This is a genomic window from Bacteroides sp. A1C1, from assembly GCF_004328515.1.
GTDB classification, from domain to species: domain Bacteria; phylum Bacteroidota; class Bacteroidia; order Bacteroidales; family Bacteroidaceae; genus Bacteroides; species Bacteroides uniformis.
The window spans coordinates 4,209,726-4,325,068 of sequence record NZ_CP036491.1 but is presented as its reverse complement, the minus strand read 5'-3'; the positions used below and the strand labels follow the sequence as shown (position 1 = coordinate 4,325,068).

Genomic DNA, 115,343 nt, shown 5'->3' with positions numbered 1-115,343 from the left:
ATCAAAGCTACCGTCTCATCATGGAACCGGCCGGCATGTTGGTCTTGCGACAGATGTCGGGCATTCTCACCACATCATTCGTTATTCTGATCGTACTCGCTTTCTCCTTCTGGTTCTTGATACGCACCATCCTGAAACAGAAGACACTGGAAGAGATGAAGAGCGATTTCACCAACAACATCACCCACGAACTGAAAACCCCCATCGCCGTAGCATATGCCGCCAACGACGCTCTGCTCAACTTCAACCAAGCGGAGGAAAAGGCCCAACGCGACAAATACCTGCGTATCTGCCAGGAACAGCTTCAGCGCCTCAGTGGACTGGTTGAACAGATACTTTCCATGAGTATGGAACGCCGCAGGACTTTCCGCCTGCACCCGGAGGAGTTTGCAATACGTGATATTCTGGAAACGCTCATCGAACAACACAAGCTGAAAGCGGAAAGCTCCGTCCATATATCGGTGGACATCGAACCGGAAGATCTGAGCGTACTTGCCGACCGTACGCATTTCAGCAACATCATCAGCAACCTGATAGACAACGCCATCAAATATTCGCATGGAGAAGCCGAAGTGACCATCCATTGCCGCAAGGTAACCGTCGAAGGGCAGAATGAACAGACTGAAATCTCCGTCAGCGACCACGGTATCGGTATTGCTCCCGAGAAGCAGAAGCACATCTTCGACAAATTCTACCGCGTACCCACGGGTAATCTGCACGATGTGAAAGGCTATGGGCTGGGATTGTTCTATGTGAAGACCATGATAGAGAAGCATGGTGGCAGCGTATCGGTAAAGAGTGAGTTGGGAAAAGGAAGTACCTTTACGATAAGGATATGATAACATTATTTGTTAAGGAGCTTTACATTACTTGTAACAAAAGCGACAATTATGGAAAAGATAACCGTACTTCTGGTTGAGGACGAACAGACCCTCGCCATGATTATCAAGGACACATTGGAAGGGCAGAACTTCATCATCCACACCGCAGCAGACGGTGAAGAGGGATTGCGCAAGTTCTTCGACCTCCACCCCGACGTGCTGGTGGCAGACGTGATGATGCCCCGCATGGACGGCTTTGAAATGGTGCGCCGCATCCGGCAGACCGACAAACAGACCCCGGTACTGTTCCTTACCGCCCGCTCCGCCATCAACGATGTGGTGGAAGGGTTTGAGCTGGGTGCCAACGACTACCTGAAAAAGCCTTTTGGAATGCAGGAACTCATTATCCGCATAAAGGCCCTGGTAGGCAAAGCTTTCTCCTTTACAGAAGAAAAGCCCAAAGAAACTACCGTTTTTGAAATCGGTGACTACCGTTTCAATTCCGTCACTCAACGACTTGCTTTTGCAGGCAGCACCCCGACTTCACCTAACGCGGATACGGAAGTGGAACTCTCCCACCGCGAGTCCGAAATACTGAAACGCCTTTGCGAGAACCGCAACCAGGTGGTCAACACCCAGAACGTATTGCTCGACCTCTGGGGAGACGACAGCTTCTTCAACTCCCGCAGCCTGCATGTGTTCATCACCAAACTGCGGCATAAACTGGCCGGAGACGAGCGCATCCGTATCGTCAATGTGCGGGGAATAGGATATAAACTAATAGTGAACTAAACTAAAACTAAACTACTATTTATGAGAAAGTTATTATTCATCACTTTTATCTGTTCCTCACTCTGCGCCTATGCACAGAGCGAGATTCCGGAAGACACAATAAAGAACCGGCCTCCCGTAAAGAAAGAGCAGATTCCCTTTTCTCCAAAAGAGAACAAGCGTACGGGCCTTGATGAAAGCCAGCCCCAACAAAGTCTGCAGGGCGAACAGCAGGAAGAGATAAATCTCCATCTCCCTCCCTCCGACTATGTGGAGCCCCTGCCCTGGACGGACATGAAGAAGATACACTTTCAGAAGAACATCTTTGAATGGGACTTCCAGCGTTTCGCCGATTTCCTGCTCTCGCCGGAAGTCGTACTGACGATGTACGGCAGCCATAACACCTATCCTGCAATGGGCTCCATCATGCAGGCTGGCGCAGGAATTACTTATTACAGTCCCGACGGACATTGGGAACTGAGCGGCGGAGTGTATGCCGCCCACTATTCCATCTCTACCCCCTCCTCCATTGCCGGCGCCCGGTATGCCAAAAGGGATGCCCCCCGGGGTACCCAATGGGACGTAGGTTACAATGCCTCCGTATCCTACCGCATCAATCCCTACATGCGCCTGCATGCCTTCGGCCAGTATTCGGGCTACGGGAGAAGCAACTCCTTTCATGGATATATGAACCCGATGTATCCGCAAAGCGGTTATGGCATGGTACTGGAACTGAAAGTGACGGACTGGCTCGACCTCAACGGAGGCCTGGAACGGAGCTACGACCCCACCAAAATGAAATGGGTGACTTCGCCCGTCTTCGCCCCTACCATTCGTATAAAGAAATAGAAATAATACAAAGATATTTCCGGAAATAGAGGGAAACGAGTATCTTTGTTCAGTCCGCCCCTATGCGGCAGACAGCAACTGAAATTGTGAACAAAGAACTATGAAACGAATCTTCTTCTGCATCATCATTTTACTTGCAGGCATGTCATCCGTCAGCGCACAGAGCGAGATGCCTGCCGATACGGTACGTACTGCAGTACATGGCGAAGCGTCTCCCGAAGGCATGTCTCCGTCTGAAAAGGAGCTTCTGCCGGGCGTGAAGAATTACGACGGCTTCCTGCTGGATATGGGGCTGATGAATCTGTCTGCCCCCACTCTTCCCAAATTCACTTTGGAGATACCGGATGCCAGCAAGGACTACAGCCGCATCTTCCGGTTGAACCCGAACGTGACTTATTCACAAGGCCTTTCGAACATATTCTCACTCAGCAACTCCCGGTATTTCAGTTCGAATCCCTTCGGACTGACGGGCTTCTGGGGCTCTACTGACAACCTGCAAATGGGAAGTTTCACTTTGAAGAACGGCATGCGCATCCATACGTACGGCGAATATGACAAGGACGGCTGGAAAGTGCCCAACCCTTCCGCACTGCCTTGGGAAAAGAACAATTTCAAAGGGGCGTTCGAGCTGAAATCAGCCAACGGAGCCTTTGGCATACGCATCGAGGTACAGCAAGGCAGGCATGTGCCCTATTGATGCCCACACCATTTAACAACCAAAGTCAATGGCAAGAAAGAAAATACTGGTGATAGGTGCCAACGGTTTTACCGGCAGGCGCATCCTGGATGATTTGTCCCGCAACTTGTCTTATCAGACAACGGGCTGTTCCCTGCACGACGACATCTGTCCCCATTCGGGCAACTATCGCTTTATCCGCACGGATATATGCAACCGCCAGGCGGTGGAAAAGCTTTTCCAGGAAGTACAGCCGGATGTTGTAATCAATACCTCCGCCCTCTCCGTCCCCGATTATTGCGAAACGCACCATGCAGAAGCGGATGCCGTCAACATCACTGCCGTAGAGCACCTGGCAGAATGCTGTGAGACGGGAGGCAGCCGTTTTATCCATCTTTCCACCGACTTCGTTTTCGGTGGTGATACGGACCGACCCTATACAGAGGAGGATATTCCCGCTCCCGTTAATTATTACGGCTACACCAAACTGGAAGGTGAGAAACGTATCGCTGCCGTTTGCAAGGATTATGCCATCGTGCGTGTAGTGGTGGTGTACGGTGCCTCCCTGCCCGGACAGCATGGCAATGTGCTTCAACTGGTGGCAAACAGATTAAGGAGCAATGAGGAAGTGTTCGTCGTGTCCGACCAATGGCGTACGCCCACCTTCGTGGGAGACGTGTCGCAAGGAGTGGAGAAGCTGATAAGTCATCCGCAAAACGGTATCTATCATCTCTGTGGCAGCGAGTGCCTGACCATTGCAGACATCGCTTATCGGGTAGCGGACGTATTGGGACTGAATCGCTCGCTCATCCGTCCCGTCACTACGAAGGAGATGAATGAAAAGACGCCACGTCCCCGTTTCAGCGGGCTGAGTATAGAAAAGGCACGCCGGGAACTGGGATATCGACCGCATACGCTGAAGGAAGGAATAAAGCTGATGTTCGGATAGTAAATAATGCAAGTTCGGATGGCAGCAGATTCGACTACAGCAACTCCGGCTCTGCCAGTCCTTTCTCTTTGCGATACACACGTACCATCTCCAGAATCACATCTCCATATTTCTCCACCCCTTTCTTTCCGAAATACGGAATGCGTACAAGCATGGCCTTATCCGAAGGAAGCAGATTGCTGATACCCAGAATTGCCTTCTGCTGAATGACGGTATATACGGGCAACCCTAATGCGGAAGCTTCTGCATTGCGCCATGCCACCAAGCGGTTGTAAAGTTCCGGATGCAACACATCCGTGGGTACTTCAACAGCTGCAGCATCGCGTTTCCGCTCACGCGGACGTTTCTCTTTATCAGCCTGCTTACTGCTTCCCTGCCCTTCTTTGGCAGCAGCACTTCTCCCTTTGCCTTTACCCTTCTGCGAAGCCGAATCGTCAATGGAAAGCAGTGCTTTCTGCTTCAAGTATCCTGCCACATGGAAACCATTCTCCAGTACATAATCCAGCAAATCAGTCTTCAAGTCAAACATTGCCTCCAGTTCCTCCATGGCATCCCGGAGCTTCTTCTTCAACTCTTTATTGTCGGAAGTTACCGTACTCGCCATCACCGCATCCAGCGGTTGCAACTGCTCTTGAAAATAAGTGGCGGCAGAGTGTATGCGCCCCTGCAAAGTCGGGTCGGCTGCATAGTCCTGCGCAGTATCAATCAGACGGGTATACTGGATACCGAACTTCTGGGCCACTTTCGTCACTTTGTCGTGAAAACGTTCCACTTCCTCCTTGCAGGCTGCGAGTTGCTTGGGAAAGAGCTTGTACAAGTGCTCGTCTATCAGCCGCACATACCGCCGCAAAGCCTGCTCCATGGGCTGGAAATCGAACAAGCCCGACAGCAGTTCCAGGAAATAGGTCTGCTGCAAGGAACGGAAGCGTTTCTCGTCCGGCTCGTTTCTCCGTGCCTCCATCGTGAAGGTTTCCACTGCATTGTCATTGATTATGGCTCTTGCAGAAAGCGGGGCACTGAGCACCACTCCCTCCAATGTCTTGCAGCGGCTCAGGGCCACATACGTCTGCCCATGCGCAAAGGAGGCGCTGGCATCAATCACGGCACGTTCAAACGTCAGTCCCTGGCTTTTGTGGATGGTAATTGCCCAAGCCAGTTTCAACGGATACTGCCGGAATGTTCCTTCAATATCTTCTGTAATCTCCTTGGTTTCCTCATCAAGCACATACTTGGCATTCGTCCACTCTTCCTCCTGAAGTAAGAAGGTAGCGTCGCTTCCCTTGCTGCGCACTTCAATTCCATCTGCCGACACGGCTGTCACCTCTCCAATCATGCCATTGTAGTAACGGTGTTCGCCGGAGGTGTCGTTCTTCACAAACATTACCTGGGCACCGCGTTTCAGTTCCAGCACCTCATCCGTAGGATAGGAATATTCGGGAAACTTTCCGTCAATCTTGGCGCGAAAGGCATACGAGCGTCCCGGAAGTTGTTCCAGCTCATGGTCATTAATCCGTTGGGCCTGATAATTGTGGGTCACCAGGCGGATGTATCCTTCTTCTTTATCAGGTACGAAATTGGGAATATACCGGCGGTTCAAGGCTTCCAGCACTTGTCCGTCACAACGGTTTTCGCGAATGCGGTTCAGTAATTCAAGAAAAGTCCCATCGTTCTGCCGATAGACTTTCTTTAGCTCTATGGTGCAATATTCCGTCTGCTTCAAGGCCTGGCTGGAAAAGAAATAGGGCGTGTCATAGTATTTGCGCAGCATCTGCCACTCATCGTCTTTCACTACGGGAGCAAGCTGCTGAAGGTCGCCAATCATCAGCAACTGCACGCCGCCAAAAGGTTTGTTCCGGTCGCGGAACCGCCTCAAGACGGCATCCACCGAATCGAGCAAGTCGGCACGGACCATACTGATTTCATCGATGACCAATAAATCTATACTGCGTATAATGTTGATTTTCTCTTTCCCGTAACGGAAACGGTAAGATGCTTTGCCATCCGCGCTGAATGAGCTTTCGGGCACATAAGGAGCGAAAGGTACTTGAAAAAAGGAGTGGATGGTGACACCGCCTGCATTGATAGCGGCAATTCCCGTCGGCGCAAGTACAATCATCCGTTTCGGACTCTCTGCCTTCAGTCTTCGCAGGAAAGTTGTCTTACCGGTACCTGCCTTGCCGGTCAAAAAAAGATGAGTGCCTGTGTTTTCAATGAATTGCCATGCAAGCGCTATTTCGGGATTATTCTCCATGGATATGTTTATTATTCAACCAATCCGCTCTCTCTCAGAATGATACGGATTTCATCAGTAGCCATATATGATAATAGGACAAAGATAGCGGTTATTTCGTTATCCTTGTCCTTATTATTCCATTTATTTGTACCCATCCTGAGAAAGCCCTTTACGGGGCAATCCGGACTATTTCAAGCTACCGCCGATAATATCGAGCAGCTCATTCGTAATGGCCTGCTGACGGCTCTTGTTATACTGTTTCGTCAAATCCTGAATCAGCTCATTGGCATTGTCTGTCGCCGTCTGCATGGCAAGCATACGGGCAGCATGTTCCGAAGTATTGGAATCGAGAAGCACGGTAAATATCTTCTGACTCAACACTTTTGGCAGAAGTTCCGCTATCAACTCGCCGACGGAAGGTTCCACAATGTAATCATTATTGAAACTGCGGGCATCTTCCGGTACATCTTCTGCCGCCTCCTGCGCCACTTGCGTCAGGTCAATGGGCAGATAATTCTCGCGAAGCAGCACCTGCGAACCCATCGATTTGAAGTGGTGGTAAATCAGCTCCACATGGTCAATTTGCTTTTCCACAAACTCATGCATCAGCTTCTCCGCCAGCTCATACGCTTCAACGTACGAAGGCTTGTCTGCCATCAACTGATAGCTGCCTTGCGGCACATATCCCATTTTCTTGACAGCTTCCTCCACCTTTCTCCCAACGGGATATATCAGAATATTCTCCTTGCCCAGCGACTGGTAACCTTCCAAAGTCCGTTCCAGCATCTTCGCCACATTCGAGTTGAATGCACCGCACAAGGAACTATTGGACGAAAACGCCACGACCGCTACCCTCGTCACGGGCCTTTTCTCGGTATAGGGCGACTCGAAGGAAGCATCCGTACGCAGAAAGTTCGTCAGAATCTCATTCAGCTTCCGTTGATAAGGCAGCATATTCTCAATCCGCCCCTGCGCCTTGTGCAGTTTGGCAGATGCCACCATCTTCATCGCCGATGTTATCTGGCGTGTACTCTTGACGGAGCTTATTCTATTTTTTACCTCTTTCAGTGAAGCCATATATCTATTTACGATTTACAATGTACAATGTACAATTTGCCATGCGGGTTATGGCGCAGCTAAATTGTAAATTGTAAATTGTCTAATTGTACATTACATGAATTGCCTTGCAACCGCCTCTGCCGTCTCCTCAATCTTTTTGCAGACATCGTCGTTGATGACACCTGTCTTTAAAACGTCGAGTACCTCCATGCGATAGTTCATCTCAAGAGACTCAAGGAAGTTGCGTTCAAACTCGCTGACCTTGTCCAAAGGAATATCCCTCAACAAGCCGTGTGTGCCGCAATAAAGAATGGCAATCTGCTTTTCTACCGGCATCGGACTGTATTGGGGCTGTACCAGCAGGCGCGTATTCTTCTGTCCCTTGTCGATGGTCAATGCCGTCACGGGGTCCATATCACCACTGAACTTGGTAAATGCTTCCAGCTCACGGTACTGTGCCTGGTCAATCTTCAATGTACCTGCCACCTTCTTCATCGCCTTGACTTGGGCATTGCCACCCACACGGCTCACGGAGATACCCACGTCAATGGCCGGACGGTTACCCTGGTTGAAGAGATTCGTATCAAGGAATATCTGCCCGTCAGTGATTGAAATCACATTCGTTGGGATATAGGCGGACACGTCTCCTGCCTGAGTTTCGATAATGGGCAATGCAGTCAGCGAACCACCACCTTTCACCTTGCCTTTCAGACTATCCGGCAGGTCGTTCATCTCGCGTGCCACTTCCTCCTGGCTGATAATCTTCGCCGCACGTTCCAGCAAACGGGAGTGCAGATAGAAGATATCACCCGGATAGGCCTCACGTCCTGACGGACGGCGCAGAATCAGAGACACTTCACGATAGGCCACCGCCTGCTTGGACAAGTCGTCATAGACCACCAGCGCATGACGGCCGGTATCACGGAAATACTCTCCGATGGCAGCCCCTGCAAAGGGAGCGTAATACTGCAATGCAGCCGGGTCTCCCGCCGTAGCAGCCACCACAATGGTATAGTCCATCGCACCGTATTGGTGCAGGGTATTCACAATAGAAGCTACGGTAGAACCTTTCTGGCCAATGGCTACATAAATGCAATATACCGGATCACCTGCTTCAAAATTGGCACGCTGGTTGATGATGGTATCGATGGCAATGGCTGTCTTACCGGTCTGGCGGTCACCGATAATCAGCTCACGCTGTCCGCGACCAATAGGTATCATGGCGTCCACAGCCTTCAGACCGGTCTGAAGCGGCTGATTCACCGGCTGGCGGAAGATGACTCCCGGTGCCTTACGTTCCAACGGCATTTCATAAAGTTCTCCGCCTATCAGTCCTTTGCCATCAAGCGGCGCACCCAGAGGGTCTATTACACGGCCCAGCATACCCTCTCCCACCATGATGGAAGCAATACGCTTGGTACGCTTTACAATGAAGCCTTCCTTGATTTTATCCGTAGGGCCAAGCAACACAGCACCCACATTATCCTCTTCGAGGTTCATCACAATGGCCTTGATGCCGTTGTCGAACTCCAACAACTCGTTGGCTTCGGCATTGCGCAACCCATAGATACGGGCTACACCGTCACTGACTTGCAGTACCGTGCCAATCTCGTCCAACTGTACGCGGGTGTCAATCCCTTCCAGTTGCTTGCGGAGAATATCGGAGACTTCGCTTACTTTTATATTTTCAGACAACATCTTAGTATTTACTATTTTACGATTTACTATTTACTATTTGAAAGAACCCGAATCATATACCGTTTTGACCTCTACAACTTACGCATCACAAGACTATTAAATAGTAAATTGTAAATTGTCAAATCGTAAATCATACGATCCTTCTATTCTTATCAATAAACTGCTGTTTCACTTTCTTAAGCTGCGTAGCAATACTGGCATCCAGACGGAAGTCGTTGATGTCGAAGATAAAACCACCTTCAATGGAGGGATCCACTTCAGTCTGCAGCTCCATGCTGGCATGCAGCAGGGTGGAAGCACTGTTATGGATACGCTCCCGCACTTCCTGGCTGACGGGAACGGCTGTTATCAGCTTTCCTACACCGATATGCTTGTCTTTCCGGTACAAATCCAGAAAACTCAGGCAGATGTACTGGAGAAAGTTTTCCCGCCGGTTCTTCAACACCAAGGTCATGAAACGCGCAAACTCACGGCCCGCAGGAGCATCCCCCACAGCAGCGGTACAGATAAGTGCGAACTTCTCACGTATCGTCAGGATGGGGTTTTCCAATGCCATGCACAAATCCGGATGTTTCCTGAAGCTACGGGCAAGCATACAAAACTCCTTGTACAGAGTATCTTCTACCCCCATACTCTTGGCATATTCCATCAATGCTTTCGCATAACGCATCGAAACGATTCCTATATCCATTTCTTTGAGAATTAATTGTTTCTACTTGCGGCCAGCACTTCATCCAGCATCCGGTCTATCATCTCCATCTGCTCATGTTTCTCGTCCAGATTCTTGCGGATAATTTTCTCAGCTATATCTACGGACAAGACTGCCACCTGGCGGCGAATATCGCGGATGGCCTCTTCCTTCTCTTGCTGTATCTGCTTTTTAACTTCGTCCAGCTCCTTCTGCGCGGCGGCTTCCGCCTGCTTGCGTGCTTCGACGATAATCTTGTCACGCTCATGCATCGCCTCCCGCAGAATGCGTCCTTGTTCTTTGTTGGCAGCAGCAATCAACGCTTCACTCTCCTCTTTCAGTTTGGAGAGCTGGGCATTTGCTTCGCGTGCCACTTCCAAAGACTGGTCGATGTAGGTCTTGCGACCTTCCACCATCTTGGTGATAACGGGAAAACCGTACTTGGCAAGCACCACAAACACCACACCGAATGAAAGAAGCATCCAGAACAGCAGACCACTATCGGGTAATAACAATGACATAATTTTATTTACGATTTGACAATTTACGATTTACAATTTGGCTGCGCGGTGATGCTGCACGGACAAATTGTAAATCGTAAATGGTAGATTGTACATTATAAAAAGAACACCAATAAACACACAACTACTGCCAACAAAGCAACACCTTCAATCAAGGCAGCGGCAATAATCATGTTCATACGGATATCTCCGGATGCTTCCGGCTGACGGGCAATGGCCTCCATGGCAGAACCGCCGATTTTACCGATACCTACACCAGCACCAATAACAGCCAGACCAGCACCAATGGCTGCACCCAGTTTACTAACTCCCACACCTGCCGCAGCAGCTTGCAATAATACAGATAGTAACATAACTTTCAGTTTTTAAATGGTTATTTTTATTAATATTTATATTCCCAATAATCGTATCATTTCACCGCCTTCTCCTTATGCTCTTCCTGCGCCAGACCGATGAACACGGCTGACAGCATGGTGAACACATATGCCTGGATAAAGGCAACCAACAATTCAAGTGCATTCATAAAGATATTGAACAGCACCGAGGCCACGGTAAGCGTTCCGTTCAAAGCAGGTCCCATACTGGCCGAGATGAATATCAGGCAGGTAAGCACCAGCATTGCCATGTGTCCTGCCAGCATATTGGCAAAAAGACGTATCATCAAAGCAAACGGTTTGGTAAAAATACCGAAGAACTCGATAAACGGCATCATGGGGACCGGCACCTTCAGCCACCAGGGCACATCCGGCCAGAAGATATCTTTCCAATAGGTCTTGGTTCCAAAGATATTCACGGCCAAGAAAGTGCAGATGGCCAATACCATCGTAATGGCTATATTTCCCGTCACGTTGGCCCCTCCGGGAAAGAAAGGAATCAGCCCCATAATGTTATTGATGAAAATAAAGAAGAAGGCCGTCAGCAAGTAAGGTGCGAATTTACGGTACTTCGGACCGACACAGCTCTTTATAATATCATCGTTCACCATCATGATAAACATCTCCATAAACCCGATGAAACCACCGGGAGCGGCACTTCCCTGCGGGTGCTTGCGATACCAGTGCGCCACACTTAAAATGATGACAAGCAGCAATGCACTGTTGATGAGCAAAGCCAGTGTCACCTTCGTGATGGAGATATCCAACGGGCGTATTTCGTTTCCGGTGGCATCATGCTCCACCAGCTTGCCTTCGTACTTGCTTCCTGCGGGAGCGATGGAAAAGCCTTCATAACTTCCACCGTTCTCCTCCAGACGTGAGGATAGAAAGACATGCCATCCGGTGGTAGAGCTATGCACTATTACCGGCAAGGGAATCGTAACGTGAGTTTCGCCCCACGTCGTGATGTGCCATTCGTAAGAATCGCCGATATGCCCGAAGACAATCTCCTTCACGTCCACCGTATTCTCAGCCCGCACCGTGGCGGGTAGCAACATGCCCAATGCCAACAGAACTACAGTCAGTATGTTACGCAATCTTTTCATTGTTACTTTTCTTTTTCTGTTTCTTGTTCGCCTCGAAAGTGAAGAAGAACCAGGAATCATAAATCAAATATATCAGATAGTTGGCTATAAACGTCAACAGAAACGCCCTGGCTTCCTCACGTACTGCAACGCAATAAACCAGCATCACAATCATGGAAACCAGCATTCTCATCACACGCATCAGCAGATAAATCTGCAACATTCGTCCCGGCATCCGGTGACGGCAGCTTTCGGTCATATTAATCATGAATATTCCGAAAACAAAGAAGAAAAGCGGAATCAGCGGATAACCGCCGAAATAGTGATGCGGATTTATCGAAAAGTACGTCCATCCGCCTACAATTCCTATCAATACCGTCAAGAGCGCTGTATGCAATAAGTAGTTTCTCTTAGTAATAGTCACGCCAACAACCTTTAATCTTCAATTTCTTATTTTTAATTGCCTATTGCTGTTCTATACAGACGGCAACCCTTCCGTTACTCATCTCTACGAATCCGCTTTGAATATCCAGCTCATGTTCCTCACCGTCCGTTGCGTAAACCAATGTCCCCGTTCCCAACGATGACACAATCGGTGCATGCTGCGGCAGGATAGAAAAAGAGCCCATAGTGCCCGGCAATGTAACACTTTCCACTTCCCCGTTGAAGAGTTCCTTCTCCGGTGAAACAATATTCAAATGCAACTTCTTCATTATCAAAGCTCCCAGAGTTTTAATTTTTAATCGTTTTTTCCCCTGCCTGTTCCAGTAGTTTCTTACCCTTCTCAATAGCTTCTTCAATGGTTCCCACATTCAAGAAAGCTGGTTCGGGCAGGTAGTCCACCTCTCCGTCAAGAATCATCTTGAAGCCTTTGATAGTATCCTCAATGGAAACCATTGTACCGGGGACACCCGTAAACTGCTCGGCAACGGCAAACGGCTGTGAAAGGAAGCGCTGCACACGACGCGCACGGTTCACCAACGTACGGTCGGCATCAGAGAGCTCCTCCATACCGAGGATGGAGATAATGTCTTGCAATTCCTTGTTGCGCTGCAATATTTGTTTCACACGTTGTGCCACTTCGTAGTGTTCCACCCCCACGATGTGTGGGTCGAGAATGCGTGAAGTGGATTCCAACGGGTCTACAGCAGGATAAATGCCAAGTTCGGTAATCTTACGGCTCAACACCGTGGTGGCATCGAGGTGGGTAAATGTTGTAGCAGGCGCCGGGTCAGTCAAGTCATCGGCAGGCACATATACAGCCTGCACGGAAGTGATGGAGCCGTTTCTCGTAGAGGTAATACGCTCCTGCATGGCACCCATTTCCGTTGCCAGTGTCGGCTGATAACCCACGGCAGAAGGCATACGGCCCAGCAAAGCCGAAACCTCGGAACCGGCTTGAGTGAAACGGAAGATATTATCAATGAAGAACAGAATGTCACGCGGACCGTCCGTCTCCGCTCCCATGTCACGGAAGGACTCGGCTACCGTCAACCCTGACAATGCCACGGACTGACGCGCACCGGGAGGTTCGTTCATCTGACCGAATATCAAAGACACTTGTGATTTGGCCACTTCGTCATAATCTACTTTGGACAAATCCCAATGGCCTTCCTCCATGCTCTTCTTGAATTCTTCTCCGTAACGGATAACACCGGATTCAATCATTTCTCTCAGCAGGTCGTTGCCTTCACGTGTACGTTCTCCTACACCGGCAAACACAGAGAAGCCGTGCTGCTTCTTCGCAATATTATTGATGAGCTCCTGGATAAGCACTGTCTTGCCTACACCGGCGCCACCAAACAGACCGATTTTACCGCCCTTGCTATAGGGTTCCAGCAAGTCGATAACCTTGATGCCTGTATAAAGTACCTCTTGTACGGTAGTCAAATCTTCAAACTTAGGGGGTTCGCGATGGATGGGATAAGCACCGGTACGGTCCAGTTCCTTCATGCCGTCGATAGAGTCGCCCACTACGTTCATCAGGCGGCCTTTGATTTGTGTACCTATCGGCATGGTGATGGGGCCTCCCAGCGGATGCACTTTCATACCTCTCTGCAGGCCGTCCGTACTGTCCATAGCAACAGTACGCACCGTGTTTTCACCAATGTGTTGCTGTACCTCTACAATCAGTCTTTTTCCGTTCGACCTTTTTATTTCCAGTGCGTCGTGAATACTCGGCAACATCATCTCTGCCTCCGTTCCTTCGAAATAGACGTCTACTACAGGTCCGATTACCTGTGAGATATGTCCAACAATCTGTGACATAAGCAATCTTTTTTATTCTATATTTCTTTAATTATTTTTCCCAATACTAAGTTGTAAGTCGCGTGTATCCTCTAAAACAAATCAGCCAAGTCGCGTCTTTCGTCAGCTATATAAGTACTCGTACCTATTAACGTTTGTCAGCAACGGTTTGTTCATCCCAATAGTTACATAAACAACAACGCAAATGTATAAACAATTTGCATGTAGTTGTTACCGTGTATAGCATTTTTTGAACAAAAAATACTATTTTGAACGATTAATACTACAATTGGAACAAATTGCTACAGACATGATAACGTCAGTTAACAATTGGCAAGAAAAGGAATTGCCCACCCATCTTATGAAAAACCACAGAATTGGCAATAAAGATTCCGTATATAATATACAAAAAAATAAGCCTTGTCTCTCGACAAGGCTTATTCACAACACAAACACAAAATAAAACACGACAAAACTACTATGCAATCTTACCTGTCTATGCCGGGGAGGCATACGTACTAGTTACGGATATTCACATATACATAAACAGCTTCAGGCTGATTTGCACATTATAAACAAATGCGGGGAGGCATTTGTTTATTGCTTATTTGTTAAAAAACACAAATTCAAAGTTTGTCATTGAATACCTCGTTCACGAAGCTTCAACTGCCATTTCCATGCAGAAAGTAAAGTATCTTCAATACTTGTTTCTGCCTTCCAACCCAGTTCATTGTTTGCCAATTCCGGGTTTGCCCATACCTTCTCAATATCACCGGCACGCCGACCTACTATCTGATAGTTCAGTTTTACACCGGTAGCCTTTTCGAAAGCATTAATCAGTTCCAATACGGAAAGTCCACGACCCGTACCGATATTGAATACTTCCACTTTCTCCTTCTGCTTGTTCTCCAAGATACGGCGGATAGCCACTACGTGTGCTTTGGCCAAATCGACTACATTGATGAAGTCGCGGATACAAGAACCGTCGGGAGTATCATAATCGTCACCAAACACGCTCAGTTTCTCACGGATGCCGATAGCGGTCTGGGTAAGATAAGGAATCAAGTTCTGCGGTACACCGTTAGGCAATTCTCCCAGCAATGCTGTGGGGTGTGCACCTATCGGGTTGAAGTAACGCAACAAGATGGCGTTTATCGGAGCACCGGAAGCAACCGTATCACGTACAATCTCTTCATTGATTTGCTTCGTGTTTCCATACGGAGACTCAGCTTTCTTGATAGGTGCCTTTTCCGTTACCGGAAGCTCGTCCGGCTGGCCGTAAACTGTGCAGGAAGAAGAAAATACGATACCCTCCACTCCATGCTTCGGCATCAGTTCCAGCAGGTTAATCAGTGAAACCAGGTTATTACGATAGTAAAGCAACGGTTTCTGGACAGACTCACCTACGGCCTTGCTGGCTGCAAAGTGAATGATGGCTTTAATGCCTTTATATTTGGTAAACACAGCGTCAAGACCGGCATAATCCAAGCAATCCAATTTCTCGAATGCAGGACGGATACCCGATACCTTCTCTATGTTATCTACAACATCTGCGCTGGAGTTTGACAAATTATCAATAATAACAACTTCATAACCTGCGTTTTGAAGTTCCACCACCGTGTGAGAACCAATGTAACCGGTTCCACCCGTAACTAAAATTTTCTCTTTCATATTAAATATAGACAATTTAGCTTTTAGGTTATCAATACGCCACAAATGTAAGGAAATAAATTAATAAAAACAGAAAAAGGGGGGATAAATTTTAGCTTATCCCCCCTTCACTTTATTTCCGGTTTTTCTTCTTTAAATCTTCACAACCCCCGAAAAGCCCATGAATGCCATTGCCAGCAGTCCGGCCGTAATCAAAGCTATCGGAGTGCCCTGCATACCTTTCGGCACACTAACCAGGCTCATTTGCTCGCGCAGGCCTGCAAACAGTGTCAGTGCCAAGCCGAAACCAAGTGCCGTGGAGAATGCATAAACCACTCCCGTCAGCAAATCATAATCTTTTTGGATAACAAGGATGGCCACACCGAGAATACAGCAGTTGGTAGTAATCAACGGCAGGAACACGCCCAAGGCCTGATACAGAGAAGGAGAAACTTTCTTCAGGATAATCTCTACCATCTGCACCAATGCGGCAATCACCAGGATAAAGGTAATAGTCTGCAAATAGCCCAAATCAAAAGCGTCGAGCACATACTTCTGAATAAGGAATGTCACGATGGTGGCGATGGTGAGCACGAATGCCACCGCTGCCGACATGCCCAATGCAGTCTCCACTTTCTTGGAAACTCCCAAGAACGGGCAAATTCCCAAGAATTGCGACAATACGATGTTGTTTACAAAGATTGCCGAGATAAATATCAATATATATTCCATTTCTTTAATTTATTAATTGAAAAATGACAATCGATAATGAACCATTATCAATCATCCATTATCAAGCCTTCTTCATACTGTTGATTAAAGCAATGAGATAGCCCAATGCGATGAATGCACCCGGAGCAAGGACAAATACCAACATGCCGTATTCTTCAGGAAGGATACTCAAGTTGAATATCTTGCCGGTTCCCAGGAACTCACGCACGGCACCCAGCAATGTCAGTGCAATGGTAAAGCCCAAGCCCATGCCCAGACCGTCGAACAAGGAAGCCACCGGATTGTTTTTGGCAGCAAATGCCTCGGCACGTCCCAATACGATACAGTTTACAACAATCAGCGGAATGAACAAGCCCAGCGTGGCGTACAATGCAGGAACGTAGGCTTGCATTATCATCTGCAACAGTGTCACAAATGATGCTATGACCACAATGAATGAAGGAATACGCACCATATCGGGAATCAGATTCTTGATGGCAGAAATCACCACATTGGAACATATCAGCACGAACATTGTAGCCAGTCCCATACCCATACCGTTGATAGCAGAGGAAGTGGTACCCAGTGTAGGACACATACCCAGCAGGAGTACAAACGTAGGATTCTCTTTGATAATCCCGTTCATCATAACTTTAAAATTATTCATATCTTCTACTCCTTTCTTATTTAGCGCTGAGTGTATCCACAGCTTCGGGAGCTGCGGAATCAGCAGGTTGTTCAACATTCTTTTGAGTAGCGCCGGTAGTGCCGTCGGCAGTTTCCTGACCGGCATAGGCAGCATAAGCCGCATTCACTGCATTCAAAAAAGCACGTGAAGTGATGGTAGACGCTGTAATGGCATCTACTTTACCACCGTCCTTGCTCACTGTCAATGCCGCTTCACCCGGATTCATGCCGGTGATGTCACCTTTATTGCCTTTCTTGAACCAGTCGGCAGCTTTGGAGCCCAACCCCGGAGTTTCCACATGCGACAACAAGGAGTAGTCGATGATTTTGCCTTCGGCATCGAAACCGACCAACACTTTCAGCTCACCGCCAAAACCCATGGCAACAGCTTCCACAGCAGCTCCGATATATTCTCCGCCTTTGGTGGCAGGATATACAGAATACTGTACTCCGTTTACTTCCTGCATCTTCTTCTCGGCGATGGGGTCATTGTCGAAGCCCGGAACCACCGCACTTACGGCATCGCTCAAGGTCTTTGCATTGGCCTGCGCAATGGGCTCCTTCGTCAATTCGTTTACATAAGCCAGCAGCGCTACGGAGATGGCAGTAACGCCCGTAAGTACCAGCAACATATTCTTCAAGGATGATTCTAACTTTTTCATTTCTTCTTCGCTACCTCCCCAAAGCGTTTAGGTTTAACATAGGTGTTGATGAGCGGAGTGAACGCATTCATAATCAGAATGGCAAACGACATACCCTCCGGATATGCACCGAACAGACGGATGATGACAGTCAGCAGGCCGATGCAAACACCATAAATCAGCATACCTTTGTGGCTCATCGGAGAAGTCACGTAGTCCGTAGCCATAAAGACAGCACCCAGCATCAGACCACCGGACAACAACTGTACGACCGGGGATACATAAAGTTCCGGATTGACCAGATACATGATACCAGAGAACACGAATACCGTCACCAGAATAGATACCGGAATGTGCCAGGTGATGATTTTCTTCCACAACATGTAGAACAAACCAAGCAGCAGCGCCAAGGCACTCACCTCACCGAGACATCCTCCATTATTACCTATCAGAAGGTCGAAAGCTCCCGGAAGGTCGCTCAGGGACATGCCTGGAGCACCATTGATGACACCTTTCATAATAGCCAGCGGCGTAGCAGCCGTCGTGGCATCCGTATAGGCTGTCAACTGGCCTACAGCCGGCCATGTCGTCATCTGCACGGGGAATGAAAGCAACAGGAACACACGTCCTGCCAGTGCAGGGTTAAAGGGATTGCAACCCAAACCTCCGAAGGACATCTTGCCTACCCCGATGGCAAACAAGGCGCCGAGGATGATTATCCAGATGGGCAGGTTGGAAGGCAGGTTAAAGGCCAGCAACACACCGGTAATGATGGCAGAGCCGTCGGTGATGGTTGTGGTCTCTTTTTTCATGAGGAATTTGCCGATGGCCCATTCAAAGAACAAGCAGGCTGCTACGGAAGTGGCCGTAACAATCAGCGCACCCAGTCCGAAAAAGTAAAGCGAAACGAGGAATGCCGGAATCAATGCGATAAGCACACCGTACATATTCTTCTTCACGCTGTCACCGCCGTGAACGTGGGGCGAAAGGGATACGATTAATTTATTCATACTTCGTTATTTTTTAGCTTGACGTGCACGGATCATCGCTCCTACCTTACCCTTACCCAAGCGGATATAATCCAGCATCGGACGGTTGGAAGGACAAGTGAACTGGCATGAACCGCATTCTATACACGACATAATGTCTTCTTTCTCTACTCTTTCAAAATCTCCGTGGGCCGAAACGGTAGCCAGCAGATACGGCTCCAACCCCATCGGGCAGGCTCCCACGCACTTGGCACAACGGATACAAGGCTGTACCTCGCCGCGCTTGGCTTCCTTCTCGTTCATAATCAGAATACCGGAGCTGCCTTTGGCAGTCGGTACATCCGTATTCACCAGAGCTTTACCCATCATCGGGCCACCGCCGATAATCTTGCCCGTATCTTCGGGCAGGCCGCCGCAAGCTTCAATCAGCTGCTTCATCGGCGTACCGATACGTGCCAGGAAATTGGACGGCTTTGCCAGCGACTTGCCTGTCACGGTAATGACACGCTCAAACAGAGGTTTGTTCTTCTGTACGGCCTGGTAAACGGCAAATGCGGTACCCACATTCTGCACCACAGCTCCCGTGGAGATAGGCAGCGCACCGGCTGCAACCTGGCGACTGATGACAGCATCAATCAACTGCTTTTCACCACCCTGCGGATATTGTACCTTCAAGGGTACCACCTCGATACCTGCATAACTGGAAGCGACTTTCGTCATCAGCTGGATGGCATCGGGCTTATTGTTCTCAATGCCGATGAATGCCTTGTTCACCTTTACCGCCTTCATCAGAATGGATACACCTACCATAATTTCTTCCGCATGTTCCAGCATCAGCTGATGGTCGGCAGTCAGATACGGTTCGCACTCTACGGCGTTGATGATGACACACTCTGCCTTGAATGCAGGAGGAGGGCACAACTTGACCTGCGTAGGAAAGCATGCACCACCCAGACCTACAATACCGGCATCGGCGATTTTCTTCACGATTTCCTCGGAAGTCAGACTGCATTCCTTCACCAACGTTTCGGAACGGTCAATGGATTCTTCCCATTCATCCCCTTCTACGTCAATGAATATAGCAGGCTTGGCGTAACCGCTGGCATCGACAATCGTGTCAATCTTAGCGACTTTCCCGCTGACAGACGAATGAATGGCTGCTGATACAAAACCGCCGGGCTCGGCAATCTTTGTACCCACTTTCACAACATCACCTTTGGCAACGATAGGCTTGGCAGGAGCACCGATGTGCTGTCCCAGCAAGATAGCGGCCTTGGCCGGAATCTCTGCCTTGATGATAGGCTGATGTGCTGAAAGTTTATTTTCGTGTGGATGGACTCCACCAATTGAAAATGTCTTCAACATACAATTCTGTATTTTTAGTCGTTTATTTACTTTATTAATTCATACCTCAACTTGGGAAGTCTAAACCTCCGCTTTAGGAGTCTCAACCTCAGCTTTAGGAACTGCAACCTTTACTTGGGGAGCTGTATCGTCAGCCTTCGGTTTGCGCGGCGGGAAGTTGAGGGCAATGATTGTGTTTTGCGGACAAGCTTCCTCGCACTTGCGACAGGATTTGCACTTATTGGGGTCAATGTAAGCCAGATTGTTTTCCAGCGTGATAGCCTCGAACGGACAAACCTTCACACACTTGCCGCAACCGATACATGCCACGGTACAAGCCTTGCGTGCTACGGCCCCCTTGTCCTTGTTTACACACTGTACGTAAATACGACGTGATTTCTTGCCTTGAGGACGGATTTCAATAATAGATTTCGGACAAGCCTTGGCACAAGCTCCACAAGCCGTACACTTTTCCTCATCCACTTCGGGAAGTCCGGTCTCCGGATTCATGTGGATAGCATCGAACTGGCAGGCAGCCACACAGTCGCCGCATCCCAGACAGCCATAACTACAACCCGTTTCACCACCATAGAGAGAAGCCGCAATGGCACAACTCTTGGCGCCATCGTATTGGTTCACACGAGGACGGTTGGCACAAGTTCCATTACATCTCACCACCGCAACCATAGGTTCGGCAGCAGCGGCATCCAAGCCCAGAATCTCGGCAATCTTTGTCATGACGGGCTGTCCACCCACCGGACAAAGTTTACCATCCAGCGAACCTGCCTTTACGCAAGCATCTGCAAATCCGCTACAACCGGGGTAACCACATCCACCGCAATTTGCCTGGGGAAGCACCTCTGCTACCTGGGCAATCCGCGGATCTTCATACACGGCGAATTTCTTGGAAGCCACGTAAAGAATAGCGGCCGATACCAGCGCTATAACTCCCAATGAAATCACTGCAATCAGAATTACATTCATAAATTAGTTGTTTATTAATTATTTGTTTTATTATTAGTTAGTTCATCGGTCGTACGGAGAATGAGAACTTCTTACCCATCCGCGACTTGTTCAGCCACAATATATAATAGTAAGGTACAAGAAGTGCTAGCGAACAAAGCGCGGAACGCAGCTCGTCATTCCAGATAGCCATAAAAACAAATAGTGAGATTATCAGAATAAGGAAAGGAAATATAAAGGCAAACAGAACTGCCATCACTCCCATTGAAAGTTCGCCCGTCACCCATACACGGTCGCCGGGCTGGTAGGATGCGGCATTGGCATCGGCCACATCGACAAGTTTCTCTTTCGTATCCGCAGAGGTACAATGTCCCTTGACACTACACGAAGCGCACGCTGAAGTCTGGATGATTCTCACTTGGAGATGAGAACCGTTTATGTTTTCCACAATACCTTGATGTTTTATAGTATTCGCCATTTTGCAAAGTGTGCATTACAAATCGCGGCAAATTTACGCATTATTTGTGAACTGCAAACCTTTCCTATGCATTTTCTGTGTTCGTAAACGTGCTTTTTCTATGTTTTTATGTTTTTTCACCTGCCACAGACTACAAAAAGACAAAAAACAGACGGTCTGTCAAGGAAAAACAGACCGTCTGACTAACCAAAACAGATAATCTGTTCACTCCGAACAGACCATTTGTTTATTTACCATTTATAATTGATACCGAAACTGAGCAATTCTTTTACCTGAAAATAGCTGTCCCCTTCCGTCGGCTTGGCACTGTCGTCATAGCGGGCGTGCACATAGAGCTTGGTGGAAAGATAGCGGTTCAGCACAAAGTTCACCGTGTTTTCCCATTCGATACGCGTCCACTCATAACTGGTCTGGAAGTCCAGGCGGGAATCCAGCGTAATGGAAGGAATGATGGTCCACGAAAGTGTAGGCTGTATCTGCGAACCGAAGTTATGCTTCACGCACTTGCCCTCCTCAAGACCGAAACTCACTTCATTCACACCCTTATTCCCCACATAGCGCAGCATGTACGTCAGCGGAGCCATGAAAACGGACAAGCTGAATTTCTGCTTCTTCAACTTGTAGTCCATACCGATACTGCTCGACCAGTCCGCCGGAGCAAAGAAAGCCGAAACCAGCTCTTCACTGTTGGCCTTGTAGCCATTGCAGAACTGGGTCTTAAACTCAGTCGTGATGGTATAATACCACTTGGACGCAGCTTGAATACCCAGTTTACTGTACAGCCGGAGCTGGTCGGTACTTACCAGATAGTTATGAAACTCGTCGGAAGGTGCGGAGCTGAAGCCCAGCTTGGCATCGAGCAGATTTTCCCACTGCACCTTTTCACGGTCATTATAGTTGGCAAACAATTGCAGGTTGGCAAGCACGGCGTTAGTGCTCTCACCTCCCTTGTACCAGTTGTCGGAGATATAGTTCTGGGTAATCTGCAACGAACCGTTTCCACCCGTCACCCACCAGTTGGGCTTGTGGATAATCACGTCGGCTTCCTCCTTCACTCCCACCATATTCTCCTGCGCAAACAGTTTCACGACGGACGGCTTGGAAGAAACCTCCTTCTCTATATTATCCTTGAATATCTTCCCTTTCATCACCTCCTTCTCGGTCATTACAACCAGATTGGGACAATTCACATACGTGTTCAGCAGCGTACGGTCCACCAGTTTGTTGGCTCGGTCCTTTGAGGTGAAACTCAGTGTGTCGAACGGCAACATCTCGCGCGTCAGGGCAGGCACCGTATCAGGCACCTGGAAATGCCAGTCCACCTTGGAAAGGCGTCTCATGGGGGCATAATAATAGGTAAGGGGAAGGAACAACCTATAGTAGTTCGGATTGGAAGGTATATAACGCTCCGGAGTCGTGGGGTCATTCAAATAATCCAGCACTCCGATATACCTTTCATATAATATGGAAACAGTATCCAGCCTGTACCCCATACCTTCCGGTTTCAATTTCAGAATCATGTATTCTTTCATTATATCCGGCAAGGTGTCGGCTTTGGCAGTTGTTTCCTGTCCACTGTTCTTCGAGGCGGTATCCAGCGTATTCTGTGCCATCACCGACGAAGAAATCATCGTAGCAATTAACCAAAATGCAATGTGTCTATTCTTCATAATGCCCTAAAGTCTATGTTTCGAGCGCAAATTTAGCTTAAAATGTTTAGAAAACATAGAAAAGCCATAAGAAAAAGGCAAGAAGGACTTTCTTCGATGAAATCGTATTTTTTAATAATTGTTTCATCGAAACTTTCTCTACTTCCTCTTTTTTTTATAATTTTGCGCTTTTTAAGTTCTACGTGTACTGACGGGAGCAGTGCGCACCCTGAACGACAAGCCGTATAGGCTCTTGGCATTAGATTAAACAATTAATAAAATAATATAGTTGTGGGAGAAACAAAGTATATTTTCGTCACCGGTGGTGTTGCCTCTTCATTAGGTAAAGGTATCATCTCATCCTCCATCGGTAAATTGCTGCAAGCAAGAGGTTACAAGGTAACCATCCAGAAGTTTGACCCGTACATCAACATCGACCCGGGTACACTGAACCCTTATGAACACGGCGAATGCTACGTTACCGTGGATGGCCACGAAGCCGACCTCGATTTGGGCCATTACGAACGCTTCCTGGGCATCCAGACCACCAAGGCCAACAATATCACGACCGGACGCATCTACAAAAGCGTCATCGACAAAGAGCGCCGGGGTGACTATCTGGGAAAGACCATCCAGGTTATTCCCCATATTACAGACGAAATCAAGCGTAATGTAAAACTGCTGGGAAACAAATACAAATTCGACTTTGTTATTACCGAGATTGGCGGTACAGTGGGTGACATCGAGTCTCTGCCCTATCTGGAAAGCATCCGTCAGCTGAAGTGGGAACTGGGAAAAGACGCCTTGTGCGTACACCTTACTTATGTCCCCTACCTGGCAGCTGCCGGTGAGCTGAAGACCAAGCCCACCCAGCACTCCGTAAAGGAACTGCAAAGTGCCGGTATCCAACCCGATGTCCTCGTACTGCGTACGGAACATGAGTTGAGTACCACCCTGCGCAAGAAAGTGGCTCTGTTCTGCAATGTGGACGAAAATGCCGTGGTGCAGAGCATCGACGCGCCTACCATCTACGAGGTGCCCATCTTGATGCAGCGCCAGGGACTGGACGTTACCATTTTGAAGAAAATGGGACTTCCCGTCGGCGACACTCCGGGACTGGGACCGTGGCGCGCTTTCCTCGAACGCCGTCACAAAGCCGAAGAGACTGCCCCGCTGCACATCGCATTGGTGGGCAAATATGACTTGCAGGATGCCTACAAGTCCATCCGCGAGGCCCTTTCACAAGCAGGAACCTACAATGACCGCAAGGTATCGGTAGACTTCGTGAACAGTGAAAAGCTGACTGACGAGAATGTGGCAGAAGCCCTGAAAGGCATGGCAGGCGTACTTATCGGTCCAGGCTTCGGCGAACGCGGCGTTGCCGGCAAGTTCGTAGCCATCAAATATGCGCGTACGCACGACATCCCCACCTTCGGTATCTGTCTGGGTATGCAGTGTATCGCCATCGAATTTGCCCGTAACGTACTGGGTTATGCCGATGCCAACTCACGCGAGATGGACGAAAAGACACCGCACAATGTCATCGACATCATGGAAGAGCAGAAGTCCATCACCAATATGGGTGGAACCATGCGTCTAGGTGCCTACGAATGTGTTCTGCAGAAAGGCAGCAAGGCATACGAGGCATATGGTACCGAGCATATCCAGGAACGTCACCGTCACCGCTACGAGTTCAACAACAGCTTCAAGGATGCCTACGAAGCAGCAGGCATGAAGTGTGTGGGTATAAACCCCGAATCGGACCTGGTGGAAATTGTTGAGATTCCCGCATTGAAGTGGTTTGTCGGTACCCAGTTCCATCCCGAATACAGCAGTACGGTATTGCATCCGCACCCACTGTTCGTAGCATTCGTGAAGGCCGCCATCGAAAATGAAAACGAAAAGAAATAATTTGTAATAAGTAATTTGTAATCAACAAAGAATGGATAAAAATACCATCACAGGTCTTGTTCTGATAGCGATATTGTTAGTAGGTTTCAGCTTTCTGAGCCGTCCCAGCCAGGAGCAGTTGGAAGCACAGCAACGTTACTACGACTCCATAGCCCAGGTGCAACAGCGCGAAGCCGACTTGAAAGCCAAGGCGGAAGCAGCCCTGGCCAACGAAAGCGGAGCGGAAGCAAGCGTTGACTCCACTGCCCTCTTCTTCGACGCCCGTCAAGGAACCAACTCGCAGGTAACCATCCAGAACAACCTGGCAGAAATAACCGTAGATACAAAAGGCGGGCGCATAGCTTCGGCCACGCTGAAGGAATACATGGGACAAGACAAGACGACCCCCGTCACACTGTTCAGCGGCAATGACGCTTCCATGAATTTCCTCTTTTACAACAAGAAAGAGACTATCCAGACGGAAGACTATTATTTCACCGCAGTAAACCGTACGGACAGTACCGTCACCATGCGTTTGTCGGCAGACAGCAACAGCTATATCGACTTTACCTACAGCATGCACAATGACACATACCTGATAGACTTTACTATCCAGGCTGTCAATATGGAAGGCAAGCTGGCCGCCACCAACAATTATGTGGACATCGAGTGGTCTCAGCGTGCCCGTCAGATAGAGAAGGGTTACACCTACGAGAACCGTCTGGCTGAGCTGACTTACAAAATCGCCGGAGAGGGTACCGATTATCTGTCCGCCAACAAGAACGACGAAAAGGAAGTTCCGGAACGCCTGGACTGGATTGCTTTCAAGAACCAGTTCTTCTCTTCAGTATTTTTGGCAGATGCCGACTTTGAAAAGACCAAACTGAGTTCCAAGATGGAGACTCAAGGCAGCGGCTACATTAAGGACTATTCTGCGGAGATGAGCACGAAGTTCGACCCTGCTGGCAAGGAACCTACCCAGCTGTTCTTCTACTTCGGCCCCAATCACTACAAGACCCTGACCGCACTCGACAAGGGGCGTGACGAGAAGTGGGAGCTGAACCGTCTGGTCTATCTGGGCTGGCCGCTCATCCGCTGGATAAACAAATGGTTCACCATCAACATCTTCGACTGGTTGTCCAGTTGGGGGTTGAGCATGGGTATCGTACTGTTGTTCATGACGTTAATCGTAAAAGCTGTAGTATTCCCCGCAACGTGGAAAACCTACATGTCCTCTGCCAAGATGCGCGTACTGAAACCGAAAATCGACGAGATAAACAAGAAGTACCCCAAGCAGGAAGATGCCATGAAGAAGCAGCAGGAAGTGATGGGCCTCTACAGCCAGTACGGAGTCAGTCCGATGGGCGGATGTCTGCCGATGCTGATACAGTTCCCTATCTTGATGGCCTTGTTCATGTTCGTGCCGAGTGCCATTGAACTCCGCCAGCAGAGCTTCTTGTGGGCAGACGACCTTTCCACTTACGATGCGTTCATCAACTTCCCGTTCCATATCCCGTTCCTGGGAAGCCACCTCAGCTTGTTCTGCCTGCTGATGACGGTTACCAACATATTGAACACGAAGTACATGATGCAGCAACAGGATACGGGTGCCAATCCGCAGATGGCTGCCATGAAGTGGATGTCATACCTGATGCCTATCATGTTCCTCTTCATATTGAACGACTATCCTTCGGGATTGAACTATTACTACTTCATCTCTACGTTAGTCAGTGTGGTAACAACGCTCATCATGCGCAAGACAACCAATGAGGAAGCCCTTCTTGCTCAGTTGGAAGCCAACAAGAAAGACCCGAAGAAGATGAAGAAAACCGGTTTCGCCGCTCGTCTGGAAGCCATGCAGAAACAGCAGGAACAGATGATGAAAGAAAAACAGAACAAAAAGTAGTAAGACTACCGTTCAAGATATTCTTTTGCAGAAAGCCGGACAATGACATTTGCCCGGCTTTCTTATCCTTACACCAACGAAAAAATTCACAGACTCTAAATTATGCAGACTAAATACACCTACAAACAAATCTGGCTCATAGCCTACCCTATCCTAATCAGCCTCCTTATGGAGCAGATGATAGGTATGACGGACACCGCCTTCCTCGGACGTGTAGGCGAAGTCGAGTTGGGAGCATCTGCCATCGCCGGTGTCTTCTATATGGTCATCTTCATGGTTGCCTTCGGTTTCAGCATCGGGGCACAGATACTCATTGCCCGGCGCAACGGCGAACGGCAGTATAAGGAAATCGGTGACTTGTTCTATCAGGGCATCTATTTCCAAGTCGGGATGGCGACAGTCATGTTCCTGCTGTCCTATTGCTTCTCGCCGATTATCCTGAAACGCATCGTAGCCTCGGAACATATCTACGAAGCAGCCACCAGCTACCTGCACTGGCGTGTATTCGGTGCCTTCTTCTCGTTCAGCGCAGTCATGTTCCGTGCCTTTTTCTTGGGAACCACCCAGACCAAGACACTGACACTGAACTCTATCGTCATGGTGTTGAGCAATGTTGTATTCAACTATATCCTGATTTTCGGTAAATTCGGTTTTCCTGCACTCGGCATTGCCGGAGCCGCCATCGGCTCCTCATTGGCCGAGCTGGTTTCGCTGTTATTCTTCATCCTCTATACCCGTAGCCGTATCGACTGCTGCAAGTACGGGCTGGACCGTATTCCGAAGTTCCGGCTGGACGTATTGAAACGGATGCTGAACGTCTCTTTCTGGACCATGATACAGAATTTCTTCTCCCTCTCCACCTGGTTCTTGTTCTTCCTTTATGTGGAGCATCTGGGAGAGCGCTCGCTGGCAGTGACCAACATTGTCCGCAATGTGTCCGGCATATTGTTCATGGTACTCATGGCATTTGCCTCTACCTGCGGTTCATTGGTCAGCAACCTCATCGGTGCAGGCCACTCCGATTGCGTGGCAGGCACTATCCGGCAGCACGTACGCATAGCCTACGTTTTCGTACTTCCGCTGGCATTGCTTTTCGCGCTGTTCCCCAAGCTGATTCTGGGAATTTATACCGACATACCCGACCTGCAGGACGCTGCCGTGCATTCGCTTTGGGTGATGTGCTCCACCTATCTGTTCCTGGTTCCTGCCAATGTCTATTTCCAGGCAGTTTCCGGAACCGGCAATACGCGTACTGCATTGGGCATGGAGCTGGCAACGCTGGTCATCTACACAGCCTATATCACCTACATTATTCTGATTCTGCAACTCGACGTGGCCATCTGCTGGACCTCGGAAATGGTTTATTCCAGCTTTATTCTCATTTTCTGCTGGCTATATATCAAACGTGGGAATTGGCAAGGAAGGAAAATTTAGTATCTTTGCATTGAAATAACCGAAACAAAAAACATATATGAAACAAGTAAATCTACTACTTATGTCAGCAGCCATGACATTGGCCTCTTGCGGAGGCACAAAAGATGCCGGACAGCAGCAGGACGCAGCAACGCTCATCCAGCGGTCGGACATCAAGATTGAAGGAAAGCGTATGACACCCGAGGCACTCTGGGCGATGGGACGTATCGGCAGTGTAGCCGTATCCCCCGACGAAAAGCAAATTGCCTACACGGTATCCTATTACAGCGTGCCCCAGAACAAGAGTAACAGCGAAGTCTTCGTCATGAATGCCGACGGTAGTGGCAATACCCAGATAACGCATGACGCCTGGCAAGAAGGACAGCCCACATGGTTCAAGGACGGCAAGAAGCTTGCCTTCCTCTGCAACGAAAGCGGCAGCAGCCAGGTATGGGAAATGAATCCCGACGGCAGCGGACGCAAGCAGCTGACCCAATACGAGGGAGACATCGAAGGGTTCTCTTTCTCGCCCGACGGCAAGAAACTCCTTTTCATTGCCCAGGTAAAGACCGTGAAGAGTACAGCAGACAAACATCCGGACCTTCCTAAAGCCACCGGCATCATCGTTACCGACCTGATGTACAAGCATTGGGACGAATGGGTGACTACTGCTCCCCATCCATTCGTTGCCGATTTCGACGGCAATGCCATCAGCAATGTCACTGATATTCTTGAGGGAGAGCCATACGAAAGCCCGATGAAGCCCTGGGGCGGTATCGAGCAGCTGGCATGGAGCCCGTCTTCTGATAAGGTGGCCTATACATGCCGTAAGAAAACCGGACTGGCGTATGCCATTTCCACCAACTCCGACATTTATATCTACGACCTTGCCTCCAAGGAAACCAAAAACATCACGGAAGAAAACAAGGGATATGATACGAATCCCCAATACTCTCCCGACGGCAAATACATCGCCTGGCAGAGCATGGAACGTGACGGCTACGAAGCCGACTTGAACCGCTTGTTTATCATGAACCTCGAGACCGGCGAGAAACGTTTTGTAAGCAAAGCTTTCGAATCGAACGTGGACGCCTTCTTGTGGAACAAAGATTCCCGGAGCATCTACTTCATCGGTGTATGGCATGGCGAGACACAGATTTACAACATCGACCTTGCCGGAAACGACAAGCTTACCCAGCTCACCGACGGCATGTACGACTATGCTTCGCTTGCCCTTTGCGGAAACAAGATTATCGCCAAACGCCACTCCATGAGCATGGGCGACGAAATCTATGCCGTAAACAGTGCACGCAACGGCGACGCTTTTGCAGAAGCAGTGCAACTGACCACAGAAAACAAGCAGATTTACGACCAGCTGGAGATGGGTAAAGTGGAAGCCCGCTGGATGAAGACCACCGACGGCAAGCAGATGCTGACCTGGGTGATTTATCCTCCACAATTCGACCCCAACAAGAAGTACCCCACCCTCCTCTTCTGTGAAGGCGGTCCTCAGAGTCCCGTCAGCCAGTTCTGGAGCTACCGTTGGAATTTCCAGATTATGGCGGCAAACGACTATATCATCGTAGCTCCCAACCGTCGTGGTCTTCCGGGCTTCGGTGTAGAGTGGAACGAAGCCATCAGCGGTGATTATGGCGGCCAGTGCATGAAGGACTACTTCACTGCCATTGACGAAATGGCGAAAGAACCTTTCGTCGACAAAGACCGCCTGGGTTGCGTAGGCGCCAGCTTCGGAGGCTTCTCCGTATATTGGCTTGCCGGACACCATGACAAACGCTTCAAGGCATTCATCGCACACGACGGTATCTTCAACATGGAAATGCAATATCTGGAAACGGAAGAGAAATGGTTTGCCAACTGGGATATGGGCGGCGCTTATTGGGAAAAGAACAACGCTACGGCACAACGCACTTTTGCCAACTCCCCGCATCTCTTCGTCGACAAATGGGACACCCCTATCCTCTGCATCCACGGAGAGAAGGACTTCCGCATCCTTGCCAACCAGGCAATGGCCGCCTTCGATGCAGCCGTGATGCGTGGCGTTCCTGCCGAACTGCTTATCTATCCGGACGAAAACCACTGGGTACTGAAACCTCAGAATGGCGTGCTGTGGCAACGTACCTTCTTTGAATGGCTGGACAAATGGCTGAAGCCGGCTAAGTAAAGCCTCTCAAAAACGATAAAAACAAATAGTCCCGGATTCTTGACAAAGAATCCGGGACTATTTGTTTTTATTGTACACCGCCCGATTCCATTTTTTATGACTATAATTTGGGCAGTTCAAATAAAGTCAATACATTTGCTTTATGCACACTCCGAAGAAGTGTAAACAATATGTCCTAATATAACCCGATAAAAGATGAATGAAAATTGGCCTGAGATTGTGGAAACACTGATACCGTATTTTGAAACAAATTCGGTAGAAGGTGATTACCAGCGGGAAATAGAGAACTGCTTGAAATTTCTTGGATGGAAGAAGACCAATGGAACAATGGTATCCCAATATACATTACCGATAGGCAATAGCAACTCCATACGCCCGGACATTGTACTTTGGCGAAAGAACGAACATGATACACAATCCCCCGTACTCCCAATTGAAATAAAACGTCCGTCTAATATACAAAATGAGAGGCAAGAAAATCAGTTGATGTCGTATATGCGCCAACTGAAACTTAATGTCGGATTATATATAGGAGAAAAGATACAGCTTTACTACGACATTCCCAACGATGGCGAGAATCCCATCTGTGTATTTACAGCAGAATTTAAGAAAGAAGATGTAAATGGTTCCATCATCTGTGACCTGCTAACTTACGACAAATTCAATCTGGGAAAAATAGAAACATTCTGTAATGAGCAATATAAAAAAATCCAAGCGCGTAATAATCTGCATAGGAGGGTGTCAGAATTCTTATCCGAAGGCAATGGGGTAAAGAATATGATTTCGTTGCTCAAAGACAAGTTTACAGCTGAAGGATTTGAGGAATCCGCCATTAATGAAGAATTTGCCAATCTTACGCTTACAGTACATTACGAAAATAAGAGCATTCTGCCTTCATTACAGCTTAAAACGAGGCAAACATCTAAAAACTCACAAAACGACTATAAAGAAAGTGACTCCAAAGACCATACAAAATTCTCATTGGATGGAATCAACTTCTATGTCAAAAGACGTTTTGTATTGGAAGTAATCAAGCATTATATCAAAGACCATCCCAACATAAACTATGTTGAGCTGGAGAAAGTCTTTCCATCCAATTTACACAGTAAAGCATTGGGTGTAATACGTACTTTGATAGAAGTCCAAGAAAAAATCAAATCTCATCCCGATTTAAAGAAACGTTACTTTCTTAAGCCTGATGAAGTTATTTTATTGGCAGACGGAACAAAAATTGTTGTCAACAACCAGTGGGGAACATTATTTCCAAGATTTCTTGAAGCAGCAAAGAAACTGTACCAAGTAACCAATGATACGGAAAGCAATACTCCAATATCCCGATTAAAGATCACTTTTGGTAATGGGAAAGTAATTCAAGAAACACAAGCAGCCGAGACTTTCCGGCAATTTGTGATGACAGTAGGTGTGGAACAAGTGCAATCTTTAAATATCAAGGTATGCAAGATTCCCTTGATATCAAACACACTTCATGAGAAATACCAGCGCGCTCAAAAACCATTAGGCAACGGACGGTTTCTTATGACCTGCAGCAATACAAAAACAAAGAAGCGTGATATCGAGCGTATTGCCAAAGCTTTGGGTATTCAGGTGACCGTGGAAATTGTATAATGGAAGACAGTAATTCAAGAGATATGTCTTGAAAAATACTTTTTCATGAAGAGTACGTATATTGCGCTCAACAGTAAGATACACCCTATCAAGAAGATATAGCCATACCGTTGGTAATAAATATATCCTACTATTATAAAAGTCTGTATTGTCATATAGGCCAGAGAGACTATGACATGAGGAATCTTCAGCTCATTCGCCATAATCTGATACAGATGTTTGCGATGCGGCAGCCCGATATTCTCATGAAGCATCAGGCGGTGAATGATAGTCAGTACACTATCCACACCATAAACGGATAAAAGGACTATCCAACTGAAATCTTCCGTTTCAATGATGAGCCTGCCTATCAGGAAAAGAAGGATAAAGGCAATGCTCACCGACCCCACATCACCGGCAAAGCATTTAGCACGCTTGCGGAAATTGAAGAAACAGAAGACTAGAACGGAACAGATAACGGTATAGATGAAATCCGCTTCCACAAAAGTAACCACCTCCTTATTGATATAGGCCAACGCAGCAAGAATAACCAGAGAATAACCACCGGTTATGCCGTTAATGCCATCCATAAAGTTGTAGGCATTGATGATGCCCGTACAGACTATCAAGGCTATGACTATCCACCACCAAGACAAGGAGAACAGTCCCCACTGATAAAACATCATAGCCATAGCAGAGAAATGAAAAAGCAGTCTTGTCATCTGTCCGGTGGATTTTATATCGTCCACGAAGCTGATGAACGTCACCAGTGTCAAGGCAAGCAGGAACCAGGGATATTCAAAGCCACTCGTCAGGAAATAGGCCAACGCTCCGAAATAGAAAATAATCCCACCACCGCGTAAAGTCACTTTCGTATGGGAACTCCGCTCATTGGGCTTGTCGATGATATTGTACCTATCAGCCACTCTAAAATAAAAAAGTTCTGCCAAAAACAGCAGAACCAATATTAACAGATAATACATAACAGTATTTTCCTCTTTAATTTTTAATTATCAATTTTTAATTCTTAACTTTTAATTTGAGAACGATTTTATCGTTCTCACTATCCCCTCCTCTGCCCTCACCGGCATTCTGTCAATTCCCAGGGCAGCCTTTATCTTCGCATTACTCACCACATAATTCTCTGTCAACTTGCGCAGACGCTCTGTATTCAAAGGCAAATGGAGCAGAGTCCCAAGCCGGGCACAGAATTCCATCAGTCCTCTGTTTATCTTCCAGATATGCGGCTTACGCTCCAAAGCCCGACACATCAAAGCTATCAGCTCATTCGTGGACAAGGCCTCGTCATCTCCCATGTGGTAGATACCACTCCCCACCTCCTTAGTCAACAGCCCTTCCACCACGTAGCAAAGATTGTCTATCGAAGTAAAAGACCTCCTGTTCTCAAAAGCCCCCAAAGGCCAGGGAATGCCTTTCCTCACCACATTATAAAGAAGATTCAGATTGCCTTTGTTGCCGGAACCATGAATCATGCAGGGACGCAGGATATAGACCTGCTTGTCATCATACGGATTAACTTTCAATTCTCCATTTTCAACATTCAACTTGCCAAGAATATAATTCTCGGCAGTTATCTTGCTCTCCCCATACGGTCCTATCGGAGCAGGCACCACATCTTCAGTCAGCATATCACCCACCACACTGTCTGCAGCGGCTTTCACAGAACTGAAGAATATGAACTTCTTCGCAGACGATTCCAGAAAGAAATCAAATATCTTTTGGGTCAATCCCGTATTAATATCAAAATAGGATTGGGCTGCGGACCGGTTTTTCGTATCATGGGCTTTACCAGCCAGATGAATAATGGCATCGAATTCAGGAAGATTCCGCATCGGAAAAGAAGCCGGTTCGATATCCTTCCAGAAAAAAGTCTTTACCACCCCCTCCTTTTCAGGAGCGACAATATCCAGCCCGTAAAGGCTATGACGTTCCTTTAGGGCAACAACGAGATTGGAACCCACAAAGCCGTGGATTCCAGTGACGAGTATGTTCATTGAAATATGCTAAAAAATATACTGACCGGAAACGTGATTATTGGTTATGTATTTAATAAAATAAGTATCTCCAATGACAGAGAAGAAAATATACCACGTCGTATTAGAATTACGTTGATAAGTGATGTAATACATATCCTTACCATAACGCTCAAAAAAAGCGGGCGCTTTCTTTTTTAATTTAGAATGAATGTTCTGTTGAATATCAGCTATCAGTTCTTCCACATAAGAAATAGCAAAAGGATAAGTACCCAAATACTCCTTCTCAACAAGTATTTTTATAAGCCCATACAAATCCTCCTCTACTTCGGGAGCGAATACGACTCTCATCCAAACAAAGCCTTTATACGAGGGCAAAGTCTATCCAATAATTCTTCACCGGAAATAGCATGCCTAATGTCATCACGTCCTTCCGTAACGATATTCGGATTATTCTCATTACCCGTATATACAACTACCGGTTCACCAACATTCGGCACCATCGGTTCTTGTTCCTTATATGGCTTGTTCTTCTTCATGAATCCAATCTTTCTACAAAGATACCCGGGAATATCAAGATATCCTAATAATTGATTGATAAATATCAAAAGTTTGCCTGACAACCTTATCTATAGAAAATTCTTCTTCCGCCAACAGACGAGAGTTCCTTCCAAACTCCTTCCTCTTCGCATCATCTTCTATCAATAGGCCGATGGCATCAGCCAACGCCCTACTGTCCTTGGCAGGAACCAAATAACCATTATATCCGGATTTCACGCATTCACGGCAACCCGGTACATCGGTTGTTACAATAGGACGCCCTACCGCACATGCTTCAATCAAGGATTTGGGCAAACCTTCCCGATAGGAAGGCAGTACAACGATATCGCTATCCGTATATATAGGAAACATTTGAGCCTGATATCCTATCCATTCAATATAATCATCGACAAGAAGAGACCTTAGCTTTTCTTCCCCCAAAACAGCCAGATTTTCTTTGTCGCAATCACCTGCCAATATGAATTTTACTTTTCCAATAAATCGCTTTTGAAGTAATTTGGCTGCATCAATGAACTCCATCACCCCCTTATCCAACAATATCCTTGCAGGAAAGAGTACCTTTAATTGAGTCTTGCCAGGAGCTTGGGAAAAAACAAATTCATTCAAATCTACTCCCGAGCCCTTTATCAGAAAAATATGGGACGAGGGAACCAGATTGAAGCCTTTGATCATCCCCACATCATCCGGATTCTGAAGAATAAAGGAAAAAGACTTACTTTTGAATGCAATGCGGATCAAAGTCCTTATCAACTTCTGCAAAATCCCATTCCTGCCGTTCGTAAAGTTATACCCCAATCCACTTATTGCATTCACAACATGATGTTGCCCTGACAGCTTAGCTGCAACAGAACCTAACAATGCAGCCTTTAAAGTAACATGATGAATTATATTAGGTCTATACTTTTTGTAGTTTGTATATAACTGAAAAATACATTTCAATTCATGCAAAGGATTACTTCCGGAACGGTCAAAAGGAATATCGATAAAGCGAATCCCTTTCCCTTGTAAAAACTGTTTTCTTCCGGTATCCCGTGACAATAAATAAACTTCATATCCCTGCTGAATAGCATTCAGGGCAATAGGCAAACGATGGGAAATAAAGAACCAATCAACATTGGTAACAAAGAAAAGCTTTTTCATTTTATCATAATCTGCCGTCAACGGATTCTTTGGGCAAGAAACCTTTAACATCAAACACAACAGACCGTGTCTTCGACAAACTTTCGATATCTATTCCCGTAAACAGTTGATGGGCAACCGCCAACACAACCGAATCAAACTTTTCTTCAGGAAGTTCATTGATCACTTCAATTCCATATTCATGCTTTACGATATCCGGATTTGCCCACGGATCATAAACGGTTATATTCAGATTGTATCCCATCAAAGCCTCATAAATATCTATCACTTTCGTATTACGTACATCCGGACAATTCTCCTTGAAAGTAAAACCGAGTATCAGTATATTAGAGTTCAAAACCTGAATTCCTTTTTTCAGCATCAGTTTTATCACTTGACCAGCCACATACTCTCCCATACCATCATTCATACGACGACCGGCCAATATGATTTCAGGATTATAGCCATAACTCTGTGCACACTGGGCCAGATAATAAGGGTCTACGCCAATGCAGTGTCCTCCAACCAGCCCCGGCTTGAAGGGAAGAAAATTCCATTTGGTACTTGCAGCCTCCAACACATCCTGAGTATCAATCCCCATACGCGTGAATATCTTGGAAAGCTCATTGACAAAGGCTATATTGATATCACGTTGCGAATTCTCAATGACTTTGGCTGCCTCCGCCACCTTCATCGTGGGAGCCAAATGTGTCCCGGCAGATATAACAGAAGCATACACTTCGTTCACTTTCTTACCAATTTCAGGAGTTGAACCTGAGGTCACTTTCTTTATCTTCTCGACTGTGTGTAGCTTGTCACCCGGATTGATGCGTTCGGGGGAATAACCTGCAAAGAAATCCGTATTGAATTCCAAACCGGATATTTTTTCCACTACCGGAATACATTCATCCTCAGTCACACCCGGATATACTGTAGATTCATACACTACAATATCACCTTTGGAAATCACTTTCCCTACAGTGGTACTTGCACTATACAGAGGAGTCAAGTCCGGATTATGGTTATGATCCACAGGGGTAGGAACTGCCACAATATAAAAGTTGCAATCACGAATGTCTTCAATGTCAGCCGTGCACTTGAAGCCATTGGCAATGGCAGACTGTAGCAATTCGTCCGAAACTTCAAGGGTAGCATCGTGTCCTGCCATCAATGCATCCACACGAGATTTATTCATGTCAAAACCAACAGTTTTGTATTTGGTAGAGAACAAACGAGCCAAAGGAAGCCCTACGTAACCGAGACCGATTACGGCGATTTTTACTATATCCATAAGATTTTCAGTATTTATTAGAAAGTTTAGTTTATTAGCTAATAGAAAGGGAAAAAGAATGAATGAATCAGATATTATGCCAATACCATTTGACAGCTTCTTTCAGACCGTCGCGCATGCTGTATTCCGGAATATAACCAAGAAGTTTTCTAGCCTTATCAATGCAAGCCAAAGAATGAGGTATATCACCCTGCCGATTCGGGCCATGAAGAATCTCCACATCAGCTATTTTCGGATCAAACTCACTCAAATATTCCTTCAAATAATTCACCAGCTGATTCAATGTAGTCCTTTCTCCAAAAGCGGTATTATAAACCTGATTGACTGCATCCGGATTGGTGGTTGTCATGGCAAGCATATTCATCTGGATTACATTGTCAATGTAAGTAAAATCACGGCTGTATTCACCATCACCGTTAATCATGGGACTCTCGTGTGCCATCAATTTCTTCACAAATAAGGGGATAACAGCAGCATAAGCACCAAATGGGTCCTGACGACGTCCGAATACGTTAAAATAGCGTAAGCCGATACATTCCATTCCATAAGTACGTGCAAATACATCCGCATAAAGCTCGTTCACATATTTGGTTACAGCATAAGGAGATAACGGTCTACCAATCACATCTTCCACTTTGGGAAGAGACTGGCTATCTCCATAAGTGGATGAACTTGCCGCATACATAAAGCGTTTCACTCCTGCATCACGGGCAGCAATCAACATATTCAGGAAGCCACTAATATTAACTGCATTAGTAGTGGCAGGGTCTTTGATGGAACGGGGTACAGAACCCAATGCTGCCTCATGCAGAATATAATTGACTCCTACCACTGCCTTCTGGCAATCAGAGAAATTACGGATGTCACCTACGATCAGTTTAAATGTATCAGGATATTGATTCAATAACGGAAGAAGATTCTCAATCTTCCCTGTTGCGAAGTTGTCCAAACATACAACTTCATAATTATGGGCAAGTAAATACTCGCAAAGGTTAGAGCCGATAAAGCCGGCTCCTCCGGTAACTAATACTTTCATTATATAAACTTTAAGTTATAATTATCATCTAATCATTATATATATTCTCCTTATATTCAATCTTTTTACTCAAATCGTTCTTTTTCATATTTTTACCACACTTATGAAAGATATTATTCACTATACGCCCTGAAATACCATCAATTTTATCATTGAAGAATATTCCAAATTTGCCGAAATTTGTTATTGAGCAATTAGAAATTATGATATTATTATGTTTATTCTCAGAAGTAGATTCCACTTTTATCCCCACAAAATCATTGTTCTTATTACAACATATAATCTTACATTTATCGATTAAGACATCTTCTGTAGAGTATCTATATGTAAGCCATCCATAGCTGTCAGTCAATATATCACAATCTTTCACCTGCATATTTTTCAGTCCAAAAGCTCGAATATTCCCTCTGTCGAACACACTATTATTAACAAATATATTATTAACAATATATTTCCCTTCTCTATTTTTACTTCTTCCAGCAACCAATAAACCATTTCCTGCATTATTGCTGAAAAAGCAATTGTTTATCCTTATATTTTCACACGCGTAATAACAGTTTTCATACGCTGAAATATTTATATCATTAGGTTCAATATCTAAACCGGCTTGAGGTGGCGTACCATTTGTATTTATAAATTTACATCCTAAAAAATCAACGTGATTAGCTCTAGTAATGGAACTTCCCTGACGATGATTGTCACTAAAAATACAATTTATAACACTTATATAAGAAGGTGAGTGATCTATATTAGACTCAAGGTAAACATTGCCTATATATAATCCGTCGCCACGATTAAAACCGGATTGCAGATTAGACAATATGATATTACTTCCATATCGGATGCATATTCCATGACATTGCTCCGTTTTTATATCTGACTCTAGTTTATTACCAATTATTGTAAAATTCTTCAACTGAATATTTGATGTTCCAGCCCATTTCCCCCTACTATCTCCAATAGCCATAAAGCAATCTGCCTTCAACGATGTATTCCATTTAAAAACACTATTTCCTCCATCAATAATCATATCAGAATGTAACTGAAAATTAGCATGTTTAAAGTAGTAAACACCACAGTTAAAGAGTAAATTATCAAACAACAATATGTTATTCATCTGCTGGCTATTATCACTTCCACTGATAAATCGTCCTGAAGAATCGACAATACAATCACTTTTGAAGTCAAACCATATAGAATAGGCTGTATCAGCTTTCCAACTTCCTTTTAACAAAATATTATCCGAAAAAACAACATTTTGTTGAGCCATTACTTTTGTTCCATTGCCAATAAGCGTACCATTTTCGATTCGTCCACTATCTACAAAACACAAGACTGCACCTTCAGGAATGACAACGTTTTGAGACATAAGATTTATATTGGATTTAATTACATATTTCGCATATGATAAATTAAACTGCTTCTGAATAGGCTGTATACTATTTGTCACGAAAACGATATTAGCTTGACTATATATAGGTAAAATAAAGAAAAGTAATATTAATGAGTAAAACTTCATACTTTCATTGGTATATACCGAAAAACAATATTTTTACATTCATAAAAAGTAATTACTTACACCTATATTAAAACAAATATCTTTTTTTAAATTTAAGATAAGTACCTAAAAATTTAGCAGATAAATTATACCCTAGAAAAATGTACATAAGTCTTACTTTTTTAGTTTTCCTATCTGTTGCATATTTTAACACATATGACATCTTTCTTACTTCCTGAAGCAAAAAGTCACGACAATCTGTTTCAGCTAAAAATATAATTCCTAAAACGACAATAAACTGATAGGCACAATACCCCAACAACATTTTTTTTATCTGGAAATCCTGACATTCCTCAGATATCATAGGAATCCATTTTTTTATAATATTAAGTAAGTCCAACACATTTTTCTCTCTAATAGAGTTGGTTATTGATCCACTTCTTCTTCGATACGCATAAAAAGGAAGATTAATAGCATAAAAGTTATCGGCATGAAGAGTTAAAGAAAAATTCCAATCAATATCCTCTGAATAAATGCCTTTTTCAAACCAAATATTATTATCTATCAAAATCTTTCTTCGAACGAGTTTATTACATGCACTAGGAATAAAAAGCCCATTGGGTATAAGATATGAAAGAACATCTGACTTTTCACAGCCATTTATCTTATTAAGATTAAACTGGGGAAAGTATCTTATATGCTGGGATATGTTTTCTTCAAATGTAAATCTTCTAAAGAAAACAACATCAACTTCTGAATATTTATTCAGTAGAGAATAAAGAGAAAATAACGCATCACAATCGTTCCAATAATCATCACTATCAAGAAATACTACATATTCACCCGATGAGAATTTTAAGCCCCAATTTCGTGCATCAGATAATCCGCCATTGGCCTTATGAATAACTTTAATACGCTTATCCTTTGATGCATATTGTTCACATATAGTAGGAGAATTATCTGTAGAACCGTCATTGACAAGTATTAATTCAAAATTTTTATAAGATTGAATCAATATACTATTTATACACTCACTAATAAAGGGTTCTACGTTATATACTGGAACAATTATGCTAATTAAATACTCATTATTCATTTGGAGAGATAGTTAAAACATGAAATTAAAAAAAGATTCACCTATATTTTCCATAGAATATTTACTTCTATCTGACACTGCATTCATCTCAAATCTCGTTCTCAATTCTTCACTTTCCATCAACATTTTCAATTTAGTGGCATATTCTTCTACTTTTCCTAAAGGAACTAAAAAACCATTTTCGTCATCACGAATGATATCTTCTGGTCCCGCTGGGCAATTATAGGAAATACTCGCTGTAGGAAACAAAACAGCCTCACCTAAAGCATTGGGAAATCCTTCGGAGGTCGAAACGAAAGCAAAAATCTTACTTTGAGCCAAATACCGATCTACATCTTTGACTACTCCTACAAACTCCACATAACTCGAGATACCTTTCTGTGACACATAATCCATACACTCTTTCCTACATGGTCCATCACCTACAAATATTAGTTTCCAACTACCATCGTTTACTAAAGTAAAAATATCTATTAATTCACGTTGATTTTTTGACTTTATAAAACGCCCAACATTTACTATATAATTTTTCTTTTCAATGGATACATAATCGTTTTCAAAGATTGTTATTGGATTAGGAATGACCACTATGTTAGGGTGTTTAGTTAACCCATGAACTTTTTGTCTAGCCAAATTTGTTTGGCAAATTATTCCTTCTGCCTTTTGATAAAGAACTTTTTTCAAAAGTTGCCTTAAAAAAGATAATTTTATAAATGGGTTATTTCTATCTGCAACATATATTTTTATTCCCAACCCTATTGTAGAAAGTAAAGTAGCAATATTTGTTTCCACCCCCATACTTAAGACACAATCCGGACGCAACTCTTTAATTTTATGACGTAGATAAAAAAATTGTTTTATAATCCGAACATGCTTGTTTATTGCTAATATATCAAAATTAGGATAAATTACTTCGACTTTATCTGATAATGAATAAAAGCACTGAGTATTAAATAATGTAACAATAGTTACTTGCACTTCTTTTTTTTCAACAAAATATGTAGCAAGTCTTGTCAAAACTCTTTCCAATCCTCCTGCTGACAAATAATTTGTAACTAAGCAAACTCTATGTTTCATAATTACTATATTTAATCATAAATTTATCATTGAATAATAATCCTGAAGAGATTCCCTATCCGGATTTTTCGTTTTATCCAATATTGAACTATATGGATACCAGTGTACATACTTCCTCATATTCTTGCCAGTCAAATCTGACATATCACTAAAGTAGTATCTGCCATTCCACAAAAGAACCATCGAAAGTATACATGTCAGCAATATATATCTAGTGCCAAATACAAAGCGATTGCTTTTCCATAGCTCAACTACGAAATCGCTTAAGAAAATAATACCAATGAGGCATAAATAATTAAAAAAACGGCTGATGAAAGGAAAGCAAATCACCAATATGCCAAGCAAAAGAAATATGGGATAGAAATCATAAAACCGAGATCTCATACGTAATATCCGGTTTTCTATCTGCATCAATACACAAGGAAAAAGAATGTAACCCAAAAAAGCAATCAGAATGCCCATAAAATTCAGATTTTCTGATACTTCCGTATAATTAACCAACTTTATAAATATAATTGGAGGGACTCCTAAAGAAAAAGCCGCAGCAATGATAAAGTCTATATTTATAATGATTCCTGCAACAACTACAAACAGCCAGAAAATGCGTCTTAGCGTAATTCTTATACCGTATATTAAAGGAAAAACAAACGATATCGCAGCACCATAGTGGAAAAGGAATGCTATAATTGCCAATAAATAATAAGCAACGTATTTTTTATTCTGCAAGAATTTCACACTGACCAAAAAGACAGAAACGGCCAATGCTTCTCTCGCTATTTCCATATTTACCAAAACATACAAAAATAGGAAATAAAGAAAAACTGCTGTAAACTTATTTTTCGTATTAGAAGAGATGAACCAAAAAACAACCGAATTTATTATAATTGAATGAACTATCTGAAAAAAAATAAAATCGTTTATAGTTGATTTTATTAAAGCCACGAAAAAAATAAATAAAGGCTCCCATCTATATGAAAAATAATCAGCTAAGGATAGGTCGGACAAATAAACCTGCTCCTCTTCAAAAAAATCCTGATAAGCAAAAGTATCCGCTCCTATTCGATATCTAAACCCAGAAACTACTACCAACAGCAAGTAAATGAAATAATATCCTAAATTATAACCTCTCTTATGACCTAAAAAGTCATAAGAAAAAGACAAAAAAAACAATAACAGTAAAATTGGTATATACGGCATTCTAACTCAGATACAGTTTTACCTTTTTATAATTCATGTACATTTCTATTCCATAAAAAGCAACTGCCAATATTAATATGATATATCGAGTCATAGGAGTCATATTGCAATTCATTACAGACATAGAAATGCTCAATGCAGGCAATATCAATATTACAAAATAAAATTTACTAAAAGGAATATAATACAGTTTATTAGACACAATCCAACTAATTACAACCAATATCAGATATGTTAATATCATCGAATAAATCACTCCTTCTATTCCCCAAAATACAATAAACAGGTACATACTTACCACATTAACAATCAAAGACACAAAATAATTATAAGATACATACTTTGTTTTCTCCGTATATTTAGGTCCGATATCAATTACTTCTTTTATTATTGTCAAAGCAAAATATAGCGACAAACTGCCAATATATTTATATGAATAAAAAAAATCCGGACCTGCAACTATACTAACAATATCTTCAGATAACAATGACAATACCGATACTAATAAAAACAAGAAACAAGAAACTAAAGGCATGAACTTCGCAAAAAGCAACCGGTGGTTTTCCTTTGCAAACTGTTGATACATAAAAGGAAGCCAAGCCATCATAAAAGCTGTTCCCAAGATTTGCACGCCAGAGGCCAACTTTAAAGAAAAAGAATACAAGCCTATTATTGATGTTGTTAAAAAAAACACCATAAAGAGCCGATTGGAATAAACCATCATCACACTTCCCACACGAGCAGGAAACTGAGGCAAAGCATAACTAAAGCTCATCATGAGATTTTTCCATGAGAAAGAAAAAAGCAAATATTGCTTTATATTAGTATACAATACGATAGAAGTCAATACGAGTGTCAATAACTGACATATCAAAACCCATTCCAAGCCTCCATCCATGAAAACAACAAAAACGAATACGGATAACAATAGCAATACGACTTTCAATATTACTTGGTAAGTAAAAAGTAAGTTCTTTTTTTCATACCGAAGTATAATCAAGCCAAGCATTGAAAAGTTTATAAAAGGCAACTGGATTGCAGACAATATAACTAATAAATAATAAGCAGAGCTGGAAAAAAGCAAACTGGAAATATAATATGACAACAAGCATATTATAATTGAGAAAAAAAACGATAATGAAATGACCGTAATTAATATGCTGAACAAAAAGATTTTTTTATCATCCCCCTCCCATTTGTAATAGTATCGTTGAAGCGATGTTTCCAATTGCAGCAACGCAAATACAGATACTATCCCCATAAGTACCTGACATAAATCAATCATTCCATATTCGGTAGTTGTAAATAAACGAGTATAAATGGGCAGCAAAATGAAAGCCAATATTTTCTCAATGCTCGTTGCAACACCAAATGAAAAAAAAGACTTTAGGAACTCTCTCATTTTCTAGTCTCTCAAATACTATTCTGCTTCAAAAAATCTAAAAATCTTTTAGGGGAAACAATCATAGAATCAACACATTGTGATTTGTCTAGAGCTTCCTTTATAAAATCCACATCTATATCCTCAAGAGTAGAAAAATAGGAAAACTGCTTGTCATTGAAATATTCCTTTGCTTTTATGAAAGCATTATTTGTCAGCAACTTTTTCTTGTAAGCAATTGCTTCTGCTGCTCTTAAAGATGACCCGGACTGTGATGTATCCATCAAAATTTCCAAAATACACTTTGTCTGGACAATTTTAGATACAATAACTTCGTATGGCAACTTATGCTTAGAATCAACAATATTAAAATCACATTTTATCCCACAACTTTCCAGCCGATTCCGAAGTTGTTCTATTATCGCCCTTCGACCTTTATCCAAACCACAAAAAAAGATATCCGATTCATTTTCCTCCTTAATCGAAACATTCAATACGGAACAAACCTGATTGTAAAATTGAAAATTATGTTCAACTGCATCTATTTCATTAAAAGTTATAATCATGTCAAACTTTTCCCGATTATTTTCCACAAACCGCAACTGTTTCTCATTGACTCGGGAAGACAATGTATTTGTAAACATGTAGAACAATTTTGAATGCGGATATTTTTTTTTCAAATATTCCAAAAAAGGAAGGTGAGTAGAACAAACATTCTGTTCGTATATAATAAAATACACTTGTTCATATCCATGTATGGTTTGTAAAGGATATAAATATCTATATATAAACTCAGGAACCATATTCTCCCATCCATATCTTGTCATAAAAAATAGAATATTATATAATATTTTTTGCCTGACTGATAAATCATTGGGAGCAAAATACAAAACATCTTTATTATATAGGATATCATTATTTACAACTTTCATGTAATCTGAATATCCCCAAAAAACATATTTAATTCTCATTATAATACAATAAGCGCTAACTTCCTTCTCCTATCTCCTCCACCAGCGACGCATGCACAAACGTCGTCGCCACCGCCATCACCCCCTCGATGTTCACCACCACCCTCCTATCATGGCGCACACGCACAAACACCCCTTCCACTCCTTCGAAGATGCCGCCGGTGATGCGTACCCGGGTTCCTTGGGAGAGGTTCAGCTCGGTGGGTTCAAGATAGAGCACAGCCTGGTCGTAGGTGCCAGACACGGCGATGAAGCTGCGCATCTGTGAGTCCGGGATGACGATGGGCTGGTGGGTTTCGCGGTCCATGATATAACGGATGGGGATGTTCATGCCCGGTTTGTTCTTTATTTCGTCCATACGCTCACGGGTGGAGCGGACGAAGACCAGGTTATGGACCGCAGGAACAAGCTTGCGCAAGCGGCGCTCTTTCCTCACGACATACTCATAGCGCATGGGAATATAGTTTTCAATGCCCTCTGCATCCAGGTATTCCTTGAAAAAAAGCTCTCGGCTATAGGTGACACGCACTGCATACCAGTGCATTTCTGCATTCTCGTTCACAAAAAAATATGATTGGGGGACACCGGAGTAGCGAAGTACCTCCCGGTCAAGTAATGTAATGCGGTTACTTTAAATAGACTATGTGCATTCATTTTATTTCAAGACCCTCCACCATCTCGGAAGGAAGGCGACGAAATAGTTATATTCAAGCCATCTTGCGATAAGCAGTCATAAACGAAACGTTTATAATAAAAAAAATGTTTTATGACACGCTCCGTTTAATGAACGCAAAGGTAATGTCAAGAAATGAAAGTACAAAATATTCTGATTGATAAAATGATAATCTTTTTTAATGCAGGTATCATCGCACTATATATCAAATAATTACGTTCATTAGGTAAGATACACGCGCACGCGCGTCATTTCTTATTTTTTTAAAGAAAGAGTGTGTTACATATATAACCATAGGTTCCGGTACCTCACCCTATACATACAGACTACACACACGCTTCACTACTTCACAGGGATACCACAGAATTTCGTAACTATTCAGCAGATGATGCTTTATGATAATTTTTCAGACGCTGATAACACAGATGACACGGATTATTTAATTTCACGTCCTCAGAAGCGTTGCATCAGGTAAGAAAAACATAAAATCTGCGTTATCTGTAATTGTACAGACTCCTTTTTTGTTAATTTTGCAACCGATTTACTAACTTAATATAAAATTATATTTTCAAATTGTAATTATGAGAACAAAAAAACGCCAATTAGCGTGATGCAAATCAAAGGGAGGGATTACCAAGTGCTGTACACCAAAGAGAGCAAAGAGGTGCAAGTGGCCCTCGACCTGCTTTCTATGGTAGAACACAAGTCGTTAACCGTGGAATACAAGGAGCGGAAGGCTTTCCTGACACCCTTCATACCACTGCTGATAAATCCCCAAAAGGAACACGGACTGAAGGGCGTAAGCCCCTTCGCCAAGCTGCTGCATCTACTTGTAAACTTTATGGACGCGGACGGAAGCGGCAATACGCTGAACCCCGATTGCATTGAGGATGATATATATAAGCTCTTCAATGAGCTATATCCCAAGGAGTAAAACGGACCAAGGAATTCAAATTGTAAAAAAACGGCTGTCCCACTGCGGATGGCCGTTTTTGCTTCCTAAGGAAATAAACGGCATCTTTGCGCCGCCAATAAGGCAAACTTAATACAAGTAGAATGGAAAACATTCCAGTGACCACCTACCGTGGTTTCAGCGCCGTCAGCGGGGAGACAACCTTCACGCAGGACATGGCTGACATAAAAAACGGCAAGCATGCCAAGTTAATCATCAAAATCGCCAGCCTCGTGGCGCAGGGAAAGGTGGAGGAAGCCAACCACGTCAAGAAGCAGCTTCCCTTCAGGACCCTCACGGCCAACTACCGGGAAAGAAGGCTCGCACCGAGCATCACCCGCTACAACCCCGTCATCACGCTCGACATCGACGACCTGGAAGAAGGACAGTTGGAGCAGACCCGGACCCTCATCAACGAAGACCCGCACACCCTGGGCAGTTTCCTCTCCCCCAAAAGGCACGGCTACAAGCTGTTCGTCTTCATGCAGACGGAATACACCCGGCGTCTGTATGACCGTCTCCGGCAGGGCGAGGTGACCTACGCCACGCTCGAGGAGATACACCTGAAGCTGTACAGCGCCGCCAAAGAGCACTACGAGGCCCTTCTCGGAGTAGAGGTGGACGGAAGCGGAAAGGACATCTCGCGAGGATACTTCATGTCCTTCGACCCGCATGCCTATATCAATGCCGCACTGCTGGAACAGATTTCCCCGTTGCCGGCACGCATCATCCCGCCTGCGAAGAAGGAGAACAGCCCAAAGAAGACGCTCGTCGAAACGGTACACCCCCTCCCCGCCTCCTCTGCCGCCACGCCGCAGGACGCAAAGCCTTGGGAGAAGCTGATATTCTCCCAAGCCGTGACCGCCGTGAAGCGCACCACCAGGTTCCGGGCAGGCAACCGCGACAACTTCCTCTTCGCCCTGGGCAACAAATGCTACAGCAAGGGCCTGGACGAGCAGACAGCCATCAGACTGGCGAAAAACGAGTTCGGACAAGAGTATCCCGACGTGGAATCTCCCCTGCACAATGCCTACATCTATACCGACAAGACCAGCGAAGCCGCCACAAAGAAGGAAGAGAAAAAGCCCGTCATCAACCAAGTGATGAGCTTTCTGGAAGAGCACTACGGCATCCGCAGGAACCTCATCCTGGACCGCCTCGAATTCATGCCCTATGCCCTGTCGGCAGATGCCGGAAAAGGTTACCGTCCCATGCGCGGAAAGGACTACAACACCATATTCGTAGACCTGCAGATGGCCGGCATCTCCTGCTACCAGAATTTCCTCAGAGCCGTGATAGACTCCAACTACGCCAAGGAGTTCAACCCCTACACCGACTATCTGTACGCGCTTCCCCCCTGGGACGGGACGGACTACATCGCCCGGCTGGCCGACACCCTGACGACCGAGAACCGGGAGCTATGGCAGAAGGGCTTCAAACGGTGGATAGTGGGCCTGGTGGCCTGCGCACTGAGCGACGAGGACATGAACCAGCTCGTCATCATCCTCTACAGCGAGCAGGGAAAGGGAAAGAGCAGCTGGATTCGGCGCCTGCTGCCGCCCGAGTGGAAAGAGTACTTCTACAACGGCATAATAGACCCGAGCAACAAGGACGATGCCCGCCTGCTCGCCACGCGAATCATCATCAACATGGAGGAGTTCGAAGGCGTGAAGCCCGGCGAGCTGGCAGCATTGAAGCGAATCATCGCGCAGGACAACGTGACACAGCGCAAGGCCTACGACATCGAAGCCTTCACCCTGCCCCGCCACTGCTCCTTCATCGCGAGCACCAACAACCGGCAGTGCCTGCAGGACATCGGCGGAAACCGGCGTTTCCTCCCCATCACCATCACCGGTATAGACTACCACACCCCGGTGAACCATCCCGGCATCTACGCCCAGGCCCTCGCCTTGCTGAAAGGCGGTTTCAGATACTGGTACGAGGGCGAGGAGATAGAACAGTTGAACAAGCACAACGAACGGCACCGCATGAAAGACCCCGTGGAGGAGAACCTCTTCGTCTTCTTCCGCAAACCGCTGCCCGAGGACCTGCAGGTAAAATGGCTCCCTGCCAGCGTCATACTGACCAAGCTCAGCATATTCGGGAAGGTGCAGGTGAACCCGCACACCCAGCTGGTACTGGTGCAGGCACTGGAAAAGTACGGATTCGGTACACGGACCAACGAGCAGGAGACGACCGAATATGAGGTAGTGGACATCCAGCTATATCAGTAACCGGTATTCGAGGAGAAGAGAGAAGCCCCGTAACATATATTGTTGTGCATGACAACATATATTGTTACGGGGCTTTACATATATTGGCGTTTTCTTTACACGGCTTCCCTATTTCCGGCCGGCATCCTGTCAGGGTTCTCCCAGATACTTCACCAGCACTTTCACTTCCAGCGGAGTGAAGGTGCGCCGGTATTTGTTGTAGCCCACCTTCTCCAGCTCACCCTTCAGTGCCTTGTTGTGGCGTATCCATGCCGCCAGGGTATAGATGGCATTGCTGATGCAGTAAGTCGGGTTGTAGAGCATGGCAAGCTCCTCCTTCGAATAGGCGTGGATGCGGAACGGACGAAGGTCTTCCTCCTCCTCTTCCCTCTTTTCTTTTTCTGTTTTCATTCTTTATGTTATTGGTTGATTATTACACCATAAAGATACTGAATATCAGTGATATGACCAAGCATATACAGACATAAACGGGCATCGGACGAAGAACTTTTCCTGAACAGAAAGGAAACGGGAAAGAGACGGCGTAACCCGAAGAAAGCCATGAGCAGAAAAAGCCGGAGAAGTACTTTTGCAGCACCCCTCTTCCCCCCCTAAAGGAGAAAGAGAAGAGTATTGCAATACGGGACTTTAATTTCTAATTGTTAATTGTTAATTTTTAATTATTTAATTGTTTATGGGAGTACCATTCAAGAAAATTGCGAGGAAAGATCCTCGAAAGGCAGATGCGGTGGCAAAGTTCTACCCGCAGCTGGTGACACTGGGCGACAATGCGACGCTGGACGACATTGCGTATGTGATGAAAGAGAAGAGTTCGCTGACGCTGGGAGACATCCAGAGTGTATTGACCAATTTTGTGGAGGCCATGATTACGACCCTCTACAGTGGCCAGTCGGTGAATATCAAGAACTTTGGCGTATTCAGTCTGTCGGCGCGTACGGCAGGCGTACTGGATGTAAAGGAGTGCACCGCAAAGAACATCAAGGCGGTGAAAATCAATTTCCGGCCTTCCAGCACCGTAAGACCGGACATCGCCGCCACGCGTGCCGGGCAGAAGATTGACTTCTACGACTTGGAAGCATTGGTGAACAAGGGAGACGGTGAAGGAGGAAGCTCCGGCGGCGGTTCCGGCTCGGGAGACGGAGGCGGTTCGGACGGAGACCAGGGTGAAAATCCATTGGGATAAATATGACTGATTTTACTACCGATTCGTATGTTCAACTTTTAAAACGTATATAGCATGAAAAAAAGTATCTGGGATAAAATTCTGAAAGTCGTAATTGCAGTAGCCTCCGCCATCTTAGGGGCATTGGGAGCCAATGCGATGAACGTGAGCATTTAAGTCGCCGGAAAGAAAGGACGGCAGGAAGAGGAAACCCCGAAAAAGGTTTCCTCTTTTTCTTCCCTCTCTATACAGCGCAGGATACGCCAGTCGCAGCTACGCACCCAATAGCGGAAAGCCATGTTCGGACGGAAATGCTCCGAGAAGTCCAGCAGACGTTCCAAATCGAACTCCTCGGAGATGACACCGGCACCGCTACGGAATGCATCGTAGGCGTTACAGTCCTGCTCGATATGCGCCGGAACCATCAGCAAAGGCTTGCCCAGATACATCGCCTCGCAGACCGACTCGAAGCCGGCAGTGGTGGCATAGGCCTTGCAGCCTGCCATGTAGCGCAGGAATTTGACGTCATCGAGCTGATGGAAACTCAAGGTGTCGTCCACACGGCACACCTCGGCTTCGTCCTGCTTGTCCCAGAAGAAGTGGAGGGGTATTTCCGGATGGGCACTGTGCCAGTGACGGATATTCTCGCCAAAACCGGAGTTTACCATGTATCCGTGGAGATAATCCCTTTCCGTACCTTCGCACGACAGCACCTCCCTCCGCAGCAATGGCGGAACCACGCGGATATGCGCTTCTTCGTCATCCTCCATCTCGCGGAAGGAAAGGGCGAGTTTTTCGCGGGCACCTATGCACGTGAAACGGGTGAAAAGGCGGAGCAGCCACAGATGGAAGCCGTTCTTACCGGGAAACTCGAAATCGCGGTGCAGGAACAGGTACTGGTGCCCGACGCTTATTTGAGGGACGGAAGGACGGAACAAGAGATAGGTCAGCCCCGTGAGCAGTTCGTAGAAGTTGATGACCAGTTCGGCGCCACTCTCCTCAATGCGGCGGTGTATATAGTGCATGCTTTTCAGATAGACGGGCAGACGGGTGAGATTATAGGCCACACTGCGCGCAAGACTTGCCCGCTTGTTGGCAGGCGTAGGCAGGAAATTGGGACTGAGAAAGCGTTTCACCGGAGCTTGAATGCTGCGGTTGAAGAAACCGGGCAGACAGCGCGAATTGCTTTTGCCCACCAACACTTCCACTACTTCGTGACCGTTGCGGCGCAGCAGCTCTTCCATTGTAATGGCTTGGGTCAGATGCCCGCGGCCTTCTCCTTGAACGATAAAAAGGACTTTCATTGAGACGACTTGATGATTTACAAATTACTGTTGAAACACATGCAGCACATGACGTTGCATTTAGTTGATGCAAATATCGCACCTCCGTGTTACGGCAGAATGTGAAGAATGTGACAATTCGGTTATAAATGACAAAAGTCACACCGGCATCGCGCAGACATGACTTCAAGAGAATTTATGGAATAAATACGTAAAAAGGATAATTCGGTCGGCATATGATGCCGGAATATCAGACAAATTCCTCGACCATATACATATCACTGACAAAATCGTCAACAATCTGTTCCAGGTTTTCGCAGGCTTCGTCAGGCGTTTCACCGTAGGCGCTGCACAACACATTATTCATAAAATAAGCGTAAAAACCACCGCCGGCTGCCGCCTCTACGGTATAGTCATTTCTGTTCAGTTTCATATTCGGGCCTCCTTTCTTTTTTTACGCTGCAAAAATGAGGGAAAGTTGTTACGAGGAGATGTGAAGGAGGTTACAATAGTATGTAGATTGGTTGGCTTTGATGCAGTGGAAAATAAATGGATTGAATATTAGGAGTTTTCATTTATTCAGTTTACCTTTGATTAAAAATAAAAGCAATGGGTAAAATTAAACCATATAAAGAGCAGGACTCTTCCAAACAAACGGCACAAGAACCGATGATGGCAACTTATCATCAATCAGCCATACCGATGGACGACTTTATCAACAGTATTCCCCGAGATGCTTTGGCTGAAGCCCTTCTATTTGCCTTAGAAGAGAATAAAGCAGGACACTGTATATCAAACTCCCAAATAGAGAGTATGATAAATGAACGCATGGGATGGAAATAGTCTGGTCTAAGTTGGCTTATGAGCACTTTTTAGAGATACTTATTTATGTAGAGAATAATTTTGGCATGTTGACGGCACAGAAAACACGTCAAAAGATACAAGACAAAGTAAATCTTTTAGCAAAACATCCGTATATAGGAATTATAGACAGTGATTTTTCTACTCTATTTAACAACATTACTGTCCGTCATTTAAAACTTTCCCCTAACGTGATATATTATTTGATTGATGAGAATAGGATTGTCATTGCAGCAATGCTTCATTCAAAACAATCTCCGGAAACTGTACGTAAAACAATCTCAGAATTTCTGAAGCAATATAAATAGCTGTTCATCAATTCATGATGAGAGATAACTCTATAAATTTAAAACCGAGAGGACGTATCAAGATATACAATCACCCCGGATTACGCGGATTAACGCAGATAAAAGTTTCTGATTATCAGAACTCCTAAAATCATCTGTGTTAATCCGCGTAATCCGGGGTGGGTATTATTAATAGGAACGTGCGAAAATCACGCGGCAGGCAGAAGGCTTGCCGGTAACCATACACTTGCCCGGTTCCTTGTCACCCGGAACAAATGAATCGAAAGGAATACAACGGATGGTTGCTTTGGTCTCTTCCTTGATTTTCTCTTCGGTTTCGGTAGTCCCGTCCCAATGAGCCAGAATGAAGCCGCCCTCTTCAATCTTTTCCTTGAATTCCTCGTAGCTGTCCACGCTGGTGATGCGGCTGTTACGGTAATCGAGCGCTTTCTTGTAGACATTAGCCTGAATGTCCTCGAGCAAATCCTTCACGTACTCTTCGATACCCTCGCAGGAACGCGTCTCCTTCTCCAGTGTATCGCGACGCATGATTTCCATTGTATTGTTCTCCAGGTCGCGGCCACCCATCACCAGACGAACGGGAACACCCTTCACCTCATAGTCGGCAAACTTGAAGCCCGGACGTTTGTTGTCGGCATTGTCGTACTTCACGGAAATACCCATTGACTTCAGCTTGGCAACAATGCCTGCCACTTTCTCGTCAATCTTAGCCAGCATCTCTGCATTCTTGTAGATAGGTACGATGACTACTTGTATCGGAGCCAGGTGCGGAGGAAGTACCAGACCGTTGTCATCGGAATGCGTCATGATAAGCGCTCCCATCAGACGGGTGGAAACACCCCAGGAGGTAGCCCAAACATACTCCAGCTTGTTCTCCTTATTGACGAACTGTACATCGAACGCCTTGGCGAAGTTCTGTCCCAAGAAGTGGGAAGTACCGCTCTGCAAAGCCTTTCCGTCCTGCATCATCGCTTCGATGGTGTAGGTGTTGAGGGCACCGGCAAAACGCTCGTTGGCAGACTTCACGCCCTTTACCACGGGCACCGCCATGTATTTTTCGGCAAACTCGGCATATACATTCAGCATCTTTACCGCTTCTTCTTCGGCTTCCTCGCGGGTGGCATGTGCCGTGTGTCCTTCCTGCCAGAGGAATTCGGCGGTACGGAGGAACAGACGGGTACGCATTTCCCAACGGAACACGTTTGCCCACTGGTTGCACAAGATAGGCAGGTCGCGGTATGAATTGATCCAGTTCTTGTAGGTGTTCCAGATGATGGTTTCGGAAGTAGGGCGGATAATCAGCTCTTCTTCCAGTTTTGCAGCAGGGTCCACCACCACACCGCCGCCATTCGGGTCGTTCTTCAAACGATAGTGCGTCACGACGGCACACTCTTTGGCAAAGCCTTCCACATGTTCCGCTTCACGGCTGAGGAATGATTTCGGAATAAGCAAGGGGAAATAAGCGTTGACGTGTCCCGTTTCCTTGAACATATCGTCCAACTGACGTTGCATCTTCTCCCAGATAGCGTATCCGTAGGGCTTGATTACCATACAGCCGCGTACTGCCGATTGTTCTGCCAAATCGGCTTTTACCACCAACTCGTTGTACCACTGAGAATAATTCTCACTACGTTTGGTAAGGTCTTTCAATTCTACTGCCATTCTATTTCGTTTTTTAAAGTTTTTCCTACGTTTAAAATGGCTTGACCCGAACATTTTCCTCGATATTTAAAAAAAGGCAGCCGCTGTGATGCAACTGCCTAACTCTAAATGGAGGAGCGGCAAGCGAGACTCGAACTCGTGACCCTCAGCTTGGGAAGCTGATGCTCTACCAACTGAGCTACTGCCGCATAAACATTTCCAAGGTCATGCCTTAAAAACGGTGGCAAAGTTAATAAATTACTTCCTAAAAAAACAAACGTTTCGTCAAATATTTCTTATTTTTGCTCGGGAAAACAAAGATATTCTTTCAAAATACAGACTAAATACCAATGAAACGAATCATACTCATCACCGGAGGAGCACGTTCCGGCAAAAGCACCTATGCGGAAAAGCTGGCACTCGAGCTCTCTCCCACTCCCGTTTATCTTGCCACGGCACGCATCTGGGACGAAGAATTCCGCCAGAGGGTAATCCGGCATCAGGAACGCCGGGGACCGGAATGGACAAACATCGAAGAGGAGAAAGAACTCAGCCGCCACCGGCTGGAGGGGCGGGTCGTCCTGATAGACTGCATCACCTTATGGTGTACCAACTTTTTCTTCGACCTGCATTCAGATACCGACCGGGCACTTGCCGCAGTAAAGGCGGAGTTCGACCGCTTCACGGCACAAGACGCAACCTTCATCTTTGTAACCAATGAAATAGGTATGGGAGGAACTTCCGAGAACGAACTGCAACGAAAGTTCACGGACATGCAAGGCTGGATGAACCAATATGTAGCCGCCCGTACCGACGAAGTGATACTGATGGTATCCGGCATCCCACTTACCGTAAAAAACACTCATTCATAAAACAACAGACAATTAAAATTCAACAGACTGATGAAAACATTTCATATCACCCGCCCGGACGAGTCAATCCGTCCTGCATTGATTGACAAAATCAACAACCTGACCAAACCCAAAGGCTCATTGGGCATTTTAGAAGAACTGGCACTCCAAATCGGACTCATACAACAGACATTATCCCCCGCCTTGAAACATCCGCAAAACATTATCTTCGCCGCCGACCACGGCATTGTAGAAGAAGGTGTCAGTCTGTCTCCAAAGGAAATCACCTGGCAGCAAATCAGCAACTTCCTTCATGGAGGGGCAGGTGTCAATTTCCTCTGCCGGCAGCACGGCTTTACCCTGAAGATTGTAGATGCAGGAGTAGACTACGACCTCCCCTACGAGAAAGGCATCATCAATATGAAAGTGCGCAAAAGCACCCGGAGTTATCTGCACGAGGCAGCCATGACGGAAGAGGAAATGGAGATGTGCCTGGAACGGGGTGCCGAGGTGGTGCGCCAATGCCATGAAGAAGGCAGTAATGTCCTCAGCTTCGGTGAAATGGGTATCGGAAACACCTCTTCATCCTCCCTGTGGATGACCTGCTTCACCGGTATTCCTCTGGAACAATGTGTCGGCGCAGGCAGCGGACTCGACAGCGCGGGCATCCGCCACAAATACGAAGTGTTGAAGCAGTCTATGGAGAACTACAAGGGCGACGGCTCTCCCCGAGACATCATCCGCTACTTTGGCGGACTGGAAATGGTGATGGCCATAGGCGCCATGCTGCAAGCTGCCGAGCTGAGGATGATTATCCTTGTAGACGGATTCATCATGACCAACTGCCTGCTTGCCGCCGCCAGGCTCTATCCGGAAGTGACGGATTACGCCATCTTCGGACACTGCGGAGACGAGTCGGGCCACAAACTGGTACTCGACGCCCTGCATGCCCGTCCGCTGCTGAACCTGGGACTGCGTTTGGGAGAAGGAACGGGGGCCATCTGTGCATATCCCATTGTCGACTCGGCCGTGCGGATGCTCAATGAAATGGATAACTTTGCACATGCCTCCATCACTAAATACTTTTAATATGAACAATGTCTTGGCTGCATTCATAATGCTCACCCGACTGCCCTTCTGGAAAATCAAGGAAGTACCGGCAGAGTGTTTCAAGCATGTGGTTCCCTATTGGCCGCTTGTAGGCTGGCTGACGGGAGGCGTGATGGCGGCAGTGCTGTGGCTTGCCGGACAGATTATGCCGGTGTCATTGGCATGGATTCTTGCCCTCATCGCACGCCTAATTGTCACCGGATGCCTGCACGAAGACGGACTGGCAGACTTTTTCGACGGTTTCGGTGGCGGTACCACCCGAGAACGGACTCTTGCCATCATGAAGGATTCCCACATCGGAAGCTACGGTGTCATCGGATTGATATGCTATTTCCTGCTGTTGCTCCAACTTCATCACCTGCCACTGGGACTTCTCTGCATCCTTGTGCTCTGCGGTGACTGCTGGTCCAAGTTCTGTGCCTCCCAGATTGTCAACTATCTGCCCTATGCCCGGAAAGAGGAAGACAGCAAAAGCAAGACCGTCTACAACCGCATGAGCTGGTACGAGTTACTGGCCGGATTTCTTTGCGGTCTGCTTCCTTTCGTACTGCTGCTGCCTATAAAGCTGTGGATTGCCACCCTCTTCCCACTGCTCACCTTCTTCCTGCTCTACCGATTGATGAAGCGGCGCCTGCAAGGATATACGGGTGACTGCTGCGGGGCCACTTTCCTGCTATGCGAACTGTCCTTCTATTTGGGAAGCCTTATCCTAATTATAAATTAAAACTAAAAATTAAAGATGGAAGTAATATTCATTCGACACACTTCGGTAGATGTCCCTCCGGGCGTATGCTACGGACAGACCGATGTTCCCCTAAAACCCACGTTTGAAGCGGAAGCCGCCGTGACAGCAGAAAACCTGAAGGCATACCTTCCGTTCGACCACGTCTACACCAGTCCCCTGACCCGTTGCGTGCGCCTCGCCACCTATTGCGGCTATCCCGATGCAGAACGGGACAAACGGATTATGGAAATCAATTTTGGTGACTGGGAGATGAAGCCGTTCGAGCAGAATGAAGACCCACGCTTGCAGGAATGGTATGCCGACTACATGAACGTGGCAGCTACCGGTGGAGAGTCCTTTGCCATGCAATACCGACGTGTCGGCCAGTTTCTGGACGAGTTGAGGAAGAAGCCCTATACACGCGTTGCCATCTTCGCACATGGCGGCGTACTCATCTGCGCGCAACTCTATGCCGGAATCCTCAAAGCCGAAGAAGCCTTCGACGCATTGACGCCCTACGGCGGCATCGTCCGCATCAATCTCGACAAGGAATAGTGAACGAAATAGTAGGGCCTTCCTCCGCTTCGGTTTGCACCTTGTAGATACCTCCAAAATAATGAATAAAATGGGCATTGATTTCATGGCGAATCAAGCTCGTTTTATTCTCAAAATGTACCTTTGCAAACGGGGCGTTGACCACATCGAAATAGAGGGCCGACCTAGTGCGGTCCCGTCTGATGCGGATAATCGCCTCATAACGGGCAGTATCATTCTCTGACGGAGTCAGCATGCTGACAAGCAATGTATCGAACCATCTCCGGTCTGTCCTCGCAAACTGTTCCTTGAGGTCGGTCTGCAGGCTGACAGACACAGCGCTCTCCTCACGGCTGTTCACTTTATCCAGCACCTCACTGCACAACTGAATAATGTCACACTCCTCGTCCTCATACTGAATCTTGCCGGACTCCAGGCGGGACAACTCCAGAATGCTGTTGACATAATTCAGCAGACTTTCCGCATTGGTCTGAATCATCTGCCCGTATTCCCTCTTAGTCTCCTTATCCAGCTCCTCCTTTCCGGTCAGCAATTCGGCAAAGCCCACCACCACATTCAGCGGAGTACGTATATCATGGCTGATTTCCGATTTCAGACGTTCCTTCGCGATGTTGTCCGTCTCTGCCTGCAAAGCGGCTTCAGCCGTCTTCTTCTCTACGACAGCAATCTTTCCGGAGACATAGCGCGTATACAAGTAGAAAAGCAGCATCAGCAGCAGGCAGACGCCCAGGAATATAAATCCTATACGGTAATTCATGTCCTGAATCTTCTGCTTCTCCAACAACAGCTCGTCAATGTGGTAAATCTCCTTCACCTGCTTCAACTGGTTGGCCGAGAAGGCATTGTTCAGCGAATCCTGCTTGCGTATGAGGTAGCGCCGGGTCTCGATGGCCCCGTCAATGTCCCCCTTGTCATATTGCGTACTCGCCTTGTAGTTTATCAAAGTGGCAAAGGTGGAAACGTAGTTGTTCAGTACCGTAGGGGTCACCTCGTCTATCAATGCGATGCTTTTGTCATACTCATCGGTCTTGGCATAATATTGAAGCTGTATCAACTGGACATTCAGCCAGAAGACGGGATCTACATGCGGTTCAAGCAGTTTCTTTACTTTCTCGATATGCTCGTGCGCCACTGTAAAGTTCTTCCGGTTCATGTAGTGCAGGATATACTTCACTTCGCAGTCAATCTCGAAATTGCTCCAGTTCTTCCTTGTCTCGGGTTCTTTGGAAATAACCGTCTGCAACGTCATGTCCATTTCATGCAAATAGGGCAGCTTCAGGCTGTCTTTACCGCCATTGCCGTATACCTGGGCAATACGCGACAGTATATCCACTTTCAGGCTGGTCTTTGTCTGGGGAGAGAAATTCCGGTAAGCCTCCAAGAAAGCGTCCAGTGCCTCATTCGGGCGGCTGGACACTCCGTAGGCACACCCCAGACTGTTATACGCCGCTATCATCCCGTTATTGCTATGGCGGAGTTTTGATTCCTCCAACGTCTCCTTAGCCACATACACCGCTTTCTCTATCTGTCTCTTGGAAGCCAGGGCGCGGCTGATGGCAGCCTTCTGCTCCAGATAATAATCGTAAGTGCCTACCTGGGAGACAAAATCCTTCAGCACATCCACCCAATACGACAGACTGTCCGGGTCGTGTTTCTTGTCATAACATGCCGCCAGATAGTAAGCGCCCATATTCTCATAGAAAGCGTTCTTCTGCCGCCGCGCCTCCTCGTACAGACGGGTGGAAAAAGTCATGTTATAGGGAGCATACTGGTGCTTGTAGGCCATGTCACGGAGATACGTCAGCCGGACAAGGGTGGCCGGCAGGGTATCGGCAACCTTCAGGATGCTGTCCTGATACCGGACAGCCCCCGTGTCTTCTGCCAGCAGCGGACAGATATATCCGCAAAACAAAACATGGATGAGAATCAGTATTCGTTTCATTGCGCCGTTCCTCCGTGTAATGCGGGATTATACTTCAAAGGATGCGTAAAACAGAAACGCGCGCCACGGGTGTACCCACTGTCCACCCACAGCTTGCCGTTCATATATTTCACAATCAGTTGGCAGATGGAAAGGCCCAGTCCGCTTCCCTGCACAAAATCATTCAGCTTTTCAAAGCGTTCAAAAATCAAGTGCTGCTTTTCCGGTGGAATGCCGCATCCGGTATCCGTCACGGAGAAAAGTGCCGTACCGGCATCAGCCATCTTCAGTTCCAGCACGATGGAGCCTTGTTCCGTAAACTTGGCGGCATTCACCAGCAGGTTTATCAAGACCTGGCGGAGGCGCGCATCGTCCGTATCCAGCATCAGGACGGACAAATCCGTGTCAAAACGCATTTCAACCTCCAGCTTGCGCGAGGCCATCACGGTCTCCACGACCTCATTACACAACTTCACGGCATCATGCGTGCGGATGTTGAAGGTTATATTGTCATTCTCGAAATCCGAGAAATCCAGAATGTCATTGATAAGTTTCAGCAACTGAAAGGAATTCACCTTGATAATTTCGGAGAATTCCCGGCGCGATTCGTCATCGAATGACTCGTCCTCATCCGTCAGTACCGCCGAGAATCCGACAATGGCATTCAGCGGCGTACGTACCTCATGGCTCATGTTCGAAAGAAACATATTCTTCCGTTGTATGGCTTGCACCGCTTTCTCCTTCATCGCCTCCTGCCGCATCTGGGAACGCTTCAAACGGAATATCTTCTTCCAGCCCAGCACCAGGAGGAATATCAGAAACAGTACGGACACAATGATGCCTGCCAGATAGAAACGCATGGATACAATGCGGTCGCGTTCGTTCTGGTAGGCCAGTTGGTCGGCCTGGAAACGGGTACAGAGCCGGTCTATCTCCTTGGGATAGTTCTTCTCGAACGAAGTCTTGATATACGAAAAGACCTTGCCGTACTGTCCGTAGGCTTCTTCCTTGTTCCCCATCTTCACCAGTAAATCCGCCTTTTCGAGCAGAGCTTCCTTGTAGATGTTATGGTTTATCCGGGCATATTCGGTTTGAAGGAAATCATTGTAGGCGGTCAAGGCTGCCTCATGCTCTCCGGTGGCCACCAGATAACGGGCATCTATAATCAGAAGGTATTGCCGTATCTCCGGAATCAGTTGCGCTTCAAGCTGGCCTATCTGTACCAGACAATGGCTGGCAGCTTTCAAGTCACCCTTGAATAATTGGCAGGAAGCATTGGAGATGTGACGCATGGCCAGCTCCAGCGGAGAAAGCCGGTCTTCCGGATAGAGGTTCAGACGTGCAAGATAACGCGAGGCACCGTTTACATTCCGTATGCGCAGGTTATAATCTATCAGTTCCACCAGTAGCATGCGGATATGCACATCCTCCCCGTCCATCCCATCCAGCAGTCTCAAAGACTCTTCGTAAGCGGCACCGGCTTCCCGAAGCCTGCCGGTATAGCTGTACACCTCTCCCATGGCATTCAGCGCCAGGGCATTGCCGAAGGGGTAGGCAAGCGCGCGGGCTTTGGAGTACATCTGGTCGCTCTGGGCAATGGCCATACGGATTTCTCCACGGAAAAGGGAGGATTTTATAAGTATTCTTTCCAGTTCGAAATAGGTGTAATAGCGCTGGGATTCATCCAATTGGGACAAAAGGCCGTCGGCATTCAGCGAGTCACACTCCTCCCGGGTCAGATAGTCGAAACCGAGGCTGTTGTGAAAAGTGGAGATGACCTCATGGACTATACTTTCCTTTTCTTTAGTCCAAGAATCCGCTTTATCTGTTGCCGATGCAATTATTGTGCTCCCGAACCAAATAAAGAAAAGGAATATATATAGTTGCTTTATCCTCATTTATAAGACTTTGTCTGCTTTAAAAGTTACATTTTTAATGCAACGCGGTCTTGCAAAGATATTATATCTTTTTGGAACGGACAAAGAATCAGTTAAAATAACAACATTTTAAAAACAAAAGGAAGCCAAGGTCGATGTCACTATTACGGCAACCACCATCCACCACTCCACACGCCGGTTGATGCGGACAGCCACACGCATATCTTCTGTCTTCAGAGGCCGTTCATTAGAACCGATATAAGGTTTCCATACCTCCTCGCCGAAATAGTTGTGCGGACCTCCGAAACGGCAGTCCAGAATACCGGCAAGGGCGGCTTCCGGATAACCGGAATTGGGACTGGCATGCTGGCTGCCATATCTGCCCACAAAAGCAAACAAGGAAAGGCGACCGGAAACCAGTACCATCAGAAAGGCTGTCAGACGGGCGGGAATATAATTGGCAACATCATCCAAACGGGCAGCAAAACAGCCGAACCGACGATAGCGTTCATTCTTGTAGCCGACCATAGAATCCAGCGTGTTCACCATCTTATAGGCAAGCATGCCCGGAACTCCCAACAGCAGATACCAGAACAAGGGGGCAACTACCCCGTCACTCAAATTCTCTGCCAAAGTCTCCAATGCCGCGGTTCTCACCTCCTGCGCCGAGAGTGCAGACGTATCACGCCCTACGATACGTGCCACTTGCATCCTCCCTTCCTCCAAGGAACGGTCCACCGCCTTGAACACCATACGCACCTCGCGAACCAGCGTAGTGCCCGCCAAGCAATAGAATATCAGCAATATTTGCAGCGTTAGAAGCATGCCCGGAGAAAAGAGTGCCGCCAAGCGGAGCAACAAAAGCGTAATGACGTATACCCCCAAGACAAGAGACACCGCCACAAACGCACCTTTCAGAAAACGCAAATCGCCCCGGTTCAACCGGTGCTCACAGAAAGAAATGGCTTTGCCGAAAGCCACCACCGGATGGGGTAGCCACGCCGGGTCGCCCAGCCAGTGGTCGAGCAGCCAGGCTGTGAGAAGCGGCAGGTTCAAGTTGAAGGCGACACCCAAAAGTATAAGTACATCTTCTTCCATCGGTTATTCCTCCTCAAGCCATTGTCCTATTGCTTTTACAAGCCTGTCATTCTCCTCCCGGCTCTGGGCGGCTATGCGGAAGAAGTGCTCATTCAGCCCGTCAAAGTTGGAGGCGTCCCGAATCAAGATGCCATGCTCCCCGGCCAGATAGTCTTTCAAGGCGGAAGCCTTGCCCATACGGAGGCACACCAGCATGAAATGGGTTTCGGTGGCCCATACCTCCAGTCCTCCCAATGCCTCGAGCGCACTGCGCAGGCGGGCAGCCTCTTGCAAGTAAGACGCCACATCCAGCGGATTGGGAACATCATGTTCCAACAGATGGAGTCCCGCCTCAATGGCAAGCTGATTGACCGACCAGGGCATACGGTTGGTACGCAAGCGGTGCAGCAGGTGGGGGGCGCCGGTGACATATCCCAGTCGCAGACCGGGAACGGCATAACGCTTGGTCATGGAGTGCAGCAGCAGAACGTTGGGAAATTCCGCCGCCTCGGCAGCAGAGAAAAGCGGACGCAAGGTGAAAAACTCGTAAGACTGGTCGATGACGAAACATACCTGCGGATTATGACTGATAAGTGTTGCCAGATATTCCTTCTCCACGACCGTTCCAGTAGGGTTGTTGGGATTGCACAGCCACAGCATGCGCACCTCTTCCGGCAAGCGATACCCCTCGCTCTCCGCAGGAAGCCGATAGAGGGAAGTGACCCGATGGCCGTGCATGCGGCAGGCATCGGCATATTCACTGAAAGTGGGCTGCACAATGGCGGTGTTTGTCCCGCGGAAAGTCTGCGCGGTGAGATAAATGGCTTCGGTAGCTCCGTTCGTCACGCACACTGCCTCGGCAGGAAGACGGTGGCAGCGGGCAAGGCAGGCCTCAAGCGTGTAAGGCTCCGGTTCGGGATAGTTGCCGATGCCGTCAATCCGGGCACACAGATGCGCCTTCAAGGCAGAGAGGTCTACCCTGTTGTAAACGTTCGAGCTGAAGTTTGCCGTAATGGGACGGCTGTATTTATAGGAATCGTCTCCGTGTCCTTCAATCATGGTTCTTTGTCAATATTTGGTAGATAAGCGGCAGGTTGACGTGGCGGCGCACGTGCTCGGCAAGCCTATCGTATTGTTCTTCTTTGAATGTATGGTAATCGAAAGCGCCGGCATTCCCGGACAGTTTGTCTGCAAAAGGCGCAAGCAGGAAATCTATGAATTCCGGATTGTCGAGAATGCCATGAATATAGGTCCCCATGCAGGTGGAGTCCACGTAGTAACCGTCGGTAGAGCCGTTCTCCAAAAGATTTAGGGGAGAATCGGGGGCGCCTTCCACGGGGGTGGTCACTCCCATATGGATTTCATAGCCCTGCATGAATGGAGAACGGAGAGTGGAAGATGGAGAATGGGGATTGCACAGACCAAACTTCACCTGGCGGGTCACCTTCTCTCCCGACATGCGGGTACTGATGGGCAACAGTCCCAGTCCGGGCAGGCGTTCGATGTCTCCTTCCACATGCTCAGGGTCGAGCACCTCCTGCCCCATCATTTGATAGCCACCGCAGATGCCCATCACGGTGGCACCTTCACGGTGGGCACGGGTGATGGCAGCCGCCACACCGTTACGGCGCAATTCGTAAAGGTCATCAAGTGTGCTCTTGGAGCCGGGCAGCAGGATGACGTCGGCCTTTGCCAGCTCATCCACATTGTTAGTATAGAAGAGATGTACGCGTGGGTCACGTTCCAGGACATTAAAATCGGTGAAGTTACTGAGGTGGCGCAGCAGAATGACGGCGATGTTCACCTTTCCCTTCTCGGCACGGACAGACTTTGCGGCAAGCGCCACGGAGTCTTCTTCTTCAATGTAGATATCACGGTAGTAAGGCACCACCCCGACAACGGGAATGCCGCAAAGCTCCTCCAGCATCGTAATGCCCGACTCGAAGAGACGTATATCCCCCCGGAACTTGTTGATAAGAATTCCTTTAATGCGTTCCCGCTCATGGGGACGAAGCAACATCAGCGAACCATAGACACTGGCAAACACACCGCCACGGTCAATGTCGCCCACAAGAATTACATCGGCTCCGGCATGCAGGGCCATCGGCAGATTGACAAGGTCGGTATCCCGCAGATTGATTTCGGAGATGCTTCCCGCGCCTTCCAGCACAACGGGATTATAGCGAGCGGCAAGGCGATCGTAGGCAGCACAAACCTCCCGGCGCAGCTCGTCGCGTCCTTCCTTGCGGAAATACTCATAAGCATTGCGGTTGCCGATAGGACGCCCGTTGAGGACAACCTGCGAGGTATGGTCCGACTGTGGTTTCAGCAGTAGCGGATTCATGTCCGTGTGGCAAGGCACTCCGGCGGCTTCTGCTTGCACAGCCTGGGCACGGCCTATCTCCAGCCCTTCGGGAGTGGCAAATGAATTGAGCGCCATATTTTGTGCCTTGAACGGTGCGGGCTGATAGCCGTCCTGCTTGAAGATGCGGCAGAAGGCGGCAGCAATGATGCTCTTTCCCACATCACTGCCCGTCCCGGCAAACATAATCGGATGAAGTTTCTCCATAAATTCCATTTTAGCGAATGCAAAGATAGTGCAAATCCGAATATCTCTCCCATTCATAAGCCATATCTTCGGAAACTATTCGTTATATTTGTAACGTTCTATTCAAAAAGATGACTACTGAACAATTCCCACCTCCTCTTGTTTAGAGAAACAAGAACCCCTAAACCGAACGAACTTATGAATAATCTATTATGCCGGAGATTTTTTCCGGCTGCTGCCTGCGTGCTGCTTGCCATCGGTGGAGTGGCCGCACAAACCTCCCTTCCCCTTAGCTTCGGTGATGCCCTAAGGCAGATGCAAAACGGCAACCGCAGCCTGAAAATAGCCGACAAGGGAATTGAAGCCGCCCGTGCGGAACGTGACAAACTGAATGCCCTCTGGTACCCCTCCCTGCAAGGTGCCGGTACGTTCGTGCATCTTTCCGAAAAGATAGAGGTAAAACAGCCCCTTTCCCAGTTCACCGACCCGGCAAAGGACTTTGTGCACAACATCGTGCCGGACGACCAATTCATCAGCAGCATACTCGACCAGATAGGCTCCCATACCCTTGCCTTTCCACTGGCTCCACGCAACCTGACTTCCGTCGGCCTGACCGCCGAATGGGTCGTATTCTCCGGCGGCAAGCGCATCCGGGCCTCGAAGATAGGCAACACCATGATAGACATTGCCCGCGAAAACCGGGGACAGACCGATGCCACGCAACGCACCCTGCTGGCAGAAAGCTACTTCGGGCTGAAACTTGCGCAAGAGGTAGTACGCGTGCGGCAGGAGACTTACAACAGCCTGCAACGCCATTACCAGAATGCCCTTAAACTGGAAGCTGCCGGCATGATAGACAAGGCAGGCCGGCTCTTTGCCCAAGTGAATATGGATGAAGCTGCCCGTTCACTGGAGGCTGCCCGGAAGGAGGCCTCCGTCGTGCAAAGTGCCCTGCGCACCCTGCTCAACCTGCAAGACACATGCAGCATCCATCCTACTTCGGAGCTTTTCATCAACGACCAACTGCCCGCCAAAGAGGAGTTCCTGCAAGCCATGCGGGTGGAGAACTACACCGTGAACCAACTGCAACTGCAGTCACAGATTGCCCGCCAGCAGCTCCGCATCGACCAGAGCGGCTACCTGCCGGACATCGCCGTATTCGGCAAGCAGACCCTCTATGCCCACGGCATACAAAGCAATCTTGTCCCCCGCACCATCGTAGGTGTGGGCTTCACCTGGAACCTGTTCGACGGACTGGCGCGTGAGAAGCGCATCCGCCAGTCGAAGATAGCCCAGCAGACCCTTGCCCTGGGACAAGAAAAAGCCAAAGAAGACCTGAGCGTAGGCATCGACAAGCTCTACACCCAACTGCAAAAGGCACAAGACAACGTACGCGCCTTGAATACCACCATCGAGCTGAGCGAAGAGCTGGTGCGAATCCGCAAGAAATCCTTTGCCGAAGGCATGGCAACCAGTACCGAGGTCGTAGATGCGGAAACGATGCTGGCAACCGTCCGCGTGGCGCGTCTGGCAGCCTATTACGAATATGATGTGGCACTGATGAACCTGCTGGCTATCTGCGGAACGCCGGAACGGTTCGAGAAATATTTCGAGACAACTTATTAAAACCTACCCTTTATGAAAATCAATAATAAAAGCATCAGCATTGCATTCGTCATTATCCTGGCCGCAACGGTCATCATTTCGCTTGCCGGCATGTTACTCATGAACCGGCAGCCCCTGGTCCTGCAAGGACAAGTGGAAGCAACGGAAATACGTATCAGCGGAAAGCTGCCCGGACGTGTGGACTCCTTCCTCGTACAAGAGGGCGACTGGGTGAAGGCAGGCGATACGCTTGTCGTCATCAACAGCCCCACCATCGAAGCCAAATACCGCCAGGTGAATGCCCTGGAGCAGGTGGCCCAGGAGCAGAACAAGAAGATAGACGCCGGTACCCGCCGCCAGATTGTGGCCACCGCCAGGCAACTCTGGAACAAGACGCAGAGCGACCTTGCCCTCGCCAAGACCACTTACCAACGCATTGTAACGCTTTATAAGGACAGTGTCGTCACCTCCCAGCGGCGTGACGAGGTGGAAGCCATGTACAAAGCCGCCCAAGCCGCCGAACGTGCCGCCTACGAGCAATACCAGATGGCCGTGGACGGAGCGCAGAGCGAGGACCGCGCCTCGGCCCGCAGCCTGGTGGAAGCGGCGCGAAGCACTGTCGATGAAGTCTCCTCCCTCCTCGTCGACTCCCGCCTGACTGCTCCCGAAGATGGCCAGATAGCCACCATCTTCCCCAAACGCGGAGAGCTGGTGGCCCCCGGTACTCCCATCATGAGCCTTGTCGTGATGGACGATGCACACGTGGTACTGAACATACGCGAGGACCTGATGCCGCAATTCAAGATGGGAGGCACTTTCCGTGCCGATGTCCCCGCCATCGACGGCAAGGACATTGAATTCCGCATCTACTACATCAGTCCGCTGGGCAGCTTCGCCACCTGGAAATCCACCAAACAGACGGGCAGCTATGACATGCAGACGTTCGAGATACACGCACGTCCCACACAGCAGGTAGAGGGATTGAGACCGGGGATGTCCGTACTCTTAAAAATGAAGAATAAAAAATGAAAGATAAAGAATTTGGCTACGCAATGAAAGCGCTCCGCATGGTTATCCGTCGCGAATGGCACCGCATGACCTCCCGCCGTCTATACCTCGGCGTCTGCGTCGTGCTACCCTTGCTCTGTCTGTTCTTCATGGCCACCATCTTTGGAAACGGACAGATGGAGAACATTCCCGTGGGTATCGTCGACCTGGACAACACTGCCACTTCGCGCAATATCTCCCGGCGCATCTCTGCCGCCCCCACCTTCCGTGTGACGGAGCACTTCACCGACGAAGCCGACGCCCGCCGGGCATTGCAACAGAAGGACATATACGGCTACCTCGTCATCCCGCCCCGCTTCGAACAGAAGGCGGTGACGGGAACTGGCGCAACGCTCACCTATTATTACCACTATGCCCTTCTTTCGGTAGGCAGCGAGCTGATGGCGGCGTTCGAGAATACGCTTGCCCCCGTGGCGCTCTCGCCCATCGTGATGCAGGCCGAAGCTCTGGGAGTCAGCGGAGAACAGATACAGACCTTTCTGCTCCCCGTAGAAGCCAGTGCCCATCCCCTCTACAATCCGGACATGGACTACTCCATCTACCTGAGCCAGCCTTTCTTTTTCGTACTGTTCCAGATACTCATCCTGCTCACCACCGTCTACTCCATAGGCAGCGAACTGAAATTCGGCAGCGTCGGCGAATGGCTGGAGACGGCACGAGGCAATATCCTCACTGCCGTAGCAGGGAAACTGCTGCCCTATACCCTCATCTTCTCGTCCATCGGTATCCTGGCAAACTATGTACTGTTCGGCCCGCTACATATCCCCTTCGCTGGCAGTCTGTGGCTGATGAATGCAGTGACCGTGCTCTTCATCATCGCTACCCAGGCATTGGCGGTCTTTATCTATTCTGTCTTTCCCAAGATTGCCTATATCATCAGTGTAGTATCCATGGTGGGGTCGTTGGGGGCTACGCTGTCCGGAGTCACGTTTCCCGTTACAGCCATGTATGCGCCCGTGCATGCGGCCTCCTACCTCTTCCCCGTGCGGCACTTCACGGAGGCGGCACAAGCCATGATTTACTTCGATGCAGGGTTTGCCTACTTCTGGCAGTCGGTAGCTACACTCTTCATCTTCCTATTGGCAGCACTGCTGATACTGCCATTGCTGAAATGGTGGATAAAAAAAGAGATAAGGGAAGAAGCAATCTCCGCCTCCCCATCACCTTGCCCACCTACCGCATTGTCAACAGCTTCCGTCATCCGCCACGAGTGGCATGCCATCGCCACCAATCCCGCCATCCTGCTCGTGCTGGCAGGCGGTATCTTCCTCTACGGACTGCTCTACAACTACATGTACGCCCCCAACCTGGTGCGCAAGGCTCCCGTCGCAGTGGTAGACCTCTCCCACTCCGCCCTCAGCCGCGAATACATCCGACTGCTCGACGCCACTCCCCAGACCGCCGTCTACGGCCAGACACCCAACATCCTCGAAGCCCGCCAATGGATGAAGCAGGGCGACGTGGCAGGCATCCTTTACCTGCCTGCCGACTTCGAGGCACGTGTGGCACGGGGCGAGACTTCGGTCTTCGTACTCTATGCCGCCACGGACGCTTTCCTCAACTTCAAAGGACTGCAAGAATCCAGTGCGCGCGTCATGCTTGCCGTGAACGATGCCCACCGCATGGAGGGCACCGTATTCCTACCTCCGCAAGGACTGCTGGCAGTGGCTTCGTCCGCTCCCGTCAGCGTGTCCGGCACGGCGCTCTACAACTATACAGAGGGCTACGGTTCCTATCTGATTCCCGCCGTCCTAATTGTCATCATCTTCCAGACGATGCTGATGGTGATTGCCATGCTGACGGGCGAGGAAGCGGAAGCCCGAAGAAAAGGAATACGGCTGATGCGTGCCGACTCATTGAAGGATACATTACGGATTGTCGGAGGCAGGACCTTCGTATACTTCATGCTCTACGTGGTGTTTTCCCTATTCCTGCTGGGACTGTTGCCGCACCTGTTCAGCATCCCACACATCGGCAGCGGAGGAAACATCGTCACAATGATGATACCCTTCCTGCTGGGCACGAGTTTCCTTGCCCTGGCCGTCTCCCGCTGGTTTACAGACTCCGAAGCGCCGTTGCTGATGATAGCCTTCTTCTCTGTGGGCTATATCTTCCTTTCGGGCGTGTCCTATCCGCTGGAGCTGATGCCGTGGTATTGGCAGACAGCCCACTATCTGTTTCCGGCAGGTCCTGCCGTACTTGCTTTTGTAAAACTGAATTCAATGGGTGGAACGCTGGCCGACGTATGGCCGCAGATGCTGACGATGTGGATACAAGTATTGGTCTATGGAACTTTGGCGCTCTGCACTACACGCCACCTCTACGGAGAAGGAAAAGTGAAGGCATAAAAAAAGGCTATCTATCCCAGACAGCCAATCTTTTGTTAACCTTAAATCTAATACTATGAAAAACACATTGCAAATGTGCGGACTTCCTCGAAATATCCAAAATTTCTGTCCATGACGGTCTCATTTATAACATGGTTTAATAGGAATATGCCGTTGTTAACAGATAGAGGCTGATCAAATAAGAAATTTTCACTATCTTCATCCCCAAAATCGAACATCATAACTAAAGAATATTTTGCCATGATTCATACCATATTCGATACAGACCTTTACAAATTCACCACCTCGTATGCCTACATCAAATTGTTTCCCTATGCCATGGGCACTTTCAGCTTCAAGGACAGAGACGACACCGCCTATACGGACACGTTTCTGAAGGAACTGCAAGAGGCGGTGGACAGCCTGGCACAGACCGTACTTACTGCCGAAGAGCTGGAATACATGACCCGCCACTGCCGTTTCCTGCCGAGGGTCTATTGGGAGTGGCTCTCCTCCTTCCGCTTCCAGCCGGAGAAGGTAAGCATCCATCTGGACGAGGACCGGCACCTGAACATTGAAATCACGGACTATCTGTACAAGGCCACCCTTTACGAAGTCCCCCTGCTTTCTATCGTATCCGAAATAAAGAACCGTTCTTTGGGAAACGTGGCCGACATGGACGGCATACTCTGCAAACTGTCCGAAAAGGTGGCACTCTCCAACCGACACCAGCTGTATTTTTCAGAGTTCGGCACCCGGAGACGCTTCTCGTTCGAGGTACAGGACAAAGTCATAGACCGTCTGAAGGAAGCCGCCGAATACTGTACCGGGACTTCCAACTGCCACTTCGCCATGAAATACGGCATGAAGCCTATGGGGACGCATCCGCATGAATGGTTCATGTTCCACGGCGCACAGTTCGGCTACAAACACGCCAACTACATGGCCTTGGAAAACTGGGTGAACGTATACGACGGCGACTTGGGCATCGCACTGTCCGATACCTATACCTCCGGCATTTTCCTAAGTAACCTGAGCCGCAAGCAGGCCAAACTATTCGACGGTGTACGCTGCGACTCCGGTGATGAATTCGATTTCACCGACAAGCTCGTTGCCCGCTACCGCGAACTGGGCATCGACCCTACCACTAAAACCATCGTCTTCAGCAATGCGCTCGACTTTGGCAAGGCACTCGACATCCAGGAGCATTGCAGGGGCAAAATCCGCTGCTCCTTCGGCATCGGCACCAATCTGACGAATGATACCGGATTCAAGCCCTCCAACATCGTAATGAAACTGACGCAATGCAAGATGAACGTCAACCAGGAATGGCGCGAATGCGTGAAACTGTCCGACGATGCAGGAAAGCATATCGGCAGCGAAGCGGAAGTACGGGCATGTCTGTATGATTTAAGGCTCGGACAGCAAATAGAACCCCTATGCTGAAAACAGCTTCCCGGCGGTTAGCGATAAGTGCTTACTGTCTTTTCCTTTTGTAGGCAAACTCTTGCCATTTCTCCTCCGGCCAGTCCTGCCGCTGCATCTCCATGCGGGCCATGACGAAGAACAAGTCCGAAAGGCGGTTGATGAAGCGCAGAATATCCTCGTTCACAGGGTCTTGGCGATGGAGTGTCCACAAACGGCGTTCGGCACGGCGGGCCACGGTACGGGCAAACTGCAGTTGGGCTGATATGGGAGTGCCACCAGGCAAAAGGAAGTAGCCGTTGTCCGTCAGCAGGACGGTCATGGCATCCATCTCCTGCTCACAGCGCAGCGTGAGCTCTGCGGCAGAAAGCGGATTAGGGTTCACCACTCCCGAGGGAGTGGCCACATGGCTCATCACCACCATCAGTTCCCGCTGGACAGCATGCAGCAACTCCTGCCATCCATCTTCTGCCGCCAGCATGGAGCGCACGATACCAATCACGGCATTCAATTCATCAAGGCATCCGTTTGCCTCGATACGGATGTCATCTTTCGGCACACGCGCGCCACCATGAATACCCGTTGTTCCTTTGTCTCCAGTTTTGGTATAGACTCTTTTCATACTCTATTTGATAAATCAGTAGGGTCTTCCAAAGAAGACAAGCGATAAGTATTCAGTTTCATAATATATTTAAATGAAAACAAAGATACTCCACTATTTCAAGAACACAAACGAAATTACATAAAATATCAATGCGCTATTTTAGAGTTCACCGAACAAAGCCATCACATCCACCTCGCCCCAATACAGATGCATATAACTGGCTATCAGGTTCTTATAGCGAAAGACGGGAGTGGTTACCTTCCCTCCTTTGGCATTGTAGACCTGCGCTATCGAGGGAGGAAGACTGCACGCACCACCTTCTTTTCCATCAGTTTCGGGCACAGCAAACTGCGTATAATGGAATTCGTGTCCTTTAAGCCGCCATCCGTTATAGTCGAACTGGCGGTATCCCAATGTCAGTTTCCTGCGTCTACGCTCGTTCGTAATGCTGAAAGGCAATACTCCTACCATCTCATTTCCAATATTGCCTACACAGCTCCCGGCACTTCCCCCGTCCGTATCCCCATCAGAAAGAACGGACTGCGAAAGATATATCATCCCCCCGCATTCCGCCAGCGTCCTGCCACCGGCCTCTATATAGCTGCGGATAGACTCCCTGGCAAGCCTTGCCCCGGCAAGTTCCTCCAGACGGTTCTCGGGATAGCCGCCGGGCAGATAGAGCAAATCCGTCTCTTGCGGAACAGCCCGGTCCTGCTCCGGATTGAAGAAAGTGACCGTGCCCATACGGCGCAGAATATCCAGATGCTCCGCATAGAGGAAGGAAAAGGACTCTTCGTTGCGCGCTACCGAGATATGCAGCTTCCCCGGCTCCGATAGTACCGGCTTCTCCTCCACTGCCGCCGTAGGCAATGGACGCCCGGTTGTCGAGAGCAGTAGTTCCCAGTCCACATGTTCCTCCAGCAAGCCTGCCAGCATGTCCAGCCCCTCCGTCTCCTTAGAACGGCTGAAATCCAGCCCCAGATGGCGCGACTCCTGCTCCAGTTCCTTCTGCTTGGGCAGATAGCCCAGACAAGTCACGTTCAAGTCTTCACAGACCTCCTGTAACATCCGATAGTGACGGAGCGAGCCGACACGATTGAAGATAACTCCCGCAATACGTATATCCGGACGAAAATTGATGAACCCCGACAACAAAGGAGCCATGGAATAGGCAGCCGACTTGGCATCAACCACCAGCACCACAGGAATACCCAAGAGCCGAGCCACTTCTGCCGACGAGCCCCGGTCGCGGTCGTACCCGTCGTACATCCCCATCATCCCCTCGACCACGGCAACATCCGCATCCGCCGAATAGCGTGCATACAGACTGCTTACGTGCTCCTGAGATGCCATGAAAGTATCCAGATTGATGGAAGGACGGCCGCATACCACCTCGTGATACTTGGTATCTATATAATCGGGGCCGCATTTGAAAGGCTGCACCTTCAGACCTTTCTTCACAAACAATGCCATCAGTCCACGACTGACGGTGGTCTTTCCACTGCCCGATGTAGGGGCGGCTATGAGAAACTGAGGGATGGAACGCATAATTAATGTGTTAATGATTTAATGTGCCAATGTGCTAATCGGCTGCGCTATACTTGCGCTACTTCCCCATGCCGCAGGTCATTGACATATTGACATATTGGCACATTGGCACATTTTCAACGTGCAAAGATAAGCATATCTCCAACAAAAGTTTTATCTTAGCTGCGAAAATAAAAACATACCACCATGATAACCGAAGAACTTAAGAAACTCTACATCGCACATACCGGACACGAACCGGAACAGATTGACGAACTCCCCTCCTCCGGCTCCAACCGCCGCTACTTCCGCCTCATCGGAAGTCCTACACTTATCGGCGTCAGCGGAGAGTCTGTGGAGGAGAACCGCGCCTTCCTCTACATGGCAGAACATTTCCGACAGAAAGGGCTGCCCGTACCGCAAGTGTTCATCCGTTCCGAAGATGACATCTATTATCTGCAAGAAGACCTGGGCGACTCGCTCCTATTCAATGCCATCGAGAAAGGCCGCAAGACCAGCGTATTCGGTGAGGATGAGAAGCAGTTACTGCGCAAGACCATCCGTCTGCTGCCCGCCGTGCAGTTTGCCGGAGCCGACGGCATGGACTTCTCCTACTGCTACCCGCAGGCAGAGTTCAACAGCCGCAGCATTCTGTGGGACTTGAACTACTTTAAATACTGCTTCCTCAAGGCTACGGGAATGGACTTCCAGGAAGACCGGCTGGAGGATGACTTCCAGAAGATGGCAGACGTGTTGCTCCGTAGCAGCTCCGCCACCTTCATGTACCGCGACTTCCAGAGCCGTAACGTCATGATAAAGGACGACGAGCCGTGGCTCATCGACTTCCAGGGCGGACGCAAAGGTCCGGTCTACTACGACGTTGCCTCCTTCTTGTGGCAAGCCAAAGCAAACTATCCCGACAGCCTGCGCAAAGAGTTGCTGAAGGAATACATCGACGCCCTGCGCAAGTACCAGCCCGTGGACGAGGCTTATTTCTATGCCCAGCTTCGCCACTTCGTATTGTTCCGCACCATGCAGGTGCTGGGTGCCTATGGTTTCCGCGGTTACTTCGAGAAGAAGCCCCACTTCATACAAAGTGTCCCCTTCGCCATCGAGAACCTGCGCCAGCTGCTCCAAGAGCCTTATCCCGAATATCCCTACCTCTGCCGGATTCTGCGCGAACTTACCGAGCTGAAACAGTTTACAGACGACCTGCAAAAGCGCCGCCTCGTGGTGAAAGTCACCAGCTTTGCCTACAAAAAAGGTATCCCCGAAGATTCCACGGGCAACGGAGGAGGTTTCGTCTTTGACTGCCGCGCTGTGAACAACCCCGGCAAGTACGAGCGTTACAAACCCTTCACGGGACTGGACGAACCCGTTATCCGCTTCCTGGAAGACGACGGCGAGATAGCCGTATTCCTGGAGCATGCCTACGCCCTTGTCGACGCTTCCGTGAAGCGCTACATGGAACGCGGCTTCACCAATCTGTCTGTCTGCTTCGGCTGCACCGGCGGACAGCACCGCTCCGTGTACTCGGCACAACACCTGGCGGAACATCTGCACAAGAAGTTCGGCGTGCAAGTGAACCTGATACATAGAGAACAGAATATTGAACAGACGTTTAAGGCCAAAGTTTAATGTGCTAATGTGAGAATATGCCAATATGAAAGCCATGATTTTCGCCGCCGGCCTGGGCACCCGGTTGCGCCCCTTGACGGACAACATGCCCAAGGCCCTCGTTCCCGTAGCAGGAAAGCCCATGCTGGAACGGGTGATACTGCGGTTGAAGGAAGCAGGATTCAATGAGATAACGGTCAATATCCACCACTTCGGGGAGCAGATTATCGACTTCCTCCGTGCCCACGACAACTTCGGCACGGAGATTCACATCAGCGACGAACGCGGCATGCTGCTCGACACCGGAGGAGGCATCAAAAAGGCACGTCCCTTTCTGGACGGGCAAGAACCTTTCCTGGTGCACAACGTGGATATTCTGACGGACATTGACCTTGCAGGTCTCTACCGCCACCATCTGGAGAGCGATGCGGAGTCTACCCTGCTTGTGAGCGAGCGCAAGACTTCCCGCTATCTCCTTTTTGACGACGACTACCACCTGCACGGCTGGATAAACAAGTCCACCGGAGAGGTGAAACCGGCAGGCTTCGACTACCGGGAAACGAAGTACCGGGAACTCGCCTTCGGAGGAATCCATGTCATCTCCCCCTCCCTCTTCCGCCTGATGGACGATGGGCAGTGGGACGGCAAGTTCTCCATCATTCCTTTCTACTTGTCCGCCTGCACAAAGGTGCACATACAAGGCTATCCGCTGCAAGGATTCCGCTGGTTCGACATCGGCAAACCGGAGACACTGGCACAAGCGGAGGAATACTACAAACAAAAATAACAAGTAATGTAAAGCAGCCTAACATTACTTGTTAGCTCTCTTTACATTACTTGTTATCAAATCAACCTATGTACCATAGATTATCTATGGTGAAACTACGCCAGTGCCAGTATCAGCAACTGAGCCGTCAGCACCCGCAGGAACATAGCCAGCGGATAGACCGTGGCGTATCCCACCGCAGGGGCATCGCAGGATGTCAAGTCCGAGGAATAGGCCAATGCAGGTGGATTGGTGTTAGCTCCGGACAGCACACCTATCAGCGTATAGTAGTTCAGCTTCCAGAAATAGCGCCCCATGAATCCTGTCACCAGCAACGGGACAACCGTGATGATGGCCCCATAGCCAATCCACACATAGCCGCCTTCGTAGATAATGGTATCGATGAATCCCTTTCCTGCACCCAACCCCACGCAGGCCAGGAACAAAGCTATACCGATTTCGCGTATCATCAGATTGGCGCTCATCGTCGTGTAGGTTATCAGCTTATATTGAGGCCCGAAACGGCTGATGAGGATGGAAACCACCAACGGTCCGCCGGCCAGTCCCAGTTTCACGGGTTGGGGAATGCCGGGGAACATGAACGGCAGACTGCCCAAGATACATCCCAGGGCAATACCCAGGAAGATAGGAATCAAGTTTGGATGGTTGAGACGCTTCAGCGAGTTTCCCAATACCTTCTCCGCATGGCTCACGGCAAGCTCACTGCCTACAATCGTCACACGGTCTCCCATCTGCAACTGCAAGTGGGGAGTTGCCACCAGATCCACGCCCGAACGGTTGATACGGGTGATGCAGGCACCGAAGTTGTTACGTATCTTGAGCTGAGACAGAGACTTGCCGTTCAGTTCCGGCTTGGTGATGAGGATGCGGCGTGAAATCAAGTTCTTGTCCTCCCGTTCCCACTCCACCGAAATTTTTCTTCCGAAGAAGGCAACAATGGCCTCCACATCTTTCGGGTTGGCAATGAACAGAATTTCATCCTGCATGTGCAGCACCGTATCGGCATTCGCCAGTTCTGTTTCCTGACTGCCGGTGTGCCGGATGCGGGAGATGACAAACGCACGGTTCAACAATGGTTTCACATCTCTGATCCGCTTGCCGTCTATTGCCTCATTGCGTATCTCTACCGATATGGGACGCACGGTCAGCTCCTGCAGATGACCCAGCCCGTGCTCGGCATCCTCCTCTTCTTTTTGGGTATTAATCCGCATGAAAATCTTCAAGGCTAGCAGCGCCAGGATGCAGCCCACCACACCCAGCGGATAGGCAACGGCATATCCGAGTGCGATTTCCGGAGCATCCACCCCGTTGAGGTCACTGTTTGCCTGCTGGGCAGCACCCAGACCGGGGGTATTGGTCACGGCTCCGGACAAGATACCCACCATCGTAGTAATGGGGATTCCGGTGGCAAAGTGCAACACAATGGTGATAACCACGCTGAGGAAGACGGAAAGCATTGCTACCATGTTCAGCGTAAGTCCGCCCTTCTTGAAAGCGGAGAAGAATCCCGGTCCCACTTGCAGACCGATGGAATAGACAAACAGTATCAAGCCGAACTCCTTCAGGAAGTGCAGCAGATGTTCGTCGAGGTTCATGTCGAAATGTCCGAAGACAATGCCCACAAACAAAATCCAGGTGACACCCAGCGAGATGCCTGCCACTTTCAACTTGCCCAGCATGATACCGAAGGTGATGACCAGGGACAGAATCAGGACAGAGTGTGCCACTCCTCCGCCCCAAAGATTGGGATAACCCTCAAAGAGGTTTCTTAATAGTTCCATAGTTTCTATCTTTAGTTTTTAGTTTTTACTTTTCAACCTTACTGTTTAATTCTTAATTCTCTATTTAAAAAGTATATCCCCACAGAAATCACTTCTCCGGGGATACGCATTTCACACATAAAAAATAACTACTATTATAAAGGCATGTTGCCGTGCTTTTTCGGTGGATTGCTCTGATTCTTGTTGTGTGCCATCTCCAATGCCTGCACCAGCTTGTAGCGGGTGTCACGCGGCATGATGACCTCATCTATGAGGCCACGCTCGGCGGCACGGTAAGGGTTGGAGAACTTGTCTTCATACTCCTTGATAATCTCCTGCTTCTCTTCGGCAGAGGACTTGCGGTAGAGGATGTTCACTGCACCCTCGGCACCCATCACGGCGATTTCCGCCTGCGGATAAGCCAGGTTCACGTCGGCACCCGTCGGCTTGCTGGACATCACGATGTAGGCGCCGCCGTATGCCTTGCGGGTAATCAGCGTTATCTTGGGCACGGTAGCCTCAGCGTAGGCATAGACAATCTTGGCGCCGTGGCGGATGATGCCGTTGTGCTCCTGCATCGTTCCGGGCAAGAAGCCGGGAACATCTTCGAAGGTTATCAGCGGGATGTTGAAGCAGTCGCAGAAACGAATGAAACGTGCCGCCTTGTCGCTGGCATCAATATCGAGCACACCCGCCAAATAGGCAGGTTGGTTTGCCACGATACCTACCGAACGCCCGTTCAGACGACCGAAACCGATAACGACGTTCTTGGCAAAGTGAGGCATCACTTCGAAGAAGTACTGGTTGTCCAGCACCGGTTCTATAATATCCTTGATGTCATAGGGCATGTTCGGGTCTTCGGGGATGACGGTCTGAAGCGTCTCTACCCGGCGATGGATATCGTCGGAACAGGGAGTGAAGGGAGCATCTTCCATATTGTTGGACGGCAGGAAGCTCAGCAGCTCGCGGATGCTCATCAGTGTCTCCTCCTCCGTATTGCACATGAAGTGAGTAACGCCGCTCTTGCTGCTATGCGTATAGGCACCGCCCAGTTCCTCCTTGTCCACCTCCTCGTGGGTCACGGTCTTTACCACGTCCGGACCGGTGATGAACATGTGGCTCTGCTCCTTTACCATGAAGATAAAGTCGGTAAGCGCCGGAGAGTAGCATGCCCCACCGGCACACGGACCCAGAATAGCGGATATCTGCGGAATGACACCCGACGCAATGGTATTCTGATAGAAGATGGAGGCATAGCCTGCCAAGCTGTTCACACCTTCCTGGATGCGTGCGCCGCCCGAATCGTTGAGGGCAATGACGGGAGCGCCGTTCTTCAGGGCAAGCTGCTGCACCTTCACAATCTTTGCGGCATTCGTCTCGCTGAGCGAACCGCCGTGCGCCGTGAAGTCGTAGGCATAGACAAATACAAGGCGGCCGTCTATCTTTCCGTAACCGGACACCATGCCGTCTCCGGCAATCTGCTTCTTCTCCATACCGAAGTTGGTGCAGCGATGGTTCACGAACTTGTCCAGCTCATTGAACGAGCCTTTGTCCAGCAGCATGTCAATACGTTCGCGGGCAGTCATGCGGCCGGAGGCGTGTTGTTTCTCTATCTTGTCTACGCCCCCACCCAGCGAGGCACGTTTGTCCAGTTCCTCAAACTGGCGGTATATTTCTTCTCTGTTCATATTTGCATTTACAATTTAGTGATTTATAATATACGGACTGAATGCGACTCGGGATTATTCCTCCTTTATCAACTCCAATTCAATCAATACCTGGTTGGCATTCACCGGTTCGCCCTCGCTCACGAGAATGTTGCGGACGATGCAGTCGGCATTCACCTTATAGTTACTCTGCATCTTCATGGCTTCCAGCACCACGGCAATGTCTCCGGCAGCCAGTCGGTCGCCCACCTTGACGGGGATGCTTACCACCTTGCCCGGCATCGGAGCCAAAATCTTGTCGCCCTGCTTCTCATCGGCTCCTTTCTTCATGTGCAGATACTTGGCTTGCGTGTCTACAATGTCTACGTGGAAGGAACGCTGGAGCATGCTGATGTCATAGCTCTTTCCTCCCTCGCCGCGCACAAGGCCTGCGTTGAACGAGTTTCCGTTGTGCAGGATGGAGCAACTTCCGTTCTCCGCCATCACAATGTCCACTTCGTAGGGCTTTCCGTCAATGGTAAGCTGAACCTTATTTCCTTCCTTACCCACCAGGGTAATGTCTGCTATACGGTCTCCTATATGTATTTCCATTATTAAATCTCCATTATCAATTTTCCATTCCTTAAATCCTAAGCACTCCCTTCTGCAAGCCGAATTCCCTCCAACGGCTGATGGGGCGGCCATCGGACAGCTGTGCCGAAACGTTCTCCTCCAGATTAACCAGATAGTCCATATAGGCGGCTATCATGGCAATGTTCTCCAACTCTTCGTTGGTGGTATTGGTGCGTACCAGCATGCGGGCGTTCTTCTCGATAAAGAGGGTGTTGTACTCTCCCTTCACAAAGTCGGGCACGTGCATGATGCGCTTCAGATAGGCAAGGTTGGTCTTTACGCCCGTAATCTTGTACTCGTAGAGCACACGGCGCATACGCTCGATGGCATACTGGCGGGTGGTTGCCCATACGATGAGCTTACCTATCATGGGGTCGTAGTAGATGGGGATTTCATAGCCGTCGTACACGTAGCTGTCAATGCGGACACCGATTCCGTTCGGCTCCGTCAGTTGCTTGATGACACCGGGAGACGGCATGAAGTTGTTCTCCGTATCTTCGGCACAGATGCGGCACTCTATGGCATGGCCGCGCTGGAACAGGTCCTCCTGCTTGAGGTGCAGCACCTCGTCGTTGGCAATGCGGATTTGCTCTTTCACCAGGTCCACGCCTACCACTTCTTCCGTGATGGGGTGCTCTACTTGCAGGCGCGTATTCATTTCGAGGAAATAGAAACGGCGGTTCTTGTCTACCAGAAACTCGATGGTACCTGCACCGGAGTAGTTCACTGCCTTTGCTGCAGCAACCGCCTTCTCTCCCATTTCCCGGCGCAATTCCGGCGTAAGGAAGGGTGACGGGCTTTCTTCTACCACCTTCTGGTTGCGGCGTTGCACGGAGCATTCGCGGTCGAAAAGGTGGATAACGTTGCCGTGGTTGTCGCCCAATATCTGAAACTCGATGTGATGCGGTTCTTCCACGAACTTTTCCAGATAGACCGTGTCGTCTCCAAAGGAGGACATGGACTCGGAGCGTGCCGTGTTGTAGGCTTCCACCACTTCGCTCTCGCTATGGATAAGGCGCATACCTTTACCACCGCCACCCATAGACGCCTTCAGCATCACGGGGTAGCCTATCTCGTTGCAGATGCGCACAGCTTCTTCGGCACTCTGCAAAGGTTGTTCCGTTCCGGGAACCACGGGTACGCCTGCCGCAATCATTCGCTTGCGGGCAGCTATCTTATCGCCCATCGCCTCCATCGTCTCGGCGGCGGGACCGATAAAGATAATCCCTTCCTCCTTGCAACGGCGTGCAAACTCCGAGTTCTCCGACAAAAAACCGTAACCCGGATGGATGGCATCGGCACCGCATCGCTTTGCCGTGGCAATCACTTTTTCAATATTCAGATAACTCTCTTTTGCCACGGCCGGTCCTATCGGATAAGCCTCATCGGCATATGCCACATGATGAGAAGTACGGTCGGCATCGGAAAAGACGGCAACCGTAAGCAGTCCCATCTCCCGGCACGAACGCATGACGCGCAAGGCAATCTCACCTCTGTTGGCAATCAATACTTTCTTAATCATTTTACTTTTTCTTTAATATATAAAGGATATATATAGTCACACCACAATGCGGACATACCTTCAACAAAGGCATTCCATTTCTTGTTTAAATGTTCAACTAATATCTTCGTACTGTCTTCCTAACCCACGAGCAAAGGCAGCCTTTAATGAATGGCAGGTCTTCTGACTGACTCCTAATCCTGAAGCCTTCCCGATATTTCAATGCATATCAGTGGCAAGGGTGTTTTTCATGATATAAACGGAGCTTCACAGCAGCGGGACTGTCCGGGATTTACACCCGATTCCCTTTTAATCCAGATGATGGAAACATGCATCCGGAACCAATTCGCGGGCAAAGATAACAAAAATTATCAGGAGTATTCGCAAACCTAATAGTTTTTGTTATCTTTGTCCCAGTTTTGGTTTCACCTCTCCCGGTTCTGTTGGAGATGAGTGATGAAAAAGGGAATCAGGTGCAAATCCTGAACAGACCCGCTGCTGTAAGTCCTTCCAAAATCTTTGAATATTCTACAAGCCACTGTCCGCCCGGCGGATGGGAAGGCATTCAAAGAGGGATAAGTCAGAAGACCTGCCAAGACAACATAGTTTTAGTGCTTTCGGGGAATAAAGCAACAAAACATTGAGTCGAGGCATTCTTTATCCATATAAAGGAATCTTTCTCTTTGTTCATTTTTCCTTGAGGGCAAGTTACGAACGCTTATAAGGAACTGAAATGAGATTCATCACAGGACTGCTATTTACATTTATCTGCCTGCTTCCTGCAGGTAGTATGGCACAGAATAAGGTCACCTTATCCGGAAAAGTCATAGACCAGCACGGGACACCGGTATCCCAAGCCACCATCGCTGTGGAAAACACCACCTCCGGCACCTATACGGACGACCGGGGGAAGTATTCACTACAAGTCACTCCGGGTAAACATACCTTCGTCGTCTCCTTCCTGGGCTACCAAACCGTGAAACAAACTTTTGACATCCGACAGGATAAAAAACAGAACTTCACATTGCAGGAAAGCTCCGTGGCATTGAATTCTGTCGAAGTATACGGAAAGACCCAAACGCAGAAAGTGAAGGAAGGGGCCTTTGCTGTCAATGCACTCGACATCAAGCCGATAGTAAACTCTCTGAATAACCTCAACGACCTGGTGAACCGTACAACGGGCATTAAGGTGAGAGAGGAAGGCGGAGTTGGCTCGGACTTCGACCTCTCCATCAATGGAATGTCTGGAAATTCAGTCCGCTACTTTTTGGACGGAATGCCACTGGACACCAAAGGAAGCGGTGTTTCCCTCGCCAACTTACCCATTAACATCATAGACCGGATTGAGATATACAAAGGAGTAGTCCCTGCCAGCTTGGGAACAGATGCACTGGGCGGCGCCATCAATATCATTACAAAGCAGGAAAAAAAGGATTATCTGGATGTATCTTACGGCATCGGCTCCTTCCATACCCACAAGGCAGACTTGAATGCACAGTTCGTAGAAAAGAAAAACGGACTAATAGTCCGGCCCACCGTTGGCATCAACTACTCCAAAAACGATTATAGAATGAAGAATGTACAGATGCGCGACGAAAGCGGGGACAACTTCATATATGGCAATCCCAAGCGTTTTCATGACGGCTACTTCTCGCTACTGGCACAGGTGGAAGCCGGATTTGTCAACAAATCCTGGGCTGATGCTTTCTTTGTTTCCGCCTCCTATTCAAAAACAGACAAGGAACTGCAGACGGGGTCTGTTCAAAACAAAGTATACGGAATGGCAGAAAGGAATTCCGATTCCTGGAACATCTCTGCCCGCTATCAGAAGTACAACTTCATCCTGAAGAACATGCAACTGAATGCCTCCCTCTCCCACACCTGGGACCATTCCTTGACCGTGGACACTGCCTATCGGAAGTACTATTGGGACGGAGGATACATCGTGAGCCAGCGCAACGAGATTATGGGCAAAGAACCATCCATGCGCCACTACAAGCGTCCGCTCACCATCATGCGCACCAACCTGGACTATCAGCTGAATACCCATCACAGCTTTAATCTGAACTACCATTTGAGCCGTACCGGAAACGACCGCTTCGATGACCTTGATACCAGCTTCGAGCCGTCAAAAGATGTGGTTACCAAACATATCCTGGGACTCTCCTACAACCAGTCTCTGTTGGATGGCAAGATGGAAAACGTATTCTTCATAAAAGACTACATCAACCATCCCAATATCCGGCAGACCGACCAATCCAGCGTGACCGGTTCGAAGGATGTGCAAGGCTCCACCACCAAGAACTACCTGGGTTACGGTGCCGGACTCCGGTATATCATCGTGGAACCTTTATCCATCAAAGTATCCTACGAGCATAGCGTAAGACTGCCCATCGCCCGCGAGCTGTTGGGAAACGGTACCACCATCTATGCCAACGTGGCACTGAAACCGGAAAACAGCAACAACTTCAATGCCTCTCTGTTCGGCACATGGCACCCGGGCAATGGACATACATTCTATTATGAGATGAGCGGATTTTTCCGTAAGGTAGACAACTACATTCAGACCAGCATTGCCGAGAAAGAGGGTACAATGCAATATACCAACGTCCCGGCTGTCCATGTAAAAGGTGCGGAAGGGGAAATGCGCTACGACTGGCAAGGCAGACTGCAACTCGCCACAAACGTCAGCTACCAGGACACTCGCGACCAGCAGAAGTACAAGGGTGACGGAAAGCCCTCTGCCACCTATAACAACCGTGTGCCCAACCGCCCGTGGCTATTCGGTAGCGTAGAGGCTTATTATACCTTCCGCAACATTGCCCTGCCCGAAAGCAGATTGCGCCTGGGTTGTACCTATCAATGGGTACACTGGTACTTCCTGACCTGGGAAGCTTACGGCGCATATGATAACAAGGCACGCATTCCCGCCCAGCACATCTGTAATGCCGACATCACTTACTCATGGAGACGCGGACGCTATAATCTGGCTTTGGAGTGTACCAACTTCCTCGACAAGACAGCCTATGACAACTACAAGCTGCAGAAGCCCGGACGTGCTTTTTTTGCTAAATTCAGACTATTCATTAACTAATCATTTAATAATTCATTCAAAATGAGAAAATTCAAATTTACACTGATTGCCTTTATGGCTGCCATGATGGCACTGTCATTCACAGCGTGTTCCGATGATGACCCGGAACCTAATCCTAATCCCGACCCGGAAGTCAATGAGGATAACTATCACTTCGACCTATTTGTCACCGTAGACAAACACGGTGGGATGAGTAGCAAGAATACCACTATTGTCCATAGCGTCAACTCATTGGCCGCAGAGCAGGGTGTCATCACTGTGAAAAGAGAAGGTTCGGAACTGGGAGATTATTCCATGGAGACTATCTCAAAAGGAAAATATTACTACCAAATACCCGCAACCAACGACCGTTTCGTAAAATATCAAATCAAGAACAATGCAGTTCAGGTTATTGCAGAACGTCCTTTCAAGGCCAACAGCTATAAGGTACGTTCCTACACACATGCCTGGATTGATGACAACACACTCGTCATCATGTCTACCAATGGTAAGAAGGACAAGATTCTTTATACGAAACTGAACGCAGAGGACTTGACTATCCTTGCTGAAGGTGAACTCAACATACCAGCCCCCACCAACTGGCTCAAACTGACAAGCTCCGGTATCCTCACCTACCGCAAATCAGACAACAGATTGTACTACTTCTACTATTGGAAAGAGACAGACGGTTTGACGAATATAGACCAGCAAGAGCCTAACTTCCATACAGCCATTATCAACCCCTCTACCATGGAAGTAGAAAAAGATGTGCTCTCTCCCATCGAATGCGAAATGGCAGGAAGCGCTTACGGAGAACTGATGCAAAACTGCGTAATGTACGACGAAGCAGACAATCTCTACCTAGCTTGTTTCCACGAAGAAGATAACGCTTTTTTCAAAGGCATCCTGCTACGTATCAACAAAGGCGAAACAGAATTCGACACTTCCTACAACGGCTATCCCAATGCCGACGGCAAATTGCTGACCGTTCAATATCTGGAAGGGAACAAAGCCTTAGTGTATGCACGTAATGACAATGCCGATAGACCCGCTGCAGATAAGCAACCCGGCATCGACGCTTACTCTCACTACTACGCCATCCTCGATCTTACCACCGGAACCAAGACACGCTTAAGCTATGATGGCAAGGAAATCGGTTACAGCGGCGGTCGCTTCTCACAGCGTTCTGTCATCTTCAACAACAAAGCATACATTGGTGTAAACACTGAAGAAGATGCCAACGCCGTTATCTACATCTATGACATCAAGACCGGTAATGTAGAGAAAGGAGCCGAAGTGGACGGACGCTTCTACTTCGATATGATACGTGTCATAGAGAACGATTAAAACAAGCATCAGTATTTATGAAGAATTTGTTTGTCTTTTTATTCCTTTGTAATTTCCTCCTCCTCTGCCATGCGCACGGGGGAGGCAATTACGAGCACAGCGATATGCTTGCAAGTATGAAACCCGGTGACAAGGCCGCCCTGCTCATGGTGCACTTCGGCACTACGCATGACGATACCCGTGCCCTCACCATTGATGCCATCAACGCCAAGGCACAAGCTGCCTTCCCGGAGTTGAAGTTCCAAGAAGCCTATACGTCGCGCATCATTATCCGCCGCTTGAAAGAGCGCGGCACCACGAAGCTGACTCCACTGGATGCCATGCTGAAACTGCGCAGCGAAGGTTACACACACCTCATCGTGCAGAGCACCAACATCATTGACGGAGTAGAAATGGAATCACTCCGCAGGGATGTGGAAAGTGCACTGCCCTTCTTCAAGGAAATACGTGTAGGTACTCCCCTGCTCTACTCTATAGAAGATGCAGAGAAGGTGGCAGATATTCTGGGCAACCGCTACAACGCCCCGGCACAAGGCAAGAAAGTTTCCAAAGAACACTTCGTCCTTGTGGGGCACGGTACCTATACCCCTAGTACCGCTATCTACAGTCAGATGGACTATATGCTGAAAGCAGGCGGACTGGCCAATTTCCATGTGGGCACCATCGAAGGTTATCCTACCTTTGACACCATGCTGGCACAACTGAAAGCCGGGAAAGCCAAACGTGTGACCCTCATCCCCTTCATGTTTGTTGCCGGAGACCATGCCAAAAACGACATTGCCGGAGAGTGGAAGGAGATGCTCGAGAAAGAAGGCTTCACCGTCAGTGCACAACTGGAAGGACTGGGACAAATTCCGAAAATTCAAGAAATATTCATTGACCATATCCGTTTCGGACTGAAGCACCGCATGCTGGACATCATGACGAAGAAGGCGGCCTATGCTGCCGGAAAAGACACTGAATAATATACCCATTAGTGGGTATTTAGTGTTCTTGAATCATCTTGTACTTTTGCAGGAAAAACGCGAACGACAATGAATGTTATCACCAAACTGATGTACTCTATTCATAGGATACTGGGCACTTTGCTCTGTATCCTATTTCTCATGTGGTTCCTCTCCGCCTTCGTGATGATGTACCACCGTTTTCCCCGTGTCAGCGCCAAGGAGAAAATGCAAAAGCTGGAAATGCTCTCCCAAGCCGGAGACTCACTTCCGGACATCTCCTCCGTCACAGCCCGCCTGCCCCGTGGCGTAAAGGTCAGGTCTACGATACTGAACCTCAATGCCGGACACCCCGAGTTCAGCTTTAGTACCACAAAAGGCACGTTTCATTTCCTTGCCGATTCCACCATCTCACGACCCTCTTTGGACAGCGAGCACCTGCACCGGACAGCAGCTTTGTGGTGTTCTTCTCCCATTACCCGCATCGACACCCTCCACTCTCTGGACCAATGGATTCCCTTCGCTGAACTGAAAAAGGAAATGCCCGTCTATAAAATATACTTTGCCGACGATGCCGGGACACAACTCTATCTCGGCTCGCAAAACGGCGAAGTCTTGCAGTTCTCCAACAAAAGCGAACGCTTCTGGGCATGGCTGGGAGCCATCCCCCACTGGGTGTACTTCACCTGGCTGCGGCAGGACACCGCCCTTTGGACTAAAACCGTCATCTGGCTCACAGCTCTGGGCTGCCTCATGGTTATTGCCGGCATCTGGGTAACTGTGGATGTATGGCGCAAGACACACCGCAACCGTCACTCCAAATTCTCTCCCTACCGAAAAAGGTGGTATCACTGGCACTACGTCAGCGGAATATTTTTCGGCATCTTCGTACTGACCTTCACCTTCAGCGGCATGATGTCTTTGGCAGACATTCCCGAATGGATTCATAAACCGGCACTGAAGAAAGGCAGCGCCACACGCACGCTCCATGCCCGTGCCCCACAACCGGAGGATTACCCCCTGGACTACCGCCGTATCATAGCCGCCTATCCCCAAGCTTTGCAGATAGAGTGGCGCAACTTCCGCGAACATCCCTACTACATCGTAAAAGACAGCAAAAACGAATATTACATCGATGCCACCGACAGCCTGCCGCGTCCGTTGCAACTCTCCGAAGAAGAAATTCTGAAAGGCGTGGAAAGCATTTATGCCTCCCGGCGTGATTCTTCACAACATATCCCCGGCATACGCATCTCCCGGCTCGAACATTTCGAGACCTATTATCGCGACATGAGCAATATGTATCGCGGACGCCCCCAGCTTCCCGTGTGGAAGATTACGGTGGACGACCCGGACCGGAGCGTCTATTACATTCACCCGGAAACGGGAATCATCCGCCATACAGACACTTCCTCCCGCTGGAAATACTGGAGCTATACAGCCCTGCACCGCATGCGTCTGCCCGGTCTGAACTCCAATGCCACCCTGCGCAAGACTGTGCTTTGGGTATTGCTGCTTGGAGGTACAGCCGTTTGCATCACGGGTGTGGCGTTAAGTGTGAATTATATAAGAAGAAAATGTTGCAAAAGACAAAAACTCTATTAACGAGAATAAACTTGTATGAATAAGAAAAGACTTGGAATATTCCTCGGCAGCATAGCCCTATTGATTGTCTGCAGCTTTGCGGCCTATCAATACTGGCTGGCTCCTACACGTATACTTATTATCAACGCAACCCTGGCACAAGCTGCCGACATTGCCCTGAACAATGACTGTGCCCGGATAGAAGTCAACTGCATCAAAAAAGAAGATGTGAAGGACCTTTCCGGCTATGACGCCATCGTGATGTACAGCAGGGGCTTGTATCTCGATGACAGTCAAGTTGCCGAAGTGGAACGGGTGGGTGCCGGCGGAGTACCGGTCTTTACCAATACGTTACGAAACTCCGCTTTCTCCATCAACTATAACATCACCAACGAGCAACAGCACACGTTGCGGGAGTACCTCAAGAACGGCAACAAACACAACTACCGGAATGCCTTACTCTACCTGCGCCACATTGCCACTCCCCACCGGTGGGGACACCAAGATTACGAGCCTCCCATCCCATTGCTAGAGAACATGTTCTACCACCGCGAATACGGCTGCTACTTCAGTACTCCGCAAGAGGTAACTGCCTATCTGAAAGAAAAAAATCTCTACCATGAGGACGGACGCAACCTTGCCCTGATTTCCGGACTCAACTTTCCGATGGAAGGAAACCGTGCCCACGTAGATTCCCTCATCACACGCCTGACACAAGCAGGCTTCAATGTCTACCCTTTCACTGCCGGAGGCCAACCGCGTGCCGATATGATACGTACCCTCCATCCCGATGCAGTAGTCTACCTACCTATGGGACGGCTGGGCAATGACTCACTCATCAACTGGCTGCACCAGGAAAACATTCCTTTATTCATGCCTTTCCCGCTGATTCAGCCCCACGAGGAATGGCTGAACCCCAATACCCCCGTCAGCGGCGGTACGCTGACTGCCCGTATAGTGGTGCCGGAGATAGACGGAGGCATGCTGCCCCTCTGCATCGCCACCCAAAACAAAAACAAGCAGGGATATTATCTGTACACCGCCGAAAATGAACGGATAGATGCCGTAGTGGACCATATTACCAAGTACATGTCCTTGAGAGACATGTCCAACAAAGAAAAGCGTGTTGCCATCTGCTACTTCAAGACTCCGGGAAAAGACGCTCTGCTGGCAAGCGGAATGGAAGTGATTCCTTCACTCTACAACTTCTTGAAACGCCTGCGCTCGGAAGGGTACGACGTCGGCGGACTGCCTGCCACTGTAGAGGAGTTCGGCAAGCGGATACATCGTGACGGTGCCGTCATGGGTTCGTATGCCAAAGGAGCGCAAGAACAGTTTTTGAAAACAGCACACCCGGTATGGTTGTCTACCGAGCAATACGAACAATGGGCACACGAAGTACTCCTTCCCGAGAAATATCAGGAAGTGACGGACAGATATGGAGATGCGCCCGGCAATCTGCTGGCAACAGAAGATAGTATCGCCATTACCTGCCTGCAATTCGGCAATATCCTGCTCTTCCCCCAGCCCCGCCCGGCATTGGGAGATGATGAGTTCAAACTGGTGCACGGTATGCCGGTGGCGCCGCCCCACAGTTATCTGGCTCCTTATCTGTATATGCAAAAAGGTTTCAAAGCAGATGCGGTGATTCACTTCGGCACCCACGGCAACCTGGAATATACTCCCGGAAAGAATGTGGCACAGTCGCAGGCCGACTGGTCGGATGTACTGATTGGTAACCTCCCCCACTTCTACTTCTATACCACCGGAAACGTAGGCGAGGGTATCATTGCCAAACGCCGAACACATGCCGTACTGGTCACCCATCTCACTCCGCCCTACGTGGAGAGCGGTATGCGCCAACGCTATTCGGCCTTGCTGGAAGATATTCACAAAGTGCTGGACGAAGGGACTGCCAAACACCGGGCTCTGGGAATGAACATCAAAAAAGAGGCCATGCGCCTGGGGCTGCACCGCGACCTCAATCTGGATTCCATATCCGGCGAACCCTATACAGCCGAGGAGTTGGAACGTCTGGATGCCTTCACCGAAGAGATAGCCAACGAAAAGATACTGGGTGCGTACTACACCATGAACGAGCCTTATTCTGACCGCGACCTGCTGACTACCACTCTCGCCGTCGCTGCCGACCCGCTGGCATACGAAACGGCCCGCAAGGACCGCGATAAAGGTAAAATCACCACAAAGCAGTTGCAAGACTTTACCTATATAGCCCACCACTACTTGCCTGCTGCCAGGAAAAGACTGACTGCCTTACTCCAGAATCCACCCAAAGATACTGCATCTGTAGCACCGGAGCTTCGCCCCGCCCTGCTCTATCGCGAACAGTTGCTGGCCTCCACCGCCAACGAGCAAAATGCCATGGTGCGTGCACTCAGCGGGGGGACCGTATTTCCCGCTCCGGGAGGTGACCCCGTACTGAACCCGAACGTTCTGCCCACCGGACGCAACATGTACAGCATCAACGCCGAGAATACTCCCAACCCAAGGGCTTGGGAAGATGGGAAGCGATTGGCAGAAGCGACTTTAAAACAGTACATCAGCAAGCACGGCAAATATCCCCGGAAAGTAAGCTATACCTTCTGGGCAGGCGAATTCATCAATACGGAAGGAGCCACACTCGCTCAAGTATTCTGGATGTTGGGAGTAGAACCCGTACGCGATGACCAAGGCAGAGTGGTCGACTTGAAACTGGTGCCCAGCGAAGAACTGGGACGTCCGCGCATCAATGTGCTGGTGCAAGTCTCCGGGCAACTGCGCGACATCGCCGGTTCCCGCCTGAAACTACTGACCGATGCCATACGTCTGGCATCGGAAGCCGGGAATGAGACCTATTCCAACTACGTGGCATCAGGTACATTGTTGCAGGAAAAATTACTGGTAGAAAAGGGAACTTCCCCCAAACGTGCCCGTGAAATGTCTGTGATGCGTGTATTCGGACCGGTCAACAGCGGATACAGTACCGGTATGATGGCCTATACCGAGCACAGCGGTTCGTGGGAAAGCGAAAAGGAAATAGCGGAAGGATATCTCAACAATATGGGTGCCTCTTATGGGGACGACGAAAATTGGGGAGACGTCCAGGAAGGTTTGTTTGCCTCAGCACTGTCCGAAACGGATGTTGTCATCCAGCCCCGTCAAAGTAACACATGGGGCCCCATCTCTCTGGACCATGTATATGAATTTACGGGCGGACTCTCGCTCACCGTCAAAACCGTGACCGGCAAGGAACCGGATGCCTATATGGCAGACTACCGCAACCGGACCAACCGCCGCATGCAGGATGCCAAAGAGGCCATTGCCGTAGAGACACGTTCCACCGTCTTGAACCCTACCTTTATACAAGAGCGGATGAAAGGCGGGGAAGGTTCGGCGCAGATGTTCGGCGAAATCTTCCGCAACATCTTCGGCTGGCACGTTATGCGTCCGTCGGCCATAGACAAGGAACTGTTCAATGACTTATATAGAATATATATAAAGGATGAGAATAAGCTGGGCATTCACGAATACTTCCTCCGTGTCAATCCCGCCGCATTCCAGGCCATGACAGCCGTCATGCTGGAAAGTGCCCGCAAAGGTTACTGGAAAGCATCTGATGAGCAACTGAAAACCACCGCCTCCTTGCATGCACAAATCACACGCGAGAAGGGTGCCGCCTGCACAGAGTTCGTTTGTGACAATACCAGGCTCCAATCGTTCGTTGCCGACCGGTTGAACAATAGTGAGAAGCAGACCTATACCCGAAACATGCAGGAGGTACACGAAGCATCCGTAACCAATGACAAGAATGTCGTACTGAAAGAACACAAACTGGCTTCCGAACAAACGGTACGTAAGAACAGAGTGAACGGAGTGATTGCAGGCACTCTTGTCATCATAGGCTTCATCGGATTGGTCGTACTGTTGAAGAGAAGGAAAAAAGAATAAGAAACAGAGTATTATGGAATACGTCATTCATCTGTTAGCCCTATTCATCGCCCTCAATTTTCTATTGAAGGTGGGGTTCTATCCCCGCTGGGGAATGTGGACGGTTGCCGCAGGCTGTGCCTTTTTTGCGTGGCTGGTGACTCCGTGGATGACGGAACAGTCCAAGACCGTGGTGGCATCTTTTTTTGCTTCCCGCCCGCAGATGTTGAACTTGTCGGTATGTGTCACCCTGGAAGCTGCCGTAATGATAGCTTTCTGTTTCGACTGTTTCGCAGAAATGCGTACCCGCAACACGGCCTTCAAACAAGCGGTCACCCTCTTGCTGAAGCTATACCCCGGCATACTGATAGGCGGAGTAATCTGCTACGTCCTGGCGCTACTGCTTTTCTCTTTTCCCGGTCTTGATTTCGGCAGTCTCTCATGGATAGCAGCCGGTGTTACTTTCCTTGCAGTCGGTGCCGGTAGCCGTTTGCTGCGATATGCTATCGGTGACAAGCCGCTGCGCTTGGAAGTATTGTTCATTGTCAATATTTTCATTGTTATATTGAGCATCATTGCCACGGGCTATTGAAACGAATTAAAGAATTAAAAACTAAAAAGATATATGGAAACAATCTCAAACACACTGTTCTGGATTTCGAACGGGCTGCTGGTTCCCGTCATAGTCCTGCTGCTGCTACTCTTTCTACGTGCCATTCTCCTTGCGGGAGGTTTCTTCGGGGAGTTCTATCAACGGATGAAATTACAGAAGCAATTCGCTGAAACACTGGAGAACATCACCCCAGAGAATATAGACGGACTGCTGCAGCAACTCCCGTCGGCAGGTAACTCCCCTCTCCTCCGCAGCTTGTCCAAACTGTCCGCACACCGGGACGACGACGCCTACTGCGAACACCTGCTTGCCAATTATGAAGTGGAAGCCGAGAAGGAGTTGGGACGTTCGCGTACTTTCATCAAGCTGGGTCCTATGTTGGGACTGATGGGTACCCTCATCCCGATGGGTCCCGCACTGGTAGGTTTGGCACAAGGAGACATCTCCTCCATGGCCTACAATATGCAGGTGGCTTTTGCCACTACAGTGGTAGGACTGGTCATTGCTGCTGTCGGCATCATCACCCTGCAAGTGAAACAACGCTGGTATGCCCGCGAAATGAACGACTTGGAATATCTGTACAAAGTGATAAGCCGCCAAACGGCCGAAAAGGAATAACGGACTAACGATACGAAAACAATGAAGAGTAAGAGAAACAGATTACTGCACAGCGATTCGGACTCCGACCCCATGGGTACGGTAGCCAATCTTTTTGACGTAGCAATGGTCTTTGCCGTAGCCTTGATGGTGGCTCTCGTCTCCCGCTTCAATATGACGGAGATGTTTTCCAAAGAAGACTTCACCATGGTGAAGAATCCCGGAAAGGAAAATATGGAAATCATTACCAAAGAAGGGCAGGAAATCAAGAAATACACTCCCAGCGAAGACCCAAAGACCTCCGGTAAAAGAGGAAAGAAAGTGGGAGTTGCCTATCAGCTTGAAAATGGAGAGATTATCTATGTGCCGGAATAAGGGAATACAGTACCTATTAATAGCTATTTGGCCATCGCAGTATAACAACTATTAAGTATTTCACCCTCCGATAATGGTATGTACCTTTGCAGCGTTATATAAAATAAAACAATATATGATAAAGAAAAGACTTCTCACAGTTCTCCTTATGGGAGGAATCATCGCCACCGGTGCCTATGCACAAGCAGAAAAAGGTGACAGCGACGATATGACCAAGAAAACTCACGAGTTGAACCCGGTCGTAGTAACGGGTACGGGTACACATCAGCGACTGAAGAACACTCCGTCTCCGGTATCGGTTATCACTGCCAACGAGATAAAGCGTGCCGGTATCACCGACTTCCAGCAGGCCTTGACCATGATGGTACCCTCGCTCTCCTTCCGTCCGAACGCAATGGGGTCCTATCTGATGATGAACGGACTCTCCAACAAGCACGTGCTGATATTGGTCAACGGACGCAAGGTCACGGGAGACATTACCGGTAACATCGACCTCAACCAAATAGACATGACCCGCGTCAAACGCATCGAGGTACTGAACGGAGCCGCTTCTTCCCTTTATGGTTCGGATGCCATCGGCGGTGTAATCAATATCATTACCAACGAGCCTAAAGATGTGGTAGCCTTCAGCAGCAATAGCAGCTATACGAGAAAGAATCAATTCTCCCAAGGCTTGAATCTGGACATCGCCCAAGGAAAAATAGGGTCCTACACTTCCTATAAATACGACCACTCCGACGGTTGGCAAAACAGCCATCTGACAGAAGATGGAGAAGACATCATCGAAACGATTGCCCCGCTCTCCCTGGGCTACAGCTCGAATAACTTTTCGCAGAAGTTTACCTATGATGCTACGGACCAGCTTTCCTTCTATGCCAACGGTGGATACTATAACCGCGGACTCGAACGTCCGGTAGAACGCGAGGATATCACCGGCGGAAGCAAGTACAACACTACCTACGAAGGTTACAACTGGGGGGCAGGCGCCAAATACAAACTGAGTAAACGCAACGTTATCCAGTTCGACTATTCAGGAAACAATTACGCATCACGCTACAAATACCTGATAGAAAACAGCGGATACCTGCCCGGACAGTATGCGCTTACCAAGCTTCAGAAATTCCATGATGCCGAGTTGAAAGGTATCTTCGGTTTTACAACCAACAGCACTACGGTGTTCGGTGTAGACTATCGCCGTGAAGTACTCCGCCGTCCCGACTCCGATTTGGACAAAAGTGTCTATACGACATCAGCCTACGGCCAGCATGAAGTGAAGCTATGGAACCATCTGACCGGTGTTGTGGGTGTACGCTACGACCATCACGAACAGACGGGCGGACGCTTCACCCCCAAAGTGGCAGCCATGTACAACATAGGCAACTTCAATGTACGTGCCACCTATGCTGCCGGATTCCGCGCTCCGGGAATTGACGAGCTCTACTACCACATGTTCAAGAAGACAATGGGTACACGAGCCACCATCTCATTGGGTGACGAGAACCTCGACCCCGAACGCAGCAACTATTACTCCATCAACATGGAATACCGCACCAACCGTTTCAGTGCTTCCGTCACCGGCTATCTGAACTATGTAAAGAACATGGTAACTTCCAAATCCACTAAATTCGATGACCTACCGGAAGCAGAGCAGAACCAGTTGCGTGAAGAGTTCCCCGAAATCGGTGACCTTTCATCCACGAAAAACCTAAGTGTCAAGAACTACTTCAATTTCGAGAAAGCTACCGTCAAAGGCTTTGAAGTGAACTTGAACGGCAATCTGTTCCCGGGCTTCACCCTGGCCGGAAACTATACCTACGCCTATGGACGCGGTCTGAACGAAGGAGGCGAATGGCAAAACATCGAACGCAGCATACGCCATACAGCCACCATCACCGGAAACTATACACACAGCTGGAGCGACTATACCTTGAACCTCAACTTGAACGGTCGTCTGCAAAGCAAAGTCTATTATCCGGGTGACGCGGACGGCAATGCTCCGGGCTACGGCATCTGGAACCTCAATACCCGCCATACCTTCGACGGCTTCCGCAACTTTGTCATCGAACCGGGCATCGGCATAGACAATATCTTCAACAAGAAGGACAACCGCCCGCTGAACAAGAACTTCGCCTTGTATTCCCCGGGACGTTCGGTAGTAGTCAGCCTGGCACTCAGACTAAAATAATTTCTCCATAACGCTTTTAGAAACAACAACAATTATGAAACATTTTTTCATCACTCTCTATTTACTCGGCATCAGCCTCTTCTCCTCCGCACAACAAGAGGAGAAGGCGGCTCTGCTCATCACCCATTATGGCAGTTCGGACCCTCAGACACGTGCCTTGACGCTCGACGTCGTGACCCGTGAGGCACAAGAAGCCTTTCCGCAGTTTACAGTGCGCGAAGCATACATCTCGCCGATTGTACGAAAAAGACTTGCCAAGGAGGGTGTGTACAAAGACAGCCCTACGAATGCACTGCTGAAACTTCGCGCCGAAGGCTACCAGACCATCTACGTCCAGAGCACCACCTTGATAGAAGGCAGTGAGATGACCTCCGTCCGCAGGGATGCAGACAAGCTCCGTCCCTTCTTCAAGGAGATAAAAGTGGGAAATCCCCTGCTCTACTCCGTCGAAGACTGCGAGAAGGTAATCGGTATACTGACCGCCGAACAGCCGGAAAAGAAAGAAGACATTGTCTATGTGGGGCACGGCAACCAGCTACCCAGCACGGCTACTTACGCCATGCTCGACTTCATGATGAAAGCCCATGGACTGAAGAACTTCCACGTCAGCACCATTGAAGGATATCCTACCCTGGACGCAACCCTGCTGCAACTGAAAGAGACACGCCCCAAGAGCGTGACATTGGTTCCGTTGCTGTTGGTATGCGGCAACCATACCAAGGAAGATATTGCCGGCGTGTGGAAGACGGAACTTGAAAAGCAAGGCTATCAAGTGAATGTACGCATGCAGGGACTGGGCGAAAACAAAGCCATCCGCCAGCTCTATATGGAACACATCAAAGCCATGCTAAAAGATTGATAACCAGCAAGCGTAAAAGGGCTACACCTTTTACATACCAAGGCTACACCCTTTGCTCCGGATGGCTACACCATTCCGGACAAAGGGTGTAGCTCTTTTCAATGTACACAGATTACGGACATTTGTAACCATATTACGGATTCCTCCTCCTGCAATATGGAACTTTCCGGATTATTCTCTACATTTGTACAAAACTAACAGGAACGTTTATGGAAGAAGTAATCAAGCTCAATGCTGTAGACCAATACAACAAGATGTTCGGTCTCGAAACCCTGCATCCGCTGGTCAGCGTAGTCGATTTGTCCGAAGCCACCGGATATCCCAGGCATTTCACCTTGAACTATGGCGTATACGCCCTTTTCCTCAAAAACACCAAATGCGGAGACATACGCTATGGAAAACAGTATTACGATTACCAGGAAGGCACGGTAACCAGCTTCGCCCCGGGCCAGGTGACCGAGGTCAACATGCTGGAAGGTATGCAGCCCAGCGCCTCCGGCCTGCTGTTCCACCCCGACTTGATAAAAGGCACCTCGCTGGGACAGGGAATAAAGCAGTATTCCTTCTTTTCCTATTCCTCTACCGAGGCACTGCATTTGTCCGAAGACGAGAAAGAAATCTTCCTCGACTGTCTGAAGAAGATTAAGATGGAAATCCAACGCCCCATCGACAAGCACAGCAAGGGTCTGATTGCACGCAACATCGAACTGCTGCTGGACTACTGCATGCGTTTCTACGAACGCCAGTTCATCACCCGCTCGGCAGCCAACAAAGATATCCTGATGAAATTCGAAGCACTGATAGACGACTATTTCCAGAGCGACAAACCGCAGACCGAAGGACTGCCTTCCGTGAAATACTTCGCAGACAAAGTGTTCCTCTCCTCCAACTATTTCGGAGATTTGGTGAAGAAGGAAACCGGAAAGACAGCGCAGGAATATATCCAGAACAAAATCATCGACCTGGCCAAAGAAATGATTATAGGAAGCGGGAAGACAGTCAGCCAGATTGCCTATGAGCTGGGATACCAGTATTCGCAGCACTTCAACCGCGTGTTCAAGAAGAACGTAGGCTATACTCCGAGCGAATACCGGCACTTACAGGTTTAGACAATAAGGATTCACCACAGATTACGCGGATTAACACAGAGTTTTTTCGGTTTCATCAAATATAAGTTCTATCTTTGTATGCCAATAGAACATATGGATATGAAACACCCCAAAATAATTGTTGCCGGCATCGGACCGGGCAATGAATCGGATATAACTCCCGCCGTAATTTCCGCTTTGCAAGAATCAGATGTAGTGGTGGGATATAAGTATTATTTCCAATTTGTAATCCCTTATCTCCACCCCTCAACAGCATGTATAGATACCGGCATGAAGCGTGAGCGCGCCCGTGCCGAGCAGGCTTTCGAGCTGGCAGAGCAGGGAAAGACGGTCTGCGTCATCAGTTCCGGGGATGCGGGCATTTATGGTATGACGCCGCTTGTCTACGAGATGAAGCGGGAAAGGAACAGCGACGTGGAAATCATTTCGCTGCCGGGCATCAGCGCTTTCCAAAAGGCAGCCTCACTGCTGGGAGCTCCCGTAGGACATGACTTCTGTGTCATCTCCCTTTCAGACCTGATGACTCCCTGGGAGCGTATTGAAAGGCGTATCATCGCAGCCGCTGCCGCCGACTTCGTGACGGCAGTCTACAACCCCAAAAGTGAAGGACGCTACTGGCAGCTTTACCGCTTGAAAGAACTCTTTCTGCAGGAAGGACGCTCACCGGAAACGCCCGTGGGATATGTACGCCAGGCAGGACGCCCGGAACAAGCGGTACACATCACCACGCTGGGAGATTTCAATCCCGAAGAGGTGGATATGTTTACAGTCGTATTGATAGGCAACTCACAGTCCTACGAATGGAACGGAGCCTTCATCACTCCGCGCGGCTATTACCGGGACACGAATACCGAAGCCACGGGCATCGGGCAAGACATCATGATTCGTAGTTTCCGTACCATCGAAAAGGAACTGAAGAACAAGCATATTCCCCTCGACCATAAATGGGCTTTACTCCATGCCATACATACCACCGCCGATTTTGAAATGGAGCATCTGCTGCATACGGACGAAGGTGCCGTGGCTTCCTTGTATCAAGCCATCGAGAAAGGCGGAATCAAGACGATTGTCACAGACGTCACGATGGCAGCCAGCGGTATCCGCAAAGGAGCTTTGCAGCGGCTGGGCATAGAGGTGAAATGTTACCTCGGCGACCCGCACACGGCGACGATGGCTGCAGAGAAAGGCATCACCCGTACCCAGGCAGGCATCCGCCTGGCTGTGGAGGAGCATCCCGATGCTTTCTTTGTATTCGGCAATGCACCTACGGCACTTATGGAACTCTGCGACCTGATACGTAAGGGCAAGGCACATCCGGCGGGCATTGTTGCCGCACCGGTAGGCTTTGTGCATGTGCAAGAGTCCAAACACATGGTGAAACCCTTTACGGAAATACCCAAGATTATCGTAGAAGGACGTAAGGGAGGCAGCAACTTGGCTGCCACGCTGGTGAACTCCGTGTTGTGCTACAACGATGCGGAGCAGTTGCGCCCGGGCAGGGATGTGTAAGTGAAAAGAGACATTCCATAACATTACTTGTTACGACCGATAACATTACTTGTTATGCCCCTTTACATTACTTGATATTTTCATAAGATTACCCGTTGAATGAAACACAGATTTATAATCATAGGAATGGATGACAACCGTTCCCCCTTCTTTCCACCGGAAGCACTGGCGCAGATACGGAAGGGGAAGGTTTTCTCCGGTGGCATACGGCATAAGGAGATTGTCGGTCCTCTGCTGCCTGCCGGGGCCGAATGGATTTCCATCACCGTACCGCTGGACCGCGTCTTTTCCCGTTATGAAAAAATATTTGCCCGCTTCGAAGAGACGGCGACGGACGACTCCATCATTGTATTCGCTTCCGGCGACCCGTTGTTCTTCGGTTTTGCCAATACCATAAAGCGCAAGCTTCCCGGGGCAGACATTCTGCTCTATCCCGCTTTCAATTCCTTGCAGACATTGGCACACCGCCTCGTCATGCCGTATGACGACATGCGCACCGTCTCCCTGACAGGACGCCCCTGGCAGGAGTTCGACCGTGCCCTCATAGAGCGTGCCCCCAAAATAGGCATCCTCACCGACCGCGAACATACCCCGGCCACCATTGCCGCCCGCATGCTGGAATACGGGTACTCCCACTACACACTATACATCGGCGAGCATCTCGGCAATCCCGAAAAGGAACGCATACGCCGGATGACACCCCAGGAAGCGGTTTCCGGTGACTTCGAACATCCCAACTGCCTGCTGCTGGACAGCCATCCCGGACAATGCCGCACAAACTCCCTGCACGGTAGCGAAGCCCCAGACTTTCCAGTCCGTCCCTTCGGCATCCCCGATGAAGAGTTTGCACATCTTGACGGACGCGCCCGCATGATAACCAAGGCTCCCATCCGCCTGCTCACCCTGCAGGCATTGGAACTGAACCGCCGCCGCGTCTTCTGGGACATCGGTTTCTGTACCGGTTCCGTCTCCATCGAAGCCCGCCTGCAATTTCCTCATCTCGCCGTCATCTCCTTCGAGATACGCCCCGAAGGAAAAGAGCTGATGGACACCAACTCCCGCCGCTTCGGCGCACCGGGCATTACGGCGGTAACCGGAGATTTCCTGCACACCGACCTCACTCCCTTTGCCCGCCCCGATGCCGTCTTCATCGGTGGACACGGCGGACATCTGGAGGAAATGATAGGGAAAGTGAAACAAGTGCTGCACCCCGAAGGCTGCATCGTCTTCAACTCCGTATCGGCAGAAAGCAAGGAGGCGTTCCTCCGAGGAATCGAGCGGAACGGAATGGTGCTCCACCCTTCCACCCATATCGCCTTGAACGAATATAACCCCATTGAAATTATGAAAGCCACGCTTTCTTAAACATACCCATTATGAAAACAGCTATTATTCTAATCTCCGAAGCCGGTTTGAGCATAGCCCAATCACTACTCAACGAACTTCCCGACTCCGAAATCTTCACCCTCAGGCACGAAGAGGGATGCACACATATAGAATCCGCCGGCAAATTCACAGCGGAAAACTTCAACCGCTATGATGCCTTTGTCTTCATTGGCGCCATGGGAATCTGTGTCCGCACCATCGCTCCTTGCGTGAAGAACAAATATACCGACCCTGCCGTGGTTTGCGTGGACAGTACCGGTAAATTTGCCATCTCCGTACTTTCCGGACACATCGGAGGAGCCAACGAACTGACCCACCAGGTAGCGAATATCCTCGGGGCCGAACCGGTAGTCACCACGCAAAGCGACTGCACCGGTCTATGGGGACTCGATACCCTGCCCCAACGTTTCGGGTGGTTTCCGGTCATCAACGCCGAGCCCTCCACCCTCCTGTTGGCAGAACTTGCCAAGACGCCCGAAGAGAAAAAAAGAGTATGCATGAACGAGCATATCAGCCTCTTCGTTTCTGGCAAGCCCACCGCCCTGCTGCTCACGGTGCGCAATGAAGGCACGGACTGGATGGAGGCGCACCTGCCGCCTCATGTAGAAGTATTCTACCGGGTGCAGGACATTAAACCTTCACGCTTCAAACTGATTCTGTGCGTATCTCCCCAAGTCCCCAACTTCCCGGAAATGCCTATGATATGCTACGTGCCCTGTGTCGTACACCTCGGCATCGGCCTTGCCCGGCTGGCAGGTCCCGTGCGGAAAGTGGAGAAAGAGATTATGAACACGCTGAAGGAATACGGCATCATGCCCCAAAGCATCGCCTCCATCTCCACGATTAAAGCCAAAAGTGACGAACCGGTAGTGAAAGCGCTCCAAAAGAAGTTCCCGGTCTACTTCTATACAGCCGAGGAACTGGCAGAGATAGAGGTGCCCCATCCCAGCAAAACCGTCATGAAGCACATGGGTACCCCCAGCGTCAGCGAAGCCGCCGCCTTACTGAGTGCAAACAACTCCCGGCTGCTGGTGCCCAAGAAGAAAGGAGAGAACTATACCGTGGCCGCCGCCCTTGACATAAGAACTGTGCGCCAGGGCCACATCGAAATAGTGGGTGCCGGCCCGGGCGACCCGGACCTGGTTTCCGTACGCGGACGCCAAATGCTGGAACGCGCCGACCTCATTCTGTATGCCGGCAGTCTCGTTCCCAGGGAGCTGACTCTCTGTGCCAAGGCCGGGGCTACCGTACTCAGCTCCGCTTCCATGGATTTGGAAGAACAATTTGAAGTGATGAAGAAGTTCTATGACAAGGGAAAATTCATCGTACGCCTGCATACGGGTGACCCTTGTATCTATGGTGCCATTCAGGAACAAATGAACTACTTTGACCAGCACGGTATGAGCTACCACATCACCCCCGGCATATCCTCCTTCCAGGCGGCGGCAGCTGCCTTGAAGTCGCAGTTCACCATTCCGGAAAAAGTGCAAAGCATCATCCTAACACGCGGCGAAGGACGTACGCCCATGCCCGAACGCGAAAAGCTACATCTCATGGCACGTTCACAAAGTACCATGTGCATCTTCCTCAGTGCAAGCATTGCGAAGCAGGTGCAGGAAGAACTGTTGCAGGAATATCCGGAAACTACCCCCGTAGCTGTCTGCTACCACTTGACATGGAAAGACGAACAAATATTCAGGGGGGAACTCAAAGACCTTGCCAGAATAGTGAAGGAAAATAACCTCACCTTGACAACCATGATTGTCGTAGGCGAAGCCATCGGCAACCGTGAAGGTCTGTCACGGCTCTATGCACACGAGTTCAAGCATCTGTACCGGAAATAAATCAACGATTAATCACCCATAAACATTCAAACATGATATTAATATTTGGCGGAACCACCGAAGGACGCATAGCCATCCAAACCCTTGAAGAAGCCGGAAAAACTTTCTACTATTCTACCAAAGGGGATGAGCAGGACGTACTTCTGCATAATGGCATCCGCCTGCAAGGCGCGATGGATGCAATAGAAATAGAAACATTCTGTGCACAGCATCACATAAAGCTGCTGATAGACGCCGCGCACCCCTTTGCCACACAGCTGCATGAGACTCTGGAACAAGTCTCCGTGGAATCGAATATCCCCGTCATCCGTTTCGAGCGTATCTTCCCGAAACGCGATGAAGAACACATCACCTGGTGCAGGGATTATGACGATGCCATCGAGAAGATACAGAAAGAAAAGATTTTCATCTTACTTGCACTGACCGGCGTACAGACCATAGGTAAGCTGAAGCCTTTGTGGCAGAATGCCTGCTGTTACTTCCGCATCCTCGACCGTGACAGCTCGCGCAAGCTCGCCCGGGAACAAGGTTTCTCCGAGAAGAACCTCTACTACTACACGCCCGGAGAAGACGAGCAAGTCCTGATGAAACAGCTTCATCCCGAAGCCATCCTCCTCAAAGAAAGCGGGATATCGGGCGGATTCTGCGAAAAGGTGGAAGCTGCCCGGCAACTGGGTATACGCATCTTTGCCATCTGCCGCCCCAAGACATCCGACAAGTTTATCTGTGTAAACGGCGAGCATGGCCTGCGCCGCATAATCGAGAAACATTTACCCGACTTCTTCCCCCTGCGCAGCGGACTGACCACCGGAACATGTGCCGCCGCTGCCGCCGTAGCCGCCACCTGGGATGTATTCAATATCTACTTCAAAAAGCGTCCTACGGAATTTCCGGTAGTTCTTCCCAACGGAGAAACCATCCAGGTTCCCGTAGAGCCTCAGCGCCATATTCCCCACTCCGACCTTCTGGAAAACGGTGACGGCATGTTCGAGACAAGCGCTACCGTCATCAAGGATGCCGGCGACGACCCGGACATCACCAACGGAATGAAAGTTGTGGCCAATATAGCCATACCTTTCCGCATAGACGACCCGCTGCCGGAAGACACTCCCCAGGACGACTACAACATCATCGTCTGCGGCGGCGAAGGCGTAGGTGTCGTCACCATGCCCGGTCTGGGACTTGAGCTCGGTAGCTCTGCCATCAACGACACCCCGCGCGAAATGATAAAGAAGAACGTCAAGCTATGGCTTGAACGCCTCCATATTGCCAAACAGCCCAATCCTATTCTCATTACCATCTCCATCCCCGGTGGAGAAGAAATAGCCAAACGCACCTTCAATCCCCGCCTCGGTATCGAAGGAGGCATTTCCATTATCGGGACCTCCGGCATCGTGAAGCCATTCTCCTCGGAAGCCTTCATCAATTCCATCCGGAAGTCCATGGAAGTGGCAAAGGCAACCCGGAACCCTCGTATCGTCATCAGCTCCGGCGCAAAGAGCGAACGTTTCATCAAGGCGTATTATCCCGACCTCCCCACCCAGGCTTTCGTGCATTACGGCAACTTTATCGGCGAAACCTTGAAAATAGCAGCCGAAGAGCAAGTACCGCACGTCACCCTCGGCGTGATGATGGGAAAGGCCGTGAAACTGGCCGAAGGCAATCTGGATACCCACAGCAAGAAAGTGACCATGAATAAGGAATTCATTCAAGACCTGGCACGCCAGACGGGATGCAGCGAAGAAACACTTGCCGCCATCGGACAGATGAACCTGGCGCGCGAACTCTGGGACATCATTCCCGAAGAGCTGCTGGAAAAGTTTGGCAAGGCACTGATTGAGCTCTGTCACCGGCACTGTGCCCCCTTACTGCCCAATGGCGAACTAACAGTATTACTCATAACCGAAAACGGAAAAATTTACTCATGAAGAAGAAGATAATCACTACCGTCTGTATGGCAATGACCGTACTGACCGGTCTGGCACAAAGCCCGCTGTCCTTTCATGCAAAAGCTGGAATCGGTACCTCCCATTTTCATGGAAAACACTCCAGTAGTGACACCCAAATAGCTTACAAAGCTGGTGTCGGTGCAGAATATGTCCTCAACAAGACCTGGGTGCTGCAATCCGCATTGGAGTTTGTGTCCATCGGCGGTAAAGACGAGATAAGCCACATCGGCAAGGCCAAAATGCATGAACTGTATCTGCAAATCCCCCTCATGATAGCGGCCCGCCTCCATCTGGGCAGGGATTATCATGCCTCGCTGAGCGTCGGCCCTTATGCGGCCATAGGCGTGGCAGGCAAGACCTCCGGCGAGACCTACGATTATAGCAGCAGCAGTATGCAGGGAGGATACCAGTTCAAGATAGACACTTTCGGCAGTATGGTAGACGGGAAAATGGGTAACAACCGTTTCGATGCAGGTATTGCCCTGGGACTTACTTTTGAATACAGAAGATTCATCATCGGTGCAGAGACACAAGTGGGACTGGTAAAAGTCAATGAGCAGATAAACCAGATGATAGGTCATTCGGAAGAAGGAGGATATTTTCCCAAGAACTTCGCCGCATTCTTTACGCTGGGGTACCGGTTCTGGTAAGGGAACATTTTGCCATACAGAGTTGTTTAGTATACAAACAGATACTCAACAATATAAACTGAATAATATGGCAAAAAGAATTCCTATCCTGCTGGCAGCAATGACAGCCCTCACCTTCGCCCCTCAAACAGCAGAGGCATGTACCGGTATCACCCTGACGGCCAAAGACAATGCGCACGTCGTAGCCCGCACCATCGAATGGGGAGGCAGTGAGCTGAACAGCCAGTACGTCATCGTACCGCGCGGTTATTCGCAACAATCACTGACACCCGGAGGCAGTCTGTCCGGCATGGAGTTCACCTCACGCTATGGCTACGTAGGCCTGGCAGTGGAGCAAAAGGAGTTCGTGGCCGAAGGTCTGAATGAAGCCGGGCTCTCCGCCGGGCTGTTCTACTTTCCCGGATATGGCAAATATGAGGAGTACGACCCCACACGAAAAGCGTCGAGCATAGCCGATTTACAATTGGTATCATGGCTGTTGGGAAGCTTTTCTACTGTGGACGAGGTAAAGGAGGCTATTGAAAATGTGACGGTCATAGCCATTGACCCACGCGCCTCCACCGTACATTGGCGGATTGCAGACAAGACCGGCCGCCAACTGGTATTGGAGTTCATCGACGGACAGCCCCGTTTCTATGAAAACAAACTGGGAGTATTGACAAACTCCCCCGGCTTTGACTGGCAGATGACCAACTTAAACAATTATGTGAACCTCTACCCGGGCAGTGCCGAAAGCAAATCGCTGGGCAATGTGACTATAGCCCCTTTCGGTTCGGGAAGCGGCTTTTTGGGAATTCCGGGAGATGTGACTCCCCCTTCCCGCTTTATCCGTGCCGCTTTCTACCAGACTTCTACACCACCACAGAATACCGCACAGGAAACCGTTCTCCAATGTTTTCAGATACTGAATAACTTTGATATACCCGTAGGCATCGAGTTTCCCCTCGGCCAGGTTCCTGCCAATATTCCAAGTGCCACCCAATGGACATCGGCCACAGATATGACAAACGGTATCATCTACTATCGCACCATGTACAACAGTACAATCAGAAGCATTGATTTGAGACAGATAGACTTCGGGCGCATCGAGTACCATGCAGCTCCCCTCGATAAAGTGAAGCGGCAACCGATAGCTCCCGTGAAAATTGAATAGGGACGCAGAAACTTCAAGATTGCCGCTGTTGCAGTTGTTCCGCCTCCTTCCTCTTCATCTCCGCCAGCACCCCGCAGGTCAATGGAATGGCGAGGAAGAAGGTCAGCATGTCCGACGCCGCCTGGCACATCTCCACCCCTTTCAGTCCTAAGAAATAAGGAAGAATGAAGATGAGGGGGATGAAGAACAGCCCTTGACGGGCAGAGGAAAGTATCGTAGCGCGTACGGGCTTGCGGATAGTCTGCAGCATCATGTTGCTGACCACAATCCATGCACCCAACGGATAGGTGATGAACTGCCAGCGCAATGCTGCCGCACCGGTAGCTACAACAGCAGGGTCTCCCTTGCGGAAGATGGAGACAATCTCCTCGGCATATCCCATACCTGCCACCGCACAAACCAGCAAAAAGAAAAAGCCTACCTTCACACAGAACCAGAATCCTTGGCGCACTCTGGCATACAGCCCGGCACCATAATTGAATCCGCATACCGGTTGGAAGCCTTGCCCGAAACCAATTAGGAAAGCATTGATAAACATAGAGATACGCGTCACAATGGACATCCCTGCAATAGCTGCGTCACCATATGCACCGGCCGCCACGTTCAGCAAAATGGTTGCCACGCTTGCCAGTCCCTGCCGGGTGAGTGACGGAGTTCCACCCCCAATAATTTCCTTGATGAAAGCCAGTGTAGGCGTAAAGTTTCTGTAACGTATACGTATATTTCCTCCTCTGCGCCCCATATATAGCAAAAGGATGAAACTACATATCTGGCTGACTACTGTGGCAAGTGCGGCACCGGATATGCCCATATCGCATACAAAAATCAGGATAGGGTCGAGCACCACGTTGATGACCGCCCCACTCACAATCCCCACCATGGCATACGCCGCATTACCTTGAAAACGTATTTGGTTATTCAGCACCAATGAGGCGGTCATAAAAGGAGTACCCAGCAGAATGATTCCCAAATAGCGCTCCGTATACGGAAGAATAGTAGGCGTCGACCCCAAAGCAAGGGAAAGCGGTGTAAGGAACAGCAATCCCAGCACAGCCAGAGCCGCTCCGATAAACAAGGCAAAAAAGAAGCCGGTGGATGCCATCTTCTCGGCACTCTCCGTTTCCTGCGCCCCCAACTTACGGGAGATGTAGTTCCCCGAACCATGACCGAAGAAGAATCCCACAGCCTGGATAATGGACATCACAGAAAACACGATACCTACGGCAGCCGTAGACTGGGTATTTATTTTACCCACAAAATAGGTATCTGCCATGTTGTAGAAGGACGTCACCAGCATGCTGATGATGGTCGGCACAGCCAATGACGTAATCAGCCGGGGGACCGGAGTCGTCGTTAAGTGGACATAATTATCCTTTGCAGAATGGTGCATCATAGGGAATGGAATGACAAGACTATTTGCAGCAATTTCTCAATGGAGTACACTGTTACCGGCTCCTTGCCCGGTCGATGGAATACGAAGCTGCCGTCTCCCTTCAAATCTCCGGTTTCGATATAAATCTCCGATTCAACATTCCGGTTTGCCAGAATCCCGTTTCTCTGGAGTGCCTTGCGCACCATGGCATACTTCTGCCCGTGGCCCGCCAAGCGTATCTGGGAGGTATATTCATTGGCTACCCTGAACAGTCCCGTTTCCAAATCAAAGGCAATACCCTTACGGGCAAAGAAGTTGCTCAGGCTGCCGTTCAACGAAAGGTCCTCGGGCGTACCGATAGTTACGCCGTTCACCTTGTCCATCAGCCATATTTTGTCCGCTATCTGCAGGGCCAGTTCCAGGTCGTGAGTAGAAAGGAAAATCGTCTTGTCCGTTTGCCGGCTGAGCTGGTGAAGCAGTTGCATCATCTCTACTTTACTGGGAAAATCAAGGAAAGCTGTCGGTTCATCCAGATAGATGACGGGAGTTTCCTGGGCGAGCGCCTTGGCTATCATCACCTTCTGCCGTTCACCGTCACTCAGCGTATGCACCATGCGGTGTGCCAGATGGGGAATGCCTACCAGGGCGATGGATTTGTCCACCACAATCTTGTCCTCTTTCGAAAGGGTTCCCCAGAAACCGGTGTAGGGGCTACGCCCCAGACCTATCAGTTCTACGACGGACATATTGCGTATATCGCACTTCTCCGTCAGCACCACGCTGATGACGCGCGAAAGCTGCTTGTCGGTATAGTCCCCTATCTCTTTTCCTTCAATAAATATGTTTCCTCCAAGTTTCGGCTGGAAGGCGGACAGCGTACGGAGCAACGTGGACTTCCCCACTCCATTGGCTCCCAACAGGCAAGTCAGCTCACCACTGTTAATTCCGGCGCAAATGCCGTCTGCCACCACTTTCACATCCCCCTTACCGGGGTAACCGATGGAAAGATTCTCTATATGTATGGTTTCCTTATTCATTCAATTCTCCTTTCCGTTTTCTAAAAAGTACAGAAGCCACTACCGGCGCACCTACCAGTGCCGTCACCGAGTTGACCGGCAAAGCTCCCTCGAAGCCGGGCATACGGGCTATCAGATTGCAGACCAATGCCAGGGAAGCGCCTACCAGCAATGTGGCAGGCATCAGTACCCGATGGTCCGAAGAGTGGAAGATGGCACGGCACAGATGGGGAACCGCCAATCCGATAAACATAATCGGACCGCAATAGGCCGTTACAATAGCCACCAGCACGCCGGAGCATGAGATAACCAGCAGGCGTGCCCGCTTGATGTTCAGTCCCAGATTGCGTGCATAGCCATCGCCCAGCAGCAACAGATTCATCGTCTTTATCAGCAGGAAGGACAACGGAAGCAGCACAGCCATGATGCAGACAAACAGCACCATCTGGTCGCCCGAAACACGGGCAAAGCTACCCAATCCCCAAATGACATATGCACGTATATCTTCCTCCACACTGAAATATTTCAATACGCCGATGACGGCACTTGCCACATAGCCTATCATCACACCGATTATCAGCAGCGTCACGTTGCCCTTCACCTTCTGGGAGACATAGACAATGAGCGCCATCACAGCCAGCGCACCGATAATGGCGGCAACCGACAAGGCAACCTCGCCCATATACCCCAAACGGCTCAATGCCACACCGCCCATCGCCCCGGACAGTAATACCACACAAGCCACACCCAGGCTGGCACCTGAACTGATGCCCAATACCGAAGGCCCTGCCAGCGGATTGCGGAACACCGTCTGCATCTGCAGACCGCTGACTGACAGCCCTGCTCCCGCCACCAATGCCGTCAACGCTTGGGGCACGCGGGACTTCCAGATAATATTCTGCCAAATAACGGATTCATCCGTATTTCCCCACAATATGTTCCACACGGAGCGCAGAGGAATGTGAACCGACCCCAAAAGCAGGTTCAGCAGGAAAAAAAGAAAGATAGATGCCAGTGTCAGCAACATCAACGGAAGTACGGGTCTTTTTATCATTTCAGCAGTTCGTAGTAAGTCGGTTTATAGTCAGGCAACAAATCGGGATGGAAAGCATGTATCAAGTCTTCCAATACAATTTCGGGCTGCATGGGCATACTTTCGTAGAAGGGTTTCTCACGCATGTTGCAGTATACCACTCCCTTCTCACGAAACGCACGGAAGTCGGCATAACGCGGGTCGAGGGACTTCAAGGCATCATACGTGAATGTCCCGTCATAGCTGTTGACAATGCGCCAATAGTCGGCACTCTCCGCCTGGCTATATACGGTTTCAAAATCCAGCGTGACACCTCCCGAACGGGGATCGTCTTTCAAGAAATAATCCGCACCGGCATCACGGAACAGTTCGGCAAGAAAGCTCTTTCCTCCCACTGCATACCAGTTGCCACCCCGTATCTCGCCGCTGAATACCATCGGACGCTTCTTCACGTTGGCAGCCAGCTCCTTCAATTCGTTATAGCGCTTCTCTATCGCAGCAAACTTTTCATTCGCCTCCACTTCCTGGCCTATAAACATGCCGATGAATTTTATCCATTCAGCCTGCCCCAACGGGGTCATCTCCTTATATCCCAAATGGGGAACCAGTGGAATACCGATTTCCCGCATGGCATCATATCCGCCCCGCTTGAAAGGAGAGATAAAGATAACATCCGGATTCATGCTCATTATCACTTCATTATCAAAGTTCCCTTCGATACCAATCTTCACGGTCTCGCCGGACTTCAAACGTTCGTTCATCTCCTTGTTGAAGAGATGGCGCGTACTGGTGATGCCCACCACATAATCGCAGGCATCCAGACGGATGAAGTTGGAAAGTTGCAGGGATGTCATGCACATAACGTGCTCTACCGGCGTTTCAATCACCGTATAGTCGCTCGGTATACCGACAGGCTTTATGCCTTTCGGTACCAGTGCGTAATGGAAGGTGTTGCCGTTTTCTTTCTGAGGGTCGTGTATATCCACCAGGCGGACATGGTGCGGCAAGTACTTCACCGTATAGCCTTTGGCATAAAGCGGTACAATGGTAGCTGCCGTGTCTGTCATAACCGGAGAATAGCCCGTTTCGGAAGAAGATTCGGTAGTAGTCTGTCTTGATTTTAAGCCGCAAGAGGTTACGCATAAAATGCACAGCAGTGCAATGCCTATGGCAGATATCCGGGTCATGACTATTGGGGTTTATAGAATTCGGGCACAATATTCGTCATTTTTGGGGAGATACGCAAATGCTCTTCCTGCAAATTGACGGATATTGTGCCTAAATAATCTTTAAAAGCCCATCAAGTCATTCAGTGCTTCACTCATGCTGGGATGTGTAAAGACAAAATCACGGAGGAAGGTATATTCCTGCCCGGTCTTCATAGCCATTGCCACCAGGTTGATGACCTCGCTCGATTCCGGACCAAACAGCGTACATCCCACTATCTTGTCCGTATCGGCGTCCACCACCACCTTGAAGAGTCCGTTCGTATCGCCCAAAGTCCTGGCACGCGGAATGGCGGCTACCGGCAGCTTGTTGACCTTTATATTCAATCCCTTCTTGCGTGCTTCCGCTTCGCTCAGCCCGATGCGTGAAAGCGGCGGGTCGATGAATACCGAATAGCTCACCGGGTCACGGTCGGACACCTTGCGTTCTCCTGCCCCGAAAAGGTCTTCGCGCAGGATGCGGTAATCATCCAAAGAAATGTAGGTAAACTGCAAACCGCCCTTTACATCACCGATAGCATGTATCTTGGGGTTGGTAGTCTGCAAATAGTCGTCCACCACAATGGCACCGCGCTCATTCACCTCTACACCTGCCGCCGCCAGATTCAAGCCAGCCGTATTCGGACGCCGGCCGGTAGCCAGCAGGATGGCATCTGCGTGTAACTGATGTTCCTCTCCCGTGACCGCATCCCGGTAAATGACGTCAGAGTCTTTCACGGACTGCACGCGTGCATTCAGCCTGAAAACGATTCCTTTCTGTTCCAATACCTCCCGGACACTGTCCGCAATGTCCCGGTCCTCCCGGGATATCAGTTCGGAAGAGCCCTCGAGCACCGTGACTTGCGAACCGAATGAAACATACATGGAAGCAAATTCTAGTCCGATGTATCCCCCACCTACAATGACGAGCTGTGCCGGCAGCTCAGTCAGTTCCATAATGGAGGTGCTGGTATATACCCGTGGGGTACCTTGTATCCCCTCTATCGGTGGAATGACGGTTTCGGCACCCGTATTGATGAATATCCGGGGAGCTTGCAATTGTAATGTCCCTTCCACCATCCCAACTTCCACCACATCCGGACCTGCAAAGGAGCCGATACCCGTATAGACCGTTATATGAGGATTGTCGGCCAGATTGTGATAATTCTTCTGACGCAGGAAAGAGACGACCTCTTCCTTCCTTGCAATGGACTGACGATAGTATGCCTTCTTGACCTCCCAAGAAGCGTCTTTGTCCGCATGCTTTGCCGCATGCACCAATGTTTTTGTGGGAATGCAACCGATATTGATACATGTCCCTCCATACATCTTTTCCGAACGCTCCACTACGGCAACGTCCAGCTTCCGTTTTGCCAACTCGGCAGCCAATGTCTTTCCGCCTTTGCCGAATCCGATGATAATGGCATCATACTGTTTCATACGTCTATTTCCTTAATTGGTTCAATACTCTTTTTGCACTGTCAGACAGTACGACAATGGCACCGGCAAGAATGGCCGTATCCTTGATGACCAAGCGCCCTGCCCCCGTCAGCAACGGAAAGCCGTGCTCCCCGCTTCCCAAGTCGGGCACCCACACCTCAGGGGTTGTCACCAGGAAAGAGAGGGTACCCATCGTCATGACAATGGCAAGTGCGGCTCCCGCCAGTCCGATTTTCGGAGAGAATATCCCCAGAAATGTCAGGATGCCGATGGCCATAATCAGAATGCCCAGACCGTGGGAGAAACCATACGTATTGTTCTCCACGTGCCACTGATGTTTCGCCTCATTGAACTCGCCCTCTTTCAGCTTATACTCCTTGTACTCCGGGGCACTCTTTGTATAAAAGAAGCTCATGAACGGGCTGTTCGCCACAAAAGGGACAATCCCTTCAGCCTCATAATTCCAGAATTTCAACCCACCAATCCATACGAAAATAACCAGGATGGCTACACGAATCAAATTAACACCCAACTTTTGAGTGGAAGCGGCCAGCGTCAACGCAGCCATAAACAAGTTTTGCAATTTCGTTTTCATCTTTGTTCTACTTTTTAAATGGTTTCAGTAATATGACTTGATTTTTGTTTTTGCAAAGTTCCTTGTTTTCCACCACGTACGAAATGGCAATTATTCCGCAACAGTTGGCAATTCTTCCCGTTTCACTCTTTTCCGGTAGTCCGAGACACTCTCGCCGGTCATTTTCTTGAAAAAACGGCTGAACGCGGACAAGTCTTCGAAGCCCAGAATGGAGCTGATTTCCTTAGCGCTTTTGTGGGTATACAGCAGCAATCTCATGGCTTCTGCCTCAATGCGGTCATGAATCACCCGTAAAGGGGAAGGCAACCCGCAGGTCGAGAACAGATTGGAAAGTGTCTTGGGAGAACGGCAAAGAATATCAGCATAATCCTGCACTTGCTTCTTCTCCTTGAAATGCCGGTCCACTAATACGTAATACTGCCGAATGATGTCAAACGTCTTTTCCTTCTCCTGCCCCACCCCAAAACGCTGGCGCGCAATGCGTGTGCAGGTAATGATGAAACGTTTCAAGACAATCCGCAGCATCTCCTCCTGCAGGTTGTCATGGATGACCGATTCCTGCCGGAAAATGCGGACTATGTCATGCAAGTTGGAAGACTGCCCGGCAGAAAGTGCCAGTTTCATCACCTTGGAGGAGCCATAAAAAAGGAATCCATTGCAAGAGACCTCGTTGTCATGTCCATAGATGCAATAAAAATTGCTGTTGAATACAAACGTCAGGTATTCACCGTCCACCTCTTTTACCTCCAGGTGATGCAACGGGGTCAAGGTCACGATTTCATCCTTTTCCAGGCGCATGGGGATATGGTCTATTTCCAGAGTCAGCGTACCGCTCTGTACCCAAATGAATTTATACAGAGTCTTGTCACGTTGCAGCGACGCACGCTCATGGTAGCTGGAAGTCATGGCTATGTTGCCATTCAAACGGGTGTTCAGTTGATAATCCATAAAGACAGATTGTTTTAGTAAAAAACAAAGATAGCGATTATCTTGCTTGCTACTGATTATTTCCCCACTTTTGTAGCCGTTTTGCTGTTCTTTAATTTTTAACCTTTAATGTCTTCATGCAAATGTTCCCCGTCATATTTGTATCTCTCGGTCCCGGCGAACCGGAGCTGATTACCGTAAAAGGCTTGAAAGCCCTGCAGACAGCCGACTGCATCTTCTGTCCCGAGACACTGGCCAAAGATGGAAACAGAGTTTCACGCGCAGCCGACATCCTATTGCAACTTGACATTCCGGAAAACACGGTGCGCCGCTTTCCACTCCCCATGAGCAAACAGCGCGAAAAAGCCCTGAGCGCCTACGACGAGGTCTATATGGAGAGCTCCACCCTCCGGCAACAAGGAAAGAAAGTCTGCATCGTTGCCGAAGGAGATGCCGGATTCTACTCTTCCATACACTATGTATATGACAAACTGCAGGCAGACGGCATCCCCGTGAAGCACATCCCCGGTATCCCCGCCTTCATTGCCGCCGGCGCACTGGGCGGGCTCCATGTAGCCAGCCAGGAAGAGCGGCTGACGGTGATACCCGGTATCGCCACCACAGAAGAGATAGAAAGACTGACAAGCGAAAACAGTGCGGTTGTCATCATGAAGCTGTCCAGATGCACCGATGAGATTCACCGCTGCATCCGCCTGCATCCCGAATACCGGTATCACTATTTTGAGAATGTAGGCACTCCGGAAGAGAAGTATATCAATGACAGCAAGCGGATAGCGGCCATCCGTTTCCCTTATTTTTCCTTGCTTATCATTCGCCCAAAGGCCTTTTGAGCCCGATTTAATACAATTTCGCACACCATAGGCATTATTTTAATGAAAATGGGTTACCTTTGCGCCGTTGAAATATAAAAAAGATAAGAACATGAAGAAAGTCGTTTTTTATATGATGATGCTGGTTATGAGCATCGGTTATGCCTATGCACAAGGAAAGGCAGACATCAAATTCGAACAGACCACCCACAACTTCGGCACATTCTCCGAAAACAGTCCGATG

General features: G+C 48.8%; 101 protein-coding genes, 1 tRNA gene and 2 riboswitches (2 of these 104 cut by a window edge). Of the genes, 45 read left to right on the top strand and 57 right to left on the bottom strand.

All coding sequences use genetic code 11. The features are described from left to right. The 5 genes from EYA81_RS18125 to EYA81_RS18105 form a co-directional block, all read left to right on the top strand. Nucleotides 1-839, top strand: the end of a protein-coding gene (locus tag EYA81_RS18125) for a sensor histidine kinase KdpD (RefSeq protein WP_119962215.1). 856 nt of this gene lie to the left of the window's left edge; 839 of the gene's 1,695 nt are visible here — the last part of the coding sequence; its start codon lies off the left edge, out of view; the stop codon is at nt 837-839. Between the two features lie 51 nt (nt 840-890). Further along, nucleotides 891-1,613, top strand: a complete 723-nt coding sequence (locus EYA81_RS18120; protein WP_131226268.1) for a response regulator transcription factor — start codon at nt 891-893, stop codon at nt 1,611-1,613. 21 nt (nt 1,614-1,634) lie between these two features. Continuing rightward, entirely contained in the window at nt 1,635-2,441 is an 807-nt protein-coding gene (locus EYA81_RS18115; protein WP_117599587.1) for a hypothetical protein, read from the top strand. A gap of 100 nt (nt 2,442-2,541) precedes the next feature. Then, the gene (locus EYA81_RS18110; protein ID WP_119962214.1) at nt 2,542-3,138 is read left to right on the top strand and encodes an occludin; all 597 of its coding nucleotides are present in this window, start codon (nt 2,542-2,544) and stop codon (nt 3,136-3,138) included. A gap of 28 nt (nt 3,139-3,166) precedes the next feature. Continuing rightward, complete coding sequence (locus EYA81_RS18105; RefSeq protein WP_131226266.1) at nt 3,167-4,066, top strand: SDR family oxidoreductase; 900 nt, start codon at nt 3,167-3,169, stop codon at nt 4,064-4,066. A gap of 34 nt (nt 4,067-4,100) precedes the next feature. Here EYA81_RS18105 and EYA81_RS18100 read toward each other — a convergent pair whose 3' ends face one another. The 20 genes from EYA81_RS18100 to EYA81_RS18010 form a co-directional block, all read right to left on the bottom strand. Next, nucleotides 4,101-6,317 carry an AAA family ATPase gene (locus tag EYA81_RS18100; protein WP_119962213.1) on the bottom strand — a complete coding sequence of 739 codons (2,217 nt, stop codon included), beginning with the start codon at nt 6,315-6,317 and terminating at the stop codon, nt 4,101-4,103. A gap of 11 nt (nt 6,318-6,328) precedes the next feature. Next, on the bottom strand, nt 6,329-6,454 hold the full coding sequence (locus EYA81_RS19835; RefSeq protein ID WP_255425186.1) for a hypothetical protein: 126 nt from the start codon (nt 6,452-6,454) through the stop codon (nt 6,329-6,331). Nucleotides 6,455-6,485: 31 nt separating this feature from the next. After that, a complete protein-coding gene (locus EYA81_RS18095) occupies nt 6,486-7,376 on the bottom strand; it encodes a F0F1 ATP synthase subunit gamma (RefSeq protein WP_117599583.1) in 891 nt (296 codons plus the stop codon). 93 nt (nt 7,377-7,469) lie between these two features. Then, entirely contained in the window at nt 7,470-9,053 is a 1,584-nt protein-coding gene (gene atpA, locus EYA81_RS18090) for a F0F1 ATP synthase subunit alpha (RefSeq protein ID WP_117599733.1), read from the bottom strand. A gap of 133 nt (nt 9,054-9,186) precedes the next feature. After that, nucleotides 9,187-9,747 carry a F0F1 ATP synthase subunit delta gene (locus EYA81_RS18085; protein ID WP_119962212.1) on the bottom strand — a complete coding sequence of 187 codons (561 nt, stop codon included), beginning with the start codon at nt 9,745-9,747 and terminating at the stop codon, nt 9,187-9,189. An 11-nt stretch (nt 9,748-9,758) separates the two neighbouring features. Then, nucleotides 9,759-10,265 carry a F0F1 ATP synthase subunit B gene (atpF, locus tag EYA81_RS18080; RefSeq protein WP_005829120.1) on the bottom strand — a complete coding sequence of 169 codons (507 nt, stop codon included), beginning with the start codon at nt 10,263-10,265 and terminating at the stop codon, nt 9,759-9,761. A gap of 95 nt (nt 10,266-10,360) precedes the next feature. Further along, nucleotides 10,361-10,618 (bottom strand): ATP synthase F0 subunit C, encoded by a 258-nt coding sequence (atpE, locus tag EYA81_RS18075; protein ID WP_005829122.1) that lies wholly within the window; start codon nt 10,616-10,618, stop codon nt 10,361-10,363. A gap of 56 nt (nt 10,619-10,674) precedes the next feature. After that, a complete protein-coding gene (atpB, locus tag EYA81_RS18070; RefSeq protein WP_119962211.1) occupies nt 10,675-11,745 on the bottom strand; it encodes a F0F1 ATP synthase subunit A in 1,071 nt (356 codons plus the stop codon). Then, entirely contained in the window at nt 11,729-12,148 is a 420-nt protein-coding gene (locus EYA81_RS18065; RefSeq protein ID WP_119962210.1) for a hypothetical protein, read from the bottom strand. The genes atpB and EYA81_RS18065 overlap by 17 nt, the downstream gene beginning before the upstream one ends. A 40-nt stretch (nt 12,149-12,188) precedes the next feature. Continuing rightward, on the bottom strand, nt 12,189-12,437 hold the full coding sequence (gene atpC, locus EYA81_RS18060; RefSeq protein WP_117599579.1) for an ATP synthase F1 subunit epsilon: 249 nt from the start codon (nt 12,435-12,437) through the stop codon (nt 12,189-12,191). Between the two features lie 19 nt (nt 12,438-12,456). Then, on the bottom strand, nt 12,457-13,992 hold the full coding sequence (gene atpD, locus EYA81_RS18055; protein WP_117599578.1) for a F0F1 ATP synthase subunit beta: 1,536 nt from the start codon (nt 13,990-13,992) through the stop codon (nt 12,457-12,459). Nucleotides 13,993-14,607: 615 nt separating this feature from the next. Next, entirely contained in the window at nt 14,608-15,642 is a 1,035-nt protein-coding gene (gene galE, locus EYA81_RS18050) for a UDP-glucose 4-epimerase GalE (RefSeq protein ID WP_025833837.1), read from the bottom strand. A gap of 132 nt (nt 15,643-15,774) precedes the next feature. After that, nucleotides 15,775-16,353 (bottom strand): electron transport complex subunit RsxA, encoded by a 579-nt coding sequence (rsxA, locus tag EYA81_RS18045; RefSeq protein WP_008663551.1) that lies wholly within the window; start codon nt 16,351-16,353, stop codon nt 15,775-15,777. A gap of 61 nt (nt 16,354-16,414) precedes the next feature. After that, entirely contained in the window at nt 16,415-16,999 is a 585-nt protein-coding gene (gene rsxE, locus EYA81_RS18040) for an electron transport complex subunit RsxE (RefSeq protein ID WP_117599732.1), read from the bottom strand. 16 nt (nt 17,000-17,015) lie between these two features. Next, the gene (locus EYA81_RS18035; RefSeq protein WP_005829140.1) at nt 17,016-17,681 is read right to left on the bottom strand and encodes an RnfABCDGE type electron transport complex subunit G; all 666 of its coding nucleotides are present in this window, start codon (nt 17,679-17,681) and stop codon (nt 17,016-17,018) included. Then, a complete protein-coding gene (locus tag EYA81_RS18030) occupies nt 17,678-18,670 on the bottom strand; it encodes an RnfABCDGE type electron transport complex subunit D (protein WP_005829143.1) in 993 nt (330 codons plus the stop codon). The genes EYA81_RS18035 and EYA81_RS18030 overlap by 4 nt, the downstream gene beginning before the upstream one ends. 6 nt (nt 18,671-18,676) lie before the next feature. Then, entirely contained in the window at nt 18,677-20,014 is a 1,338-nt protein-coding gene (gene rsxC, locus EYA81_RS18025; protein WP_005829145.1) for an electron transport complex subunit RsxC, read from the bottom strand. A gap of 60 nt (nt 20,015-20,074) precedes the next feature. After that, complete coding sequence (locus EYA81_RS18020; protein ID WP_005836987.1) at nt 20,075-20,977, bottom strand: Fe-S cluster domain-containing protein; 903 nt, start codon at nt 20,975-20,977, stop codon at nt 20,075-20,077. A 37-nt stretch (nt 20,978-21,014) separates the two neighbouring features. Beyond that, the gene (locus EYA81_RS18015; protein WP_008663545.1) at nt 21,015-21,434 is read right to left on the bottom strand and encodes a SoxR reducing system RseC family protein; all 420 of its coding nucleotides are present in this window, start codon (nt 21,432-21,434) and stop codon (nt 21,015-21,017) included. A gap of 230 nt (nt 21,435-21,664) precedes the next feature. Beyond that, entirely contained in the window at nt 21,665-23,104 is a 1,440-nt protein-coding gene (locus EYA81_RS18010) for a DUF3078 domain-containing protein (RefSeq protein WP_008663544.1), read from the bottom strand. A gap of 270 nt (nt 23,105-23,374) precedes the next feature. Here EYA81_RS18010 and EYA81_RS18000 point away from each other — a divergent pair, with 270 nt between their 5' ends. The 5 genes from EYA81_RS18000 (at nt 23,375) to EYA81_RS17980 (ending at nt 32,100) form a co-directional block, all read left to right on the top strand. Further along, nucleotides 23,375-24,994 (top strand): CTP synthase, encoded by a 1,620-nt coding sequence (locus EYA81_RS18000; protein ID WP_008663543.1) that lies wholly within the window; start codon nt 23,375-23,377, stop codon nt 24,992-24,994. A gap of 31 nt (nt 24,995-25,025) precedes the next feature. Beyond that, nucleotides 25,026-26,879, top strand: a complete 1,854-nt coding sequence (gene yidC / locus EYA81_RS17995; protein ID WP_005836982.1) for a membrane protein insertase YidC — start codon at nt 25,026-25,028, stop codon at nt 26,877-26,879. 102 nt (nt 26,880-26,981) lie between these two features. After that, the gene (locus EYA81_RS17990) at nt 26,982-28,313 is read left to right on the top strand and encodes an MATE family efflux transporter (RefSeq protein ID WP_022400745.1); all 1,332 of its coding nucleotides are present in this window, start codon (nt 26,982-26,984) and stop codon (nt 28,311-28,313) included. A 37-nt stretch (nt 28,314-28,350) separates the two neighbouring features. Next, nucleotides 28,351-30,474 (top strand): S9 family peptidase, encoded by a 2,124-nt coding sequence (locus tag EYA81_RS17985; protein WP_131226265.1) that lies wholly within the window; start codon nt 28,351-28,353, stop codon nt 30,472-30,474. Nucleotides 30,475-30,969: 495 nt separating this feature from the next. Further along, a complete protein-coding gene (locus EYA81_RS17980; RefSeq protein WP_237918573.1) occupies nt 30,970-32,100 on the top strand; it encodes a hypothetical protein in 1,131 nt (376 codons plus the stop codon). A 14-nt stretch (nt 32,101-32,114) separates the two neighbouring features. Here EYA81_RS17980 and EYA81_RS17975 read toward each other — a convergent pair whose 3' ends face one another. From EYA81_RS17975 to EYA81_RS17910, 14 genes are all read right to left on the bottom strand, one after another. Then, nucleotides 32,115-33,062, bottom strand: coding sequence for a glycosyltransferase family 4 protein (locus EYA81_RS17975; protein ID WP_131226263.1), 948 nt, complete (start codon nt 33,060-33,062; stop codon nt 32,115-32,117). A gap of 51 nt (nt 33,063-33,113) precedes the next feature. Further along, complete coding sequence (locus EYA81_RS17970; RefSeq protein WP_131226261.1) at nt 33,114-34,094, bottom strand: NAD-dependent epimerase/dehydratase family protein; 981 nt, start codon at nt 34,092-34,094, stop codon at nt 33,114-33,116. A 9-nt stretch (nt 34,095-34,103) separates the two neighbouring features. Next, nucleotides 34,104-34,424, bottom strand: coding sequence for a hypothetical protein (locus EYA81_RS17965; protein ID WP_005829173.1), 321 nt, complete (start codon nt 34,422-34,424; stop codon nt 34,104-34,106). Further along, on the bottom strand, nt 34,421-34,612 hold the full coding sequence (locus EYA81_RS17960; protein ID WP_005836975.1) for a hypothetical protein: 192 nt from the start codon (nt 34,610-34,612) through the stop codon (nt 34,421-34,423). The genes EYA81_RS17965 and EYA81_RS17960 overlap by 4 nt, the downstream gene beginning before the upstream one ends. 34 nt (nt 34,613-34,646) lie before the next feature. Beyond that, the gene (locus tag EYA81_RS17955; protein ID WP_034523419.1) at nt 34,647-35,774 is read right to left on the bottom strand and encodes a glycosyltransferase family 4 protein; all 1,128 of its coding nucleotides are present in this window, start codon (nt 35,772-35,774) and stop codon (nt 34,647-34,649) included. Nucleotides 35,775-35,778: 4 nt separating this feature from the next. Continuing rightward, a complete protein-coding gene (locus tag EYA81_RS17950) occupies nt 35,779-37,044 on the bottom strand; it encodes a nucleotide sugar dehydrogenase (RefSeq protein WP_005836973.1) in 1,266 nt (421 codons plus the stop codon). A 67-nt stretch (nt 37,045-37,111) separates the two neighbouring features. Further along, nucleotides 37,112-38,080: an SDR family oxidoreductase gene (locus EYA81_RS17945; RefSeq protein WP_005836972.1), complete on the bottom strand. Its 969-nt coding sequence runs from the start codon at nt 38,078-38,080 to the stop codon at nt 37,112-37,114. A gap of 28 nt (nt 38,081-38,108) precedes the next feature. Continuing rightward, complete coding sequence (locus tag EYA81_RS17940; RefSeq protein WP_005836970.1) at nt 38,109-39,449, bottom strand: right-handed parallel beta-helix repeat-containing protein; 1,341 nt, start codon at nt 39,447-39,449, stop codon at nt 38,109-38,111. Nucleotides 39,450-39,666: 217 nt separating this feature from the next. After that, the gene (locus EYA81_RS17935; protein WP_005836968.1) at nt 39,667-40,674 is read right to left on the bottom strand and encodes a glycosyltransferase family 2 protein; all 1,008 of its coding nucleotides are present in this window, start codon (nt 40,672-40,674) and stop codon (nt 39,667-39,669) included. A gap of 12 nt (nt 40,675-40,686) precedes the next feature. After that, nucleotides 40,687-41,751 (bottom strand): glycosyltransferase, encoded by a 1,065-nt coding sequence (locus EYA81_RS17930; RefSeq protein ID WP_035448458.1) that lies wholly within the window; start codon nt 41,749-41,751, stop codon nt 40,687-40,689. Between the two features lie 15 nt (nt 41,752-41,766). Continuing rightward, nucleotides 41,767-42,948 (bottom strand): EpsG family protein, encoded by a 1,182-nt coding sequence (locus EYA81_RS17925; RefSeq protein WP_005836966.1) that lies wholly within the window; start codon nt 42,946-42,948, stop codon nt 41,767-41,769. 1 nt (nt 42,949) lies between these two features. Next, complete coding sequence (locus tag EYA81_RS17920) at nt 42,950-44,350, bottom strand: lipopolysaccharide biosynthesis protein (protein ID WP_005836965.1); 1,401 nt, start codon at nt 44,348-44,350, stop codon at nt 42,950-42,952. Between the two features lie 11 nt (nt 44,351-44,361). After that, entirely contained in the window at nt 44,362-45,300 is a 939-nt protein-coding gene (locus EYA81_RS17915) for a hypothetical protein (RefSeq protein ID WP_227201702.1), read from the bottom strand. Nucleotides 45,301-45,316: 16 nt separating this feature from the next. Next, nucleotides 45,317-45,844 (bottom strand): UpxY family transcription antiterminator, encoded by a 528-nt coding sequence (locus tag EYA81_RS17910; RefSeq protein ID WP_117588838.1) that lies wholly within the window; start codon nt 45,842-45,844, stop codon nt 45,317-45,319. Nucleotides 45,845-46,583: 739 nt separating this feature from the next. On the opposite strand from EYA81_RS17910, the gene EYA81_RS17905 reads away from it, so the two are divergent. Both EYA81_RS17905 and EYA81_RS17900 read left to right on the top strand, forming a co-directional pair. Continuing rightward, on the top strand, nt 46,584-46,907 hold the full coding sequence (locus EYA81_RS17905) for a hypothetical protein (protein ID WP_131226447.1): 324 nt from the start codon (nt 46,584-46,586) through the stop codon (nt 46,905-46,907). Between the two features lie 122 nt (nt 46,908-47,029). Next, nucleotides 47,030-49,159, top strand: a complete 2,130-nt coding sequence (locus tag EYA81_RS17900) for a VapE domain-containing protein (protein WP_131226259.1) — start codon at nt 47,030-47,032, stop codon at nt 49,157-49,159. Between the two features lie 129 nt (nt 49,160-49,288). On the opposite strand, the gene EYA81_RS17895 is transcribed toward EYA81_RS17900, so the two are convergent. Continuing rightward, nucleotides 49,289-49,549 carry a DUF4248 domain-containing protein gene (locus EYA81_RS17895; RefSeq protein ID WP_005829216.1) on the bottom strand — a complete coding sequence of 87 codons (261 nt, stop codon included), beginning with the start codon at nt 49,547-49,549 and terminating at the stop codon, nt 49,289-49,291. A 283-nt stretch (nt 49,550-49,832) separates the two neighbouring features. Between EYA81_RS17895 and EYA81_RS17890 the strand changes: the two genes are divergently transcribed. Then, nucleotides 49,833-50,342, top strand: coding sequence for an HU family DNA-binding protein (locus tag EYA81_RS17890; protein WP_005829218.1), 510 nt, complete (start codon nt 49,833-49,835; stop codon nt 50,340-50,342). 54 nt (nt 50,343-50,396) lie between these two features. Further along, nucleotides 50,397-50,498: a smalltalk protein gene (locus EYA81_RS19295; RefSeq protein WP_005829220.1), complete on the top strand. Its 102-nt coding sequence runs from the start codon at nt 50,397-50,399 to the stop codon at nt 50,496-50,498. On the opposite strand, the gene EYA81_RS17885 is transcribed toward EYA81_RS19295, so the two are convergent. Both EYA81_RS17885 and EYA81_RS17880 read right to left on the bottom strand, forming a co-directional pair. Next, entirely contained in the window at nt 50,495-51,625 is a 1,131-nt protein-coding gene (locus EYA81_RS17885; protein ID WP_131226258.1) for a glycosyltransferase family protein, read from the bottom strand. The two genes, EYA81_RS19295 and EYA81_RS17885, sit on opposite strands and share 4 nt — an antisense overlap. A gap of 229 nt (nt 51,626-51,854) precedes the next feature. Continuing rightward, complete coding sequence (locus EYA81_RS17880; RefSeq protein ID WP_005829223.1) at nt 51,855-52,037, bottom strand: hypothetical protein; 183 nt, start codon at nt 52,035-52,037, stop codon at nt 51,855-51,857. Nucleotides 52,038-52,213: 176 nt separating this feature from the next. On the opposite strand from EYA81_RS17880, the gene EYA81_RS17875 reads away from it, so the two are divergent. Further along, complete coding sequence (locus tag EYA81_RS17875) at nt 52,214-52,447, top strand: hypothetical protein (RefSeq protein ID WP_005829224.1); 234 nt, start codon at nt 52,214-52,216, stop codon at nt 52,445-52,447. Further along, the gene (locus EYA81_RS17870; protein WP_005836958.1) at nt 52,438-52,773 is read left to right on the top strand and encodes a type II toxin-antitoxin system RelE/ParE family toxin; all 336 of its coding nucleotides are present in this window, start codon (nt 52,438-52,440) and stop codon (nt 52,771-52,773) included. The genes EYA81_RS17875 and EYA81_RS17870 overlap by 10 nt, the downstream gene beginning before the upstream one ends. Before the next feature lie 168 nt (nt 52,774-52,941). Here EYA81_RS17870 and proS read toward each other — a convergent pair whose 3' ends face one another. Together proS and EYA81_RS17860 are read right to left on the bottom strand one after the other, a co-directional pair. Continuing rightward, nucleotides 52,942-54,435 carry a proline--tRNA ligase gene (gene proS, locus EYA81_RS17865; protein WP_005829226.1) on the bottom strand — a complete coding sequence of 498 codons (1,494 nt, stop codon included), beginning with the start codon at nt 54,433-54,435 and terminating at the stop codon, nt 52,942-52,944. Nucleotides 54,436-54,550: 115 nt separating this feature from the next. After that, nucleotides 54,551-54,623: transfer RNA gene (locus EYA81_RS17860), tRNA-Gly, on the bottom strand. A gap of 141 nt (nt 54,624-54,764) precedes the next feature. On the opposite strand from EYA81_RS17860, the gene cobU reads away from it, so the two are divergent. From cobU to cobC, 4 genes are read left to right on the top strand one after another with little or no spacing between them, the layout of a single operon-like run. After that, on the top strand, nt 54,765-55,286 hold the full coding sequence (gene cobU, locus EYA81_RS17855) for a bifunctional adenosylcobinamide kinase/adenosylcobinamide-phosphate guanylyltransferase (RefSeq protein ID WP_061412622.1): 522 nt from the start codon (nt 54,765-54,767) through the stop codon (nt 55,284-55,286). A gap of 30 nt (nt 55,287-55,316) precedes the next feature. Then, nucleotides 55,317-56,354 carry a nicotinate-nucleotide--dimethylbenzimidazole phosphoribosyltransferase gene (gene cobT / locus EYA81_RS17850; RefSeq protein ID WP_035448437.1) on the top strand — a complete coding sequence of 346 codons (1,038 nt, stop codon included), beginning with the start codon at nt 55,317-55,319 and terminating at the stop codon, nt 56,352-56,354. A 1-nt stretch (nt 56,355) separates the two neighbouring features. Further along, nucleotides 56,356-57,099, top strand: a complete 744-nt coding sequence (locus EYA81_RS17845; protein WP_131226256.1) for an adenosylcobinamide-GDP ribazoletransferase — start codon at nt 56,356-56,358, stop codon at nt 57,097-57,099. A gap of 15 nt (nt 57,100-57,114) precedes the next feature. Next, nucleotides 57,115-57,654: an alpha-ribazole phosphatase gene (cobC, locus tag EYA81_RS17840; RefSeq protein ID WP_131226255.1), complete on the top strand. Its 540-nt coding sequence runs from the start codon at nt 57,115-57,117 to the stop codon at nt 57,652-57,654. Here cobC and EYA81_RS17835 read toward each other — a convergent pair. The 5 genes from EYA81_RS17835 to EYA81_RS17815 all read right to left on the bottom strand — a co-directional run bounded on the left by EYA81_RS17835 (nt 57,635) and on the right by EYA81_RS17815 (nt 65,098). After that, entirely contained in the window at nt 57,635-59,596 is a 1,962-nt protein-coding gene (locus tag EYA81_RS17835; RefSeq protein WP_117589515.1) for a sensor histidine kinase KdpD, read from the bottom strand. The genes cobC and EYA81_RS17835 overlap by 20 nt on opposite strands. Further along, complete coding sequence (locus tag EYA81_RS17830) at nt 59,593-61,473, bottom strand: ATP-binding protein (protein WP_117589516.1); 1,881 nt, start codon at nt 61,471-61,473, stop codon at nt 59,593-59,595. Before EYA81_RS17830 ends, EYA81_RS17835 begins: the two co-directional genes overlap by 4 nt. A gap of 108 nt (nt 61,474-61,581) precedes the next feature. Further along, nucleotides 61,582-62,550, bottom strand: coding sequence for an adenosylcobinamide-phosphate synthase CbiB (gene cbiB, locus EYA81_RS17825; protein ID WP_131226253.1), 969 nt, complete (start codon nt 62,548-62,550; stop codon nt 61,582-61,584). Nucleotides 62,551-62,553: 3 nt separating this feature from the next. Further along, nucleotides 62,554-63,588: a threonine-phosphate decarboxylase gene (locus EYA81_RS17820; RefSeq protein WP_131226252.1), complete on the bottom strand. Its 1,035-nt coding sequence runs from the start codon at nt 63,586-63,588 to the stop codon at nt 62,554-62,556. Next, nucleotides 63,581-65,098, bottom strand: a complete 1,518-nt coding sequence (locus EYA81_RS17815; protein ID WP_171030465.1) for a cobyric acid synthase — start codon at nt 65,096-65,098, stop codon at nt 63,581-63,583. The genes EYA81_RS17820 and EYA81_RS17815 overlap by 8 nt, the downstream gene beginning before the upstream one ends. 177 nt (nt 65,099-65,275) lie before the next feature. Here EYA81_RS17815 and EYA81_RS17810 point away from each other — a divergent pair, with 177 nt between their 5' ends. From EYA81_RS17810 to pncB, 4 genes are all read left to right on the top strand, one after another. Beyond that, nucleotides 65,276-66,703, top strand: a complete 1,428-nt coding sequence (locus EYA81_RS17810) for a TolC family protein (protein ID WP_016273658.1) — start codon at nt 65,276-65,278, stop codon at nt 66,701-66,703. A gap of 12 nt (nt 66,704-66,715) precedes the next feature. Next, a complete protein-coding gene (locus tag EYA81_RS17805) occupies nt 66,716-67,711 on the top strand; it encodes an HlyD family secretion protein (protein ID WP_008663461.1) in 996 nt (331 codons plus the stop codon). Then, nucleotides 67,708-70,098, top strand: a complete 2,391-nt coding sequence (locus tag EYA81_RS17800; RefSeq protein WP_131226250.1) for an ABC transporter permease — start codon at nt 67,708-67,710, stop codon at nt 70,096-70,098. The genes EYA81_RS17805 and EYA81_RS17800 overlap by 4 nt, the downstream gene beginning before the upstream one ends. 240 nt (nt 70,099-70,338) lie before the next feature. Continuing rightward, complete coding sequence (pncB, locus tag EYA81_RS17795; RefSeq protein ID WP_131226248.1) at nt 70,339-71,523, top strand: nicotinate phosphoribosyltransferase; 1,185 nt, start codon at nt 70,339-70,341, stop codon at nt 71,521-71,523. 31 nt (nt 71,524-71,554) lie between these two features. On the opposite strand, the gene EYA81_RS17790 is transcribed toward pncB, so the two are convergent. Then, nucleotides 71,555-72,124, bottom strand: a complete 570-nt coding sequence (locus EYA81_RS17790) for a cob(I)yrinic acid a,c-diamide adenosyltransferase (protein ID WP_022401002.1) — start codon at nt 72,122-72,124, stop codon at nt 71,555-71,557. A 141-nt stretch (nt 72,125-72,265) separates the two neighbouring features. Then, complete coding sequence (locus EYA81_RS17785) at nt 72,266-73,654, bottom strand: cobyrinate a,c-diamide synthase (protein WP_117599545.1); 1,389 nt, start codon at nt 73,652-73,654, stop codon at nt 72,266-72,268. Between the two features lie 186 nt (nt 73,655-73,840). Here EYA81_RS17785 and EYA81_RS17780 point away from each other — a divergent pair, with 186 nt between their 5' ends. Together EYA81_RS17780 and EYA81_RS17775 are read left to right on the top strand one after the other, a co-directional pair. Continuing rightward, nucleotides 73,841-75,271 (top strand): RNase adapter RapZ, encoded by a 1,431-nt coding sequence (locus tag EYA81_RS17780; RefSeq protein WP_117599544.1) that lies wholly within the window; start codon nt 73,841-73,843, stop codon nt 75,269-75,271. Between the two features lie 25 nt (nt 75,272-75,296). Beyond that, on the top strand, nt 75,297-76,037 hold the full coding sequence (locus EYA81_RS17775; protein ID WP_131226246.1) for a nucleotidyltransferase family protein: 741 nt from the start codon (nt 75,297-75,299) through the stop codon (nt 76,035-76,037). Nucleotides 76,038-76,132: 95 nt separating this feature from the next. Here EYA81_RS17775 and EYA81_RS17770 read toward each other — a convergent pair whose 3' ends face one another. The 4 genes from EYA81_RS17770 to accC form a co-directional block, all read right to left on the bottom strand. Beyond that, nucleotides 76,133-77,818, bottom strand: coding sequence for a putative transporter (locus EYA81_RS17770; RefSeq protein ID WP_009038541.1), 1,686 nt, complete (start codon nt 77,816-77,818; stop codon nt 76,133-76,135). Nucleotides 77,819-77,952: 134 nt separating this feature from the next. Beyond that, nucleotides 77,953-79,485, bottom strand: coding sequence for an acyl-CoA carboxylase subunit beta (locus EYA81_RS17765; RefSeq protein ID WP_022401007.1), 1,533 nt, complete (start codon nt 79,483-79,485; stop codon nt 77,953-77,955). A 54-nt stretch (nt 79,486-79,539) separates the two neighbouring features. Continuing rightward, complete coding sequence (locus EYA81_RS17760; RefSeq protein ID WP_005836686.1) at nt 79,540-80,055, bottom strand: biotin/lipoyl-containing protein; 516 nt, start codon at nt 80,053-80,055, stop codon at nt 79,540-79,542. 31 nt (nt 80,056-80,086) lie between these two features. After that, nucleotides 80,087-81,598: an acetyl-CoA carboxylase biotin carboxylase subunit gene (gene accC / locus EYA81_RS17755; RefSeq protein ID WP_131226244.1), complete on the bottom strand. Its 1,512-nt coding sequence runs from the start codon at nt 81,596-81,598 to the stop codon at nt 80,087-80,089. A gap of 134 nt (nt 81,599-81,732) precedes the next feature. Then, nucleotides 81,733-81,938, bottom strand: a riboswitch (cobalamin riboswitch). Nucleotides 81,939-81,980: 42 nt separating this feature from the next. After that, a riboswitch (cobalamin riboswitch) is annotated at nt 81,981-82,189 on the top strand. 121 nt (nt 82,190-82,310) lie between these two features. Here accC and EYA81_RS17750 point away from each other — a divergent pair. From EYA81_RS17750 to EYA81_RS17670, 17 genes are all read left to right on the top strand, one after another. Next, nucleotides 82,311-84,671: a TonB-dependent receptor gene (locus EYA81_RS17750; protein WP_131226243.1), complete on the top strand. Its 2,361-nt coding sequence runs from the start codon at nt 82,311-82,313 to the stop codon at nt 84,669-84,671. A 21-nt stretch (nt 84,672-84,692) separates the two neighbouring features. Beyond that, nucleotides 84,693-85,997 (top strand): hypothetical protein, encoded by a 1,305-nt coding sequence (locus EYA81_RS17745; RefSeq protein WP_044467663.1) that lies wholly within the window; start codon nt 84,693-84,695, stop codon nt 85,995-85,997. 17 nt (nt 85,998-86,014) lie between these two features. Next, nucleotides 86,015-86,962 carry a sirohydrochlorin cobaltochelatase gene (locus EYA81_RS17740; protein ID WP_131226241.1) on the top strand — a complete coding sequence of 316 codons (948 nt, stop codon included), beginning with the start codon at nt 86,015-86,017 and terminating at the stop codon, nt 86,960-86,962. Nucleotides 86,963-87,031: 69 nt separating this feature from the next. Further along, complete coding sequence (locus EYA81_RS17735) at nt 87,032-88,546, top strand: PepSY domain-containing protein (protein ID WP_119961911.1); 1,515 nt, start codon at nt 87,032-87,034, stop codon at nt 88,544-88,546. Nucleotides 88,547-88,561: 15 nt separating this feature from the next. After that, entirely contained in the window at nt 88,562-92,473 is a 3,912-nt protein-coding gene (locus EYA81_RS17730; protein WP_131226239.1) for a cobaltochelatase subunit CobN, read from the top strand. A gap of 13 nt (nt 92,474-92,486) precedes the next feature. Continuing rightward, the gene (locus EYA81_RS17725; RefSeq protein ID WP_117599535.1) at nt 92,487-93,044 is read left to right on the top strand and encodes a hypothetical protein; all 558 of its coding nucleotides are present in this window, start codon (nt 92,487-92,489) and stop codon (nt 93,042-93,044) included. Nucleotides 93,045-93,077: 33 nt separating this feature from the next. Further along, nucleotides 93,078-93,683 carry a MotA/TolQ/ExbB proton channel family protein gene (locus EYA81_RS17720; protein WP_117588807.1) on the top strand — a complete coding sequence of 202 codons (606 nt, stop codon included), beginning with the start codon at nt 93,078-93,080 and terminating at the stop codon, nt 93,681-93,683. Between the two features lie 21 nt (nt 93,684-93,704). Further along, nucleotides 93,705-94,037, top strand: coding sequence for a DUF2149 domain-containing protein (locus tag EYA81_RS17715; protein WP_005836672.1), 333 nt, complete (start codon nt 93,705-93,707; stop codon nt 94,035-94,037). 115 nt (nt 94,038-94,152) lie between these two features. Beyond that, entirely contained in the window at nt 94,153-96,222 is a 2,070-nt protein-coding gene (locus tag EYA81_RS17710) for a TonB-dependent siderophore receptor (RefSeq protein ID WP_207389417.1), read from the top strand. 34 nt (nt 96,223-96,256) lie between these two features. Next, nucleotides 96,257-97,081, top strand: coding sequence for a sirohydrochlorin cobaltochelatase (locus tag EYA81_RS17705; protein ID WP_131226235.1), 825 nt, complete (start codon nt 96,257-96,259; stop codon nt 97,079-97,081). Between the two features lie 209 nt (nt 97,082-97,290). Further along, complete coding sequence (locus tag EYA81_RS17700; RefSeq protein WP_005836667.1) at nt 97,291-98,190, top strand: AraC family transcriptional regulator; 900 nt, start codon at nt 97,291-97,293, stop codon at nt 98,188-98,190. Between the two features lie 99 nt (nt 98,191-98,289). After that, nucleotides 98,290-99,699 carry a precorrin-3B C(17)-methyltransferase gene (cobJ, locus tag EYA81_RS17695; protein ID WP_119979458.1) on the top strand — a complete coding sequence of 470 codons (1,410 nt, stop codon included), beginning with the start codon at nt 98,290-98,292 and terminating at the stop codon, nt 99,697-99,699. A gap of 99 nt (nt 99,700-99,798) precedes the next feature. Beyond that, nucleotides 99,799-101,064, top strand: coding sequence for a precorrin-6y C5,15-methyltransferase (decarboxylating) subunit CbiE (cbiE, locus tag EYA81_RS17690; protein WP_131226233.1), 1,266 nt, complete (start codon nt 99,799-99,801; stop codon nt 101,062-101,064). An 11-nt stretch (nt 101,065-101,075) separates the two neighbouring features. Beyond that, nucleotides 101,076-102,929 carry a precorrin-4 C(11)-methyltransferase gene (cobM, locus tag EYA81_RS17685; RefSeq protein ID WP_009038551.1) on the top strand — a complete coding sequence of 618 codons (1,854 nt, stop codon included), beginning with the start codon at nt 101,076-101,078 and terminating at the stop codon, nt 102,927-102,929. Between the two features lie 32 nt (nt 102,930-102,961). After that, on the top strand, nt 102,962-104,857 hold the full coding sequence (cbiD, locus tag EYA81_RS17680) for a cobalt-precorrin-5B (C(1))-methyltransferase CbiD (RefSeq protein ID WP_057281165.1): 1,896 nt from the start codon (nt 102,962-102,964) through the stop codon (nt 104,855-104,857). After that, entirely contained in the window at nt 104,854-105,528 is a 675-nt protein-coding gene (locus tag EYA81_RS17675) for an outer membrane beta-barrel protein (protein ID WP_131226232.1), read from the top strand. Before cbiD ends, EYA81_RS17675 begins: the two co-directional genes overlap by 4 nt. A 67-nt stretch (nt 105,529-105,595) precedes the next feature. Beyond that, nucleotides 105,596-106,681: a linear amide C-N hydrolase gene (locus EYA81_RS17670; RefSeq protein WP_005829400.1), complete on the top strand. Its 1,086-nt coding sequence runs from the start codon at nt 105,596-105,598 to the stop codon at nt 106,679-106,681. A gap of 13 nt (nt 106,682-106,694) precedes the next feature. On the opposite strand, the gene EYA81_RS17665 is transcribed toward EYA81_RS17670, so the two are convergent. The 7 genes from EYA81_RS17665 to EYA81_RS17635 all read right to left on the bottom strand — a co-directional run bounded on the left by EYA81_RS17665 (nt 106,695) and on the right by EYA81_RS17635 (nt 114,290). Further along, entirely contained in the window at nt 106,695-108,074 is a 1,380-nt protein-coding gene (locus EYA81_RS17665) for an MATE family efflux transporter (protein ID WP_005829402.1), read from the bottom strand. After that, entirely contained in the window at nt 108,071-109,090 is a 1,020-nt protein-coding gene (locus EYA81_RS17660; protein WP_009038555.1) for an ABC transporter ATP-binding protein, read from the bottom strand. Before EYA81_RS17660 ends, EYA81_RS17665 begins: the two co-directional genes overlap by 4 nt. Next, on the bottom strand, nt 109,083-110,120 hold the full coding sequence (locus EYA81_RS17655) for an iron ABC transporter permease (protein WP_034529853.1): 1,038 nt from the start codon (nt 110,118-110,120) through the stop codon (nt 109,083-109,085). Before EYA81_RS17655 ends, EYA81_RS17660 begins: the two co-directional genes overlap by 8 nt. Further along, entirely contained in the window at nt 110,120-111,289 is a 1,170-nt protein-coding gene (locus tag EYA81_RS17650; protein ID WP_117964386.1) for an ABC transporter substrate-binding protein, read from the bottom strand. Before EYA81_RS17650 ends, EYA81_RS17655 begins: the two co-directional genes overlap by 1 nt. A 102-nt stretch (nt 111,290-111,391) precedes the next feature. After that, nucleotides 111,392-112,747 carry an FAD-dependent oxidoreductase gene (locus tag EYA81_RS17645; protein WP_131226229.1) on the bottom strand — a complete coding sequence of 452 codons (1,356 nt, stop codon included), beginning with the start codon at nt 112,745-112,747 and terminating at the stop codon, nt 111,392-111,394. Between the two features lie 4 nt (nt 112,748-112,751). Continuing rightward, nucleotides 112,752-113,342 carry a DUF417 family protein gene (locus EYA81_RS17640; RefSeq protein WP_044468336.1) on the bottom strand — a complete coding sequence of 197 codons (591 nt, stop codon included), beginning with the start codon at nt 113,340-113,342 and terminating at the stop codon, nt 112,752-112,754. Between the two features lie 90 nt (nt 113,343-113,432). Further along, the gene (locus EYA81_RS17635) at nt 113,433-114,290 is read right to left on the bottom strand and encodes a helix-turn-helix domain-containing protein (protein WP_005836651.1); all 858 of its coding nucleotides are present in this window, start codon (nt 114,288-114,290) and stop codon (nt 113,433-113,435) included. A 122-nt stretch (nt 114,291-114,412) separates the two neighbouring features. Between EYA81_RS17635 and EYA81_RS17630 the strand changes: the two genes are divergently transcribed. Continuing rightward, nucleotides 114,413-115,120 carry a precorrin-2 C(20)-methyltransferase gene (locus EYA81_RS17630; RefSeq protein WP_181980942.1) on the top strand — a complete coding sequence of 236 codons (708 nt, stop codon included), beginning with the start codon at nt 114,413-114,415 and terminating at the stop codon, nt 115,118-115,120. Between the two features lie 91 nt (nt 115,121-115,211). After that, nucleotides 115,212-115,343, top strand: partial view of a DUF1573 domain-containing protein gene (locus EYA81_RS17625; RefSeq protein WP_131226227.1) — the start only. 264 nt of this gene lie beyond the right edge of the window; 132 of the gene's 396 nt are visible here — the first part of the coding sequence; the start codon lies at nt 115,212-115,214; its stop codon lies beyond the right edge, outside the window.

Bases quoted from the DNA above. Each gene is read 5' to 3' on its own strand.
- EYA81_RS18120 (WP_131226268.1), top strand. From the start codon at position 891: ATGGAAAAGATAACCGTACTTCTGGTTGAGGACGAACAGACCCTCGCC.
- EYA81_RS18115 (WP_117599587.1), top strand. From the start codon at position 1,635: ATGAGAAAGTTATTATTCATCACTTTTATCTGTTCCTCACTCTGCGCC.
- EYA81_RS18110 (WP_119962214.1), top strand. From the start codon at position 2,542: ATGAAACGAATCTTCTTCTGCATCATCATTTTACTTGCAGGCATGTCA.
- EYA81_RS18105 (WP_131226266.1), top strand. From the start codon at position 3,167: ATGGCAAGAAAGAAAATACTGGTGATAGGTGCCAACGGTTTTACCGGC.
- EYA81_RS18100 (WP_119962213.1), bottom strand. From the start codon at position 6,317: ATGGAGAATAATCCCGAAATAGCGCTTGCATGGCAATTCATTGAAAAC.
- EYA81_RS19835 (WP_255425186.1), bottom strand. From the start codon at position 6,454: ATGGGTACAAATAAATGGAATAATAAGGACAAGGATAACGAAATAACC.
- EYA81_RS18095 (WP_117599583.1), bottom strand. From the start codon at position 7,376: ATGGCTTCACTGAAAGAGGTAAAAAATAGAATAAGCTCCGTCAAGAGT.
- EYA81_RS18085 (WP_119962212.1), bottom strand. From the start codon at position 9,747: ATGGATATAGGAATCGTTTCGATGCGTTATGCGAAAGCATTGATGGAA.
- atpF (WP_005829120.1), bottom strand. From the start codon at position 10,265: ATGTCATTGTTATTACCCGATAGTGGTCTGCTGTTCTGGATGCTTCTT.
- atpE (WP_005829122.1), bottom strand. From the start codon at position 10,618: ATGTTACTATCTGTATTATTGCAAGCTGCTGCGGCAGGTGTGGGAGTT.
- atpB (WP_119962211.1), bottom strand. From the start codon at position 11,745: ATGAAAAGATTGCGTAACATACTGACTGTAGTTCTGTTGGCATTGGGC.
- atpC (WP_117599579.1), bottom strand. From the start codon at position 12,437: ATGAAGAAGTTGCATTTGAATATTGTTTCACCGGAGAAGGAACTCTTC.
- atpD (WP_117599578.1), bottom strand. From the start codon at position 13,992: ATGTCACAGATTGTTGGACATATCTCACAGGTAATCGGACCTGTAGTA.
- galE (WP_025833837.1), bottom strand. From the start codon at position 15,642: ATGAAAGAGAAAATTTTAGTTACGGGTGGAACCGGTTACATTGGTTCT.
- rsxA (WP_008663551.1), bottom strand. From the start codon at position 16,353: ATGGAATATATATTGATATTTATCTCGGCAATCTTTGTAAACAACATC.
- rsxE (WP_117599732.1), bottom strand. From the start codon at position 16,999: ATGAATAATTTTAAAGTTATGATGAACGGGATTATCAAAGAGAATCCT.
- EYA81_RS18035 (WP_005829140.1), bottom strand. From the start codon at position 17,681: ATGAAAAAGTTAGAATCATCCTTGAAGAATATGTTGCTGGTACTTACG.
- EYA81_RS18030 (WP_005829143.1), bottom strand. From the start codon at position 18,670: ATGAATAAATTAATCGTATCCCTTTCGCCCCACGTTCACGGCGGTGAC.
- rsxC (WP_005829145.1), bottom strand. From the start codon at position 20,014: ATGTTGAAGACATTTTCAATTGGTGGAGTCCATCCACACGAAAATAAA.
- EYA81_RS18020 (WP_005836987.1), bottom strand. From the start codon at position 20,977: ATGAATGTAATTCTGATTGCAGTGATTTCATTGGGAGTTATAGCGCTG.
- EYA81_RS18015 (WP_008663545.1), bottom strand. From the start codon at position 21,434: ATGGCGAATACTATAAAACATCAAGGTATTGTGGAAAACATAAACGGT.
- EYA81_RS18010 (WP_008663544.1), bottom strand. From the start codon at position 23,104: ATGAAGAATAGACACATTGCATTTTGGTTAATTGCTACGATGATTTCT.
- yidC (WP_005836982.1), top strand. From the start codon at position 25,026: ATGGATAAAAATACCATCACAGGTCTTGTTCTGATAGCGATATTGTTA.
- EYA81_RS17990 (WP_022400745.1), top strand. From the start codon at position 26,982: ATGCAGACTAAATACACCTACAAACAAATCTGGCTCATAGCCTACCCT.
- EYA81_RS17985 (WP_131226265.1), top strand. From the start codon at position 28,351: ATGAAACAAGTAAATCTACTACTTATGTCAGCAGCCATGACATTGGCC.
- EYA81_RS17980 (WP_237918573.1), top strand. From the start codon at position 30,970: ATGCGCCAACTGAAACTTAATGTCGGATTATATATAGGAGAAAAGATA.
- EYA81_RS17975 (WP_131226263.1), bottom strand. From the start codon at position 33,062: ATGTATTATCTGTTAATATTGGTTCTGCTGTTTTTGGCAGAACTTTTT.
- EYA81_RS17970 (WP_131226261.1), bottom strand. From the start codon at position 34,094: ATGAACATACTCGTCACTGGAATCCACGGCTTTGTGGGTTCCAATCTC.
- EYA81_RS17965 (WP_005829173.1), bottom strand. From the start codon at position 34,424: ATGAGAGTCGTATTCGCTCCCGAAGTAGAGGAGGATTTGTATGGGCTT.
- EYA81_RS17960 (WP_005836975.1), bottom strand. From the start codon at position 34,612: ATGAAGAAGAACAAGCCATATAAGGAACAAGAACCGATGGTGCCGAAT.
- EYA81_RS17955 (WP_034523419.1), bottom strand. From the start codon at position 35,774: ATGAAAAAGCTTTTCTTTGTTACCAATGTTGATTGGTTCTTTATTTCC.
- EYA81_RS17950 (WP_005836973.1), bottom strand. From the start codon at position 37,044: ATGGATATAGTAAAAATCGCCGTAATCGGTCTCGGTTACGTAGGGCTT.
- EYA81_RS17945 (WP_005836972.1), bottom strand. From the start codon at position 38,080: ATGAAAGTATTAGTTACCGGAGGAGCCGGCTTTATCGGCTCTAACCTT.
- EYA81_RS17940 (WP_005836970.1), bottom strand. From the start codon at position 39,449: ATGTCTCAAAACGTTGTCATTCCTGAAGGTGCAGTCTTGTGTTTTGTA.
- EYA81_RS17935 (WP_005836968.1), bottom strand. From the start codon at position 40,674: ATGAATAATGAGTATTTAATTAGCATAATTGTTCCAGTATATAACGTA.
- EYA81_RS17930 (WP_035448458.1), bottom strand. From the start codon at position 41,751: ATGAAACATAGAGTTTGCTTAGTTACAAATTATTTGTCAGCAGGAGGA.
- EYA81_RS17925 (WP_005836966.1), bottom strand. From the start codon at position 42,948: ATGCCGTATATACCAATTTTACTGTTATTGTTTTTTTTGTCTTTTTCT.
- EYA81_RS17920 (WP_005836965.1), bottom strand. From the start codon at position 44,350: ATGAGAGAGTTCCTAAAGTCTTTTTTTTCATTTGGTGTTGCAACGAGC.
- EYA81_RS17915 (WP_227201702.1), bottom strand. From the start codon at position 45,300: ATGAGAATTAAATATGTTTTTTGGGGATATTCAGATTACATGAAAGTT.
- EYA81_RS17910 (WP_117588838.1), bottom strand. From the start codon at position 45,844: ATGCACTGGTATGCAGTGCGTGTCACCTATAGCCGAGAGCTTTTTTTC.
- EYA81_RS17905 (WP_131226447.1), top strand. From the start codon at position 46,584: ATGCAAATCAAAGGGAGGGATTACCAAGTGCTGTACACCAAAGAGAGC.
- EYA81_RS17900 (WP_131226259.1), top strand. From the start codon at position 47,030: ATGGAAAACATTCCAGTGACCACCTACCGTGGTTTCAGCGCCGTCAGC.
- EYA81_RS17895 (WP_005829216.1), bottom strand. From the start codon at position 49,549: ATGAAAACAGAAAAAGAAAAGAGGGAAGAGGAGGAGGAAGACCTTCGT.
- EYA81_RS17890 (WP_005829218.1), top strand. From the start codon at position 49,833: ATGGGAGTACCATTCAAGAAAATTGCGAGGAAAGATCCTCGAAAGGCA.
- EYA81_RS19295 (WP_005829220.1), top strand. From the start codon at position 50,397: ATGAAAAAAAGTATCTGGGATAAAATTCTGAAAGTCGTAATTGCAGTA.
- EYA81_RS17885 (WP_131226258.1), bottom strand. From the start codon at position 51,625: ATGAAAGTCCTTTTTATCGTTCAAGGAGAAGGCCGCGGGCATCTGACC.
- EYA81_RS17880 (WP_005829223.1), bottom strand. From the start codon at position 52,037: ATGAAACTGAACAGAAATGACTATACCGTAGAGGCGGCAGCCGGCGGT.
- EYA81_RS17875 (WP_005829224.1), top strand. From the start codon at position 52,214: ATGGGTAAAATTAAACCATATAAAGAGCAGGACTCTTCCAAACAAACG.
- EYA81_RS17870 (WP_005836958.1), top strand. From the start codon at position 52,438: ATGGAAATAGTCTGGTCTAAGTTGGCTTATGAGCACTTTTTAGAGATA.
- proS (WP_005829226.1), bottom strand. From the start codon at position 54,435: ATGGCAGTAGAATTGAAAGACCTTACCAAACGTAGTGAGAATTATTCT.
- cobU (WP_061412622.1), top strand. From the start codon at position 54,765: ATGAAACGAATCATACTCATCACCGGAGGAGCACGTTCCGGCAAAAGC.
- cobT (WP_035448437.1), top strand. From the start codon at position 55,317: ATGAAAACATTTCATATCACCCGCCCGGACGAGTCAATCCGTCCTGCA.
- EYA81_RS17845 (WP_131226256.1), top strand. From the start codon at position 56,356: ATGAACAATGTCTTGGCTGCATTCATAATGCTCACCCGACTGCCCTTC.
- cobC (WP_131226255.1), top strand. From the start codon at position 57,115: ATGGAAGTAATATTCATTCGACACACTTCGGTAGATGTCCCTCCGGGC.
- EYA81_RS17835 (WP_117589515.1), bottom strand. From the start codon at position 59,596: ATGAAACGAATACTGATTCTCATCCATGTTTTGTTTTGCGGATATATC.
- EYA81_RS17830 (WP_117589516.1), bottom strand. From the start codon at position 61,473: ATGAGGATAAAGCAACTATATATATTCCTTTTCTTTATTTGGTTCGGG.
- cbiB (WP_131226253.1), bottom strand. From the start codon at position 62,550: ATGGAAGAAGATGTACTTATACTTTTGGGTGTCGCCTTCAACTTGAAC.
- EYA81_RS17820 (WP_131226252.1), bottom strand. From the start codon at position 63,588: ATGATTGAAGGACACGGAGACGATTCCTATAAATACAGCCGTCCCATT.
- EYA81_RS17815 (WP_171030465.1), bottom strand. From the start codon at position 65,098: ATGGAGAAACTTCATCCGATTATGTTTGCCGGGACGGGCAGTGATGTG.
- EYA81_RS17810 (WP_016273658.1), top strand. From the start codon at position 65,276: ATGAATAATCTATTATGCCGGAGATTTTTTCCGGCTGCTGCCTGCGTG.
- EYA81_RS17805 (WP_008663461.1), top strand. From the start codon at position 66,716: ATGAAAATCAATAATAAAAGCATCAGCATTGCATTCGTCATTATCCTG.
- EYA81_RS17800 (WP_131226250.1), top strand. From the start codon at position 67,708: ATGAAAGATAAAGAATTTGGCTACGCAATGAAAGCGCTCCGCATGGTT.
- pncB (WP_131226248.1), top strand. From the start codon at position 70,339: ATGATTCATACCATATTCGATACAGACCTTTACAAATTCACCACCTCG.
- EYA81_RS17790 (WP_022401002.1), bottom strand. From the start codon at position 72,124: ATGAAAAGAGTCTATACCAAAACTGGAGACAAAGGAACAACGGGTATT.
- EYA81_RS17785 (WP_117599545.1), bottom strand. From the start codon at position 73,654: ATGCGTTCCATCCCTCAGTTTCTCATAGCCGCCCCTACATCGGGCAGT.
- EYA81_RS17780 (WP_117599544.1), top strand. From the start codon at position 73,841: ATGATAACCGAAGAACTTAAGAAACTCTACATCGCACATACCGGACAC.
- EYA81_RS17775 (WP_131226246.1), top strand. From the start codon at position 75,297: ATGAAAGCCATGATTTTCGCCGCCGGCCTGGGCACCCGGTTGCGCCCC.
- EYA81_RS17770 (WP_009038541.1), bottom strand. From the start codon at position 77,818: ATGGAACTATTAAGAAACCTCTTTGAGGGTTATCCCAATCTTTGGGGC.
- EYA81_RS17765 (WP_022401007.1), bottom strand. From the start codon at position 79,485: ATGAACAGAGAAGAAATATACCGCCAGTTTGAGGAACTGGACAAACGT.
- EYA81_RS17760 (WP_005836686.1), bottom strand. From the start codon at position 80,055: ATGGAAATACATATAGGAGACCGTATAGCAGACATTACCCTGGTGGGT.
- accC (WP_131226244.1), bottom strand. From the start codon at position 81,598: ATGATTAAGAAAGTATTGATTGCCAACAGAGGTGAGATTGCCTTGCGC.
- EYA81_RS17750 (WP_131226243.1), top strand. From the start codon at position 82,311: ATGAGATTCATCACAGGACTGCTATTTACATTTATCTGCCTGCTTCCT.
- EYA81_RS17745 (WP_044467663.1), top strand. From the start codon at position 84,693: ATGAGAAAATTCAAATTTACACTGATTGCCTTTATGGCTGCCATGATG.
- EYA81_RS17740 (WP_131226241.1), top strand. From the start codon at position 86,015: ATGAAGAATTTGTTTGTCTTTTTATTCCTTTGTAATTTCCTCCTCCTC.
- EYA81_RS17735 (WP_119961911.1), top strand. From the start codon at position 87,032: ATGAATGTTATCACCAAACTGATGTACTCTATTCATAGGATACTGGGC.
- EYA81_RS17730 (WP_131226239.1), top strand. From the start codon at position 88,562: ATGAATAAGAAAAGACTTGGAATATTCCTCGGCAGCATAGCCCTATTG.
- EYA81_RS17725 (WP_117599535.1), top strand. From the start codon at position 92,487: ATGGAATACGTCATTCATCTGTTAGCCCTATTCATCGCCCTCAATTTT.
- EYA81_RS17720 (WP_117588807.1), top strand. From the start codon at position 93,078: ATGGAAACAATCTCAAACACACTGTTCTGGATTTCGAACGGGCTGCTG.
- EYA81_RS17715 (WP_005836672.1), top strand. From the start codon at position 93,705: ATGAAGAGTAAGAGAAACAGATTACTGCACAGCGATTCGGACTCCGAC.
- EYA81_RS17710 (WP_207389417.1), top strand. From the start codon at position 94,153: ATGATAAAGAAAAGACTTCTCACAGTTCTCCTTATGGGAGGAATCATC.
- EYA81_RS17705 (WP_131226235.1), top strand. From the start codon at position 96,257: ATGAAACATTTTTTCATCACTCTCTATTTACTCGGCATCAGCCTCTTC.
- EYA81_RS17700 (WP_005836667.1), top strand. From the start codon at position 97,291: ATGGAAGAAGTAATCAAGCTCAATGCTGTAGACCAATACAACAAGATG.
- cobJ (WP_119979458.1), top strand. From the start codon at position 98,290: ATGAAACACCCCAAAATAATTGTTGCCGGCATCGGACCGGGCAATGAA.
- cbiE (WP_131226233.1), top strand. From the start codon at position 99,799: ATGAAACACAGATTTATAATCATAGGAATGGATGACAACCGTTCCCCC.
- cobM (WP_009038551.1), top strand. From the start codon at position 101,076: ATGAAAACAGCTATTATTCTAATCTCCGAAGCCGGTTTGAGCATAGCC.
- cbiD (WP_057281165.1), top strand. From the start codon at position 102,962: ATGATATTAATATTTGGCGGAACCACCGAAGGACGCATAGCCATCCAA.
- EYA81_RS17675 (WP_131226232.1), top strand. From the start codon at position 104,854: ATGAAGAAGAAGATAATCACTACCGTCTGTATGGCAATGACCGTACTG.
- EYA81_RS17670 (WP_005829400.1), top strand. From the start codon at position 105,596: ATGGCAAAAAGAATTCCTATCCTGCTGGCAGCAATGACAGCCCTCACC.
- EYA81_RS17665 (WP_005829402.1), bottom strand. From the start codon at position 108,074: ATGATGCACCATTCTGCAAAGGATAATTATGTCCACTTAACGACGACT.
- EYA81_RS17660 (WP_009038555.1), bottom strand. From the start codon at position 109,090: ATGAATAAGGAAACCATACATATAGAGAATCTTTCCATCGGTTACCCC.
- EYA81_RS17650 (WP_117964386.1), bottom strand. From the start codon at position 111,289: ATGACCCGGATATCTGCCATAGGCATTGCACTGCTGTGCATTTTATGC.
- EYA81_RS17645 (WP_131226229.1), bottom strand. From the start codon at position 112,747: ATGAAACAGTATGATGCCATTATCATCGGATTCGGCAAAGGCGGAAAG.
- EYA81_RS17640 (WP_044468336.1), bottom strand. From the start codon at position 113,342: ATGAAAACGAAATTGCAAAACTTGTTTATGGCTGCGTTGACGCTGGCC.
- EYA81_RS17635 (WP_005836651.1), bottom strand. From the start codon at position 114,290: ATGGATTATCAACTGAACACCCGTTTGAATGGCAACATAGCCATGACT.
- EYA81_RS17630 (WP_181980942.1), top strand. From the start codon at position 114,413: ATGTTCCCCGTCATATTTGTATCTCTCGGTCCCGGCGAACCGGAGCTG.